The organism is Tardiphaga sp. GW822-FHT04G09 (genome assembly GCF_058800725.1).
This window is the reverse complement of the sequence record NZ_JBXAMO010000024.1, coordinates 1-91,714: the sequence shown is the minus strand read 5'-3', so window position 1 is coordinate 91,714 and position 91,714 is coordinate 1. Positions and strand designations below refer to the sequence as shown.

Below are 91,714 nucleotides of genomic sequence, written 5' to 3'. Positions count from 1 at the left end.
TGCGGCGAGGGTTTGCGAAGCATGACCCAGTGAATCAAAAGTCCCCGCCATTGGCGAGGACTTTGTCAGCGGTCTGAGGCCGGGTACACTACCCGGCCTTTTCCGCAAATATTCCGGCAGAGCGGAAAATCGACGCTTACAGCGCCTTGTTGCTCGCCTTCACAGCCTCCGCCTGGACATAGACCTGCTCGCCCATGTCCTTGAACTTCTGGCTCATGCTGGCCATGCCGTCCTCGATCACGCCACTCATCGACATGCCCATCGATGCTGTGCCACCGAGGTTCAGCGCGGCCTTCTCGTTATCGCCGAGGGTCGCCGCATAGTCGCGCACGTCCTGCGTGATCTTCATCGAGCAGAACTTCGGTCCGCACATCGAGCAGAAATGCGCGACCTTGTGGGCGTCCTTCGGCAGCGTCTCGTCGTGATAGGCGACGGCGGTTTCCGGATCGAGACCGAGATTGAACTGGTCCTGCCAGCGGAAGTCGAAGCGGGCGCGTGACAGCGCGTCGTCGCGGAGCTGCGCAGCGGGATGACCCTTGGCGAGATCCGAGGCATGCGCCGCGATCTTGTAGGTGATCACGCCGACCTTGACGTCGTCGCGATTGGGCAGGCCGAGATGCTCCTTCGGCGTCACGTAGCAAAGCATCGAACAGCCGAACCAGCCGATCATGGCGGCGCCGATGCCCGAGGTGATGTGGTCGTAGCCCGGCGCGATATCGGTGGTCAGAGGCCCGAGGGTGTAGAAGGGCGCTTCGCCGCATTCCTTGAGCTGCTTGTCCATGTTGATCTTGATCTTGTGCAGCGGCACATGGCCGGGGCCTTCGATCATCACCTGGCAGCCCTTAGCCCATGCCACCTTGGTGAGTTCACCGAGCGTCTCCAGTTCGGCGAATTGCGCGCGGTCGTTGGCATCCGCAATCGAGCCGGGACGCAACCCGTCGCCGAGCGAGAACGACACGTCATACTTGCGCATGATGTCGCAGATTTCCTCGAAGTGGGTGTAGAGGAAGCTCTCCTTGTGATGCGCCAGGCACCACTTGGCCATGATCGAGCCACCGCGTGAGACGATGCCGGTGACGCGGTTGGCGGTGAGGTGGATATAGGCCAGCCGCACGCCGGCATGGATGGTGAAGTAGTCGACGCCCTGTTCGCACTGCTCGATCAGCGTGTCCTTGTAGAGCTCCCAGGTCAGCTTGACCGGATCGCCATCGCACTTCTCCAGCGCCTGATAAATGGGAACGGTGCCGATCGGGATCGGCGCGTTGCGCAGGATCCATTCGCGGGTGGTGTGGATGTTGCGGCCCGTCGACAGATCCATCACGGTGTCGGCGCCCCAGCGGATCGCCCACACCATCTTGTCGACCTCTTCCTCCACTGACGAGGTCACGGCGGAGTTGCCGATATTGGCGTTGATCTTGGTGAGGAAGTTGCGGCCGATGATCATCGGCTCGAGTTCGGCGTGGTTGATATTGCAGGGGATGATGGCGCGGCCGCGCGCGATTTCCGAGCGCACGAATTCCGGCGTGACGAACAGCGGCACTTCGGCACCGAAGCTCTCGCCGTCGGCGCGCGCGGCCTCGGCGCGCTCGAGCTGCACCTTGCGGCCAAGATTCTCGCGCTCGGCAACGTAGATCATTTCCTTGGTGATGATGCCGGCGCGGGCGAACTCATATTGCGTGATCATCGCATCGCCGGTGCCGCGCAGCGGCTTGTGATAGGCCTTGAAGGACTTCGCAGCATGCGCCGCGCCGACATTGCCGTTGTCTTCCGGCTTGATCTCGCGGCCCTGATATTCCTCGACGCCACCGCGTTCCTTGACCCATTCGAGGCGCGCGCGGGACAGACCGTTATTGACGTCGATCAGCACGTCCGGATCGGTATAGGGACCCGACGTGTCATAGACCGGCAGGTTCGGCTCGCCAGCGCCTTCGGAGAGGATGATCTCACGCAGCGGCACGCGCAGGTCGGGGGCGCTCTCCGGGATCGCGTAGATCTTGCGCGACGAGGGCAGGTTGCCGGTGGTGACGGCAGGCAGGGTGGTGTCGGGATTGGAGCGGATGTTCATGGACTAATCCTCCGTTGTCGTTCTTGAAATGTCAGGCGGCTTTGGCGGATGCGCCAAGCCATTGATGGACGCGGGCGTCCGGGTCTGCGTGTTGGGTGACGTCGCTGACGACGGCGATGGAATCCGCGCCGGCGGCAAAGATCTCTTCGGCCTGTTCGAACTTGATGCCGCCGATCGCCACCAGCGGCAGGGGGCCGACGCGCTTCTTCCATACCGAGATTTTCGGAATGCCCTGTGGCGCGAAGCGCATGGACTTCAACGTCGTGAAGAAGATCGGCCCGAGCGCGATGTAGTCCGGATTGGCGCGCAATGCGGTTTCGAGTTCGTCCTCGTCATGGGTGGAGAGGCCCAGAGTGATGCCGGCCTTGCGGATCGCGGCAACATCGGCGTCGGCGAGGTCTTCCTGGCCGAGATGCAGATGCTGCGCCTGGAGCTCGATGGCGACGCGCCAGTAGTCGTTCACCACCAGCTTCGTCTTGGTGCCATTGGTGACGGCCAGCGCCTCGCGAAACAGCGTTGTCGCCGCGGCGTCGTCGAGATCCTTGGCGCGGAGTTGGACGGTACCGACGCCGAGCGCGGTCAGGCGCTTGACCCAGGCTACGGTGTCGACGACGGGATAGAAACGGTCAGGATACGGCATGCCAGAACGGTGTCCCGATGACTGGAGTGGAAGGGGAAGCGAAATCGCGCGCGCCCATCAGGCCGGCTTCATAGCCGATGCGGCCTGCATCGACGGCGAGACGGAACGCATTGGCCATGGCCACGGGATCGGCGGCCTTGGCGACGGCGGTGTTGAGCAGCACGGCGTCATAGCCGAGTTCTAGTGCTTCGGCGGCGTGCGACGGTGCGCCCAGGCCGGCATCGACCACCAGCGCGATATCGGGCAGGCGGTCGCGCAGCAGCCTCAAGGCATCGGCATTGATGATGCCCCGCGCGCTGCCGATCGGCGCCGCCCATGGCATCACCACCTTGCAGCCGGCATCGACCAGACGCATCGCGACGCTGAGGTCCTCGGTGCAATAGGGGAAGACTTCGAAGCCGTCCTTGATCAGGATATCGGCGGCTTCGACGAGGCCAACCACATCGGGCTGCAGCGTATCGTTGTCGGCGATGACTTCCAGCTTGATCCAGGGCGTGCCGAACAATTCGCGCGCGAGCTTTGCGGTCGTGACTGCCTCGCGCACACTGCGGCAGCCCGCGGTGTTGGGCAGCACGGTGACGTCGAGTTCGCGGATCAGCGACCAGAATGCATCACCGGTCTTGCCGCCCGCGGATTCGCGCCGCAGCGACACGGTGACGATGCCGGCGCCGGACGCGCGGATCGCGTCCTGCATGATCGCGGGCGACGGATAGAGCGCGCTGCCGATCAGCAGGCGGGATTTGAATTCCTTGCCGTAGAAACTCACCATCAGCAATCAGCCTCCCTGCCGCGGCGTGATGATCTCGATCTCGTCGCCGGCTTTCAGCGGCGTGTGCGCCCACTGGCTGCGCGGCACCACGTCGAAATTCAGAGCAATCGCACAATGCGTGCCTTCGTAGTCCAGCTCCTGGAGCAGTGCGCCGACATGCGACGCCTCGATCTCGCGGCGCTCGCCATTGACGATCACTTGCATTGCATCACCTCATTGTCGATCTCGCCACGCTGCACATAATCGAGCGTCAGCTCCGCCAGCGCAGGTGCCAGCAGGAAGCCATGGCGATAGAGGCCGTTCACCGTGATCGTATTCTTGTCGATCGCGATGCGCGGCAGGTTGTCGGGGAAAGCCGGACGCAGGCCCGAGCCGAATTCGAGAATGCGTGCTTCGGCAAAGGCCGGGTGCACGGCATAGGCAGCGCCGAGCAGTTCGAGCGCGGAGCGCACGCTGACGCCGGTGTCCTCGCTTTCGATGGAGGTGGCGCCGAGCATGAAGCGATTGTCCGCGCGCGGAATCACATAAAGCGGCCAGCGTGGATGCATCAGGCGGACCGGGCGCGACAGCTGCACTTCGTCAGTCTCGACGATGATGATCTCGCCCTTGACGCCGCGCAGTTTCGGCGCGCCGGCATCGTCGCGCGCAGCAAGGCCGCGGCAGTCGATCACGAGTCCATCGAGATCTTTCGGCTGCTGCTCGCTGTGGTATTTGATGATGCCGCCGGCGGCGGTGATCCGCGCATGGAGTTGCGGCAACACGCGGCGCGGCTCGACATGGCCTTCGCCGGGATAGAACAGTGCATCGCGAAACTGCCCCTGCAGCGATGGCTCAAGCTCGGCGAGCTTCGTCGCATCCAGCCTTGTATGGCCAGATGTCATCCGGGCGAAGCGCTCATAATCGGCGCGGTCACGCGCATGCGCGACGACCAGCGAGCCATTGAATGGCGTGTCGGGGAGTTCGTCGCGCCACAGGTCCAGCGCGCGCAGGCCGAGGCGGGAGACCACGGGTTCGGAGACTTCCGCTTCGCACCAGGGCGCCAGCATGCCGCCGGCCCAATGGCTGGTGGCGTCGTGCATGCCGGCGTCGCTGCGCTCGTGCAGCGTCACGGCGTGCCCCGCCTTGGCAAGCATCAACGCCTGCCAAGCACCGGCAATGCCAGCACCAACAACTGATATCGATTGACCCGCTACGGGAGAGTCCCCGCGCGGAGATTGCGTCGTCTGAAACATCCCTGTCCCTTCGCCGGCATGACCCGGATCAGGTTCAAAGGGTCACCGCGGTCTCGCGCTTCTTTTCCGGAACAAGAAAAGTGCGAGCTTGCGGTATCTCAGCTCCTCGTCGGAGCCCCCCTCGGAACGACTCTAATGTAAACCTATGGGTGGGCGTGTCAACGCGCCCAGGGAATCCCTTGGGATTCCACCGAATCACGCACAGTTACGGCTTCGGAACCTGTGCATTGACATTGGCCGTCTCCTGCAGACGCTGGCGCTCGGCATCCTTGGCAAAGATCGGCTGGTGCGGCGGCGCGGAAACCTCGCGGCGCTGGCGCTTCGCAGCATAGTAGTAACCGCCGGCATAGTACGACACCGCGCGATTGTGATTGCCGTTCGCAGCGCGATAGGCGCCGGCGAGATATTTCACCGCATAAGTGAGATTGGTGTCGGGATCGCGGAGGCCTTCGGCGGTGCCGGTGTAGCCAACGCCGCGCGCAGTCGCGAGCTTGATCTGCATCAGCCCGATGGTGCCGCCGCGGCCGATCAGGTTGGGGTGATATTTGCTTTCGCGCACGATGACGCGATGTACCAGCGCCTCAGGCACGCCATTGGCATGGGCATGCATGGCGACCATGGCATCGTAGTCGGAGCGCTGCTGGGCCGAAGCCATCTGGGGCAGGGCGGCAACCGCAAACATTGCCGCCAGGAACAGTGAAATACGTTTCATGAATGATCTCGAAGCTTCGTTCTCCGCCAGTAGCGGAGCGGGCCTTTCAGACGGCCTAAACCATCTGATTCAATTATCCGGGATTAGGGCTCGAATTGAGTCTTTCTCTAGACCAGATTCACGAGTTCCGCCCGGTATTTACCCCAAATTATGCCCGGCCGTGGTTTGCTGCGGTATTCCAGCGCTTTTCTTGCGACTTTCCAGGGGCATGCCGAGCATGACGATGTCCGCCACCCATTCCGCCGAGGCGCGCAGGCCACTGCAAGGGCTGCTGCCGCTGTGGGTCGGGGTTGTGGTCTATGCGCTGTGGTTCGCGGCAGGCAACGCCCTCCTGAGAGATCCCGATCCGTATTGGCAGATCGCCGTGGGGCAGTGGATTCTCGATCATCACGCGGTGCCGACGACCGATATCTATTCCTTTACGATGTACGGCCAGCCATGGATCTCGACCCAGTGGCTGGCTCAGGTGCTTTATGCGATTGCCTATGCCGGCGCTGGCTGGACCGGGGTGGTGGTGCTTGCTGTTGCCGCACTGGCTGCGACGGTGGCTGTGTTGACGCGCTTTCTCGATAGGCGCCTGCCGGCCACCGCGACGATCATCTTCGTTGCGACGGCGCTGGCGCTGATGACGCCGCATCTGATGGCGCGGCCGCATGTGCTGGCAATGCCGGTGATGGTGGCCTGGGTGGCGGGTCTCGTGACCGCGATGGACCGCAAGACGGCGCCGTCATTCTGGCTGCTGCCGCTGATGGCGCTATGGGCCAATCTGCATGGTGGCTTCGTCCTGGGTTTGATGTTGATCGGGCCGATCGGTATCGACGCCATCTGGCACACGCCGGCCTCCGCGCAGCGCAAGCTTTTGCTGCGCTGGGCGCTGTTCGGCATCGCCGCGCTCGCTGCAAGTTGCGTGACGCCCTATGGCTGGGACTCGCTGCTGGCATCGCGTCGTATCCTCAATCTCGGTGAAGCGCTGGCGCTGATCGGCGAATGGCGGCCTGCGAATTTCGATCATGCCGGACCTCTGGAGCTGACCGTGCTGGCGGCGTTCGCGCTGGCTCTCTGGCGCGGCATCGCGCTGCCGCCGATGCGCGTCGTACTCGTGATGGGCTTCGTGTTCATGGCCCTCAGTCATGTCCGCAATGCCGAAGTGTTGGCGCTTCTGGCGCCGCTGGTCCTCGCCGGGCCGCTGGGTGAGCGGATCGGCTTCCCTGATCAACCAGCCGCGCCCGCGCCATCGTCGCTGCGCGGTTGGCTGTTCGCCGGCCTCGCGCTCTGTCTGATCGCGATTACGTTTGTTCTTTGCGCCGTGCAGCGTTACGCACCGGTCGCAACGGGAGCGCCGGCCGCGGCGGTGACCGAACTCAGGAAGCTCAATCTCAGCCGCGTGTTCAACGACTACGATTTCGGCGGCTATCTGATTGCGCGCGGCGTGCCCACTTTCATCGATGGCCGGACCGAATTGTTCGGCACAAAGCTGATGGTCGATCACAACAATGCCAGCGGATTGATGGAGCCGGACAATCTGTTCCGGCTACTGAAGGACTACGACATCGAGGCAACCTTGCTGCGCACCCAAAGCGCAGCGACCAAATTGCTCAATCGCGTCGATGGCTGGGAGAAGGTCTATAGCGACGACGTCGCCACGATCCATCTGCGCAAGCCGGGCGCGCTTCACAGCGTCGCGCCCGCGGTGAAAGCGAACTGAGCCTTATGCTGCGGCTCTCGTATCCCGTGCTGGCAGCGTAATGCGCACGATCAGGCCGTGCGGCTGACGATCCAGCAATGTCAGCTCGCCGCCATGGGCCAGCGTCACGGCGCGGGCAATCGACAGGCCGAGCCCGAAGCCCGCGGCTTCATGGTCCATATTGCGGGCGTCATCGCCGCGCACGAAGGGCTGCAGCATCGCGTTCTTCTGTGCATCGGAAATGCCGGGACCGTCATCGGCGACGTCGATGATGGCGCCACCCTCTGACATGGTCAGGGAGATTGTCGCCTCGGAGCCGAATTTTACGGCGTTCTCGACAAGGTTGGTCACCGCGCGATGCAGATCGTCGGGTCGCGCCATGGCCATGGCATGGGACGGCCCCTGATAGGTGACCGTGTGGCCGATATCGGCAAACTGATCGGCGATCAGCTGCAATGTGGTTGCGATATCGGTGAGTGTCATCGCCTCGAGGCGGCGGTCGTTGCGCAGGAATGACAGCACGGCTTCCAGCATCGAGCGCATCTGATCGAGATCACGCAGCATATGACTGCGATGGCCGTCATCCTCGATGAATTCCGAGCGAAGACGCAAGCGGGTAATCGGCGTGCGCAGGTCGTGGCTGATGGCGGCGAGCATCTTGGTGCGGTCGTCGATCAGCGTGCCGATACGTTCGCGCATCCGATTCAGGGCGCGCGCTACCGAACGGATTTCTTCGGGACCGCGTTCCGGGAGAGGTTCGGCCGAGCCGCTGAGGCTGAATTCTTCGGCTGCTTTCGCAAAGGCCGAGAGCGGAGCCGCCAGCATGCGCGCCGCCCACAGGCCCAGCAGCGTCAGGCTGATCACCACGAACAGAAATGTCAGAACCCACGGACCGCCCAGAAAGAAACCGGGCCGTCGCTCCGGTCGGCTGCTGAACGAGAATATCTCGCCGCCCGGCAATGCAATCCCGAGCCTGTCCGGCTCGCCGGTGATCGCCAGCAGCCGCACGCCCGGGCCGAGCCCTCGGCGCAGGCCGCGACGCGTATAGTCGGGACGATCGTCGGTGGTCACCGCCGCTCCCGGCGCGACCGGTTGGATGTCGAAATGGGGGAAGGCGTTCTTCAGGTTCACCAGCAAGGCGGAGCGGTCAGCCGCTGGCGTCGCACTCAACAGGCGGACAATCGCAATCAACTCGCCGTGGCCGCGATCCCGCTGCGGGTCGTTCTGATCCGGCCGCATCAGCGTGAACAGAATCGAGAGGACGACGTGGATCGCAACGATCGATATCACCACCAGAGCGGTGATCTGGCCGCTGATCCGGCGTAAATTGAGGACGCTGAACATCCCTGTCGACTAGTTGGGGGTTGCTGTCGCAACCGCTTCCACGGTGGGTGTGAACATGTAACCGCCGGATCGCACCGTCTTGATCATCTGTGCGTCCTGCGGATCGATCTCGATCTTGCGACGGATACGGCTGACCAGCACGTCGATACTGCGCTCGAACGAGCCGGCGCTGCGGCCTTGCGTGAGATCGAGCAGGCTGTCGCGCGACAGCACGCGACCGGAGCGCTCGACAAATGCGCGCAGCAGATCGAATTCGGCCGAGGTCATGGCGACGCGCGCGCCTTCGGGATTACGCAATTCGCGCAGGCGCAGGTCGATCTGCCAGCCGGCGAATGACAGCGCCGTGGCGTTCGGCGTGGCGCTTGCATTGAGCGCCGTGGCCTGTCGGCGCAGCACCGCATTGATGCGCGCCAGCAATTCGCGCGGATTGAACGGCTTCGGCAGGTAATCGTCTGCGCCCATCTCCAGGCCGAGGATACGGTCCACGTCCTCACCGCGAGCGGTCAGCATGATGATCGGCAGTTGCGACTCCGCGCGGACCTTGCGGCACAGGCTGAGGCCGTCTTCGCCGGGCAGCATGACGTCGAGGATCAACAGGTCGACGCGGGTGTCGGCCATCACCTTTTCCATCTCGCGCCCGTCGGCAGCGGTGGTGACGTTGCAGGAATTGGTACGCAGATACTTTGCGATCAGCGTACGGGTTTCGCGGTCGTCTTCCACGACCAGGATGTTCGGTACGTTTGCCATGCGAACTCTTTTGGCCGGGATCGGCTCGGGCTGCAGAAGTTTTTTGTTTCAGACTATTGCTGGTGTGCTGGGTGTAACAACCCGCAACATGTCGGCAAGGCGAGAACAAGACCTCGTTAAGAAGGTTAACCGCAAGTTGCGAGCACTCGGCAAGCATCTTGGAGCAGATCATGACCTCTATCTCGGCTGCGTCCAGCAGTTCCTACCAGTCCCCTCTTCAGAAACTGCAGCAGGAGCTGCAGTCTGAACTTACGTCGGGGAAAATCAGCAGCGGCGATCAGGATGCGCTGTCGTCTGCTTTGACCGATATCGACACGTCGTTGCAGGCCGATCGTTCGGGCCAGAGCAGCGGGACCCGGCCATCGCCCGATGATATGAAATCGAAGATCGACGACCTGATCAGTGCCCAGATTTCCAGCGGCAAGCTGACCTCGGACCAGGCCACCGAATTGCAGGGCGTGTTCCAGTCGGCCTTTGCCAATGGCGGACCAGGTGAAGCGGGTGGCCATCACGGCGCCGGCGGCCCACATCCCGGCGGTGGTCATGGCGGCCCTCCGCCGTCGAACACCGCTGATAGCAGCGACAGCACCGATGGTACGACCAGTACGAGCAGCGTCTCCGACATCATGAAGCAGTTCCTGGACTCGCTGAAGCAATCATTGGAGGCCTCGTCCTCGAGTTCCTACAGCGCCAGCGGAACCAACACGACGGCATTGAGCAGCACCACGTCCTTTACCGCGCTGCTGATCGACTACCAGACCTGATACGACGACGGCGACGCTTACGATTAAACAGGCCATCTTTCCCGCAAGGGAAAGGTGGTTTTTTTGCAAACTCCCTTTCAAGCTTTTGCCGGAACAAGGATCGCGCCTGGTCGTTATCATTCCTTAAGCTGATTTATGGAGGCGACAATGACACCCGACGTCATGACGAAGCCGCATAGTCTGATTGCCAGCGACCGGATCGAGGGAACAGCGGTGCGGCGTCCGAACGGCGAACGCATCGGTCATATCGAGCGGCTGATGATCGACAAGATCAGTGGCAAAGTGTCCTACGCGATCCTCAGCTTCGGTGGCTTTCTCGGTCTCGGCTCGAATCTGCTGCCGCTGCCTTGGGCGCGACTGACCTTCAATCGCAAACTTGACGCCTATCAACTTGATATCAGCGAAGAGGAATTGCGCAGCGCGCCGTCATTTACGGAGCAACGCGAATTCGACTGGGGCGATCGGTCGCAGGAAGAAGCGCTGCATCGCCACTACGGCGTTGCACCCTATTGGGGCGAATTCTAGCACCCAATTTCGTGTGGAACCGGAACAGTCATTGTATCTCCGCGTTGGTTTTGAGTTTCCACAACGACAGGAGGAACATATGTTCAAGAAATATATGACGGCTGGTATCGTTGGTTCGGCACTGCTGGCAACAGCGGCCTTTGCGCAAAGCCCGAATACGACGACAACCACACCGCCAGCAGCTGCGCCGGTCAGGGCGTCGGATTCGACGTTCAATGGTAATTGGCGGACTTCGAAGATCGTAGGCCTTAATGTTTATAACGAAGCCAATGAGAGCCTCGGCTCGATCAACGACCTGCTGACCGACAAGGAAGGTAACATCAAGGCCGTGGTGATCGGCGTTGGTGGTTTCCTTGGCGTGGGCGAACATTTGATCGCTGTGCCTTATGACAAGGTCAAATTCGTGAACGAGCCGGTCGCGACCACAGTGTCTTCAACTGGCGGTTCGTCGGGCATGAAGTCGACCTCGACGTCGAGCGGCATGACAACGGGCGCAGCCACCTCGGGTACGGCTCCTGCAGCCGCAACGCCAGCGAAGTCGAATCCCTGGTACCCTGACCATGCGGTGCTGAGCGGCGCCAGCAAGGATCAGCTGAAGGCGATGCCTGAGTTCAAGTATTCGACCTAAGGCGATCCAGCGTAGCCTCAAGTACCAGCGTAGCTTCAAGTGAATGAGAAGCGCGCGTCCGATTTCCGGGCGCGCGCTTTTCGTGACGAATAGCGATTACCGTTGTTTTATGACTTGCCCTTCACCAGCGGGCAGCCGCCTTTGTCGAGCGGACGGAACGCCTCATCGCCGGGAACTTCTGCAAGCAGCTTATAGAGATCCCATTCTCCCTTGGACTCTTCAGGCTTCTTCACTTCGAACAGATACATCTCGTGGATCATGCGGCCGTCCTCGCGGATCTTGCCGTTCTTGGCGAAGAAGTCGTGGATCGGCGTAGCCTTCATCTGTGCCATCACTTTTGGCGCCTCATCGGTACCGATAGCATCGATGGCTTTCAGGTAGTGCATGGTGGCCGAATAGAGACCGGCCTGGATCATCGTCGGCATATGCCCGACCTTCTCATTGAACCGTTTGGAGAAGGCGCGGGTCTCATCATTCATGTCCCAATAGAATGCGTCGGTGGCGATCAGGCCCTGCGCTTCCTTGACCCCGAGAGCATGGGTGTCGGTGATCTCCTGCAGCAGCGCGATCATCTTCTGGCCGCCCTTGATGATGCCGAACTCTGCCGCCTGTTTCAGCGCATTCGTGGTGTCGCCGCCGGCATTGGCCAGCGCAACCACCTTGGCCTTGGAGGCCTGGGCCTGCAGCAGGAATGAGGAGAAGTCCGACGAGTTGAGCGGATGCTTGACCGCGCCGATCACCTTGCCTCCGGTCTCCTTCACGACATTGGCAGCATCGCGCTCCAGCGCCGCACCGAATGCGTAATCGGCCGTGATGAAGAACCAGCTGTCTTCGCCGCGCTTCACCATCGCCTTTCCGGCAACATTCGAGAGCGCATAGGTGTCATAGGTCCAGTGCACGGTGTTCGGCGAACACTGCGCGCCGGTGATATCCGAACTGCCGCCGCCGGAATTGATGTGAATCTTGTTCTTCTCGCGGGTCAGTGCCGAGATCGGAAGCGCGACGGACGATGTCGGCACGTCGAAGATCGCGTCGACCTTGTCATTGTCGTACCAGTTACGCGCAATGTTGACGCCGACATCAGGCTTGTTCTGGTGATCCGCAGAAATCACCTGCACCGGCTTGCCTCCGGCCTTGCCGCCATAGTCGGCGACGGCCATTTCGGTCGCAACAACCGACCCCTTGCCGGTGGCGTCCGCGTACAGGCTCGACATATCCGTCAACACGCCGATCTTGACGACGTCGTCGGAAATCTGAGCATGGGCTGTCGAGGACATGAATGCGACAGCAAGGCCGGCCACAACTGTGGCGGTAAGTGACTTCATGGGGCGTGCTCCCTGGGATTTTCGCTGCTTGTGCAGCTTGGCTAGCGCCGGCATCCTGCGCCCGTTCATTTTGAGGGGCAAGAACGAGACAGAGCAGTTTTCCGTGATCGGTCGAGGCGTTGGGCCTTACAGATTTGGCAGCGCCGTCACATTCACATTGATGGCGCCGTCGGCCTCCGCGATCACCCGGAGCGTTTTGGAATCGAAAGCGATCCCGCCAAGGCGGAGGCTGCTGATCTCGGCGCCGACGCGGATGCCATTTTCGTTCTTCTGGAAGTCGGCGATGGCAGCGGCGATCTTCTTTTGCGCGTTCGAGGCAAAGGGTTTCAGATCGATGGTCGCACGTTCGGCCAGCGTGTTCTGTAGCAATGGCATGGCTGCACGCGCTGCCGCGCCGAGCAGGCCGAAGGCCGCTTCAGATTCAACGGCGAGTTCCAGATCAGTGAAACGCAGCGTCTGCGCCGCCTGATCGAGCGCCGGCTTGCCCCAGACGTGGACGGTCGCTTCGCCGCCAAGGCCGAACCAGCTCTGCTTCTCCTTCGCATTCACCAGCAACGAGATGAGCAGACGGTCGCCGGAGGCCGAGACGGTTGCCTTCTTCACCGTCACTGCGACCGCGCCGGAATTGTCTTCCGGGAACGTCTTGCCGGCGAGTTGCGCCTCGATGATCTTGTTCAGTTCAGTGAACGGCATGTCCACGGGCACACCGATGCTGAGTTTGCCGGGGCCAGGCGGCACGATGACCAGCGTGGCAGGGAACGGACAATTCGGCTGGGTCTGTGTCGACGTCACGCGCGTTTCGGCTTCGACGCCGAGTGTCAGCGTCACATTGCTGGCATCGATGCGCGGCTGGGCAGCAACGGCACGCGTCGGCTTCAGTTCGAGGAACAGGCTTTGCAACGCGCTTGCTCCCTGCAGCGGAATCGACCTGCAGAGCCTGGCCCATTCGCGCCGGGCATTTTGCTCGAAAGCCGGGTCGTTGCGCAGCCGCTGCTGCACGGCGGCGATCTGCTCGTTGACCGCATTGTCGATCATCGGCTTGACCTGTGCCGGCACATTGATGCGCGCACCTGCGACCGATGCACTGGTGTCGCCGAGCGTCACCTGAGCTGCGAGGTTCGGTTCGATGCGCCAGTTCGGGGTCAGCCGCGGCTGCGCCGAGACCACCACATTGCCACGGATTTCCGCATTGGCATTGACGTTCTTGATGTTGATGTTGCCGAGTTGCTTGGCGACATTGCCCCCCAGCAGGTTGCCGAGGGCGCCGCCCAGGGCGTCGCGGACATTTGTCGAGATCGCGCCGGAGACATTGAGCGTGCCGGTCAACGGCGTCGACATGGTCAGCGTGTCCTGCGCGCCGGTGGCTGCGATCGGCCCTCGCGCCGCCGTCCACTTGATATCGGCATCCTGAAGCAGTTGCTGTGCGGGATTATCCGCGGTGCCATTGAAGCTGTGCGGCGCGCCGCGGTCGGCGGCATCGCGGATCGCGGTGAGTGCGATGGCGACGGGGGCGACGATGGTGGAGCTGCGCGTAGGCGAAGCCGGCAGTGGCGGCAAGGCGACCAGCACCGGCGCCGAACCGGCGCCGCGGGGTGCCACATAGTCCATCACCTTGAGGGCGACCAGGAAAAAGATCGCGACCAGCACGGCGCCGATCAGAATTGGTTTTAGACGCATGATGTCCCCGCTCGAAAACGCGGGGACACTACAATGCCGGGACGACCCGCGCCAGTTAGGAGCCGCGCCTCAGATTAGCCGCGTTTGCCACTTGCGCCCTCTGCGCGGCGATCCATCGGCAGCACGACGACCCTGGTGCCGACAGTGACACGGGAATACAGATCAGACACGTCCTGATTGGTGAGGCGGATGCAGCCCGACGAGACCTGTGTGCCGATGGTCTCCGGCATATTGGTGCCGTGGATGCGATAGATCGTGCCACCGAGATACATCGCGCGGGCGCCGAGCGGGTTGCCGGGGCCGCCGGCCATGTGACGTGGCAGATAGGGCTGGCGCGCGATCATTTCAGCGGGCGGGGTCCATGCCGGCCATTCGGCCTTGCGGGTCACGGTCTGCACACCGGACCAGGTGAAGCCATCGCGGCCGACACCGATGCCGTAGCGGATCGCCTGACCATTGCCGAGCACGTAATAGAGATAGGTGTTCGGCGTATCGACGATGACAGTGCCGGGGGCTTCGCGGGTCGGATAGCTGACGATCTGGCGTTTGAAGCGCGCGGGCTGTTCGATGGCCGGGCGTTCGTCATCGATCTGCGGGGACTGCATGTAAGGCGAAGGCTCGCTCTGTACTGGCGGCGCCATGAAGAACGGAAACAGCGGCAGCGGCGTTGCGGCTGCCGGATGGGCAAAGGAGAAGGCGCCGGCAATGAGCGCGCCAATGGCAACGGCGGCACGGCGAATTTTTCGTTCGAAGGACGCGAGGGTGATCATGGGAAACTCCGTTTGGGGGCCTGTGAATGAGCGCCCGTTCGGCGTCTCGTTGGCAGGAGATGTACCCAGCGGCCGTTTCAGGAAATTTGCGTCAATCGTGCAAAACGGTTTCGTCGCGGCGGAGTAATGTGTCGTCGCGGGGGAAGCGGACAACATTGTTGCAGAAGAAATGACCGCCGGCGCGGCGATTTGAATCAAGCGCGCCGGGCTTCGGATATTACTCGTTAACGGTGGTATCCGGGCGCCAGGTCAGCAGCCGGTTCTCGATCATGGTCAGGATCCATTCGGCCAGCAGCGCCACGATCGCAATGACGATCATCGCGGCGAAGACGCCGTTGGAATCGAACGAGCCCTGCGCGGTGGCAATCAGCAGCCCCATGCCTTCGCGGGCGCCGAGAAATTCGCCGACGATGGCGCCGACCAGGGCGAAGCCGAACGACACATGGAGACTGGCGAGGATCCACGACAGCGCCGAGGGCAGCACCACGGCGCGGGTCATCTGCCAGTTGCTGGCACCGAGGATGCGCGCATTGGCGATCAGGTTCTTGTCGGCCTCGCGCACGCCCTGAAAGGCATTGGCGAACACCACGAAGAACACCATGACGACAGCGAGCGCGATCTTCGAGGCCGCGCCGAGGCCGAGGGCGACGATGAAGATCGAGCCGAGCACGACGCGCGGGATCGAATTCGCCACTTTGATGTAAATCGAGAACACGTCCGACAGGAGCTGGTTACGCCCCAGCGCGATGCCGCACAGGATGCCCATGACCGAACCGATCAGGAAGCCGGCGCCGGCCTCGTAGATCGTGACCCAGATCTGCTTCCACAGCGGCCCGATCGAGGTGCCGTTCTCGGTCCAGTCGATCAGCTTGGTGACGATGCCGGATGGCTGGCCGAAGAAGAACGGATCGATGACGCCGAGGCGGACGCCGAATTCCCAGCCGCCAATCAGGAATACAAGAACGGCAAGCCGTAGCGTCAGCACCAGGCGCTGGTGGCGGCGCATGCGCTGAACGGCGGTCTCGATGCGGCCGTCGGTGGCGAGAGGGGCGGTCACTGTTGACTCGGTCATGTCAATGTCCCGCCCGTGCGCGCAAGACTTACTCGCGCAGGTCGTCGGAGATTTTTCGCGCAATGGCGATGAAGCGTTCGTCGTAGCGCAAGGTGGCGACATCGCGCGGGCGCGGCAGGTCGATGGTGTGGACGGACTTCACCCGCGCCGGTCGCGTGGTCAGCACCGCAACGCGGTCGGCCAGCAGGATGGCTTCGTCGAGATCATGCGTCACGAACAGCACCGCTGATTTCGCCTGCGCCCAGAGTTGCAGCAATTCCTCCTGCATCAATTCGCGGGTCTGCACGTCGAGCGCGGAGAATGGCTCGTCCATCAGCAGCACCTGCGGATTGTTGATGAAGGTCTGCGCCAGCGCCACGCGCTTGCGCATGCCACCGGAGAGCTGATGCGGATGATGATGTTCGAAGCCCTTCAGTCCGACGCGAATGATCCAGTCACGCGCGGCGGCCTCCGCCCTGTCTTTCGGTACGCCGCGAAACAGCGGTCCGGCCATGACATTGCCGAGCACGTCGCGCCACGGGAATACCGCATCCTGCTGGAACACGAAGCCAACGCGGCGATCGACACCGGTCACCGGCGCATCGAATAATGTGACCTCGCCACCTTGCGGGCGGGCGAGGCCGGCGATCAGCCCGAGCGTCGTCGACTTGCCGCAGCCGGTGGGGCCGACCACGGCCATGAATTCGCCGGGCGCAATGCTGAGGTCGAAATCCTCGAGCGCGGAGAGAACGTCACCCGAAGGCGTGACGAAGCGGCGCGCGACGTTCTTCAGCGCGACGGCGGAGGGCGATGCGATTGCGGTCATGCTCAGTTCGTCGCGTTGGCTTTGACCACGAAATCCGTGGTGTAGGTCTTGGCGAGGTCGATGGTCTTGCCCTTGAGGTTGGGCGAGAAGCTGTTCAGCACGCTCAGCACCGATTCCGGTGCACCCGCCGGCATCATGCCGTCGACCGAATATTGCGGCTTGCCTTCGCGCAGACCCTGCACGTAGAGGTCGAGTTCGCCGGCATAATAGTCCTTCGGCATCTGGGCCGCGATTTCCTCGGGCGAGTGGCTGTTCATCCACTTCAGCGTCTTCACGAAGGCATTGACGACCTTCTGCGCGGTCTCCTTGTTCGCCTCCATCCAGGCGCGGTCCATATAGAGACACGCGGCCGGATAATCGCCGCCAAGTGCAGCGCGGGTGCTTTCCGGCGTGCGCAGGTCGATGCCGACTTTGGCCGTGCCGTTCTTGACCGCGCGCGCCACCGTCGGCTCCGTGGTCATGCCGGAAACGATTTTCCCCTGCTGCATGGAAGCCAGGAACGTATCGCCGGCGCCGACCGGGACCAGCGTGTAGTCCTGCACCTTCAGCCCTGCCTTGGCGGCGAGCGCGCGGGTCAGGAAGTCGGTGGCGGAGCCGAGCCCGGTAACGCCGAGCGCCTGGCCCTTCCAGTTGGCGGGATCCTTCAGCTTGTCCGCATCCGCGGCTTTCACCAGCACGACTTCGCCAGGCGCGACGGCGAACTGCACCACCGAGGTGATGAACTTGCCTTTGGACTGCAGATCGATGGTGTGATCGTAGAACCCGACCACGCCCTGGACTTCACGGGCGAGCAGCGCGGTCGCGGCCTGCGAACCGGAGGTCGAATTGAACAGTTCGACGTCGAGACCCTGTTCCTTGAAGAAGCCGAGTTGCGCCGCGAGCTTCGCCGGCAGATAGATCTGTTTGTCGATGCCGCCGACCATGATCTTGATCGGAGTTTGCGCAGCGGCGGGGGCGGCGAGCGCGGCGGCGGACAAAAAAACGGCAACAGCGGCGGCAAAAATTCTGCGCATGGACGTTTCCTGACTTCGATATTTCCGGCGCTCATCTACCGTGCAGCGGTATGCGCAAGCGCTCGTAAAGACGGGTATCAGGACCCACCCTGCGTCATACTGTCAATCGGCTATTCGCATGACATGACAGCAAAAAGCGCCCGCTCGGTGGGAGCGGACGCCAAAGTCAGGGAAAAATTACGGGAACGGGGGTCTACAGCAAGCCCAACACGATAGCGCCGACAAAGACGATTGCCGCATAGGCCGTCACAACGCTCAGTTGACCCATCATAGTCACGGGAACCTCCCTTTATGACGTTGTCGCGCGGAGTAACGCGGAGGGCGGTGGGGCGTTCCAGAGATACAAGGAAAAATACGCGTAAATAATCCGCTGCACCGCAACCGTGCCGCTACTGCGTCCTGGCTGCCTATAGGGCGAAACAACGCAAACATCAGGGCCGCCAAAAACTCGGTTAGCGTGATATACAAACGAATATAACGATGCGATCTCAAGATGCGGTTCTCAATCCCGCGACTGAACCGGCCGGGCTATTTCATCCAGCCGACCATCCTGCGCGACATCAAGGAAGGCTCGAAGCTCGTCGATGAAGAACAGTTCGGGCGCACGGCGCTCTGATCGACGTCTCACCATGTGGCATGCGCTCTCTTCCTTTCGGGGACGGGAGCGCATCGCCATGTTTGCGCGGGGAACTTTGCCACGCCCGCAACATGGTGAATCAAACGTGAATTCATTGCGTTGAAGAGTCTTTAAAACATTTCGACCACCTTGCGCGAATGACGCGCAGAGTTCGTTTGTATCTCGTCGGCTCCGTCGTCCTTGTATCGCTTGCAGGTTGCGGCCGCGGTCTGTTTCAGACCCAGGAACGTGAGCCATGGCGTGCCGAGGCAGAAGTCGCATGTCTGAAATCAGGCACGGTGAAAGAGGGCGCTGATCTGGTCCGGATCAACCCGATTTCCGGGCCCGGTGTCTGCGGCGCAGAATTTCCCTTGAAGGTGGCGGCGCTCGGCGAGTCGAGCAGCAGCTACGGTTTTGCCGATGAAACCTTGCGGCCGCCGGGCGGCATCGGCGGTGCGAGCCAGCCGCGCTGGCCGGTGCAGCCACAGCCGCAGCCGCAGGTCATGACGCGTCCGGCGAACAGCTATCCGAGTTCCTATCCGCAAGCGGCGTCGCAGCAGCCGTCCTATGGCGGCGCAGCCAATAACGGACCGATCTCGCTGAACGCGCCTGGCGTGCCGCCGGACAGCGAGGACGAAATCGAATTGCCGCCGGAAGGTTCGCCGCAGACGATGCGCCCGCCGCAGCAGGAGCAGCCGCGCGCGCCATACGGCCGCTATAGTTCAGGCGTGCCGCAGAGCCAGCCGCCGCAGGATTACGCGCCGCAGCGCCTCGGCCCGGGAGCCGGCAATGTCACGGGCTCGGTCGGGCCCGTCGTCGTGAAGCCGACGGCGACGCTCGCCTGTCCGATCGTCTCGGCGCTCGACAAGTGGCTTGCGGAGTCCGTGCAGCCGGCGGCCATGCGCTGGTTCGGCGTCCGCGTCGCCGAGATCAAGCAGATCTCCGCCTATTCGTGCCGCGGCATGAACGGCAATTCGCGCGCGCATATTTCCGAACATGCGTTCGGCAATGCCCTCGATATCTCCGCCTTCGTGCTCGCCGATGGTCGCAGCATCTCGGTGAAGGCAGGCTGGAAGGGCATGCCGGAAGAGCAGGGCTTCCTGCGCGACATCCAGGGCGGCGCGTGCCAGGTCTTCAACACCGTGCTGGCGCCGGGCTCCAACGTCTATCACTACGATCACATTCACGTGGATCTGATGCGCCGGGCCAAGCGCCCGGTGATCTGCCAGCCGGCAGCTGTCTCCGGCGAGGAGATTGCCGCGCGTGCGCAGAGCCGCAATCCCTATGCCAGCCGCAACAACAATGACTACGGCGGCGTGACCGGCTCGATCGGCCGCACCGCCAAGAAGTCCACGCGCAAGTCGCCTGACGACGAGGATTTCTACGAGAACGAATAGGCCGGCTTGTCAGATGCGGTAGGCCGCGAGGAACATCCGCACGGCGCTGTCGACGACCTTGTCGATCTCCGCGCGCGTGGGTGTCGGCTTGGCCTGGAAGATGAAGGGCTGAAACAGCGTCGCCTGGCACGACATCATGAATTGCGCCGCGGCAAGCTCGGTATCCTTGATTTCCAGTTCCTGCGCAGCGACGCGGGCATCCAGATAGGCCGCGACCTGCCGGATCGCGTGTGCCAGCACCGCTTCATAAAAGCGCTTTCCGACATCGGGCATGCGTTCCGCGATGGCCATCACGGTGCGGATCGCCGAGCCGCCGCCGGGGCGGCACAGCAACTGAATATAGGCACGGCCGAATTCGCCGAGCGTGGTCACCGCATCGCGCTCGGGATCGAGATTGAAGACGGCCTTGCCCTGTTCGAGTTTCTCCTGCTCGACGATCGCTTCGAACAGCGCGCTCTTGTCGGTGAAATAGACATAGAGCGTCCCCTTGGAGACGCCGGCGGCACGCGCGATCTCCCCCATGCTGGCGCCGTCGAAGCCCAGATCCAGGAAGACCTTGCGCGCGCCATCGAGAATTTGGCGGCGCTTGGCGCTGTCTTCCTCGCCGACGGGCGAGAGGGAGGCATGGTGAGAGGCAACCATTCGTTCAGCCTGTTCGATGAATCAGCAAAATACCGTTCCGAAGAGAACCAGAATAACGCGAAATCGTGATGAACTGGCCAAACTCTATCTTGACCGAACCGTTCGGTCAATTTACATATTGCCGCAGCAAGCGGGAACCCGGTCTGTCCGGAGGTCTTCGCATTTACATGCTTAGGAGGCCGGAATGGCCGGAATGGCCGGACCACGCGACCAGGCTGCCCGTATCATTCGCCCTGAAGGCGAGGCTGACAGCGCACCGGTGCGCGTCGTGTCGCCGGCAGCGGATGAACCCGCCGCCCGCGGTCCTGCCGACGCGCCCGCATCTGAACAACCCGCCGGAGCAGCACAGGCCGCGACCGCGCAGACCGCTGCGCCAAAATCCGGCAAGAAGAAAAAAGTGCTGCTCGGCGTCGGCGCGCTGCTCGCCGTCGCGGGCGTCTATTACGGCGTGAACTATTATCTGGTCGGCCGCTTCATCGTGTCCACCGACGACGCCTATGTCCGCGCCAGCAACACCACGCTGGGTGCGCGCGTGTCCGGCCACATCGCGCAGATCCTGCCGGGTGATAACGTGGCAGTAAAGGCCGGCGAGGTGATCTTCAGGATCGACGATGGCGACTATCGCATCGCCGTCGATGCTGCCAAGCGCAAGATCGACACCCAGAAGGCCACCATCGAACGGATCGGCCGTCAGGTCGGTGCGCAGGAAAGCGCTGTCGAACAGGCCCGGGCCCAGCTCGTATCGGCCGATGCTGCCGCCAATCGCGCCGTGCTTGAATTCGACCGCCAGGAAACGCTGAGCAAGCAGGGCTTTGCCTCACGCTCGGTCTATGAGACCTCGCAGTCGAACCGTGACCAGACCTCGGCTGCCGTCAAGGCCGCGAAGGCATCCGTCGACTCCGCCAGGAGCAGCGTCGAAGTGACCAAGGCGCAGCAGAACGAGGCGCGCGCGCAGCTCGCTGAATTGCAGAGCGCGCTGGACAAGGCCGAACGCGACCTCGACTTCACGACCGTGAAGTCGCCGGTGGACGGCATCTTCTCCAACCGTCTCATCTCGACCGGTGATTTCGTTTCGATGGGGCAGCGCCTCGGCAATGTCGTGCCGCTCAACGACGTCTATATCGATGCCAATTTCAAGGAAACGCAACTGCGCCGTCTGAAGCCGGGTCAGCCGGTCTCGATCGAGCTCGATGCGGATAGCAGCCGCGCCATCGAGGGCACCGTCGAAAGCCTCGCGCCTGCCGCGGGCTCGGTGTTCACGCTGCTGCCGCCGGACAATGCGACCGGCAACTTCACCAAGATCGTGCAGCGCGTGCCTGTGCGCCTCAGGGTGCCGGCTGACGTCGCCAGGGAGAATCTCCTGCGCGCCGGCATGTCGGTCTATGTCCGCGTCAATACCAAGCCGGGTGCTGAACCCGCGCGCTAGGTCAGGACAAGCAGATGTCCACGACGACAACCGTGTCAGGCGCACCGCCGGCCACTCCGGCTGCGGACCACGTCGCACCGAAACGCCTGATCGCGTTTCTGATCATGGTATTCGGCATGTTCATGTCGATCCTGGACATCCAGATCGTCTCGGCATCGCTGTCTGAGATCCAGGCCGGTCTGTCGGCGTCGTCCAGCGAAGTCTCCTGGGTGCAGACGGCCTATCTGATCGCGGAAGTGATCGCGATCCCGCTGTCGGGCTTCCTGTCGCGCGCGCTCGGCACGCGCATGTTGTTCGCCATCTCCGCTGCCGGCTTCACCTTCGCCAGCCTGATGTGCGGCTTCACCTCGTCGATCGAGCAGATGATCCTGTGGCGCGCGATCCAGGGCTTTCTCGGCGCCGGCATGATCCCGACGGTGTTTGCTTCGGCCTACACGGTGTTTCCGCGCTCCAAATTCCATATCGTCGGCCCGATCATCGGTCTTGTCGCAACGCTGGCGCCGACCATAGGACCCACGGTGGGCGGCTACATCACCGACGCGCTGTCATGGCACTGGCTGTTCTTCATCAACGTCGTCCCCGGCATCGGCATCACCATTGGCGTGCTGGCGCTGGTGGATTTCGACGAGCCGCATTTCGAACTGCTCGATCATTTCGACTGGTGGGGCCTCGGCTTCATGGCGGGTTTCCTCGGCTCGCTGGAATATGTGCTGGAAGAGGGGCCGCGCAACGACTGGTTCGGCGACACCTCGATCGCGATCTTCGCCGTTGTCTGTGTTGTGTGCTGCGTGGCGTTTTTCTGGCGCGTGCTGACGGCAAAGGAACCGATCGTTGACATCCGCGCCTTCACCGATCGCAACTTCGCGCTGGGCTGTCTGTTCTCGTTCTGCGTCGGCATCGGCCTCTATGGTCTGACCTATCTCTATCCGCGCTATCTCGCCGAAATCCGCGGTTACAGCGCGCTGATGATCGGTGAGACCATGTTCGTCTCGGGCGTTGCGATGTTTCTGACGGCGCCACTGGTGGCGCGTCTGATGCAGAAGATCGACATGCGCTATCTCATCATGACGGGATTGGTGCTGTTCGCTGCCGGCACATGGCAGATGACCTGGATTACCCGCGACTTCGACTTCTACGAATTGCTCGTGCCGCAGATCCTGCGCGGCATTGGCATGATGATGGCGATGGTCCCCGTCAACAACATTGCCCTCGGCACCCTGGCGCCGCAGATGCTGAAGAACGCGTCCGGCCTGTTCAATCTGACGCGCAATCTCGGCGGTGCGCTCGGCCTCGCGCTGATCAACACCGTGCTCGATCACCGCACCGATTTCCATATCACGCGGCTGCACGACAAGGTGACATGGGGCAACGCGCAGGCGGTCGAGATGCTCAACATGTTCACCCAGAAATTCCAGGGCATGGGCGACGCCTCGCGGATGGCGATGAAGCAGCTGTCGCAGATCGTTCACCGGCAGGCCGTGGTGATGAGTTTCGGCGACGCGTTCTTCGCGCTGTCGGTGTTCTATGTCGGTCTCAGCCTCATGGTGATGCTGCTGAACAAGCCCAGCAATCCCGCGAGTGCCGGCGGCGGGCACTAGGCGCGGCTGGAGCGGTTCTATTGCCGGTCCGCAATTGCTGTTGGCCATCTTGTTGCCAAAAGCCGGGGGCACATCTATAAAAACATCATCCATTGCTCGAACCGAGGGAGAGTCTCCATGAAGTCGATTGATCTGCTCTCCGGAATTCTCGGTTCGGTGCACGCATGTGGATTTATGCGGGCTCATTGAGCCCCGGTTCCGCCTCTGCCGGTCGGGCCTGATGTCCCGACCATCCTGATCTTTCCCGTTTCTGTACTTTTAGGACGCTCGCGCTCGGTCTGGCCGTTGCGCGTCAAACCATGGAGCCGGTCTGCGCAGGGGCGCTGCCGGATGATGTCATGACTCTGAAATCCAAAGACCGCGCCGCCGCCATCCGCGTGGTGATCCCTTTCGTGATCCGGCATTGGTTCCGGCAGCCCGGACGTGCGGCGACGGTTGCCGTCGGTCTGCTCGGCGCGACGGTGGCCGATCTGTTCATGCCGCTATTCTCCGGCCAGCTGGTCGATGCCGTTACCAAAGGCGGCGCAGATCCGGCGGCGCGGCAGGCAGCATTTACAGCGTTCGGCGCCATCGTGGCGCTTGGTGCGACGTCGATGCTGCTGCGGCTGCTCGGCATCCACGCCATCGTTCCGTTCACGCTGCGCATGATGTCCGACCTGTCGCGCGAGGCTTTCGCACGCGTGCAGCGTTTCTCGACCGACTGGCACGCCAACAGCTTTGCGGGCTCCACGGTGCGCAAGGTCACACGCGGCATGTGGGCGGTCGATCTGCTCAATGACACGCTGCTGATGGCGCTGTTACCGTCGCTGGTGGTGTTGCTTGGCTCGATGCTGTTGCTCGGCTGGCACTGGCCGGCGCTGGGCGGTGTGATCGCTGTCGGCACGGTCGCCTATATCGCCATGACCGTGTGGTTCTCCACGCGTTACATCGCGCCGGCCGCACGCGTATCGAATGCCTGGGACACCAAGGTCGGCGGCACGCTGGCGGATGCGCTGACATGCAATGCAGTGGTGAAATCCTTCGGGGCGGAGCGGCGCGAGGACGACCGGCTGGGGCAGGTCATCGGCCGCTGGCGCGTACGCGTGGCGCGCACATGGTATCGCTACAACACCACGAGCACGGTGCAGCTTGCCGTATTGCTGTGCGTGCGTGCGGCGGTGATCGGCGGCGCGCTATGGCTGTGGCTGAACGGGCAGGCCACGGCAGGCGACGTCACTTATGTGCTGACGAGCTATGTCGTGATCCACGGCTATCTGCGCGATGTCGGCATGCACATCAACAACCTGCAGCGTTCGGTGAACGACATGGAGGAGCTTGTCGCGATTCATGATGTTGCACTGGGCATCGCCGATGCTCCCGATGCCCAGCCGGTTGCCATCACCGGCGGCCGCATTCTGTTCGATGACGTGACGTTCCACTATGGCGGTCACGCGACGCCGCTCTATGACGGTCTGTCGGTGGACATCCGCGCCGGCGAACGCGTCGGTCTGGTCGGGCGTTCGGGCTCGGGCAAGACGACTTTCGTGAAGCTGATCCAGCGGCTCTACGATGTGTCGGACGGCCGCATCCTGATCGACGGCCAGAACATCGCCGATGTCACGCAGGAATCGCTGCGCAGCCGCATCGCCATCGTGCAGCAGGATCCGATCCTGTTTCACCGCTCGCTGGCCGACAACATCGCCTATGGCCGGCCTGGTGCCAGCACAGCGGCGATCGAGCAGGCGGCGCGGCTGGCCAATGCACATGACTTCATCGAGCGGCTGCCGAAAGGTTATGGCACGCTGGTCGGTGAGCGGGGGGTGAAGCTGTCAGGCGGCGAGCGGCAGCGTGTCGCGCTGGCGCGTGCTTTCCTGGCGGATGCGCCGGTGTTGATTCTGGACGAGGCGACGTCGAGTCTCGATTCAGAGTCGGAGGCGTTGATCCAGGAGGCGATGGAGCGGCTGATGAAAGGCCGCACCTCGATCGTGATCGCGCATCGCCTGTCGACGGTGCGCAGCCTCGATCGCATCCTGGTGTTTGACCGCGGGCGCGTCGCCGAGCAGGGCACCCATGCCACGCTCACCGCCCGGCCGAACGGCATCTATCGCGGATTGTTCGAGCGGCAGGTACTGGATCTCGACCGCACCAGTGCGGCCAGTTGATCGAGCAGCTCCGACGACGCCAGAACTGGCGAAGGGCCCGGCGTGTTGCGCCGGGCCCTTCGTTGTTCAGAAAGTTATCAGCCGGCCTGTAAGCCGGGTTCTGTAGGGCACCGCCGATTTGCACCGACGATACGTGACGGCCATTCCTCTGGGACCATAGTTGCCTATGGCCTCAAGCAACCTACCCGGACAGCGAGCCTGACATCGCCCTGCAGTGTTATCGCTCAAGGTGAGCGAACTGACTGCGTTGCCGTCCCTATTCGGTTTTGCTCCCGGTGTGGTTTGCCATGCCGTTTCCGTTGCCGGACACGCGGTGCGCTCTTACCGCACCTTTTCACCCTTACCGCGCCATCTCCTTGCGGAGGGAGGCGAGGCGGTTCGTTCTCTGTGGCACTTTCCCTGGGGTCACCCCCGCCGGACGTTATCCGGCACCGTATGTCGATGGAGCCCGGACTTTCCTCTCCCACAGCCTTTCGACCATAGCGGGAGCGGCCGTCCAGCCGACTGACGGCACAGGCATGGAGGCTCAGGGCCGTGGCGTCAAGCCGGGAACGCGCGCAGTCTTTGCCAAAATAAATTATCCTGAAGATGTCGTTCTGCTGCCGGCTCGTTCGACTGACGGCATGATCCCGAAAAGCGGAAACCGGCTTTCGGACCAGATCATGCCAAAGTCACGGCGAATGGCGCCGATCAAAAGGAGTGAGCAAGATGCAGTATCTGTTGATGATCTACCAGAGCGAAGCCGAGTACGCGAAACGGGACGCCGCGGAGAACCAGAAGATGCTTGAGGAGTATGGTGCGTTCACCCAGTCCATCGTCCAGAGCGGCAACTTCAAGGCAGCCGACCGGCTGCAACCGACGACCACAGCGACCACGGTGCGGGTGCGCGACGGCAAGACGCTCACCACCGACGGTCCGTTCGCCGAGACGCACGAACAGCTCGCCGGTTACTATCTGGTCGAGGCGAAGGATCTCGATGCCGCAATGGCGATTGCGGCGCGCATTCCCAGCGCGCGGATTGGTTCAATCGAGGTGCGGCCGGTCTGGGTCTATAACTGACGTCATGACGCTGGCCGAAATCGACAAGATATTTCGCAACGAGGCGGGTCGCGCGCTGGCGACGCTGATCCGCCTCGTCGGCGATTTCGATTTGGCTGAAGATGCGTTGCAGGATGCCTTCGCGGTTGCGCTTGAAAAATGGCCAACCGCCGCACCGCCGGAAAATCCACGTGCGTGGCTTGTCAATGTCGGCCGCAACAAGGCGATCGACCGTGTCAGGCGTCAGGTCTCGTTTCGCGGCAAGCAGGAACAGGTGACGCACGAGTTGTTGCTGAATGCGTGCGCAAATGACGATCGCTGCGATGCTACCGTTCTCGACGACGACATGCTGCGGCTGATTTTCATCTGCTGCCATCCGGCCTTCGCCGAGGAGGTGCAGGTGGCGCTGACGCTGCGGACCGTCTGTGGATTGAGCACCGCTCAGGTGGCACGGGCGTTTCTGATCGGCGAAGACGCCATGGCGCAACGGCTGGTCCGAGCCAAACAGAAGATCCGCATCGCCGGAATTCCCTATGAAGTGCCTGGGCGGGATGCGCTCGAACAGCGCCTGCGAGGCGTGTTGGCCGTGATCTATCTGGTTTTCACAGAGGGCTACGTTGCCACGTCTGGCGACGATCTGATGCGGCCGGACCTGGCGCGGGAAGCAATCCGGCTGGCTCGTTTGCTGGATGCGCTTTTGCCGCAGCGACGCGAGGTCAAAGGCCTGCTGGCGCTGATGCTGCTGCACGACGCGCGCCGCTCCGGTCGTGCGACGGCGGATGGCGATATCGTCCTGCTGGAAGCGCAGGATCGGTCGCTGTGGGATCATCACCAGATTGCCGAGGGATTGCGGCTGGTCGAGGATGCGTTGCAGGCTCCCGGCCGCCCCGATGACTATGTGGTGCAGGCCGCGATCGCGGCGCTGCATGCGCGGGCGCCAAGCTATCAAGCCACCGACTGGCCGCAGATCGCCGGGCTCTACGAAGTCCTGCTGCGGATCAGGCCATCGCCGGTGATCGAACTCAACCATGCCGCGGCGGTGGCGATGGTCGATGGTCCGCTGCGTGCCTTGGATCTGATCGACGCATTGCAGGCGCGGGGCGGCCTCGACGGCTACGATCTGCTGCCGGCGGTGCGTGCCGATTTGTTGCGCCGTCTCGGTCGGCGCGATGCCGCCCGCGATGCGTATCATCGGGCCAGCGCGGCCACACAGCTGGCGCCTCTGCGCCGGCTTTACGCGCGCCGGCTGGCTGAACTGGACGAGATGACCGATCCGGAGATCTAGGCTGTCGCTTCGCTGGGCAGGCTGGCGAGCAGGGCCTGCAGGGTCGTCAACGTCGAGTGATCCACGAGACCGTCGACGCGCTCGGGACGGAAATGGCGCTGGAAGGCAGTGACCACTTCCATGGTCGGGGCATTGTACTGGCCGTCGGTCTCGATGCCGTAGCCATAGCGCGCCAGTGCATGTTGTAGCGCCAGGACGTCTTCGCCCTCGGTGCCGAGTTTCATGGTTTCGCCGCGCACGATCGGCGCCGGCATTACCCAGTGGCCAACGCCGGAATTGGCCAGCGAGTGCCACGGAAATTTCTCGCCGGGATCTTTCTTGCGCGAGGGCGAGACGTCGGAATGGCCGAGTACGCGATGCGGCTGCAGATCATGGCGCAGCATGATGCCGCGGCACAAAGCGGTCACCGCGGCGATCTGCCGGCTCGGAAAGTCCGGATAGCCCCAGTCATGGCCGCGATTGATGATCTCGATGCCGATGGAGCAGGAATTGATATCCTCTTCGCCGGCCCAGAAGCCGACGCCGGCATGCCAGGCGCGCTTGGCTTCCGGCACCGTCTGCACGATACGGCCGTCCTCGAGCACGATGTAATGTGCAGAGACATCGGTGCCGGCGCTGCACAGGCGCGTAATCGCGCCTTCCGCATCGGGCATGCCGGTGTAGTGCAGCACGATCATATCGGGCACGAGGCCCTTGTTGCGCTCACCGAAATTCGGCGACGGGATCACGTCGGAGACCACAGAGGAATCCGGGGTAAATGTCGGCATGTCCGCGGCGCCCTTGGGAATCGGGAGGGCGCGGTGACGCTTGGACTCGGATCCAGCGGGTGCGGACGAAGGTGATGCCATCAGAAAACTCAAATCAGTCACGAGAACAGCTGCACATATCGGTTGTGCCGCAGGCGTGTACTATCCTCGACGGACACCTTGCTATGCAACGACCGCATGACAGTTTTGCCCCATTTTTATCCACTGTGGGCCCAAGGCATCACCACTACGATGAAACCGGCACTTGTAATTGATCGACTGCTCTCCAACCCATCAACGCTTTCTTAACGCTAAGTGCCGTTACTGAGGGGTGACGAGCCGACCTGAAAAGGGCGGCCAAAGTTCCATTTTGACGTTCAAATCCATGGCAATCCCGACAAATCCATGCGGACGTCCGGCCTGCCTCGCGCGAAACGCGGGTGGCGCGTTGAATGGAACCCGTAATTGCGCGGCGATCGGGCTTTTCAGGAGGAAAAGCCGGGCGGCGCGCCGACAGTTGAGGCGACATGGGCCAGTTGGTGTCCAGTTTGATTTTACGCCTCGATGCGAAGGAACGGAACGCGCTGTCTGTACGCTTCCGGCGGCCGCGCGCATGAGCACGCCCGATACCCGACATATCTCCGTTCTCGGCGTTGAAGCCGTCGATATGCTGAGCCCGCGCGCGGGCGGCATCTATGTCGACGCCACATTCGGCGCCGGTGGCTATTCCCGCGCCATTCTCGCGACCGAGGGAACCCGTGTTATCGCCATCGATCGTGACCGGACCGCCATCGCCGGTGGGTTCGATCTGGTCGACAAGTCCGACGGCCGTCTCACGCTGGTCGAAGATCGCTTCTCCAATCTCGCCGATGTCTGCATTTCGCAGGGCGAACCGCTCGTCGATGGCGTCGTGATGGATGTCGGCGTGTCATCGATGCAAATCGATCAGGCCGAGCGCGGCTTCTCGTTCCGTTTCGACGGCCCGCTCGACATGCGCATGAGCCAGCACGGCCCAACCGCGGCGGATGTTGTCGCGAAGGCCTCCGAGGCCGATCTCGCCAATATCATCTATATCTTCGGCGAGGAGCGGCACTCCCGCTCCGTCGCACGTGCGATCGTCGCCGCGCGCAAGGAAGCGCCGATCGAGACGACGAAACAGCTCGTCGATATCGTGCAGAAGGTCGTGTGGGCCAAGCCCGGCGAAATCCATCCGGCGACGCGGACGTTCCAGGCGCTACGCATCTTCATCAATGAAGAGCTCGATGAACTTCATACTGCGCTGGCTGCGGCCGAGCGCGTGCTGAAGCCGGGCGGCCGGCTGTCGGTGGTCTCGTTCCATTCGCTGGAAGACCGCATCGTCAAGAATTTCATGGTCGAGCGCAGCAAGACCGGCGGCGGATCGCGGCATCTGCCGGAGATCGCCCAGTCCAGGCCGCGCTTCTCGCTCGTCAACAAGCGCCCGATCATCGCGGGCGACGAAGAACTCAGGGCCAATCCGCGCGCGCGCTCGGCGAAGCTGCGCGGTGCCGAGCGCACCGATGCGCCGGCACAGGATGCCGGTCCGTTGCCGGGCTGGCCGACGCTCGCCTCCGTGATGAAGGGAGGCTGACCATGCGGATCATCCACCTTCTCGTCATTGCCGTTCTCGTCTTCGCCGCCGCCTATGTCTATCGCATCAAGATGGAATCCACCGTGCGCACCGAGAAGGTGCTGCGCCTGCACGCCGACATCCGCGAGCAGCGCGATGCCATTGCGTCGCTGCGCGCCGAATGGGCCAAGCTGGATGCGCCGATGCGGTTGCAGGGCCTCGCCGAACGTCATCTCAAACTGCAGCCGATGACGGCACAGCAATTCGACACGTTGAAGAACCTGCCGGACCGGCCGTCGAATTTCGCCAAGCCGGGCGAGCCCGATCCAATCGGCGCGATGCTCAATACCATCGATCCGGATATCGTGACCGGCTCGGTGCCCGCATCAGAGCTACGGCCGGAGGATCCGCAGTGACAGGTCAGCCGCTCGACCCGAACAAACCGATCACCCGGCCGCCGGAGCCCTGGCGCCAGCGTCTGATCCGCAGCCTGCTTTACGGGCGCAACGTCGATCGCGCGGCGAAGGCGCGTGCGCGTGTTGGCCTCGCTATGATTGCATTCGGCGGCGTCTACGGCATCATCGCCGTGCGTCTCATCATGTTCGCCGTCAATGGCGATGCCCATGCCGAACGTCGCGCCACGCGTGACGCCATTGCGACCGCACGCCCGGATATCGTCGACCGCAACGGTGCGATCCTTGCGACCGACGTGAAATCGCCGTCGCTGTTCTCGGAGCCGCGTCGCATCATCGACAAGGACGAAGCGGTCGAATTGCTCACTGGCGCGTTGCCCGATCTCGACAGCGCCGAAGTGCGCGAGCGGATCATGAGCAAGAAGGGCTTTGCCTGGCTCAAGCGCGAGATCACGCCGCAGCAGCAGCGCGACATTCATCGCCTGGGTATTCCCGGCATCGGCTTCCTGCGCGAGAACAAGCGCGTCTATCCGAGCGGAGCGGCGGTCTCGCATCTGATCGGCCTGACCAATATCGACAATCAGGGCATCGCCGGCATCGAGAAATGGCTCGACACCAACGGCCTTGCCGATCTGCATCGTGCAGGCTTTGCTTCGGACCGTCTGCAGAAGCCGGTCGAACTCGCCGTCGATCTACGCGTCGAGCACGCGCTGCGCGACGAACTGCTCAAGGCCAAGGCGAAGTACAGCGCCAAGGCAGCGTCGGGCCTTGTGTCCAATGTGAAGACCGGCGAGATCGTCGCCATGGTCTCGCTGCCCGACTTCGATCCGAACAATCCGAAGGAAGCGCACGATCCCGACCGTATCAACCGACTGACCACCGGCGTCTATGAAATGGGCTCGACCTTCAAGACCCTGACGCTGGCAATGGCGCTGGACAGCGGCAAGGCCAATCTGAATACCATGTATGATGCGCGCTATCCGCTCAGCTATGGCAAGTTCAAGATCCACGACACCCATCCGGTGCCGCGTCCGATCTCGCTGGCCGAAGTCTTCACTTTCTCGTCCAATGTCGGCGCCGCGAAGATCGCGCTCGGGCAGGGCGTCGAAGCGCACAAGGCCTTCCTGAAGAAAGTCGGCCAGCTCGATCGCCTGCGCACCGAACTGCCGGAGAGCGCGATGCCGATCGTGCCGAAGCGTTGGGGCGAGTTGAACACCATCACGATCGCATTCGGTCACGGCATGGCTGTGGCGCCGCTGCAGGCGGTGATGGGCGTCAATGCGATGATCAATGGCGGGCTGCTGATCCCGCCGACCTTCCTGAAGCGCACCGAAGAGGAAGCGCGGGAGATCGGCAAACGCGTCATCAAGAAAGAGACCAGCGACAAGGTGCGTTACATGATGCGCCTGAATGCCGAGACCGGTTCGGCGCGGCAGGCCGAAGCCAGGGCCAAGGGCTACTATCTCGGCGGCAAGACCGGCACGGCCGAAAAGGTCGTCAACGGCCGCTATTCCAAGAAGCAGGTGCTGAATTCCTTTACCGCCGTGCTGCCGATGGACAATCCGCAATTCCAGGTTCTGGTGATGCTGGACGAGCCGAAGGCGCTGCCGGAAACCCATGGTTTCATCACCTCGGGCTGGAATGCTGTGCCGACGGGGGGCAATGTAATCGCCCGCATCGCGCCGCTTTTGGGACTTGAGCCGCGCTTCGATCTGGCGCCGTCCGACCGCCTTATTCTTGCGACATCCAAGGTGACTCAGTAACGCCGCATCTGCGCTTTACAGCCGGTGCAAAATGCGGTTTGCGTGGCGTTGCGGAACCCGATGTGTCCTCGATCTGGCCTGCCCGGAGCAGCATGAAACTACGCGATTTGTTCAGTCCTGATACCGTGATGGAGGAGTCCGCAAGGGACGTTGCCGTCACCGGACTCGCTGTGGACAGCCGCGCGGTCAAACCGGGCGATTTGTTCTTTGCGCTGGCCGGCGCCAAGACCGACGGTGCGCGCTTCATCACGCAGGCACTGGCGTCGGGCGCTGTCGCTATCGCGGGTGACCATCATCCCGGTGGACTGTCTGTGCCCTTTGTGAGCACGCGCAACCCGCGCCTGGCACTGGCTCTCGCCGCAGCCAGATTCTATCCGCGCCAGCCTGCGGTCATCGCCGCCGTCACAGGAACATCGGGCAAGACCTCTGTCGCGTCCTTTGCGCGCGAGATCTGGGGCCGCCTTGGATATGCTTCCGCGAGCATCGGTACCATCGGTCTGGTGTCGCCGAAGCGCACCATCTATGGCTCGCTGACCACGCCGGATCCGATCTCGCTGCACAAACAGATCGACGAGATTACTGGCGAGGGCGTGACGCATCTGGCGCTGGAAGCATCGTCGCACGGCCTCGATCAGTTCAGGCTCGATGGCGTGCGCGTCTCTGCCGCCGGCTTCACCAATCTGTCGCGCGATCACATGGACTACCATCCGGACGTGGCGCACTATCTTGGTGCCAAGCTCCGGCTGTTCCTCAATCTGGTTGTAGACGGCGGCGTGGCCGTGATCGCGGCCGATCACGAGCATTCGCCGCAGGTGATCCATGCGGCGCAGTCGCGCCATTTGCGTCTGATGAAGGTTGGTCGCAAGGGCGACGGCGCAGGCGAGGGCATCCGCCTTGTCGACGCTTCTGTCGAAGGCTTTGCGCAGAAACTCACGCTCGAGCATCGCGGCAAGACGCGCGCGATCACGCTGCCTCTGGTCGGCGAATTTCAGATCGAGAATGCGCTCGTCGCGGCCGGCCTCGTCATCGGCACCGGTGGGGATGTCGATGCAACATTCGCTGCGCTTGAACATCTCCAAGGCGCCAAGGGCCGTCTCGAGCAGGTCGGTGCGCATAACGGCGCGCCGGTCTTCGTCGACTATGCGCACAAGCCCGATGCGCTGGCCAAGGCGCTGCAGGCGCTGCGCCCCTATGCCAGGCGCAAGCTCGTCGTCGTGTTCGGCGCCGGCGGCGATCGCGACGCCGGCAAGCGGCCGCTGATGGGCGAGATTGCCGCCGAGAATGCCGATACGGTGATCATCACCGACGACAATCCGCGCAGCGAAGAACCTGCAACCATCCGCGCGGCGATCCTGGCAACTGCAAAGGGCGCGACCGAAATCGGCGATCGTGCCGAGGCCATTCGTTTTGCGATCGAGAACCTGCAGCCCGGCGATGCCTTGCTGATCGCGGGCAAGGGGCATGAGACCGGACAGATCGTCGGTGATCGCACGCTGCCCTTCAGCGATCACCAGGCCGCCGCAGCGGCGCTTGCCAAGAGGACTGCATGAGCGAGTTTCTTTGGACATTGGCCGCGATGGCCGACGCGATGCAGGCATCCACTCGGGGCGCGCTGCCGGAAGGCATTACCGGCATCTCCATCGACACCCGGACCATCAAGCCCGGCGAGGCCTATTTCGCGATCAAGGGCGATGTGCATGATGGCCATGCTTTTGTCGAAGCCGCGCTGAAAGCGGGCGCCGGTCTCGCTGTCGTCGAAGCCGCGCAGCGCGACAAGTTTCCGGCCGATGCGCGCCTGCTGGTGGTCGATGACGTACTCGCAGCTCTCGTCGAGCTCGGTCAGGCGTCGCGCGCACGCCTGAAAGCGCAGGTCATTGCGATCACCGGCTCGGTCGGCAAGACCTCGACCAAGGAAGCGCTGCGCCGTGTGCTGGATGCGCAAGGCAAGACCCATGCGTCGGTGGCTTCGTTCAACAATCACTGGGGCGTGCCGCTGACACTGGCGCGCTGCCCGGCCGATGTGCGCTTTGCGATCTTCGAGATCGGCATGAATCATGCGGGCGAGATCGAAGCGCTCGTGAAAATGGTGCGGCCGCATTTCGCCGTCATCACCACCGTGGAGCCGGTGCATCTGGAATTCTTCGCCAATGTCGAAGCCATTGCCGATGCCAAGGCTGAAATTTTCTCCGGGCTCGAACCCGATGGCGTGGCGATCCTCAATCGCGACAATGCACAATTCGCGCGTTTGCAAAAAAGCGCAAAGAAGGCCGGTGTCTCGCGCATCGTCTCGTTCGGTGCCGACAAGAAGGCTGAGGCGCGGTTGCTCGACGTCTCATTGCACCCGACCTGCTCGGCGGTGCACGCCAATATCCTTGGCCATGACGTCACCTACAAGCTCGGCATGCCCGGCCGCCACATGGCGATGAATTCGCTGGCCGTACTCGCCGCCGCCGAATTGATGGGCGCCGATCTCGTCCACGCCGCCTTGACGCTGTCGCAGGTTGTGCCTGCCGCGGGCCGCGGCGTTCGCCATGTGCTCGAAGTCGGGGGCGGCGAGGCGACGCTGATCGACGAGAGCTACAATGCCAATCCGGCCTCCATGGCGGCAGCGATCAACGTGCTCGGCGCGGCGGCAGTCGGGCCGAAGGGCCGCCGCATCGCGGTGCTCGGCGACATGCTCGAACTCGGCGCCGATGGCGCGAAACTTCATGCCGGGCTGCTGGAGGCGGTCCAGTCCAACGGTATCGATCTGGTATTTTGCTGTGGTCCCCTGATGCGCAACCTTTGGGATGCTCTTTCCACGGGCAAGCGGGGCGGCTATGCCGGGGATGCGGCGGCGCTCGAATCGCAGGTGCTGGCCGCGATCCGCGCCGGTGATGCCATCATGGTCAAGGGCTCGCTCGGTTCGAAGATGAAACCGATTGTCTCCGCGCTCGAAAAGCGCTTTCCCGGCAACGCCGCGCTCGACGACGCTGCGGTATAGGGCGGACTGAATGTTCTACTGGCTGATCGATTTTGCGGGCACCGTGCCGGTGTTCAACGTGTTCCGCTACATCACCTTCCGCACCGGCGGCGCGGTAGTGACCGGCGCACTGTTCGTGTTCTTGTTCGGCCCCTGGATCATCGACAATCTGCGCCTGCGCCAGGGCAAGGGCCAGCCGATCCGCACCGACGGCCCTCAGTCGCATCTGGTCAAGGTGGGCACGCCGACCATGGGCGGGCTGATGATCCTGTCCGGCCTCGTGGTCTCCACGCTGCTTTGGGCCAATCCGCGCAATCCCTATGTCTGGATCGTGCTGGCGGTGACGCTCGGCTTCGGCTTCGTCGGTTTCTATGACGACTATCTCAAGGTGACCAAGCAGAGCCACAAGGGCTTTGCCGGCCGCACGCGCCTTATGATCGAATTCATCATCGCGGGCGCCGCCTGTTTCGCTTTCGTGAAGCTCGGCCGCGATCCGCTGTCGTCCTCGCTGGTGATCCCGTTCCTCAAGGACGTGATCGTGAATTTCGGCTGGTTCTTCGTGCTGTTCGGTGCCTTCATCGTCGTCGGCGCCGGCAATGCCGTGAACCTCACCGACGGTCTCGACGGCCTCGCCATCGTCCCGGTCATGATCGCGTCGGCAAGCTTCGGCATGATCGCCTATCTCGCCGGCAACGCGGTGTTCTCTGATTACCTGCAGATCAACTATGTCGCGGGCACCGGCGAACTCGCCGTGCTCTGCGGCGCTGTGCTGGGCGCCGGCCTCGGTTTCCTGTGGTTCAATGCGCCGCCGGCCTCGATCTTCATGGGCGACACCGGTTCGCTGGCGCTGGGCGGTATGCTCGGCTCCATCGCGGTGGCCGTGAAGCACGAGATCGTGCTCGCGGTGATCGGCGGCCTGTTCGTGCTGGAAGCCGTCTCGGTGATCGTGCAGGTCACGTCCTTCAAGCTCACCGGCAAGCGCGTGTTCCGCATGGCGCCGATCCATCATCACTTCGAGCAGAAAGGCTGGACCGAGCCACAGATCGTCATCCGCTTCTGGATCATCTCGGTGATGCTGGCGCTGGTCGGCCTCTCCACGCTGAAGCTGCGGTGAGATCGTGATCCCGGTCACATCCTTCGCCGGCAAGACCGTCGCCGTGTTCGGCCTCGGCGGCTCCGGCCTCGCGTCCTGTCACGCGCTGCAGGCGGGCGGCGCCGAAGTCATCGCCTGCGACGACAGCATCGACCGCATGGTTGAAGCCACGCAGGCCGGCTTCATCACCGCCGATCTGCGCACGGTGGCATGGGGCAGCTTCGCGGCATTGATCCTCACACCTGGCGTGCCGCTGACGCATCCGGCGCCGCACTGGACGGTGGTTGCAGCGCAGGCCGCGGGCGTTGAAGTGATCGGCGACATCGAACTGTTCTGCCGCGAACGCAAGCTGCACGCGCCCGATGCGCCCTTCGTTGCCATCACCGGCACCAACGGCAAATCGACGACGACGGCGCTGGTCGCGCATCTGATCCGCGAGGCCGGTTTCGATACGCAGATGGGCGGCAATATCGGCACCGCGATCCTGTCGCTGGAGCCGCCCCGCGCCGGCCGTGTCCATGTCATCGAGATGTCGTCCTATCAGATTGATCTGACGCCCTCGCTCGATCCGTCCGTCGGCATCCTGCTCAACATCACGCCGGATCATATCGATCGTCACGGCACGCTGGCGCATTACGCCGCGGTGAAGGAACGTCTCGTTGCCGGCGTGCAGTCCGGCGGCACGGCGATCATCGGCGTCGATGACGACTGGTGCAGCAAGGCGGCCGACCGCGTCGAGCAATCCGGCAAGCGCGTGGTGCGCGTCTCCGTCGAACATCCGCTCGCCGATGGACTCACGATCAAGGGCAGCACCATCGTGCGCAATGCCGGCGGCGCGCAGAGCGATGTCGTCGATATCGCCGGTATCGGCTCGCTGCGTGGTCTGCACAATGCGCAGAACGCAGCCTGCGCCTCGGCGGCGGCGCTTGCGCTCGGCGTCAGCCCGGATGTGCTGCAGAAGGGGCTGCGCTCGTTCCCCGGCCTTGCCCATCGCATGGAGCAGGTCGGGCGCCAGGGCGCGACCTTGTTCGTCAACGACTCCAAGGGCACCAATGCAGACGCCGCCGCGAAGGCGCTGTCGTCCTTCAACGACATCTTCTGGATCGCCGGCGGCAAGCAGAAGGAAGGCGGCATCACGTCGCTCGCCGAATTCTTCCCGCGCATCCGTAACGCATATCTGATCGGCGAAGCGGCCAATGATTTTGCGCAGACCCTGGATGGCAAGGTGGCCTACGAGATCAGCGTGACGCTGGATGTCGCGGTGGCCAATGCCGCGCGCGATGCCGCCGAAGCCGGGCTCGCCGAGCCCGTCGTGCTGCTGTCGCCGGCCTGCGCCTCGTTCGACCAGTTCCGAAATTTCGAGATTCGCGGGGATCGGTTCCGGGAACTGGTGCTGGCGCTGGATGGGGTGAAGGCGGTTTAGTTTCTTTACCTCTCCCCGCATTGCGGGGGAGAGGTAAGCCAGCCCCATTCCCTCCAAATTTTCACAATCCATTAACCGTCTGGCAACCACGATGGCCCATCGATAGGAGTTCATCGACCCGCAGGACGCGCTTATGATCTCTCGCGAACAACGCACCCCGCTCAGCGAATGGTGGTGGACCGTGGACCGCCTGCTGCTGGCAGCGATCATCGCGCTGATGCTGGCCGGGGTGATCCTGTCGCTGGCGGCCTCGCCGCCGGTGGCGACCCGCATCGGGCTCGATCCGTTCCACTTCTTCAACCGCCACATCCTGTTCCTGGTGCCGTCCGTCATCGTGCTGATCGGCGTGTCCTTCATGACGCCGCGGCAGATCCGCCGGTCGGCCCTTGTGGTGTTCGCGATCTCCATCGTGCTGATCCTGGCCACCTTGCTGATCGGGCCGGAAGTGAAGGGCGCCAAGCGCTGGATCACCATTCTCGGCATCAACATCCAGGCCTCGGAATCCGCCAAGCCGGCCTTCGTGGTCATCGCCGCATGGCTGTTCTCGGAATCCGCCCGCAAGCCGGAGATGCCGGCGACCTCGATGGCGATCGTGCTGCTGATGATGCTGGTGTCGCTGCTGGTGATGCAGCCTGACTTCGGTCAGACCATGCTGATCCTGATGGCCTGGGGCTCGCTGTTCTTCATCGCCGGCATGCGCATGGTCTGGGTGTTCGGCCTCGGCGCCACCGCCGCAGGCGGGCTATTGATGGCTTACTTCCTCGTGCCGCACGTCGCCGGCCGTATCAAACGCTTCATGGATCCCGCTTCGGGCGACACGTTCCAGGTCGATACCGCCATGGAAGCCTTCTCGAATGGCGGCTGGTTCGGCCTCGGGCCGGGCGAGGGCATTGCCAAGCGCAGCCTGCCGGACAGCCACACCGACTTCGTCTTCGCCGTCGGCGCCGAGGAATTCGGCATTCTCCTGTGCCTTGCGGTGCTCAGCCTGTTCGCCTTCATCGTGATCCGCGCCATGTCGCGCGCCTACGCCACCGAAGATCTGTTCTCGCGTTTCGCCGCGTCGGGTCTCGCCATCCTGTTCGGCGTGCAGGCGGCGATCAACATGGCGGTGAACCTGCATCTGATCCCCGCGAAAGGCATGACACTGCCATTCATCTCCTATGGCGGCTCGTCGATGATCTCGCTGGCTTATAGCGTCGGCATGCTGCTCGCTTTGACCCGGATGCGCCCGCGCACCGAAGTGGAGGCGATCGACGCCCACGTCGCGCGCACTTACGCGTGATGAGCACCGCGCCCCTCATATTGCTCGCGGCGGGCGGCACCGGCGGACATCTGTTTCCGGCGGAGGCACTCGGCGTCGCGCTGATGAAGCGCGGGCTGCGCGTGCGCCTCGTTACCGACGCGCGGGCACTGAAATATAGCGGGCTGTTTTCGCGTGAGATGATCGATGTCGTGCCCAGCGAGACGCTGCGATCACGCAATCCCATCTCGCTGGCGCGCACCGCCATCATGCTGGCCACGGGCACGGCGATAGCACTCAATCTCATGCGCACGCTGAAGCCGGCCGCCGTGATCGGCTTCGGCGGTTACCCGACAGTGCCGCCGCTGTTTGCCGCGCGCCTGTTCGGCATTCCCAGCCTGATCCACGATTCAAACGCCGTGATGGGCCGCGCCAATCGCATGCTGTCCGGCAAGGTCAGCGCGATTGCCACGTCGCTGCCCGGTGTGCTCGATCGCGATCCCGAATTGTCGAAGAAGACGACGACGACAGGCACGCCGATGCGCCCGGCGATCCTTGCGGCGGCTGCCGTGCCTTACGTGGCGCCCGATCTCACCGGGCCGCTGCGCCTGCTCGTGGTCGGCGGCAGCCAGGGTGCGCGCATCATGGCCGATATCGTGCCACCGGCCATCGAACGTCTCGAACCGGCGCTGTGGAATCGCCTCGTGCTCACGCAGCAGGTCCGCGATGAGGACATGAGCCGCGTGCGTGCCGTCTATGACAGGCTCAAGATCAAGGCCGAACTCGCGCCGTTCTTCAGTGATCTTCCCGCGCGCCTCGCATCGAGCCAACTCGTGATCTCGCGCTCCGGCGCTGGCACCGTCGCCGAACTCGGAGCCATCGGTCGGCCGTCAATCCTGGTGCCATTGCCCGGCGCGCTCGATCAGGATCAGTTCGCCAATGCCGGTGTGCTTGCAGACGCCGGTGGCGCGCTCCGCATCGCACAGGCCGATTTCACGCCGGATCGCCTGGCGGCGGAAATATCCGAGCTGGCCGGCGAGCCATCGCGATTGACGGCCATGGCCGCGGGGGCGCGCAAGGTCGGCAAGCTCGATGCGGCAGAGCGGCTGGCGGATCTGGTGATGAAGGTGGCGAAGATCTAGTCTTCGTTTCCCGTTCTCGTCGTTCCGGGGCGTCGGAGTGCGACGAAGTCGCATGCAGGCGAACCCGGAATAACGAGTGTGGGGCGAGCGTGAACTACAGCCTCACCGTCTCCACCAGATAATCCAGAAACGCGCGCACCCGTGCCGGCAATTGTCCGCCATGGCCGACGAACACCGCGTGGATCGGCTCGATGTCGCCGGGATTGAACGCTTCGAGCACCGGCACCAGCCGGCCGGCCTTGATATCGGCCTCGACGTGAAATCGGGCCAGCCGTGCGAGGCCCATGCCGGCCACGGTGAGGCGCTGCATTGCTTCGCCGTCGCTGACGAGCGCATTGCCTGACGGCATCACGGCGATCGTCTCGCCGTCGATCTTGAACGGCCAGCCGTTCTCCCACTTGGCGAAGCCGAAACGCAGCAGGTTATGTCCAGCAAGATCATCCGGTGTCTTCGGCGTCCCGCGTTCTGCGAGATAGCCGGGCGAGGCCACCACGACCATCCGGCTCTCGCCGAGCTTGCGCGCGAGCAGGCGCGACCCGCGCATCAAGCCGACGCGAATGGCGACATCGGCGCGCTCTTCAAGGAGATCCACGACGAGGTCGGTCAGAACGACCTCGACCTTGATATCGGGATAGCGCTTCGCGAAGTCAGGCAGCAGCGGCAGCAGGAGACGCAGGCCGAAGGGCACGCTGGTGTTGACGCGCAGCAACCCGCTCGGTGTTGCGCCAATCGCGGCTTCGCGTTCGGCCGCGCTGATCTCGTCGAGAATGCGCAGCGCGCGCTCATAGAAGGCGCTGCCTTCGGGCGTCAGTTGCAGCTTGCGGGTCGAGCGGTTGATGAGGCGCACGCCGAGCCGCGCTTCCAGCCGCGCCACCAGCTTGCTCACGGCAGAGGGGGTCATCCGGAAGGCGCGGGCGGCGGTCGAGAAACCGCCGAGTTCGACCACCCGGGTGAACACTTCCATTTCGCCGGAGCGATTGACGTCGAGCCGCGACATAAGGCTTCACTTGGTGAAGTGAATTCAATTCACAAATATTGTGCCTATGGCATGTCTATCTCATCAATCTCCCGAGGTCCACATCTCCCGCTGTCGGGCATCTGGCCCGCTTCATCCACGGGACACGATCATGCCTCTCGCACTTTACGCGCTTACCGCCGGCGCCTTCGGAATTGGCGTCACGGAATTCGTCATCATGGGTCTGCTGATCGAGGTCGGCGGCGATCTCGGCGTCTCCATCTCGGCCGCCGGGCTGCTGATCTCCGGCTATGCGCTGGGCGTCGTGGTCGGTGCGCCGATCATGACCGTCGCCACCGGGCGCTGGCCGCGCAAGACCGTGCTGCTGGTGCTGATGGGCATCTTCACGGTGGGCAATCTCGCTTGTGCCGTGGCACCGGATTACTGGAGCCTGATGGCGGCCCGCGTGCTGACAGCCTTTGCCCATGGCACCTTCTTCGGTGTCGGTTCGGTGGTGGCGACAACGCTGGTGCCTGCCAACAAGAAGGCCTCGGCGATCGCGGTGATGTTCACCGGCCTCACGGTGGCGAACATTCTCGGCGTGCCGTTTGGCACCTGGCTGGGGCAGGGCTTCGGCTGGCGCTCGACCTTCTTCGCGGTAACGCTGGTCGGCATGCTCGCTTTTGCGATCATCGCATTCTTCGTGCCGAAGGATCATGACAAGCCTGCGCCCTCTAATCTGAAGCAGGACCTCGCGGTGCTCGCACGACCGCAGGTGCTGATGGGCCTGCTGACGACGGTGCTGAGCTGGGTCGGCGTTTTCGCGGTGTTCACTTACATCGCGCCTATCCTGACGCGGCTCGCTGGCTTTTCCGATGCCGCAGTGTCGCCGATCCTGCTCGTGTTCGGCGGTGGTCTTGTCGTCGGCAATCTGGTCGGCGGTCGCTTTGCCGATCGCTGGCTGATCCCGACGGTGCTCGGCAGTCTGGCGGCGCTCGCGGTGGTGCTGGCGCTGATGACCTTCGCCACGCATAGCCAGATCGCAGTGGTGATCTTCGTTGCATTGCTCGGCGCCGTTGCCTTCGCGACAGTGCCGCCGCTGCAGATGTGGGTGCTTGAGAAGGCCCAGGGCGCGGGCCAGAGTCTGGCGTCGAGCTTCAACATCGCAGCGTTCAATCTCGGTAATGCGATCGGCGCCTGGCTTGGCGGCGCCGTCATCGATCATGGCAGCCTGGCTTCGGTGCCGTGGGTCGCGGCATTGGCTCTGCTGGCAGCGCTTGGCGTGGCGCTTTACGCAATCAGCCGTGACCGGGCACGGCTCCCGGTTCCCGCGGCGGCGGAGTAGGCGCACCATCAGCAAAAATGGCGGATTCGCCTGATCCGCAAGCCAAATATCTGTCTTTTCCGTCATGGCCGGGCTTGTCCCGGCCATCTGCGTCTGTTTGAAGGAGTCATCTGCTAGAACACGACTTGGATGCCCGGCACGAGGCTGGGCTGACGAAAGATAGAGACGCATCATGAGACTGCCGCGCGAGATCGGACCCATTCACTTTGTCGGTATCGGCGGCATCGGCATGAGTGGCATTGCCGAAGTGCTGTGCAATCTCGGTTACACCGTGCAGGGCTCCGACGCGTCCGAGAGTGCCAACGTCAATCGTCTGCGCGAAAAGGGCATCACCATCCATGTCGGCCACAAGGCCGATAACGTGTCGGGCGCCGATGTGCTCGTGGTCTCCACTGCGATCAAACGCGACAATCCGGAACTGATGGCCGCGCGCGCGCAGCGCATTCCCGTTGTCCGTCGCGCCGAGATGCTCGCCGAGCTGATGCGACTGAAGTCGTGCGTCGCCATCGCCGGCACCCATGGCAAGACCACCACGACATCGATGGTCGCGGCTCTGCTCGATGCCGGCGAGCTCGATCCCACGGTGATCAATGGCGGCATCATCAATGCCTACGGCACCAATGCGCGCCTCGGCGCCGGCGAATGGATGGTGGTGGAAGCCGACGAGAGCGATGGCACGTTCCTGAAGCTGCCCGCCGATGTCGCCATCGTCACCAATGTCGATCCCGAACATCTCGATCACTTCAAGACCTTCGACGCCGTGCAGGACGCGTTCCGCAATTTCGTCGAGAACGTCCCGTTCTACGGCTTCGCCGTGATGTGCATCGATCATCCCGTGGTACAGACCATCGTCGGCAAGATCGAGGATCGCCGCATCATCACCTACGGGCAGAATCCGCAGGCCGATGCGCGCCTCGTCGATCTGAAGCCTGCCAATGGCGGCTCGTCCTTCAAGGTCGCGTTCCGCGATCGCAAGGCCGGCACCGCCCATGAGATCGACAATCTGCTGCTGCCGATGCCCGGTCGCCATAACGCGCTCAATGCGACAGCGGCGATTGCAGTCGCACATGAGCTCGGCATGTCGGACGAGGCGATCCGCAAGGCCATCGCCGGCTTCGGCGGCGTCAAGCGTCGTTTCACCAAGACCGGCGAGTGGAACGGGGTCACCATCATCGACGACTACGGCCACCATCCGGTGGAGATTTCCGCAGTGCTGCGCGCCGCGCGTGAAAGCACCGCAGGCAAGGTCATCGCCGTGGTGCAGCCGCATCGCTACACGCGCCTGCAGTCGCTGTTCGAGGAGTTCTGCACCTGCTTCAACGACGCCGACACGGTGATTGTTGCCGACGTCTATCCCGCCGGCGAAGCACCGATCGAAGGCATCGACCGCGATAATTTCGTGCTCGGCCTGCGCGCGCATGGCCATCGCGAGGTGATTCCGCTGCAGGAATCCGCGGCGCTTGCGCGTCTCGTCGCGGGTGTTGCGAAATCAGGCGATACGGTCGTCTGCCTCGGAGCCGGCAACATCACGCAATGGGCTTATGCTTTGCCGGGCGAATTGAAGGCGCTGGGCTGAGCGTGAGCAGCTTCCCCGACATCACCCCCGATCTCAAATCGGCGATGCCCGATCTGCGCGGGCGCTTGCTGGCGAACGAATCCCTCGCGCCGCTGACATGGTTTCGTGTCGGCGGTCCGGCGCAGGTGCTGTTCACCCCGGCGGATGAGGACGATCTCGCTTATTTCCTGTCGAAGCTGCCGGGCGATATCCCGGTCACCGTGGTCGGCGTCGGCTCCAATCTCATCGTGCGCGATGGTGGCATTGCAGGCGTCGTCATTCGCCTGAGTCCGCGCGGCTTCGGTGCTGCGTCCGCCGAAGGTGATGTCGTCAGCGCGGGCACAGCTGCGCTCGACAAGCGTGTGGCGGAAGCTGCGGCGGCGGCGAATATCGGTGGGCTTGAATTCTACTTCGGCATTCCCGGTTCAATCGGCGGCGCGCTGCGGATGAATGCCGGCGCCAATGGCGGTGAGACCAAGGACGTGCTGATCGAAGCCACCGGCATCGGACGTGATGGCACGAAACACGTGTTCGACAATGCCGGCATGGCGTTCGTCTATCGCAATTCCGGCGTCGATCCGTCGATCATCTTCACCTCGGCGAAATTCCGCGGTGGCATCACGGAGCCCGCAGCCATCCGTGCGCGGATGGGGGACGTACAGGCGCATCGCGAGACCGCGCAGCCGATCCGCGAAAAGACCGGCGGCTCGACCTTCAAGAACCCGCCGGGGCACAGCGCGTGGAAGCTGGTCGATGCTGCCGGCTGCCGCGGTCTGCGCGTCGGCGGCGCACAGGTGTCGGAGATGCACTGCAATTTCCTGATCAACACCGGCGATGCCACGGCGAGCGACATCGAAACGCTCGGCGACACCGTGCGCGCGCGCGTGTTGGCGCAATCGGGCATCGACCTGCATTGGGAAATCAAGCGGATCGGCGTCGCGCCGTAACGCGCGATCTTATTTCGGCGGTGCCGGCAATGCCGAGTTCGGCCCGACCTCGCTCAGCGTGAGAATGCGTTCCAGCGGCTCCGGCGAGACCCGGAATGTGCCTTCGAACGGATGCTCCTGCAGTGCGATCAGGCCGAGCGCGACGATCGCGCCGCTGCCGAACACCGACAACGCCAGCAGCATCGCGCGCGGTTTCCCGAAATGCACGAGGCACAGCGCGAGCTGTGTGATCAGTCCGAGCAGCAGCACCGAGGTCCATTTGAGATCGTTGGTGTGATCGTTGGACAGGCTCAGCCGGTCGTTGCGCGCGGTGCCGGCGCGCACGGCGGCGGAGAGCAGGGCGACATGCACCGGCGCACTGGCTTCGCGCGTGATCTTGGGATCGCTGATCTCGCGCAGCAGGTCGTCAAAGGCGGCCCGGGTGTGCGGCGATCGCTCGCCGTTCAGCATCGCCGGCCATTCCTCCTGCACCTCGGAGGTCACGAAGGCCTTCAACGCGACGCGGATCGACGTCATGTCCGATGCCGACGCGATACTGAGCGCATGGATGTTGCGCAGCTCGCCGGCTTCCGTCTGCACGGCGCGCACCGCCTGGCGGTTGCGGTCGCCGACATCGTTGGCGAGAAAGCCGGTCAACAGGCCGAACAGGATCGCCACCGACGAGAAGAACGGCGCGACGACGCCGTCGAACGGTTTCAGTCGCCTCGCCAGCCATGGTGTCGAGGTCAGGCCCACGAGCACCACCGCCGCGCCATAATACAGCAGCGCCAGCGTCGCGAAGGTGCCGAAAGTGTTCAGTTCGAGCCACACTCTGATCATCGGACATCAATTCCATTGGACTGCGGAGCGGGCTCGCGCAACGGCTCCTGACAGGGCATTATATGACTCGTATGACGTGATGCTATTGCCTTGTCGGCAGGGCGCGATTCGCGGATTGGTTCGGAGACGACACGATGACAGAGCAGGCGAAACCTCAGCGGATCACCATCATGTTCGGTGGCCTGAACAAGGAACGTCTGGTGTCGGTGGCCTCCGCGCAGGCGCTGCACTCTGCACTGCCCGATGCGGATCTCTGGTTCTGGGATGCCGACGACCGCGTCTATGAAACCAGCGGGCAGACGCTGCTCGCGCATGCGCGGCCGTTCGAGGATCCGTTCAGGCCCGGTGGCAGCAGCATTGGCGTGCTGACGCAGGCGCTCGACAAGGCGAGGGCGGAGAGCCGCCTGCTGGTGCTCGGCATGCATGGCGGAGCTGCGGAGAATGGCGAGCTGCAGGTGATGTGCGAGATGCGCGGCATTCCGTTCACCGGGTCCGGCTCGGCGTCATCCAATCTGTCCTTCGACAAGGTGGCGGCGAAGCGTTTTGCGGCACTCGCCGGCGTGCCGATTGCGGCGGGTGTCGCGTTGAACGAGATGGAAAGCGCGCTCGCCGAATACGGCAAGCTGATCGCCAAGCCCGCGCGGGATGGATCGAGCTACGGGCTGATATTCGTCAATGCCAAGCAGGATCTCGTTGCCGTGCGCAATGCGGCGAAGACCGAGGACTATGTCATCGAGCCGTTCGTTGCCGGTGTGGAGGCGACCTGCGCCGTGCTGGAGCAGGCCGATGGCTCGCTGATCGCATTGCCGCCGATCGAGATCATTCCGGCCGATGGTGGTTTCGATTACGAGGCGAAGTATCTCGCCAAATCGACGCAGGAGATCTGCCCGGGGCGTTTCACGCCGGAGATCAGCGCGCAGATCGGGGATTTTGCAGTCAAGGCGCATCGCGCGATGTCATGTCGTGGCTATTCGCGGTCAGACTTCATCGTGTCGGCCAAAGGCCCAGTCTATCTGGAGACCAACACGCTTCCGGGCCTGACGAAGGCCTCGCTCTATCCGAAGGCGCTCAACGCCCAGGGGATCACCTTCGTCGATTTTCTGAACGGCCAGATCGAGCTGGCGATCAGGCGGGTGGACGGGTGACGTAGGCCGCATGATGGGTCGAGCGAAGCGAAACCCATCATCCCGTCACAAGCATTGATGGGATTCGCTTCGGCGCGGCGCGCCTGCGCTCCAGCCATCCTACGGGCGCGTTAATTCCGGCAACCCGGCGATGCCCGCCACGAAGCCGCCGCAGTTCCCTCGGGCGCGTCGGCCACACCTCGGCTAAAGTCTTCCACAGCCGCATCAAATCGCGCTCTGCGCCCATCCCCTTTACACTTTGTTTACCAGGAAGCCCGAAGGTTAACGCTGGCGGCGCGTGTTGCGCTTGGCTGCCGAGGCGTGAGCTTTGCGGGGATTCCGTGACGACGCGTATCGATGGAAAACTGGCCTGTTTCAAGGGCTTGAATCCATTCCGGCATGACCGAGACGTCACTCGCGCCAGAGTTCCGCGCCAATGCGGGCATAACCTGTGACGAGCTCTTGGTATGGATGGTGGAGGACGCCTCTCTCGGTCGGTGCGATCGCTGGGGCCCCAAGCTGATCTTAAGATGGCTGCCCTTGGGGCAGGCATTCTGCTGCGCGAGCAGCTGAGCCCGCTCGCCCGCTTCTGGGCCCGTTTTCGTGCCGCCAAGCCTGCCGTCCGCGAACAGAGCTCCAACCGCTACATCGCGATGCTCGAGCGCCATGTGCCGCGCCGCGTCGGCATTACGGCCACCGTGCTGATGCTGATGGGCAGCGTCGCGCTCGGCGTGGTCAAGGGCAATCACGTCGACGAAATGGTCGAAGCTTTCAACGATGCGCGCAACGCCGCGGCCAATGCCGCCGGCTTCCGCATCGCCTCCGTCATTCTCAACGGCCGCAAGCAGCTGACCCAGGATGAGATCCTGGCCATCGGCGGCATCAATGGTCGATCGTCGCTGTTCTTCCTTGATGCCGCGGCTGTCCGCGACAAGCTCAAGGCCAATCCTTGGATTGCCGACGCCAATGTGTTGAAGCTGTATCCGGACCGTCTGCAGATCGATGTCACCGAGCGTGCGGCTTTCGCGCTGTGGCAGGAGGACGGTCGTCTCTCGGTGATCTCCGATGACGGCGCCGTTCTGGAAAATTACGTGTCGCGCCGCTTCGTGTCGCTGCCGCTGGTGGTGGGCAAGGGCGCGGACGGCGGCGCCAGGGATTTCCTGGCACTGCTCGATCGCTATCCGCAGGTCCGCTCGGTTACCAAGGCCGCGATCTTCGTCGGCGAGCGCCGCTGGAATCTGCGCCTGAAGGATGGTCTCGACATCCGCCTGCCGGAAAACGACGTCGGCAATGCGCTGGCCATGCTCAGCAAGCTCGACAAGGAAGATCGCCTGTTCTCGCGCGACATCGTCGCCATCGACATGCGCCTGCCGGATCGCCTGACCGTGCGGTTGTCGGAAGACGCCGCGAAAGCGCGCGAAGACCTGTTCAAGGCACAAGACAAGTCCAAGAAGAAAGCTGGCGCAGCATGAGCGGTCTCGATCGCAACCAGGCGCCGAAGACGCGTCAGATGGCGGCCAACCGCACCGCGCTGGTGGCGTCCCTGGACGTCGGCACCAGCAAGATCGCCTGCATGATCGCGCGTCTGCGGCCATGTGCGCCGAACGAGGCCCTGCGCGGCCGCAGCCATGCGGTCGAGCTGATCGGCTACAGCCAGCTCCAGTCGCGCGGCGTGAAGTCGGGCGCGATCGTCGATATGGGCGAGGCCGAGCAGGCCGTTCGTCAGGCGGTGGCGCTGGCCGAACGTATGGCCAAGGTTCGCGTCGAATCCGTGCTGCTGTCGGTCTCGGCCGGTCGCCTGCAGGGCCAACTGATTGAAGCGTCAGCCGATATCAAGGGCGGCGCCGTCACGGCGTCCGATATCGCACGTGTCACCTCGACCGGCATGCGCCACGCGACGCCGTCGGGCCGCACGGTGCTCCATGCATTGCCGGTCGGCTATTCGCTCGATGGCGTGAAGGGCATTCGCGATCCCAAGGGCATGGTCGCCTCGCAGTTCGGCGTCGACATGAATGTCGTCACCGCCGATGCGACGGTCGCGCGCAACCTGATGCTCGTTGTCGAGCGCTGTCACCTCAATGTCGAGGCGATGGCAGCTGCGCCCTATGTTGCGGGACTCTCGGTGCTGACCGATGACGAGACCGATCTGGGTGCTGCCGTCGTCGAGATGGGCGCAGGTACGACAACGATCGCGACCTATTCCGGCGGACGCTTCGTGCATGCGTCGGGCTTTGCGGTCGGCGGGCAACACATCACCATGGATCTTGCGCGCGGACTCGGTGCTTGCATCGCGGATGCCGAGCGAATCAAGACGTTATATGGCACGGTGCTGACGGGTGGCTCCGATGCGCGCGAACTGATGAACGTGCCGACGGCTGGTGATAACGATCGCGATTTTCCGCAGGTCGTATCCCGCGCCACGATAGCGAACATCGTGCGTCAGCGTGCCGAGGAGATTTTTGAAATGGTCAGGGACCGGTTGGCGGATTCGCCCTTTGCTGCAGAACCGCGCGCACGCGTGGTGCTGTCAGGCGGCGCGTCGCAGCTCACGGGCCTTGCCGAACTCGGTAGCCAGATTCTCGGACGGTCCGTTCGCATTGCACGACCACTCGGCTTCGGCCGGCTGCCCAATGAAGCCAAGAGCGCTTCGTTTGCGGTGCCGTCGGGCCTCTTGGTCTATCCGCAATTCGCACATCTTGAACATGTCGAACCGCGGCATACGCGGCAGCTCAAGACAGGGACCAGTGACGGTTATTTCGGAAAGGTCGGACGATGGCTGCGAGAGGGCTTCTGATGAAATTTTTCCGGCCAATGCATTTTCTATCTTCGACGCCCAAGGCCTCCGGCCTCCGGCATGACCAGACAACGCGCGCGTAATCGAGAGGCAACCTCATGACCATCAATCTCAACGTTCCTGATATCAGCGAGCTGAAGCCCCGGATCACCGTGTTCGGTGTCGGTGGCGCGGGCGGCAACGCCGTCAACAACATGATCACCGCCGGTCTGCAGGGTGTCGATTTCGTCGTCGCCAACACCGATGCGCAGGCGCTGACCATGTCGAAGGCCCAGCGCATCGTGCAGATGGGCACGCAGGTCACCCAGGGCCTCGGCGCCGGTTCGCAGCCGGACGTCGGCGCTGCCGCCGCGCAGGAAGTCATCGACGAAATCCGTGATCATCTGACCGGCGCCAACATGGTGTTCGTCACCGCCGGCATGGGCGGCGGCACCGGCACCGGTGCTGCTCCGGTCATCGCCAAGACCGCGCGCGACATGGGCATCCTCACCGTCGGCGTGATCACCAAGCCGTTCCACTTCGAAGGCCAGCGCCGCATGCGCACCGCCGAGGCCGGCATTGCCGAGCTGCACAAGGTGGTCGATACGCTGCTGATCATCCCGAACCAGAACCTGTTCCGGGTCGCCAACGAGAAGACCACCTTCGCCGACGCCTTTGCGATGGCCGACCAGGTTCTCTACTCGGGCGTTGCCTGCATCACCGACCTGATGGTCAAGGAAGGCCTCATCAACCTCGACTTCGCCGACGTGCGCGCAGTCATGAAGGAGATGGGCAAGGCGATGATGGGCACCGGCGAAGCCACCGGTGAGAAGCGTGCGCTAACCGCAGCGGAAGCTGCGATCGCCAACCCGCTGATCGACGACAGCTCGATGAAGGGTGCCCGCGGCCTGCTGATCTCGATCACCGGCGGCAAGGACCTGACCCTGTTCGAAGTCGACGAAGCCGCCACCCGTATTCGCGAAGAAGTCGATGCCGACGCCAACATCATTGTCGGCGCCACCTTCGACGAGAGCCTCGACGGCGTGATTCGCGTGTCGGTCGTCGCGACCGGCATCGAGCAGGCCATGCTGGCCCGCAATTCCTCGGCTCCGGTCACCACCGTGACCTCCGCCGTTGCCGCTCCGGCTGGCAATACTGCCCCGGATGCGCGTCTGGCCGATCTGACCGCGCGTCTGCGTGCTGACAACCAGCGCATCGCTGCTGCCGCCGCCGCCAAGGCTGCCGGCGCTCCGGTTCCGGCCGCTGCACCCCGCGCGCCGGCGACCAGCCACGAGCGTGCCGCGCTCGCCGCCATCGCCGCTGCTGTGGCTCCGGAAGCCGCTGCGCCGCAGCAGTATGGCGATGTGACTGTGCGCCCGATCGCGCAGAAGCCTTCGCTGTTCCCGGAAGCGCCGCGCCAGGAAGCCCCGATGGAAGCGCCGATTCCCGAACAGTTCATTCCGCCGTCGGCTGAACGCGCCCCGCTGCGCGCTCCGCGGATGCCGAAATTCGAAGAGCTGCCGATGCCAGCCCAGAACGAGATCCGTCAGGCACGCGGCGAATCGGACGAGGAACCGCAGAAGGCTCGCCTGTCGCTGCTGCAGCGTCTGGCCAATGTCGGTCTCGGCCGCCGCGACGAGGACTCGGAAGCGCCGGTCTCCGGCCGTCCGTCAGCTCCGCCGATGGCTCCGATGCCGCCGCTGCCTGAACGTAAGCCACAGCGCAGCGTCGCCCAGCAGATGGGCAACGAGCCGCCGGTGTCCGAATATGCCCGCCGTCCGGCGCCGCAGGGCCTCGATTCGCACGGTCGTCCGGCACCTGTTGCGCCGGCGCCACAGGGCGACGATCATCTGGATATCCCGGCCTTCCTGCGCCGCCAGACCAGCTGACATTTGTTACAATCGTGTCGAAGACCAAAGCCCCGGCTGGATCAGCCGGGGCTTTCGTTTGTGACAGCCGCCAAAACCGCTGCGATTTGTTAACCTATTGATAGTAGGTCATTAATCTTTACAGAGGCGCTCTGCCAAGGCTCGAAGGAGCCAGGAAACCGTCAGAAATATTGGTTAACCCCTGGCTTGATTGCGGCAAAGGTGGGGTAACAATCGGTAAAAAAGCGTGAGTTGGCGCACTTTGTGGCAGGGGTTAATGTAACTGCGACTCGGGGACTCAGGAGGCCGCAAGGTTCGACTGAGAGAGTCCCTCTCATGACGAGAGGCTACTTGGGTGGGTACCATATGACTTTCAGCCGACAGACCACGCTTGGATCGCAAGCCACCGTTACGGGTGTCGGCGTCCACTCCGGAAAGCCTGTCAGCCTCACCCTCGGACCTGCTCCCGTCGATGCAGGTTATATCTTTGTCCGCACCGGTCTTGAAGGTGCCGATCGCGAAATCCAGGCCAACGCCAAGTCAGTCATCGCCACCGAGTTTGCCACCGTGCTCGGCGATCGTGAAGGCCCGATCGTTTCCACCGCCGAGCATGTTCTCGCTGCGCTGCGCGGCATGGGCATCGACAACGCCGTCATCGAAGTCGATGGACCGGAAGTGCCGATCATGGACGGCTCCGCAGCCGCCTTCGTCGCCGCCATCGATCAGGCCGGCATCGTTGAGCAGGGCGCCCGCCGCCGCTTCATTCAGGTTCTCAAACCGGTGCAGGTTGCCATCGGTGACAGCTTCGGCGAAATCCGCCCCCACGCAGCGGGCTTCCGCGCCGAGGTGGAAATCAGCTTCGCCAATCCGATGATTGGCCGCCAGAGCTACGTGCTCGATCTCAATCCCCAAAGCTTCCGCCGCGATATCGCCCGTGCCCGCACCTTCGGTTGCATGAACGACGTGGCCCGCCTCTGGAGCGCCGGTTTCGCGCTCGGCGCGTCCTTCGAGAATTCCGTCGTGTTCGACGATGACAAGCTGCTCAACACCGAAGGCCTGCGCTACGCCGATGAATGCGCCCGCCACAAGGTGCTGGACGCTGTCGGCGATCTCGCGCTGGCCGGTCTGCCGATCCTGGGTGCCTACCGTTCGGTGCGTGGCGGCCACAAGCTCAACAATGCCGTGCTTTGCGCCCTGATGGCCGATCGTTCGGCCTGGAAGGTCGTCGAAGCCGACGCAGCTCACGTTCAAAATGTTCCGGCCCGCCGTGGCCGCGCCAGCGCCGATGTCACCTCGGGCATGCTTGGCGGCATGATCGCGCCCGCTTTCGGCCCGGACGTTTGCTGAGATCGGGCCTTTCTGGCCTCTTTCACCCGCTATCGGTGTTTTGCGTTGCGCTTTTGCGCGGACGCGAACCTTTGCGTGCACCGGGACATGCCCGGTAACCATAACTCCCTGTATCTCCACATCCTTCGCCTTAATCCGGGCGAAATGGCTCCGTATCCGGTTGGTTAACGGACTTCATTCGGGTAGATAGAGCACGCGGTCGCCAGGCGAAGCTGCGGGCGCGTATCCGGTTGGTCCGTGATTGTGCGCGATATCACGCGCAGACACCGCATGAAGGCGTCAGGTCTCAGATATATGTCGGCACAGCGCATTACGCTCGAATCCCGTGACTCCCTGCTCACCCGCTTCGGCCGCCATATGCGGTTGGCGTCGGGCCTCATCGTGCTGGCGGTGCCGCTGAGCGGCTGCGGTACCGGCGCGATCTGGGACAAGTTCAGCAGCAAGGACGACACCTTCGTCGAGGAGCCGGCCGACAAGCTCTACAATGAGGGCTTGTACCTCATGAACCAGACCAAGGATCCGAAGGCCGCCGCGAAGAAATTCGAGGAAGTCGATCGTCAGCATCCGTATTCGGAGTGGGCGCGCAAGTCGCTGCTGATGTCGGCCTATGCGGCCTACGAATCCGGCGACTACGACACCTGCATCGGCTCGGCGACGCGCTATGTCACCCTGCATCCCGGCAGCCCGGATGCGGCCTATGCGCAGTATCTGATCGCCGCCTCGCATTACGACCAGATCCCGGACATCTCGCGCGACCAGGGCCGCACCGAAAAGGCGATGGCTGCGCTTGAGGAAGTGGTCCGCAAATATCCGACCTCGGAATATGCGACCGCGGCCAAGAAGAAGCTGGAAGGCGCACGCGACCAGATTGCCGGCAAGGAAATGGAAATCGGCCGCTACAATCTCGACAAGCGCAACTACACCGGCGCCATCAATCGCTTCAAGACCGTGGTGACGCAGTATCAGACCACGCGTCACGTGGAGGAGGCGCTGATGCGCCTGACCGAGGCCTATATGGCGATCGGCGTGGTCGGCGAGGCGCAGACGGCTGCCGCCGTGCTTGGCCACAACTTTCCTGACAGCAGGTGGTACAAAGACGCCTACAATCTTGTAAAGTCCGGCGGTCTCGAGCCGAGCGAGAACAAGGGGTCTTACCTGAGCAAGGCCTTCAAGAGATTTGGCCTCGGTTAGGAACTGACCTCTCATGCTGGCCCGTCTGTCGATCCGTGACATTGTCCTGATCGAACGGCTCGATATCGAGTTTTCCCGCGGTCTTGCAGTGCTGACCGGTGAAACCGGCGCCGGCAAATCGATTCTTCTCGATGCTTTTGCGCTGGCCCTCGGTGGCCGCGGCGATGCCGGCCTGGTGCGCCACGGCGCCGAACAGGGCCAGGTGACAGCCGTGTTCGATCTGGCCAGGGGCCATCCGGCACTGGCGATTCTCAAGGACAACGGTTTCGACGACGATTCCGGCGAGATGATTCTGCGCCGTGTGCAGCTCGCCGACGGCCGCACCCGTGCCTTCATCAACGATCAGGCGATCTCCGTGCAGACCATGAAGGCGGTCGGCGCCGCGCTGGTCGAGATCCATGGCCAGCACGATGAGCGCGCCTTGGTGGATGCCGCCACGCATCGCCGGCTGCTCGACGCTTTCGCTGGGCTGGACAAGGACGTCACCGCGCTGGAGACCCTCTGGGAGGCCCGCAAGACCGCCTATGCGGCGCTGGAGGCCCATCGCGCCAATATGGAGCGCGCCGCCCGCGATGCCGATTATCTGCGCCACGCCGCCGATGAGCTGAAGAAGCTCAATCCGAAGGAGGGTGAGGAGACGCAGCTCGCCGAACGCCGCACCGGCATGATGCAGGGCGAAAAGATCGCGGCGGATCTGCGCGAGGCGCAGGAGGCTGTGTCCGGCCATCATTCGCCGATCTCGTCGCTGGCCGCCGCCGTGCGCCGGCTGGAGCGCCGCGCCGGATCAATGCCGACATTGGTGGAGCCCGCAGTGAAGGCGATCGACGTCGCCATCAACGCGCTGGAAGAGGCCGACCAGCATCTCAGCACTGCGCTCATCGCCGCCGATTTCGATCCCGCCGAACTCGAGCGCATCGAGGAGCGGCTGTTCGCGCTGCGCGGTGCCGCGCGGAAATATTCGACACCGGTGGAAGGACTCGCCGCGCTGGCCGCCAAATACTTTGCCGATGTCGCCACCATCGATGCCGGCGCCGGCCAGCTCAAGGGACTGGAAACCGCAGCCTCCGAGGCCGACAAGAAGTATAGCGCTGCGGCGACGAAGCTGTCCGCGGCGCGGGTGAAATTTGCCGACAAACTCGACAAGGCAGTCATCGCCGAACTCGGGCCGCTCAAGCTCGAACGTGCGAAATTCATCACCCAGGTCGACAGCGATGCGAACACGCCGGGACCGCAGGGCATCGACCGCGTGGAGTTCTGGGTGCAGACCAATCCCGGCACCCGCCCGGGCCCGATGATGAAGGTCGCCTCCGGCGGCGAACTCTCGCGCTTCCTGCTGGCGCTGAAGGTGGTGCTGTCCGACAAGGGCTCCGCGCCGACTTTGGTGTTCGACGAAATCGACACCGGTGTCGGCGGTGCCGTGGCCGACGCCATCGGTGCGCGGCTCGGTCGCCTCGCCGGCAAGGTGCAGGTGATGGCCGTCACCCACGCGCCGCAGGTCGCAGCGCGCGCCGACCAGCATCTCCTGATTTCGAAGGACGCCCTCGACAAGGGCAAGCGCGTCGCGACCCGCGTCAACACGTTGGCGAAAGATCACCGCCGCGAGGAAATCGCGCGAATGCTGGCGGGTGCGGAGATTACCGCCGAAGCGCGGGCAGCCGCGGACCGGTTGCTCAAGGGCGCAGCGTAGAGATCAAGTTGTCATTCCGGGGCGCTCGCTCTTGCGAGCGAACCGGGAATGACAGTATGGGGCAGCCCGTTGTTGGCGTCCGCGCAACACGTTATTCTGAGCCATGGCGAAGACATCAAAAATCACTCCCCCCGACATCTCCACGCTCACAAAGCCCAAGGCCAAAATCGAGCTGATGCGGTTGTCGCTGGAGATGGAGGCGCATAACAGGCGCTACTATCAGGACGACGCACCAACGGTGTCGGACGCGGAGTACGACGCGCTGCGTCGCCGCGTCGAGGCGATCGAGGCGAAGTTTCCCGATCTCGTCACTGGCGCGTCGCCGACGCAGACGGTCGGCGCAGCGCCGGCGCGCGGCTTTGCCAAGGTGCAGCATGTGGTGCCGATGCTGTCGCTGGGCAATGCGTTCAGCGACGAGGAGGTCACGGAGTTCGTCACCCGCATCCAGCGCTTCCTCAAGCTCGACGAAATCCCCGCCATCGTCGCCGAGCCGAAGATCGACGGCCTGTCGCTGTCGCTGCGCTACGAGAATGGCGAACTCATCCGCGCCGCCACGCGGGGCGACGGTTTCACCGGCGAGGACGTCACGGCGAATGTCCGTACCATCAAGGACATTCCAACCACGCTGAAGGGCAAGCACATCCCCGCCGCCTGCGAATTGCGCGGCGAGGTCTATATGCTGAAGAGCGATTTCCTTGCCCTGAATAAAAAGCAGGAAGAGGCCGGCGACACCGTGTTCGCAAATCCGCGCAACTCGGCAGCGGGCTCATTGCGCCAGAAGGACGTCGCGATCACGGCGTCACGGCCGCTGAAATTCTTCGCCTATGCCTGGGGCGAGATGTCTGACTATCCGATGCCGGAGCCGACCCAGCACGCGATGATCGACTGGCTTCACAAAGCCGGTTTCACAGTCAATCCCGAGATCACACTCTGCAAGAGCGTGGACGACGCGCTGGCTTTCTATCGGCGCATCGGCGAGATCCGCGCCAAGCTCGGCTATGACATCGACGGCGTGGTCTACAAGGTCGATCGCATCGACTGGCAGGCGCGGCTGGGTTTTGCCGGCCGCGCGCCGCGCTGGGCCATCGCTCATAAATTCGCTGCCGAGCAGGCGACGACGGTGCTGGAGAAGATCGACATCCAGGTCGGCCGCACCGGCGCGTTGACGCCGGTGGCGCGGCTGACGCCGATCACGGTGGGCGGCGTCGTGGTGTCGAATGCCACGCTGCACAATGCCGATTACATCAAGGGCATCGGCAATGATGGCCAGCCGCTGCGCGACGGCGTCGATATCCGCGAGGGCGACACCGTCATCGTGCAGCGCGCCGGTGACGTCATTCCGCAGGTCGTCAATGTCGTCCTCGACAAGCGGCCGAAAAGCGCCAAGCCGTATGAATTCCCCACCAAATGCCCGGTCTGCGGCAGCCACGCGATCCGCGAGAACGACGAGGTCGTCACGCGCTGCACCGGCGCGCTGGTGTGTCCGGCGCAGGCGGTCGAGAAGCTCAAGCATTTCGTCTCGCGGCTGGCCTTCGACATTGACGGCCTCGGCGACAAGCAGATCCAGGAATTCTACGACGAGGGCATCATCATGCATCCCGTCGATATCTTCACGCTGCAGAAGCGCGACGAGCGCGCCAGCAAGAAGCTGCGCGACCGCGAGGGCTATGGCGAGACCTCGGTGCGCAATCTCTTTGCGGCCATCGACGATCGCCGCAAGATCGAGCTCAATCGCCTGATCTTCGCCCTCGGCATCCGCCACATCGGCGAAGGCAATGCCAAGCTGCTCGCGCGCCACTATGGATCATTCGCAGCGTTCCGCGATGCGATGCTGGCGGCGGTTGCGGGGCAGGGCGGCGAGGAGAATACGTCCGAAGCCTATGCCGATCTCAATGCCATCGACGGCGTCGGTGAAATCGTCGCGGATGCGGTCGTCGAGTTCTTCGCCGAGAAACGTAATGTGAAGGCGCTCGACGAGTTGCTGAGCGAGATCGAGGTGCTCGATGTCGCGCATTTCAAGACCGATACGCCGGTGGCCGGCAAGACGGTGGTGTTCACGGGCTCGCTGACCAAGTTCACGCGCGACGAAGCAAAGGCCGGCGCCGAGCGCCTCGGCGCCAAGGTCGCAGGCTCGGTGTCGAAGAAGACCGACTATGTGGTAGCCGGCGAGGATGCCGGCTCGAAGCTCACCAAGGCGCGGGATCTCGGCGTTGCGGTGCTCACGGAAGACGAGTGGCTGGCGCTGATCGGCGGGTAGGGCGGTGTGGCTTCGCGCAGCCGCCCTCAGGCACACCAATTGGTGTGCCGGGGAATGACAGTTTGGGGCTGGAAGGCGTCAAACATTTTTTCCTATATCTATTGACAACATCCCCATCTTGATTATTTTCCGCTTCGTCCTGCCCCGCCGAGAGGGGCGATCGCGATCGTCACGATTGCGGGGCGGGATGCGGCGTCACGGGAGATGTGGGTACCGGCTGTCTGCGGGCAGGCCGTATCGTCTGTGGTCAGGATACCACTGGGACAGGCGGCACGGCTTGGTTGCGGATGGAACGGGCCCGCAGATCAAGTGACGGACGACCAGATTCGAAACGCGTCCGGCCCAGTAGCTTGTGCTCCCCCGGCCCTGTCGCGCAGGGCCCAACAAGGATGACCTTGATCGGTCATCTGGGCAAGCATTCAGCAAGCCGACAAAACACCGCAGGCGGAACGTCGGGCAATCGCCCGTGCTTTCCGAAAGTCCTGATGCATACCCTTGCGGACGACCGCATCGGCATCAGGCCCAGGGGTGCATCGGGCACCCGGCGTTCCGCACGCCCTCTCGCAAGGGGGCGGGAATGCGAGCGACGACGGCGCCCCCGCGCCGCAAACAACAGGGGCGACGACGCATGTCTGGAGAGCACGTGGCTGTTTGACAGTTGAACCCGATGAGGCCGTAGGATGGGGTGAGCGCAGGCGCATCTTGCGCCGAAGCGAAACCCATCATTCACGCGCACGAAAGCGATGGGTTTCGCTGCGCTCACCCCATCCTACGATCACTGCGCAGTGGGGAGAAGAGCGCCTATTTCGAAGGCGCCCACCCCATCCTACGCGATCACAACAACCCGCTTTCTTCGCCTTCGGCCTGCTCGATCAGTTCTTCCGTCACTACGGTCTTGCGGCGGGGGACCAGAAAGATCATCGCTGCGGCGCAGCCGCAGGACAGCACGACGAGTGCAATGTTCAGCGGCACAGGCGTGGCGAAATGGCCGCCGAGCCAGGCGCCGAACTGCGAGCACAGCGAGCCCAATCCCATCTGCAGGAAGCCCATCATGCCGGATGCCGTGCCCGCGGCCTGCGGACGAATGCTGAGCGCACCCGCGGCGCCGTTCGACATCACGAAGGCATTGCCGAACATCACGATCATATGGGTGAGGAACAGCCAGGCCGGATTTTGGTTCAGGCCGGTGAGGCCCCAGACCACATTGAGCAGCGCGCCGCCGAATTGCAGCGCGAGGCCGAACCAGATCAGTTGTTCGATGGTCCGGCGCGGCGCGAAGCGCACGCAACAGAGATTGCCGACGAGATAGGCCAGGCCCGAGGTCGCGAACCATGCGCCATATTCGGCCGATGTCCGGCCCATCTGCGTGACCACCACATAGGGACCGCCGCCGGCAAAGGTGAAGATGATCCACGATGCCACGACATAGCAGAGGAGATAGCCGATGAAGGTCCGGCTGCGCAGTAGGACCCGGGAGTCGGCGATGAAGCCGCCGCCGCTCACGTCACTGGCAGCACGCCGTCTCGTTTCGGGCAGGAAAAATGCGATCGCCAGCGTGACGACAACAGACGATGCGGTGACCACATAGAAGATCGCGCGCCATCCGAAGCCGGTTTCTAAGAGACCGCCGGCGAGCGGACTCAGCATCTGCGCGATCATCATCACGGCGATCACGAGGCTGATCATCGCGCCGACGCGCTCGCGCGGATAGAGATCCCTGATGATGGCGCGGCTCATCACCATGCCCGTTGCGCCGCCGAGCGCCTGGAAGAAACGTGCGGCGATCAGTTGCGGCAGCGTCAGCGCGAAGCTCGAGCCGATGCCGGCGATCACCATCAGGCCGAGACCCGCAAGCAGCACCGGACGCCGTCCGAATCTGTCCGAGAGCGGCCCCATGATCAGCTGCGAGAAAGCGAGACCGACCATGTAGAGCGAGACCGTCATCTGCGCGATGGAAATGTCGGCCTCAAAGGTGCGGGCGAGTTCGGGCAGCGCCGGCACCAGCATATAGAGGGAGATCGGCGCGATGCCGGTCATCACCACCAGCAACAGCAGCATCACCCGCGATGTGGAGAGGTCGACGGCGTCGACTTTGGGAACGGGCGGGCTGTAATTCACGTGAGTTGAGTTCTCTTGTTGTTATTGTGGCTGCGTGAGCGGTTCGGTCGCCGCTTCGAGCCAGACCCGCGTCGCTTCATCGTCGAGCAGCGGCATCACCTCGCGGCGAACGCGGGCGTGATAGTCGTTGATCCATTTCAGCTCGCGCTTGCTGATGCGATGGGTGTTGATCAGCCGGCGGTCGATCGGCGCAAGCGTCAGCGTCTCGAATGCATTCATCGGCTGTTCGGCGCCCTCGATATGGGCTTCGACAACCAGTTCGAGATTCTCGATGCGAATACCGAAGGCGTCGGTCTTGTAGTAGCCGGGCTCGTTGGAGAGGATCATGCCACGCTTGAGCGGCGTGGTGCCGAGCTTGGAAATGCGCGCCGGGCCTTCATGCACTGACAGATAGCTGCCAACGCCGTGTCCGGTGCCGTGGGCGAAATCGAGGCCGGCATGCCAGAGAAACTGCCGCGCCAGCGTATCGAGCTGCGCGCCGGTGGTGCCATCGGGAAACGCGGCGCGCGCGATGGCGATATGGCCGCGCAGCACGCGGGTGAAGCGGTCGCGCATCTCGTCGGTCGGCTCGCCAATCGCAATGGTGCGGGTAACGTCGGTGGTGCCGTCTTCATATTGCGCGCCGGAATCGATCAGCAGCAGATCGCCGAGCGCGATGCGGCGGTTGGTCTTGCGGGTGACGCGGTAATGCACGATGGCGCCGTTCGGTCCGGTGCCGGCAATGGTCGGAAACGACACATCCTTCAGCGCGCCGGTCTGGCGGCGAAACGTCTCCAGCGCCTCGACAGTGTCGATCTCGGTGAGGTGACCTTTCGGCGCCTCGCGATCGATCCAGGCGAGAAAGCGCGCGAGTGCCACCGCATCGCGGCGATGCGCGGTCTGCGTACCCTTGATCTCGACCGGGTTCTTCACGGCCTTGAGCAAAGCGAGGGGATCATTGCCGCGCACAGGCTTGCCGCCGGAGGAGATGATCAACCGGCTCAGCGCATCGGCAGCGGTCGCATTATCGAGTGCGATGGATGCGCCGGAGGCGGCGAGATCGGCAAGCGCGGATGTCAGCGCATCCGGCTCCTTCACATCGGCCGAGACTTCCAGATGGTTGCGCGTGCTGTTGGAGAGCTTGCGATGATCGATGAAGATCTGCGGCCGGCCGGTCTTCGGTACCAGTGCATAGGACAGCGGCAGCGGCGTATGCGAGACGTCGGCGCCGCGGATGTTCAAGGTCCAGGCCACCGCGTGGGAATCCGACAGCACAATGGCATCGACGCCGAGGCGGTCGATCTCGGTGCGGATCTGGGCGAGCTTGTCGGCTTCGGAGACGCCCGCATAGGCGAGGGGATGGATCGACACCGCGCCGAGGGGCGGCGCCGGGCGCTCGGTCCAGACCTGGTCGAGCGGATTGCTGTCGACGGCGACCAGCTCGGCGCCGGCCTTTGTGCAGGCCGCCGCCAGCCGCTCGACTGCCGCAGAAGTGTGCAGCCACGGATCAAATCCGAGGCGGTCTTCGGGCTTGAGGTGATCCGTGAGCCAGGTCTCCGGCGGCGGCTCCACCAGCGACTGGATGCTCCACGCATTCACATCGACCTGTTTGGCCGCCTGAAGCGTATAGCGGCCGTCGACGAACACGGCGGCTTCCTGCAGCAGCACCATGGCCATGCCGGCCGATCCGGTGAAGCCGGTGAGCCAGGCCAGCCGCTCGTCGGACGGCGGCACATATTCATTCTGCTGCTGATCTGCGCGGGGAATCACGAAGCCGGTCAGTTTCCGGCGCAGCAATTCCTCGCGAAATGCGGCCAGCCGCGCAGTCAGCGCCACGCCGCTTTCGGGCTCTTCAAACGTCTGGAAATGGGCTTCGAACATCGCGGGATTATCCTATGGGTGCACCGTCAGGCCTGCAATCGAGGGGCAGGGTTGCGCAAATCTGGCACAAGTTATGCTTGAAATTTGATGGTTGTGTTCAACCGGATGGAACAACGTCCCCCGGCCTGTGTTGTCGGCGCGATGCCTGGCCATTCAGAGTGTCTCAACTCAACGAAGAGGGGATACACAATGCCTGCTTTTACGTTCGAGAAGATTTCGCCACCGGCCACGCTTGGCCATTCCCCACCCACCCAGATTCAGTCAACTCAAGTCCCGCCCAATCAGCCAAATCAACGCAGCGGCATCGTCCAGATTCTGGGCCGTTTCGTCGAAGCCCGCGTAACGCGCGCCGAGCGACTGGAAAATGCGACACTCCGTCGTCGCGACGTGCCGCCCCTGAAGTAGCGAACCGGCAGGTCACGACCTGCAGGCTCTCAATAGATATTCGTCGTTATTCCGTGCTCGGAAAATGGCGTGTGCAGGCTGGCGTATCAGCCGGCGCGCTGCATCAACAGGCTGCTCCAGCCTTCGATGATCTGATGCTTGCGCAGCACCAGCCCGCGGGCGCGATAGGCGGCGATCACGCTCATCGCCTGATGCGGCAACAGGCCTGACAGGATTACCATGCCGTTGCGCGTGAGGTGTCGTGCCATGTCGGTCGACATCGCGCGAAGTGGATTGGCGAGGATGTTCGCCAGGATCAGATCGAACGGCGCGCGATCGCCGAAAGCCGGCGAGGAAAAGCCGGTGGCGCAGACGGTATCCACGAGATTGCCGACGCCGTTGAGCCGCATGTTCTCGCGCGCCACCTTCACAGACATCGGGTCGATATCGGTCGCCAGGACGCGGCGCTTGGTCGCCTTGGCGGCAGCAATCGCCAGCACACCGGTGCCGGTACCCAAATCGAGCATCCGTTTCGGCGCCTTCGCGCGCAGCACATAATCAAGATAGATCAGGCACCCGCGCGTGGTGCCGTGATGGCCGGTACCGAAAGCAAGCGCCGCTTCGATCTCGATGCCCAACTGATTGGGCCGCACCTTGTCGCGGTCGTGCTGGCCATGAACGATGAAGCGCCCGGCGCGGACCGGCACCAGGCCTTCGAGGCTTTCCTTGACCCAGTCCTTGGCCTCGATGCTGTCGAACACGATGCTGTCAGCCACGGTGTCATCCGAGGCAAGGCTGACGAGCTCGCGGATCGAGGCTTCGTTGGGCGGGTCGGCGAAATGCACGGTGACGTCCCAGCGGCCTTCCGGGCTCTCGAAGGCAGCGATCGCGGCCTGGCCTTCCTCGAAACTCTCGGTAAGGAGATCGACGATGCGCTTGGCGCTGAATTCGTCGCCGACGGCGAAGGTGGCGCGGCTGGTTCCTTGGGGCGTGGTCATCGCGGGTCCGGGTGGCGTCGTGAACAGGGTCTGCACAAGCTTATGCGCGCTTCGTACAGGGTTTATCCATGCGGCGATACAGGGTCGAGGCACCGGCCGCACACAGGGTTATGGGACGAATATACCGCTGTCATCCCGCGCTTCCGCACAGGCTTATTCAGGACCCATCCACCGCCTGTTCACAGGCTTATCCACAGGATGTCCTCAGCCGAACAGCGCCCGGTGGTCCCTGAGGATCGCCCTGGCCGCATTGTGGCCGGGGGCGCCCGTGACGCCGCCGCCGGGATGGGCGCCGGAGCCGCAGTGATAGAGCCCCTTCAGCGGCCCGCGATAATCCGCATGGCCGAGCATCGGGCGCGCCGAGAACAACTGGTTCAGGCTGAGCGCGCCGTGAAAGATGTCGCCGCCGAGCAGGCCGAAGTCGCGTTCAAGATCGAGTGGCGATAGCACCTGCCGGCCGATCACACTGGCGGCAAAGCCCGGCGCGTAGTCGTCCACCGTCTTGATCATCAGGTCGGCGACCTCGTTACGATGATCATCCCACGATGCGCCGTTCGGGAGTGTCGGCGCAACATGCTGGCAAAAGAGACTGGCCACGTGCTGGCCCGGCGGGCTCAGGCTGTCGTCCAGCGTCGAGGGGATCAGCACCTCGACGATGGGCTTTCGGCTCCAGCCGTGCTGTTTCGCATCGAGCCAGGCACGATCCATATAGTCCAGACTCGGCGCGATGATGATGCCGGCCGAGAGATGGTCGCCATTGCCGGGCAGTGCGGTGAATGAGGGCAGCGCGTTCAGCGCGACATTCATGCGGAATGTGCCGGAGCCATTGCGCCAGTTGCGGATGCGATCGAGGAACGGCTTGGGCAGCGCATCCGCCGGCATCAGCCGCGTATAGAGCAGTTTCGGATTGACGTTGGATGCGACGTACTTGGCACGCACGCTTTCGCCATTGTCGAGGATGACGCCAACGACCTTGTCACGCTCGACCAGCACTTCGCGTACGCCGTTGTCGAGTTCGATCTGCACGCCGTGCGAGCGTGCCGCGGCGGCCATGGCCTGCGTGATCGCGCCCATGCCGCCGATGGCGTGACCCCAGACGCCTTTCTTGCCGTTCACTTCGCCGAACGCATGATGCAGCATCACATACGCCGAGCCAGCAGCGTAGGGGCTCGCATAGTTGCCGACAACGGCATCGAAGCCAAACAGCGCCTTGACCAGATCATGCTCGAACACGTCGTCGAGCATCTCGCCGGCGGAGCAGGTGAACAGATCGAGCAATACGCGTTGTTGCTCGATGCTCAGGGCGTTCAGAATCCTGGCAGTGCCAAGCGCGTTGATGGCCTCGCTGATGGTGGCCAAGCCAAAACCCTGCACCACATTCGGCGGCGCGCGCAGCACGAAGGCGCGCAACACATCTGCGATGACTTCGAGTTCATGAGAGAATGCACCGATCTGCTCGGCATCGCGCGCGTTGAGCTTGGCAACGGATTGCTGGGTGCGACCTTCGCCGGTCAGCAGATAGCTGCCGTCGGGGGCGGGAATGAAATTCTGCGCCTTGCGCTCGACAATCCGCAGGCCATGCTCGGCCAGCTTCAGATCGGCGGCGATCTGCGGGTTGAGCAGGCTGACGGTGTAGGCCGCGACGGAATTGCGGAAGCCGGGATGAAACTCCTGTGTCACCGCGGCGCCGCCGACCACGGAGCGGCGTTCCACCACCTTCACGCGCAGCCCGCTCATGGCGAGATAGGCCGCGCAAGTGAGGCCGTTATGACCGGCGCCGATGATCAAAACGTCCGTGTCTGACATGTCCGCTTCAACAAAGCTTGCAAACGAAAATAGGGCCCTCTTTATCGAAGAGCCGCGCGCGCGGCACAAGGCCGCCCATCACGATTGTGGTTCCATAGTTAGCGCGCATTGCCCGGAACGGTGCCATATGCTCCATTCCCGGCCGCCGGTTACCGGCCGGATTTTCGCTTTTCTGCCGTGCAATATGCTGGAGCCTTCATGAGTTCGTCGCAGCCCGTCGCCGCCCCAAACTCGGCCTCCCGCAACCGGCTCCTTCTGGTGGTTTATACCGCGGCGATCTTCACCAGCGCGCTCCTGTTGTTCTCGGTGCAGCCCCTGTTCACCAAGATGGTGCTGCCGCGGCTCGGCGGGTCGCCGGCGGTGTGGTCGGTGGCGATGGTGTTTTTCCAATCGCTGCTGCTCGGCGGCTACGCCTATGCCCATTACCTGATGCAACTGCGCAGCCGCTTCATTCCGGTCGTCGTTCACATCCTGTTGCTGATCTTGGCGCTGCTGACATTGCCGCTGTCCATCGCGTCGGGCTGGAGCACGCCGCCGGAGAGTGGCTATGCGTTCTGGCTGCTCGGCCTGTTCGCTGTGTCGATCGGCCTGCCGTTCTTTGCGCTCGCTGCGAATAATCCGCTGCTGCAGGCCTGGTTCGTGCGCACCGGCCATCCCAACGGTCACGATCCGTATTTCCTCTATGCGTCGTCGAATATAGGCAGCTTCCTCGCGCTACTGTCATACCCGGTGCTGCTCGAACCGATGTTCTCGCTGCGGACGCAGAATCTGATCTGGACGTCAGGCTACGGTCTGCTGATTCTGCTGATCGCCGGCTGCGGCGTGTTGCTGATGAAATCGCCGCCGGTTGCCGTTTCCACACCGGGCGCCGACCCCGTCGATGCACCGGCGCCAAGCTCGGCGTTGCGTGCGCGCTGGATTTTCCTCGCCGCTGTGCCATCCGGCCTGCTGATCGCAGTCACCGCGCATATCTCGACCGACGTCGCTGCCGCACCGCTGCTCTGGGTGTTGCCGCTGTCGCTCTATCTGCTGACCTGGGTGCTGGTGTTCCAGTCACGACCGCTGTTGCCGCATGCGTGGATGTTGATGTTGCAGCCCCTGGCGATCGCCGGCGTCATCGTGCTGCTCGCGATCGGCGGCGAACAGAATCTGTTGCTTACCCTTGGCGGTCACCTGCTGTGCTTCTTCATCATCGCCATGGCGTGCCACGGTGAACTGGCCCGGCAGCGTCCCGCCGCATGGTATCTCACGGGCTACTATGTTGCATTGTCGTTCGGCGGCATGGTCGGTGGTCTGTTTGCCGGCCTCATCGCGCCGTTCACATTCTCATGGATCGCGGAATATCCAATCCTGATTGCATTTGCCGTGCTGTGCCGGCCCGCATTGCCGGAGCGCTATTCCGGCTGGGCGCGCTGGTACTGGATCGCATTGGCCGTTGCCGCAATCGCATTGATCTTGCCGAGTTATACGACCGGCAAGCTGTTTACCTGGATCGATACCCAGCGCGTCTATGTCGTCAGCACCGTTGCTGTCGTCGGCATGATCGTTGCAATCCTGCTACGCGCCGATCGGCTCAAGCTCGCAGCGATCACGGTCCTTGCGCTGGCATTGATCCGATTCTACCCGGCGGATGATGGCCGGGTGGAGACCGTGCGCAGCTTCTTCGGCGTGCACAAGATCGTGGTGACACCGAACGGCCAGTATCACGTGCTGATGCATGGCACGACTATTCACGGCGCCGAGAAATATTTGAACGACGACGGCACGCCGGTGACCGGACGACCGGAGCCGATCTCCTATTATTACAAAGACGGTGGCATCGGGCAGGCGATCACGGCGGTACGTGCCCGCAAGGGAGGGCCGTTGCGCGTGGCAGTGATCGGGCTCGGTTCGGGATCTCTGACCTGTGCGTCAGCGCCCGGCGAGGACTGGAAGTTCTTCGAGATCGACCAGTCGATGGTCGATACGGCCAGGGATCCAAAATATTTCAGCTACATCCAGAAGTGCGAGCCGGACGTTAAACCTGTGATCGGCGATGCGCGCCTGACCTTCGCGAAGGAACCGGACGGCGCCTACGACCTCATCATCGTCGATGCCTATTCGTCGGATGCGATCCCGATCCATCTGGCAACCGAGGAGGCGATGGAGATCTACAAGGAGAAGCTCGCTCCGCAGGGCGCCGTCGTCATGCATGTGTCGAACCGCCATCTCGAACTCGCCAGTGTCGTGGTCGGCATTGCTGATGCCAATGACATGAAGAGCTGGGTCTATTCGGAGGATTCCGGCCGCGACAACGAATACATCTTCTCGACCAACGTCGTCATCTCGGCACATGATGCGGCAGACGTCGGGTCCATCGCGACGTCATCGCAATGGGCCCTGACAGAGGCGAAAGACGATCAGCGGGTCTGGACCGACGACTATTCCAACGTGCTCGGCGCCGTGTGGCGCCGGCTACGGGACGGGGACAACTGAAGCGTTTTCAAGCGAAGCGGACCGCCGGTTCGCGTCGAGGAAAGGCGTCACAAATGTTCCCTCAGTAATCGCCGAAGCCGCGCGGCTGATACGGCCGCGGGGCATAGGCCTGCGGCGGATACTGCCGGCTGTAATAGCCGCGATTGGCGTAATACTGTTGGGTCTCGGCTTCGGTCATGCGGCGATAGCCGGGAGGGGCCGGATAGCGCTGACCGTCATTGCCACCGGCCGGATAGATGTAACGATCGTCATCTGCGGGCTGGACCTGGCGCACGACGCGGCGGCCCGGCGCCACGGCCTGCGGGGTGAGATCCATCGGATTGCCGGCGGCGTCATAGGACGGTGTGGCGGGTGCGATGTCGCGGCGGGCAACGGCTGATGGCTTCGCCGGACGCGGGTTGCGGGCGAGGGCGACCTGCGAGGAGCCGGTCAGCGTAACGGTGGTGTTGAGCACGCCGTCAGCCTTCACCATGGCAAACAGGGTCGCGGCATTCTCACGCGACAGCCGGACGCAACCGTGGGAGGCGGGCGAGCCCAGGCGGCTCACGGAATCGGTGCCGTGGATGGCGTGGCCCTTCTTGGTGAAGAAGATGGCATGGGGCATCGGTGCGTCGTCGAACTCCTTGGAGAAGTGATCCTCCTCCATGCGGAATGTCTGGAAGCTGCCGTTCGGGGTCTCATAGGACGGAAGGCCCGACGAGACCGGCCAGCGATATTTTTCGACGCCGTCCTGAACGACGGTCAGCTGCTGGGCATCCTTGTCGATGGTTATGGCAATCTTGGCCTGCGCAGTGCTGGCGGCGGTAAAAACGGCGAGACCCGCAAGGGTCATGTAAAACGAACGCATCTTACCTTGGCCTCCGGGCCGTAACCTGTTGTAACGCCTGCCGTCCCTGACCCAATATGCATACCGGGCGTTCGAGTTTCCAGTGACAGTTTCGTGCATCCTTAATGTTGGGCTAGGCGGCACCAAGGCGGCGAATGGGCCGAAACACGGCTCGGGACGTCTAAGCCTGTGCGCGATAGGAAGCTTCGATTGGACCCAGATGGAACCGGTTCCTTGGTCGCGCGTTACCCTCCCACAATCGCAAGCGGCGAATTCTTGCCGCTCAGAGGGAAGCTCACATGACCGTTAAGACCGCTGTGTTGCCGATCAGTTCGTCGATGAAGACCCGCCTGGCATTCGCCGCCAGCGTGCTGGCTTTGGTCGCCATGCCGCATTTTGCGCAGGCGCAGGGCGTTTTCCGGGGGGGTGAGCAGGGTGCCAACCAAGGGTACCGTGACGGCAATCGCGCCGCCGGGCCGGTCGGTGGTGTGGTCGGTGGCGCAGTTGGTCTCGGCGTCGGTGCGGCCGTGGGCGGCGTGAAGGGTGTGCTCGGCATTCCTGAAGGCGGCGGGCGCCGTTGCCGCGGTTACTATGATCGTCACCACCACTTCCGCTGCTATCGCTGAGTCGATCGCGGTTGAAATGAAAACGGCCCGGTTCTCACCGGGCCGTTTTGGATTGTCTTGAGTCAGTTCTTCAGCTTGTAGCCGGTCTTGAAGATCCACCAGACGGCGAACATGCAGAGCACCAGGAACATGAAGGTCACCGCAAGGCTCCACACGACGCTGACATCGGAAATCTCGTAGAAGCTCCAGCGGAAGCCGCTGATCAGATACACGACGGGATTGAGCAGCGTGACGGTCCGCCAACCCGACGGCAGCATGCTGACGGAGTAGAAGCTGCCGCCCAGGAATGTCAGAGGCGTCACAACCAGCAGCGGGATTGCCTGCAGCTTTTCGAAGCCGTCGGCCCAGATGCCGATGATGAAGCCGAACAGACTGAACGTCACTGCCGTCAGCACGAGGAAGGTCAGCATCCACCACGGGTGCAGGATGTGCAGCGGCACGAACAGTCCGGCAGTGGCCAGAATGATCAGGCCCAGCAGGATCGACTTGGTCGCGGCGGGGCCGACATAGCCAAGCACAACTTCCACATAGGACACCGGCGCCGACAGCAATTCATAAATCGTACCGGTGAATTTCGGGAAGTAGATGCCGAACGAGGCGTTGGAAATGCTCTGCGTGAGTACCGACAGCATCACCAGACCGGGCACGATGAAGGTGCCGTAGCTGACGCCTTCGATGGAGGTGATGCGCGAGCCGATCGCAGCGCCGAACACCACGAAATACAGTGAGGTGGAAATCACCGGCGAAACAATGCTCTGCAGTACGGTGCGCCAGGTGCGCGCCATTTCGAACAGATAGATGGCGCGGACAGCTCTGAAGTTCATGTTACTTCCTCACCAGGCTGACGAAGATGTCTTCGAGCGAGCTCTGCGTGGTGTCGAGATCGGAAAAGCGGATGCCGGATTCGCGGAGATCGCCAAGCAAGCTGGTGATCCCGGTACGTTCGCTCTTCGTGTCATAGCTGTAGATCAGCTGGTTGCCGTCGGCAGCGAGCTCGAGTTTGTAGGGCGCGAGGCTTGCCGGGATTTCCGTGACCCTGGTTTGCAGATGCAGCTTGAGCTGCTTCTTGCCGAGCTGCTCCATCAGCTTGGTCTTTTCCTCGATCAGGATGATCTCGCCCTTGTTGATGACGCCGATGCGGTCGGCCATCTCCTCGGCTTCTTCGATGTAATGCGTGGTGAGGATGACGGTGACGCCGGCAGCGCGCAGCGTTCGCACGACTTCCCACATGCCCTTGCGCAATTCGACGTCGACGCCGGCGGTAGGCTCATCGAGAAACAGGATCTGCGGTTCGTGCGACAGCGCCTTGGCGATCATCACACGGCGCTTCATGCCACCGGACAGCGTGATGATCTTGTTATCCTTCTTGTCCCACAGCGAGAGGTCTTTCAGGATTTTCTCGATCAGCGCCGGATTCTTCGGCTTACCGAACAGACCGCGGCTGAAACTGACCGTGGCCCAAACCGATTCGAAGGCGTCAGTGTGCAGTTCCTGCGGCACCAGCCCGATCAGCGACCGCGCGGCGCGATAGTCCTGGGCGATGTCGTGACCATCGACCGTGACCTTGCCCGAGGTGGCATTGGCGATGCCGCAGATGATGCTGATCATCGTTGTCTTGCCGGCGCCGTTTGGCCCCAGCAGCGCGAAGATCTCGCCGCGGTTGATGTCGAGATTGATGCCTTTCAGGGCCGTGAAGCCCGAGGCATAGCTCTTGGTCAGATTGGAAACGGAAATGATGGGGGACATCGGCGATATGATCGTTCGAAAAGGGGAAGGCAGAGGACCGGGCGGTCATACCGGGACGCACCAACGACGCCGCCGAAAGGGCTTCGTCGGGCGCGGGGTGCGTACATAGGAACGGAAATCCGCCAGCGCAATCGCAGAGCAGGCGATTTTGGGGCTATTCCGCGGCTTCGTAATCGATCTCGACGATGGTGCCGCCGTCGGCGGCATCAGCGAATTTGGGATCGCTGGTCAATTGCTCGATGCTACGCGGCGTCGGCAGGCCGTTCGAGCCGTCCGGATTGCGCCAGTCCTCGGCCGCGTATTCGAGCGTCTCCTCGGCTTCCGCGATGGCTTCATCGAGGGTGTCACCGGCGGTGACGATGCCGGGAAGATCGGGAAACGAGACGTTGAAGGTGCCGCTGGCATCCTTCTGAATGAGCGCGATATAGACCGGCATTCTCAGACGCGTTCCACGAAACTGTCGACGACCTTCTTCTCACCGGCCTTCTCGAACACAATGGTGAGCTTGTTGCCGTCGATCTTGGTCACATTGCCGTAGCCGAATTTCTGATGGAAGACCCGGTCCTGCAGCGTGAAGTCGGACTCCGTACCGGTGGACTTCGCGATCAACTCGCCCTCGATAGTCATCGGCCGCCTATTCCGTGATGAAGAGGAGCCGCCGAACGGCGACTGGCCTTCACTAAAGCCGCTGCCACCCTGTCCGCCGCCGCGTGAACGATTGGCCTGCGCGCGCTGCCAGCCCGGCGTCGAATAGCTGGATCCGAACGATTCAACATTGTCGAAGCGCGAGGCTCCGTAGCCCCCGGCGCCGCCCCAGCCCGAACCGCCCTTGGATTCCGTGATCTCCACATTGGCCGCCGGCAATTCGTCGAGGAAGCGCGACGGCATCGTCGTGTTCCAGGTGCCGTGAATGCGGCGGTTAGTGGCAAAATAGAGTTTCGCGCGGAGGCGCGCGCGGGTGATGCCGACATGAGCGAGGCGGCGTTCTTCCTCGAGCCCGGCGCGTCCCTGATCATCGAGCGCGCGCTGATGCGGAAACAGGCCTTCTTCCCAGCCGGGCAAGAACACGTTGTCGAATTCGAGCCCCTTGGCGGAATGCAGCGTCATCACCGAGACCGCATCCTCATCGGCACCGCCTTCGCGGTCCATTACCAGTGAGATGTGTTCAAGGAAGCCTTGCAGGTTCTCGAACTCTTCCATCGAGCGTACCAGTTCCTTGAGGTTTTCAAGGCGACCGGCGGCGTCGGCGGAGCGGTCCTTTTGCCACATATCAGTATAGCCGCTTTCGTCGAGGACGACTTCGGCGAGTTCGGTATGCGGCATCACTTCGCTTTGCTTGCGCCAGCGTTCGAAGCTCATCATCAGGTCGCGCAGGCTGCCGCGCGCCTTCGGCTTCATCTCGTCGGTCTCGACGACCTGACGGGCAGCCTCAGAGAGTGGGATGCGACGCCTGCGGGCGTGATCATGCAGCATCTGCACGGTGGCATCGCCGAGGCCGCGCTTGGGCACATTGACGATACGCTCGAAGGCGAGGTCGTCGGCGGGGGAATTGATCACGCGCAGATAGGCCAGCGCGTCACGGATTTCCGCGCGCTCATAGAAGCGCGGGCCACCGATGACCCGATAGGGCAGGCCGAGGGTGACGAAGCGGTCTTCGAATTCGCGCATCTGGAACGAGGCACGCACCAGAATGGCAATGTCGTTGAGCTTGTTGCCGGCGCGCTGCAGGTCCTCGATCTCTTCGCCGATCGCGCGGGCTTCTTCCTCTGAGTCCCACGAGCCGGTGACGGTGACTTTCTCGCCATCGACGTCCTCGGTGCGCAGAGTCTTGCCGAGCCGGCCTTCATTATGTGCGATCAGATGCGAGGCGGCGGCGAGGATGTGCCCGGTCGAGCGGTAGTTGCGCTCCAACCGGACGACCTTGGCGCCGGGAAAATCATGTTCGAAGCGCAGGATGTTGTCGACCTCGGCACCGCGCCAGCCATAGATCGACTGGTCGTCGTCGCCGACGCAGCAGATGTTCTTGAGCGGAGCGGCTGGCTTGGAATCCGCCGAAGGTGCGTCCGCTTCCGGCAACAAGCGCTGACCGGGCGCCTGCGACAACAATCGCAGCCACAGATACTGCGCGACGTTGGTGTCCTGATATTCGTCGACCAGAATATATTTGAAGCGTTGCTGATACTGCTTCAGCACATCCGGATGTTCGCGGAACAGCCGGATACATTCCAGCAGCAAATCGCCGAAGTCTGCCGCGTTGAGCGTTTTCAGCCGGTCCTGATAGGCCGCATAGAGCTTGCCGCCCTTGCCATTGCCGAATACGGCCGCTTCGCCCGATGGCACCTGCGACGGCGTCAACCCGCGATTCTTCCAGCCGTCGATCAGGTTGGCCAGCATTCGCGCCGGCCAGCGCTTGTCGTCGATATTGTCAGCCTGCAGGAGCTGCTTGAGCAGCCGGATCTGGTCGTCGGTGTCGAGCACGGTGAAATTTGATTTCAGCTGCACCAGTTCGGCGTGGGTGCGCAGGATGCGCCCCCCGATCGAGTGGAAGGTACCGAGCCACGGCATACCCTCGACCGCCTGGCCGAGCATGATGCCGAGCCGGTGCTTCATCTCGCGCGCGGCCTTGTTGGTGAAGGTCACCGACAGGATTTCGCCGGGCCGCGCACGGCCCATGCTGAGGATGTGGGCGATCCGCGAGGTCAGAACCTTGGTCTTGCCGGTGCCGGCGCCAGCGAGCACGAGGACAGGACCATCAAGGGTCTCGACGGCGTCGCGCTGTTCGGGATTGAGTCCGTTCAGGTACTGGGCTGTCGGCGCCGCGGCAGCGCGCGCACGCGCACCAATGCCGCCTGCCGCCGGCTGGTAGGCAGGGAGATCGTTGGCGGCCATTTTGCGTGCGTCACTCATGCGAATCGTATTCCGCCCACGTTGGCACCGTGGGGCCTTAAAGGGGAGCCTTCTTAGCAGGATAGGAGGGCATATAGGAGCGAGGAGCCTCTGGCGACAGACTTATCCCCGCATGGGGCTCATCTGACGCCTTCGGTATGCAGGGGCGCTCTCGTTTCAGTGATGTCGGCCGGTACGTGGGTCGGGAACTTTCGTTCGTGCTCCGGCTTGTTTCAGCATCAAATGCGACGGCGAACGCCGCGTCGAAAATCAAAAACTGAGGTTTGTGCCATGTTCAGCTGGGTCGTTACCTTCCTCGTCATTGCTCTCATTGCCGGCGTTCTCGGCTTCGGTGGTGTCGCCGGCGCTTCCATCGAAATCGCCAAGGCGATCTTTTTCATTGCCCTCGTCCTGTTCCTGATCTCGGCTATTGTGGGCCTCGTCCGCGGGCGCAGGCGTATCTAGGGCTATTTCCTTGAGGGCATCCCGATCGATCGGCCGATGCCCTCTGGCCGCTCGGCGGAGTGATGTGCTTTGGCCAGCGCTTGCAGGCGGGCGCGGATATCCGGCGGAAACGGCGCCACCTTGCGGGCGGTCATATCCATGTGAAGGGTCATGTTCTCTGACGTCGCCGACAGCCATCCCTCGGTGGCGTGGCGCAATTCCTTGAAGGTGTGAATGCGCTTGTCGTCCGCAGCGACAACCAGGATCGACACCTGCGCGGGGTCGCCAAGGTGGATTTCCCTGACATAGCGAACATGGCACTCGGCTGTGAAGGTCGAGTTGTTGCGTGCCTTCATATATTCGGGACCGATCCCGATTTTGAGCCACAGGTCGTCGATCGCCCGGTCGAACAGCACGTTGTAATAGGCCATATTGAGATGACCGTTATAGTCGATCCATTGCGGTTCGATCTGCATGATCGGGGCCCTGAAAGGGACGGGTTGCTGCAGAAGATCGTCGGTTGGCTCAGTCATCGGTAATTCCTGTCCTGCTCTCACGTCTCTTGACCCGTTATACAACCTTTGCCACGGTCCCGCGGCGTCGGAGGGACTGCTGTGGCTACCATTGCGAACAATTTGAAACGACCGGAGCCGAAGGCCTTGGCCACAGCGCTTGAAGCGCTGACGGCGCGGTTTGGCAATCGGCTTGTGACGTCGCAAGCGGTTCGCGAGCAGCACGGCCACACCACGACCTGGCTCGCCAACCAGCCACCGGACGGTGTCGTGTTCGCGCAGGAAACCGCGGATATCCAGGACGTGGTCCGGATTTGTGCGGCGAACAAGGTGCCGGTGATCGCATTCGGCACGGGCACGTCGCTGGAAGGTCAGGTCAATGCGCCGGCGGGCGGCATCTGTATCGACATGCGCGACATGAACCAGATTCTCGAAGTGCACAGCGAAGACCTCGACTGCGTGATCCAGCCCGGCGTTACCCGCAAGGCGCTCAACGAAAACCTGCGCGATCAGGGCTTGTTCTTCCCCATCGATCCCGGCGCTGATGCGTCGCTCGGTGGCATGGCCTCGACCCGCGCTTCCGGCACCAACGCGGTGCGCTACGGCACCATGCGCGACAACGTGCTCGCGCTCAAAGTCGTGCGTGCCGACGGTGAGATCATCAAGACCGGCACCCGGGCGAAGAAATCTTCGGCGGGGTATGATCTGACACATCTGTTTGTCGGTGCCGAGGGCACGCTGGGTATCATCAGCGAATTGACCATCAAGCTGCGTGGTATTCCTGAAACCATGGCAGCCGCATCATGTTCGTTCGCCACGGTGGCAGGTGCCTGTCAGGCGACGATCCTTGCGATCCAGACCGGCATTCCCGTGGCACGGATAGAGCTGCTGAATGAGGCTCAGGTTCGTGCCTGTAATTCCTATTCCAAGCTGACGCTGCCGGAAACGCCGCTGCTGCTGCTGGAATTTCATGGCAGCGAGGCCGACGTGGCCGAGCAGTCGCGAAATTTTCACGAGATCGCGCTGGAATGCGGCGGCGGCGATTTTTCGTGGACGACGAAGCCGGAGGATCGCACCAAGCTTTGGCAGGCCCGTCACGACGCCTACTGGTCGGTCAAGAGTATGCGGCCGGGCTCCGATGTCGCGGCCACCGATGTCTGCGTGCCGATCTCCAAACTCGCGGAATGTGTCACTGCGACGGAGGAAGATTTGGCGCGGCTCGGCCTGTTGGCGCCGATCGTCGGCCACGTCGGTGATGGCAACTTCCACTGCTCGATGGTATGTGATCGCAACGACGCCAACGAGGTGGCTCGCGCAGAGGACTTCATGCATCGCCTCGCTCAACGGGCGCAGGCGATGGGGGGCACGTGCACGGGTGAACATGGCATCGGGCAAGGCAAGCAAAAGTACATGCAGGCCGAACTGGGCAGTGAGGCGCTCGACGCGATGCGGGCGCTCAAGAAGGCACTCGATCCCGACAATATCTTCAATCCGGGGAAAATCCTGCCGCAGGCGTGATGCCAGGTTGCCGCATCCGGTCACGCCGAATGCGGGCGGGAAAATTCGATAGAAGCGGCAATACTTAACGGTTCTTAAGCATTTTAAAGTTGTATTTTTGTTTGTATTCTATCGTGGATTGTGTTTTTCGGTTACGGAAGACGCGATCAAAAAAGATTTGACGCAGAATGCGTCCAATAAAAAAGGCATCGTCCGATGCGGCTACCGTTTTTCTATGGTTGGGTCATCGTTGCCGTCACGTTCGTTTCCATGGCCATCGGGGTCAATGCGCGGACATCGTTCTCACTGTTCTTCCCGCCGATTCTCCAGGAGTTCGGCTGGGACCGTGGCGTCACCGCCGGCGCCTTTTCATTCGGCTTCCTGATTTCCGCGATCATGAGCCCACTGATGGGCAAGCTGATGGACCGCGGCGGCCCGCGAGCCGTCATGGAACTTGGTACCGTGTTGATGGCGGCTGGCCTGTTGCTGGCGCCGCTGACGACGCAGCCGTGGCACTTGTACATGACCATCGGTGTTCTGGTCGGCGCCGGCAGCGTTTGTCTCGGCTATTCCGGACAATCGCTGTTTCTGCCGAACTGGTTCAGCCGCAAGCGCGGCCTCGCGATCGGTCTCGCATTCGCCGGCGTCGGTATCGGGTCGGTGACGGTGCTGCCTTGGGTGCAACTGATGATCGAGCAGACCGGTTGGCGCACGGCCTGCACAGCGGTGGGGCTCGTGGTGCTGGTCGTGCTCGTGCCGATCAATTTGCTGCTGCGCAAACGCCCGCAGGACATGGGGCTCCTGCCGGATGGCGATCAGGCGCCGACCTCGTCGGCGAAGCATATATCCAACGTGGTTGATCCGGTCTGGGCCAGTATCGACTGGACGCTGGCGCGCGCCATACGAACCGCGCGGTTCTGGTGGCTCGCGCTTGGCCTGTTCGGCGGGCTGTATGCTTGGTACGCCGTCCAGGTCCATCAAACCAAGTATCTGCTCGACATCGGCTTCACGCCGGGTGTCGCCGCTTGGGCGCTCGGTATGGTCAGCCTGTTCGGCGTGCCCGGCCAGATATTTCTGGGCCATTTGTCCGATCGCATCGGCCGCGAATGGATCTGGACCGTCAGCGGTGTCGGTTTCGCGATCTGCTTTGCGTCCCTGATTGCGCTGGAATTCGTGCCGAGCCTGGCGCTCGTCTATGTCATGGTGATCTCGCAGGGCCTGCTGGGCTATGGCGTGACGTCCATCATGGGCGCCGTGGTTTCCGAGATTTTCCAGGGCGAGCATTTCGGCAGTATCTTCGGCACGCTGATGCTCGCTGCGCTCGCCGGCGGCGCCGCCGGTCCGTTGGTGACGGGTGTTCTGCACGACCATTTCGGCACTTATACGCCGGCCTTTGCCCTGGGAATCGCAGTCAGCGTCCTCGCGACCTTCGCGGTCTGGATGGCGTCGCCGGGCAAGGTGAGAGCGGTTGCGGGACGTTTGCACCGCGCCCATGGCGCTGCAAAACCGCTGGAGCAGGGCGCTTCGACTTGATCGAAGCCGGGCGATTTGCCGCAACCGGACGGCATGGAATGGCTAATCTGGCCACGCATTGCGTGCTGTGACTTCGCCACTATTCGCTCTATAAATAGACGCGTTCCCGCGCATTTCAGCGCGGCCGTGCAACGCCTGTGAGGCGTAGTGCCCGGTGGCGTGTTGCAATGCAGTTTGCCTGACAGGCAGGCGGACATTCTGCTGGAGCGCTTGAGGGGAGATTCGGTGCAGACGACACTGCTCGGCCTGGCGATTGCATTTATCCTGGCGCTGATTGCTGCTCTGGTCGGGCCTTATTTTATCGACTGGAATCAGTTCCGCCCGCAATTCGAGGCTGAAGCCACGCGTGTGATTGGCGCTCCAGTCCGCGTCGGTGGCGGGCTGGAGGCACGGCTGCTGCCGGCGCCGGCGCTGCGACTGCAGTCGATCACGGTGGGCAGCCCCAACGATCTCGGCAGGATTCGTGCAGACAATCTCAGTGTGGAATTCAGCCTGAGTTCGTTGATGCGTGGCGAATGGCGCGCGACAGAACTCACCATCGGCGGCGCTGCGGTCGATCTCGGCCTCAATGCGCAGGGGCGTATCGAACTTCCGGCTTCGACCGGGCCGTTCAATCTGGGGGGGCTGGCTATTGATCGGCTGAACGTCACCGGTCGCATGGCACTCCACGATGCTGCAAGCAGGAATACACTCGAACTCTTTGATGTTGTCTTCAGCGGCGATGTCCGCTCGCTGGCAGCCGGCGCCATGCGCGGCGATGGCAATTTCCTGTTGTCCGGTGTGCGCTATCCGTTCCGTTTGTCCTCCGGGCAGACCGGTGACGGCAACGGCACGCGCGTTCGTTTTACTGTCGACCCCGGCGAGAAGCCCTTGTCCGTCGATCTCGATGGCGTGCTCAACTTCGACAATCGCACGCCACGCTTCGACGGCGCACTGACTCTCGCAAGCCCGGCCGGTCCGAAGGCCAGCGGCGCCAACGATCAACTGCCGACGCCGTGGCGCGTCTTCGCCAAGGTCAAGGCCGATCCGGCGGCTGCGCATATGGAAACGCTTGAAGCCAGCTATGGCGCGGAAGAGACCGCTTTCAGGTTCGCTGGTCTCGCTGACATGCGCTTTGGCACATCGCCGCTGCTGCATGCGGTACTGTCGGCCAAGCAACTGGATGCCGATCGCCTGCTCTCCAGGGATCAAGCGACCAACGTTGTCGTCACGCCATTGCCGGCGCTGCGCAGACTGTTGTCGAGCATGCCGATGGTGCCTCTGGCGACGCAGATCGAGATTGGCGTGGAGCAGATCATGCTCGGCGGAAAGCCCGTGCAGAGTATCGGCGCTGACCTGCGTAGTGATGCAGCAACGTGGACAGTCGATCGTCTCGAGTTCCGTGCGCCAGGCGCGACCCATGTCACGTTGAGCGGCGGCGCAGCACAGCCAGGTGTATCGGATGGCTTCAAGGGGGGCATCGCGGTCGAGTCGTCCGATCCGGATACGCTTGCTGCGTGGCTCAAAGGCCGAACAGACATTGGCTTGCGCAATCAGAAGCCGCTACGCATTCGCGGCAATGTCACTTCGGCGTCCAATCGCTTGGTCATCGAGGCACTCAAGGCGGAGATCGATGGCGGTACGGTCCAAGGCCATGCTGCATATTCGTATCCATCAGCCGCTGGCGGCTCCCGCTTCGATGCCGATCTGAAGGCCGATCGGCTTGATCTTGACGCGGCGGTGGCCTTGATCCGGTCGCTTGGTGAGCCGCAGGCCGAGTGGCCAGATGCGGGGCAGGTATCACTCGATGTCGCACGTGCTGTGTCGGCCGGGCAGGAGATGCGCCCGTTCGTGGCGCAACTGGCCTACAGCCCAAGGACGATTTCGGTCGATCGGTTCAAAGTTGGTGACGCCGCCGGCCTGATGCTCGACGGCCGCGCTTCGTTCGATCGCGTGGAAGCCACAGGCGGACTGACACTCAACGCCACATCCGCATCGATGAGTCAGATCAGCAACATGCTCGCGCCGCTGGCGCCGTCTGTTGCGTCGAGGCTCAACTCCATGACGGCGACGCCCGGCGCGGTTCGCGTCAAACTGTCGCTCGATCTGGCAAAGGATCAACAACGCGCCGATCGCACAAATGCGCGCGCCGTGTTCGATATCGATGCGCCGCTAGTGAAGGGGACGACGATTCTGACCGCATCTCCTCCCATCGCAGCGATGCGTGGCGTTGACCTCACTGAACTGTCGCGCAGCGATGTGGCGCTCGATTCCAAATTGGCCGGGCAGGGCGGGCAACTTCTCGCATTGCTGGGTCTGAGTAATGCGATCACCGCAAGCGATGCCATCGTGAATTTTGAAGGATCGGCGAAAGGGCAATGGCATGCGCCGCTGCGCGTCACGGCGAAGTTGTCCGGCGCGGATATCGATGCCGATGTGCAGGGCAGTGTGGAACCTTGGGCGGGCTCATCGAAAGCATCGCTCGCGCTTGCGATACGGCGCGCCAACCTTGCTCCGCTGGTCGCTCTCAAACCTTCGGATGCAGCCGCGCAGAATGTCAGCCTGTCATCGCGGCTCACGTTGAACGGCGACAAGGTCACGCTTGACGATATCGACAGCAGCTTGGCCGGTTCGCGCGTGCGTGGCCGTATTGCACTGACGCTGGGTGCTGAGAAAGTCATCGATGGGCAGATCGGCATAGATGCGATCGAACTCGGGCCCGCCCTTGGTCTCGCTGTGGGCACGCGAGGGCGCGATGTCACGGACCCTATCGGGCAGGGAGTACTGCAAGGATGGCGCGGTCAGTTGGCGTTTCAGGCTCTGAGCGGGACGTTGCCCGGCGGCATTGAATTGCGTCCTGTCAGCGGCATCGTGAAGAGCGACGGCCAGGCCCTGACGATCGATACGATCAAGGGTATCGTCGGCGGCGGCGAAATCACGGCTGATGTCGATCTCAAGCCATCGATCACCGGATATGCGCTTGGCGCTCGCGTGCAATTCTCCGGCGTAGACGGAGCGGCCTTGCGCTATCGCTCACTGGCAATGCCCGCGGGCAAGACATCACTGCGGATGGCGCTGGCCAGTCAGGGGCGTAGTGTCTCGGCTCTGGAAGGTGCGATGTCCGGTAGTGGATTGCTGACGATCGACGCGGCGCGCATCAATGGGCTCGACCCGCGTGCGTTCGACACTGCCATTCGTGCCAGCGATTCCGGACAGGCCACGAATGACGCCAAGCTGCGGCAGATCGTCGATACGGCGATCACCGCCGGTACATTGTCCGTAACTGCGGTGCAGGTTCCGTTCAGTATCAAGGATAGCCGCCTGCGCGTTGGTGCGACGACGCTCGATGGCGAAGGAGGACGTGCGATCGTGTCCGGAGGTTACGACATCGTTGCCGACCAGGTGGATATGCGCGCGACATTGACCGGCACGACCGTCGGGACGTCGAGCGTTCGACCGGAAGTTCAGATCTTCGTGGTGGGAACGCCTGACAAGTTCGATCGCACGCTTGATGTAGCGGCGTTGTCATCCTGGCTTGCAGTGCGTGCGATCGATCGCGAGACGCGCCGGCTTGATTCGCTTGAGCGCGGTGAGTTGCCACCAACGGCTGCGCCCATCGCCGTTCCTCCGCCCTCCGCATCACTGCCCATCGACATACAGGCGCCAGCGGGCGATCCGCCGACAGCCTCGGCACCTTCCGATGTGCTACTTCCCGCTCGTGACCCACGCCGTCCTGCTGCTAAGGCCGCTGCACCTCGTTCTGCCGTGCCGCCAGTCGCTAGTCAGCAGGTGGCGCCGCTTCCCGCGCCCATAGAAGTGCGTCCCGCGCCTGGTGCTGCGCGCGCGCCAAGGCCAAGGCCCGCGCCTCCGCTCGTGCTGATACCGCCGGCCGCGAGTTCAGCGCGGCCGACGTTCTGACGATGACTCAGCGAACAAACACGACCTTCGGCGAAGCGATTTGCTGAAGGTCGGCTGTGTTTACGCCGAGAGATTGTGCTCCGGCATCCGCTGTTGCGGAACGGCACGTGTACGGAAGTAATCGAGCACGAACAGCCGAATCGCGGACGATAAATTGCCCTGCTGACGGTTTGTGTCGATCTCACCAACCAGCTCTGAAAGCGTCATGTCGCGAAGATTCGAAATCTCCTTCATGCCGTTCCAGAACGCCTCTTCGAGACTCACGCTGGTCTTGTGACCTGCAACAACGATCGATCTCTTAACTACGGGCGATTTCATGATGCGTCCTCGCCATCGATGTGATGCTGATCCAGCATGGTATTCGCACGGACTGTGCGTTGCTCCTGCAATGTTCGTTCAGATTTAGTACGTCCGAAGCGAGCACGATTTACATCGGCCTGTTTTGCCGATTCCTCCCGTGCAGTGCGCTTCCTGAAGCGATTGAGATTGATCAGGTCACCCATGATCGCTCCTGTCTTTGTCTTTCAAAAAAATGATGGGGCGGGAAACGTCGTCTTCACCATCCAGTAGTTGTACGAGACAAGGGTGAATTCAGTTTCGATATCCATCCTAAAAATATTCTCCGTAGTTCCAAACAAGCTCAGCAGAAAAATGAAATCAATTACGACGCGTAACCAGATCACCTTCTGCTGTATCACAAGGAAAAACGTGTCTGATATGCGAGCATTCTAACCATTTAGAAGATATGAATTATAACTATTTCCTTCTGAGTTATTCTCAACAAGCTGTGAGCAAAAAAATTCTTACTCACCCAGGGTGTATCATTTTGACCGGCTGAACAAGAACATCGAACTCTGCAGCACTAACAAAACCGAGCCGCAGCGCTTCCTCTTTCAGTGTAGTTCCGTTCGCATGGGCAATCTTCGCGACCTTCGCGGCGTTATCATAACCGATTTTGGGTGCGAGTGCAGTGACGAGCATCAGTGATCGTTCCATTAACTCGTGAATTCGTTTTTCATCGGCGCGAATTCCATTGATGCAGTGCGCTGTGAAGGATCGCGCAACGTCTGCAATCAATTGGATGGACTGCATCATGCAATGGGCCATCACCGGCTTGTAGACATTGAGTTCGAAATGACCCTGGCTGCCAGCTACCGTAATTGTCGTGTGGTTACCGAATACCTGACAGCATGCCATTGTCATTGCTTCACATTGTGTCGGATTTACCTTTCCGGGCATGATCGATGAGCCGGGCTCATTCTCCGGAAGGATCAATTCGCCAAGTCCGGAACGTGGGCCGGATCCGAGCAGCCGGATATCGTTTGCAATCTTAAATAGACTTGTTGCAACCGAGTTGATCGCTCCGTGTGCAAACACATAGGCGTCATTCGATGCGAGCGCTTCGAATTTGTTCGGTGCCGTGATGAAAGGGAGCTTGGTAATTGTTGCTGCGTGCTTCGCGAATAACTTCGCAAAACGTGGCTTGGAGTTGAGGCCGGTTCCGACTGCAGTTCCGCCCTGGGCGAGCGGGTAGAGATCCTTCACGACGCTTCGCAGGCGTTTGATGCCGCTTTCGACCTGTGCGGCATAGCCTGAAAACTCCTGCCCGAGCGTGAGCGGCGTCGCGTCTTGTGTATGTGTGCGTCCGATCTTCACGATCTTTGCGAAGGCTTTTTCCTTCTTGCGCAACGCAGCATGCAGTTCGCTTAGTGCGGGGATGAGATATTCCACGATACCCTGAGTTGCCGCGATGTGCATCGCAGTCGGAAACGAATCGTTGGACGATTGACTCATGTTGACATGGTCGTTGGGATGCACCGGCTTCTTGGAGCCGCGTTCCGCCCCTAAAAGCTCGTTCGCACGATTGGCAATGACCTCGTTGAGATTCATGTTGGTCTGCGTGCCGGAGCCGGTTTGCCAGACGACGAGTGGGAAGTGATCATCCAGCTTCCCGTCGATGACTTCGCGTGCTGCGCTCACAATGGCCTTTGCAAGCTTGGGCTCGAGAAGTTTGAGTTCGCGATTGGTCTCGGCCGCTGCCAGTTTGACAATGCCGAGCGCGCGAATGATCGGCATCGGCATGCGATCGTGACCGATCTTGAAATTTTGTCGCGACCGTTCCGTTTGCGCTCCCCAATAACGATCCGCTGCGACCTCGATCGGACCGAAGCTGTCGGTTTCGGTGCGGGTGGCGGAGGGGGCGGAGGTCTTCGAGGATTTGGCCATGGCTACGGTCCTTGCGATGCCGCGCTTCCTGCAGAGACTTCTCCCGGGTGCGGCGCATAAGAATGGGGCCGCGCGAACGCGGCCCCGGCACCTTACAACGTCTTGCGATTATTTTTTGCGGAAGCGGTCTAAACGGACGACTTCTGCACCTTCGCCCGGTTTCGGCGGCTCTTCTTCCGAAGTGGCTACTGGGGGGGCCGGAGGAGCGGCGAGGGCGGACGCCGCAGTGGCTGCGGATGTCGCGCCAGCAGCCGGGGTCTCGGCGGCGACCTCGGTTTCGAACTGCAGGCCAAACTGCACGGAGGGGTCGTAGAAGCTCTTGATGGCGTTGAACTGCACGACGAGGCGCTCGGGGATGCCGTTAAAGGACAGGCCCACTTCGAAGCGATCTTCGGTGACCACCAGATCCCAGAACTGATGCTGAAGGATCACAGTCATTTCCTCTGGATACTGGGCCAGCAGGCGCGGCGATAGTTTGACGCCATCGGCGGTCGAGACGAAGGTGATGAAGAAGTGGTGCTCGCCGGGCAGGCCGTGCTCGGCTGCGTCGATCAGTACGCGGCGCAGCACGCCACGGAGGGCGTCGCGCGCCAGCACGTCGTATCGAATATGATCGGTTGCCATCGGTCGGTCCCGTTGCTTGTCTTGGTCGTGGCCATATCTGGAGTGAAGGCGAGGCCGGAGAGCCGACTCGCGTCACCATCCATCCTATCCCGGCGGAGACCCAAGGTCAGCAGCCGAAAAGCTGGCGCTCTCTATATATGACGCAGATTGGACGCGATACAGCCGGGCTGCCATTTCAACCGCCGATTGGCGTGGAAACAGGCGAAAACCGGTTGGCCCAATTGCCGGATGGCCCTAGATCTGGACCATGCATCCAAGTTCACCACAGGCTGATGCTCCCATCGTGGAACTGGCGTCGGCTTCGCCGCCGGGACTGCTGACGCTATTTCTTGCCTTTGCGAAGATGTCCCTGGCCGGTTTCGGTGGCGTTCTGGTCTGGGCGCGCCGGGCGATCGTCGAGCAGCATGGCTGGATGACAGCCGAGGAATTCAACGAGACTTTTGCGCTTTGCCATTTTTTGCCAGGACCGAATATCGTCAATCTGTCCGTGGTGTTCGGCGCGCGGTTTCGTGGTGTGCCTGGCGCCATTGCAGCCTTTGCGGGATTGCTGGGGCCACCGGTGCTCATCGTGACCATTCTGGCGATCCTGTATGCACGCTTCGGGGATATCGAAGCGCTGCGGCGCACACTTGCCGGCGTATCTTGCGTTGCGGTCGGACTGCTGTTCGCTGTGATTCTCCGAATGATGCTGCCGCTTCTGAGGAAGCGTGAGCCGGTCAGTTTGGCGCTGCTGGTCGCCGTTTTCGTCGCAGTTGGCGTGATGCGATGGCCATTGCCGATAGTCCTTCTGGCGTCGATTCCTGTCAGCATCGGCCTGACCATCGTGACGCGACGGCGGGCGGCTGCATGAATGATACGAACTCCGGATCGCTGCTCACGCTGGCCTGGTCGTTCGGGCTGATGTCACTCTTTGCCGTCGGTGGCGCCAATTCGGCGATTCCGGAGATTCATCGGCTCACGGTCGATGTAAACCATTGGATGTCCGACAAGCAGTTTGCCGATGTGTTTGCGATCTCGCAGCTGTCGCCAGGGCCGAACGTTCTCATTGTGACACTGATCGGCTGTCAGGTTGCCGGCGTCATGGGCGCATTGGTCGCAACGCTGGCCATGTGCGGGCCGACAGCTGTGTTTGCTTATTATGTCAGCCAATTGCTTTCGCGATCGGGCCACGCACAGTGGCCGGGAATCGTGCAGGCAGCGTTGGTGCCCTTATCAATCGGTCTCATGAGCGCGAGCGGGCTGGTTCTGCTGTTCGCTTCCGACACCACCTGGACGGCGTTTCTGGTGACGGGGAGTGCCGCCGTTTTGGCGTTTGCCACGCGGCTCAACCCGCTATGGTTGTTGGTTGCCGGAGGCCTTATTGGTTTCGCTGGCGTTCTCTGACGAAAATCGCTAGCAAGCTTGACCACGGAGCCGTTGGGCGGTCTCCGAACGATGTTGTTTGAGCTACATGCTCGTAACAGGGGAACGTACCAATGAGTGATGCGCCGAGCCAAGCGCCGGAAAAATCTATCTTACCGAGCTGGGTCAAAGGCCCTCAGGACTTTGTCGGCGGCCTTGCTTTGGTGGCTATTGCTGCATTTGCTCTGTGGGCATCCAGCGATCTGCAGGGCATGCATGGCTTCTCGTTCGGTGCCGGTACCGCGCCGCGGATGTTTGGCATTCTGCTGCTGGGTCTGGGTGCGGCCGTGACCGTCGTTGGTGTTTTCACGGAAGGCCCCACGCTGGCCAAGTTCCATTGGCGCGGTCCGCTCTTCGTCGCGCTTGCGATCCTGTGCTTTGCGCTTTGCATTCGCCCGATGGGGATGATCTTCTCCGCGATGGCGAGCTTCCTGATCGCGGCGCTCGGCTCGACCGAGACGCGCTGGAAGGAAGCCTTCATCGTCGGCGCCTGCCTCACGGCAGGCTGCGCTTTGCTATTTCCGTACGCGCTTGGTCTGCCTCTGCAGATGTGGCCGACGTTTCTGATCCGCTGAAGGCGAGGGCGCTATGGGTGATCTGTTTTCCAATCTCGGTCTCGGCTTCGCGACCGTCTTCCAGTTTGTGCAGTGGGCGCCGCCTTTCCTTGGGGGCCTGTCGATTCCGATTCCGATCAACATTCTGCTCTGTCTGATCGGTGCGCTGGTCGGCACGCTGGTCGGCGTGTTGCCCGGTATCGGCACCATCGCCACGGTGGCCATGCTGCTGCCGATTACGTTCGGTCTGCCGCCGGTCGGCGCGCTGATCATGCTTGCCGGCATCTATTACGGCGCGCAGTATGGTGGCTCGACCACGTCGATCCTCGTCAATATTCCCGGCGAAGCCGGTTCCGTCGTCACCGCGCTCGACGGCTTCCAGATGGCCAAGCAGGGCCGCGCCGGTCCGGCACTCGCGATCGCGGCAATCGGCTCGTTCTTCGCAGGTTGTGTCTCGACGGTGCTGATCGCTGTGCTCGGCGCTCCTCTGACGAAGCTCGCGTTGGCCTTCGGACCCGCCGAATACTTCTCGCTGATGGTCCTCGGTCTGATCTTCGCGGTGGTACTCGCCAAGGGCTCAGTGCTGAAGGCGATCGCGATGATCGTGTTCGGTCTGCTGCTGTCGATGGTCGGTTCCGATATCGAGACCGGCGCCTCGCGCATGTCGTTCAACATTCCCGAACTTGCCGATGGTCTTGGCTTTGCCACGGTCGCCATGGGCCTGTTCGGCTTTGCCGAGATCATCCGCAATCTGGATGCTGGCGGCGAGGAAGATCGGCAACTGGTTCAGCAGAAGGTCACGGGCCTGATGCCGACCAAGAAGGACATGAAGGACTCCGCGCCAGCCATTCTGCGCGGCACCGTCCTCGGTTCCATCCTCGGCATTCTGCCGGGTGGTGGCGCGGTCATTGCGTCTTTCGCGGCCTATACGCTTGAGAAGAAGCTGTCGAAGCATCCGGAGCGGTTCGGCCGTGGTGCCATCGAAGGCGTTGCCGCGCCGGAAAGCGCGAACAATGCTGCAGCGCAGACATCGTTCATTCCGCTGTTGACGCTTGGCATTCCGCCCAATGCCGTGATGGCGCTGATGGTTGGTGCGATGACCATTCATGGCATCGTGCCCGGTCCGCAGGTGATGCAGAAGCAGCCCGAACTCGTCTGGGGCATGATCGCTTCGATGTGGATCGGCAATCTGATGCTGCTCGTCATCAACCTGCCGATGGTCGGCATCTGGGTTCGGCTGCTTCGTGTGCCGTATCGCCTGATGTTCCCGTCGATCGTGGTGTTCTGCAGCATCGGCATCTATTCAGTGAACAACGCACCGATGGATGTGGTGCTCGCAGGCGTATTCGGTTTGCTCGGCTACTGGCTGATTAAGCATGATTTCGAGCCGGCACCCCTGCTGCTCGGCATGGTGCTCGGTCCGTTGATGGAAGAGAATCTGCGTCGTGCGCTGTTGATCTCGCGCGGCGATGCGACGGTGTTCTTCACACGTCCGCTGTCGGCTACTCTGATGGCCATCTCGGCGTTCCTGCTGATCCTCGCTGTGCTTCCCGCACTGCGAAAGAAACGCGACGAAGTCTTCGTCGAATCCGAGAGCTGACGAAGCTCTCCACGCATCTGCGTCGTTACGCCACGGCCCGAAGTCGAATAGACTTCGGGCCTTTGCTTGTATTCAGTCCCGCGACTGTCGGCATTTTCGCGGCAAAAATATTCTCGGAGGAAATCAAATGAAGCTGTTCAATCGCAGGGGGGCGATCAGTGGCCTGGCGGCAATTGTCGGCCTTGGTGCATTCGCAACTGCTGTTCAGGCGCAGGAATACCCGACCCGCAATATCACGATGATCGTGCCTTTCGCGGCCGGCGGCCCGACCGATGTGATCGCGCGCATTGTCGCTGCGGATATGTCGAAGACGCTCGGCCAGCAGATCATCATCGAGAATGTTGTCGGCGCGGGCGGCACGACCGGCGCGACGCGTGCGGCGCGTGCGGCCAATGACGGCTATACGATCATCACCGGCCACATGGGCACCCATGCTGCCGCCGTGCCGCTGTATCCGAAGCTCGCTTATCACCCCGAAAAGGATTTCGAGCCTGTTGCGCTGCTCGCCGGCACGCCGATCCTGATCCTGGCAAAAAAGGACTTCGCGCCGAAGGACCTCAAGGAATTCGTCACCTATGTGAAGGCGAACAGCGACAAGCTGAACATGGCTCATGCCGGCGTCGGCTCGGTGTCGTATTCGTCCTGCGAATTGCTGAGCTCGGTTCTGGATATCAAGCCGACCGGCGTTCCGTTCAATGGCACCGGTCCGGCGATGAATGCGCTGGTCGGTGGTCAGGTCGACTATATGTGCGACCAGATCGTCAACGCGGTTCCGCAGATCAAGGGTGGCACCATCAAGGCCTATGCCATCGCGACGCCTGATCGTAACCCGTCGCTGCCGGACGTCCCGACGACCACCGAAGGCGGTCTGCCGAAGTATCAGGCCTCCGCCTGGAACGCGATCTTCGCGCCCAAGGGCACGCCTGCGGCGATCACCGCCAAGCTGAATGCCGCCGCCGCCAAGGCGCTGGACGACGAGAACGTGAAGAAGCGTCTCCTCGATCTCGGCTCGGACATTCCGAAGCCGGAGGCCCGGACCCAGGCCGCACTCGGTGAGCTGGTGAAGAGCGAAGTTACGAAGTGGTCGGCGGTATTGAAGCCGGCGATGTGATCGGGAACCGGCTAACCGGTTGATTTCAAGGGCTGGATCCCAAGGGATCCGAAGGGCTGGATCCCCAGGGGATCCGGCCCTTGTCGTTTGCCGGGCAGGGACACACTTTTCCGGGTATAATCCGGGAATCGGCGTGTCCGGCCACCGGCCAAGGCGATAAGTTCGCCCGTTCACGAGCCCGCAAGATCGACCATGAACCAGTATCACGACCTGCTAGAGCGAATCCTGAGCGACGGCGCCGAGAAGCACGACCGCACCGGCACCGGCACGCTGTCGGTGTTCGGCCATCAGATGCGCTTCAAGCTCAGCGATGGCTTCCCCGTCCTCACCACCAAGAAACTGTCGCTGAAGGCGATCATCCACGAGCTGCTCTGGTTCCTCGCGGGCGATACCAACATCAAATATCTCAAGGACCACGGCGTCTCGATCTGGGATGAATGGGCGGACGCCAACGGCGATCTCGGCCCGGTCTATGGCTCGCAGTGGCGCTCATGGCCCACGGCAGATGGCCGCAGCATCGATCAGATTGCCAACGTCGTCGACATGATCAAGCGCAACCCGGACTCGCGCCGGCTGATCGTAACGGCGTGGAATCCGGCCGAGATCGACAAGATGGCGCTGCCGCCTTGCCATTGCCTGTTCCAGTTCTATGTCGCCAACGGCAAGCTTTCCTGCCAGCTCTATCAACGCTCGGCCGACGTCTTCCTGGGCGTACCGAGGTTTTCCGGCATAGCGCCTCGCTCAATGAATGTATATCATTGATGTTTCATAGCAATTCGGAAAGTCGGCCGCCATAGCGGTATGATGCGTGAATGATCGCTGGATCGCCCTCTCTAATTCTAGAAGACTTCACCGCGACGTTCTTCAACCGATGGCTTCGGTGGACTGGGCGAATCGCTTTTTGCGTGTATTCAGAAAAGCTGATTTCCGGCTCCACAGGTCAAGCTCGCGCTTCGAGCGGGGATATCTCCCCGCGAGAGTTTTTTGTCCAACTGTCGCGGTGTAAGAAGGCGGAAGCCTTGATCGAGAGCGGCGTTTGCCTCCGAGAAGCGCAAAGCGGGACGCCTAAAATTGCGACGTTGTGACCGGAATGGGGACGGCGTCAGACGACATCAAGGGCGGCGATAGATATCCCAGATCCACGAGGCGCAGCGCATGCCATTGCGACATCCCGAATATCAATACCTCGATCTCCTCGCGGAAGTGCTCAAACGAGGCGACCAGCGCATCGATCGGACCGGTGTCGGTACCAAGGCACTGTTCGGTGCGATGTTTCGGTTTGACCTGTCGGATGGGACCGTGCCGATTCTCACGACGAAGCGGGTCTACTGGAAGCTCGCGGTCAAAGAGATGCTTTGGTTCTTGACGGGGCAAACAAACATTCAAGTCTTGTTGAAGGAGGGCGTCAGAATCTGGTCTGACTGGCCGCTGGCGCACTATCGGAAAGAAACCGGTGAAGCGATAAGCCAGGCTGATTTCGAAAAGCGCATTGTTGAGGACGATGCTTTCGCAACGCGGTGGGGGGATCTTGGCCCGGTCTATGGCAAACAATGGCGCCGCTGGCTTGGGGCAGATGGCCAGGAACACGATCAGATCGCGCAACTCGTAGAGACCCTCAGAACAAATCCGGCCAGCCGACGGATGCTGTTTCACGCGTGGAATCCGCCCGAGCTTGGGACGATGGCGTTGCCGCCATGCCACATGGTCTATCAGTACCACGTGACGAGCGATGGAAGGTTGAACTGTCTCCTCTATCAGCGATCCTGCGACTTGCTGCTAGGCGCGGCCTTCAACTTTACCGGAGCTTCGGCTCTGCAATTGATGCTCGCGCAACAAGCCGACTTAACCCCCGGAGAGCTTATCTGGGTGGGAGGCGACGTTCATCTTTACCTCAATCACCTCGAGCAGGCGCGCGAGCAAATCTCACGCATTCCGCGCCCACTCCCAACTATGAAGCTCACGCGTCGCCCCGATAGCATCGATGGCTATAGGATCACGGACTTCGAAGTAGATGGCTACAATCCACATGCTGCAATCAACGCAGAGGTGGCAGTTTAGCGCTTTTCTTTTTACTCAAAGCTCATCCGAGTAGATGAGGGAGCGCGCGTGAAACGTGCGGGCGATGACTTTCCGAGCAATCGCCCAAAGGCCGGTGGCCACAATGCAATAACTGGATCCGCCCTGCGATGTAGGCCTCCGGCGCGACATAAACGGGCATGCCCATAGAACCGGTCGTGGATTGCGGCCGCGCACATCGGCTGCCGTCGCACAATCTTCCTCCGCCGCCTCTTTGAGCTTGTGCTCTGGGCTCTATTCGATTGGTCTCAACGACTTAATCAAGACAATGCGCACGTCGTGATGGATCGTGTCCCAAGTGGTGGTGTAGGTTTTTGGTCTGATGCCGCTCGCGAAGCGCGCTTTTCCATAGCGCTGTAGC

At 62.5% G+C, this 91,714-nt stretch carries 76 protein-coding genes, 1 other RNA gene, 1 pseudogene and 1 riboswitch; of the genes and pseudogenes, 45 read left to right on the top strand and 33 right to left on the bottom strand.

What is annotated here, in order from left to right; genetic code table 11:
* Positions 1 to 136: 136 nt before the first annotated feature.
* The 6 genes from thiC to AC1RLZ_RS27390 form a co-directional block, all read right to left on the bottom strand.
* Complete coding sequence (gene thiC, locus AC1RLZ_RS27415; protein ID WP_493191200.1) at positions 137 to 2,065, bottom strand: phosphomethylpyrimidine synthase ThiC; 1,929 nt, start codon at positions 2,063 to 2,065, stop codon at positions 137 to 139.
* A 31-nt stretch (positions 2,066 to 2,096) separates the two neighbouring features.
* Entirely contained in the window at positions 2,097 to 2,705 is a 609-nt protein-coding gene (locus tag AC1RLZ_RS27410) for a thiamine phosphate synthase (protein ID WP_493191199.1), read from the bottom strand.
* Positions 2,692 to 3,474: a thiazole synthase gene (locus tag AC1RLZ_RS27405; protein WP_493191203.1), complete on the bottom strand. Its 783-nt coding sequence runs from the start codon at positions 3,472 to 3,474 to the stop codon at positions 2,692 to 2,694. The genes AC1RLZ_RS27410 and AC1RLZ_RS27405 overlap by 14 nt, the downstream gene beginning before the upstream one ends.
* Before the next feature lie 6 nt (positions 3,475 to 3,480).
* On the bottom strand, positions 3,481 to 3,678 hold the full coding sequence (gene thiS / locus AC1RLZ_RS27400; RefSeq protein WP_493191198.1) for a sulfur carrier protein ThiS: 198 nt from the start codon (positions 3,676 to 3,678) through the stop codon (positions 3,481 to 3,483).
* On the bottom strand, positions 3,669 to 4,706 hold the full coding sequence (locus tag AC1RLZ_RS27395; RefSeq protein WP_493191197.1) for an FAD-dependent oxidoreductase: 1,038 nt from the start codon (positions 4,704 to 4,706) through the stop codon (positions 3,669 to 3,671). The genes thiS and AC1RLZ_RS27395 overlap by 10 nt, the downstream gene beginning before the upstream one ends.
* A riboswitch (TPP riboswitch) is annotated at positions 4,695 to 4,838 on the bottom strand. (Overlaps the previous gene by 12 nt.)
* A 73-nt stretch (positions 4,839 to 4,911) precedes the next feature.
* Entirely contained in the window at positions 4,912 to 5,418 is a 507-nt protein-coding gene (locus tag AC1RLZ_RS27390) for a transglycosylase SLT domain-containing protein (protein WP_493191196.1), read from the bottom strand.
* 217 nt (positions 5,419 to 5,635) lie between these two features.
* Between AC1RLZ_RS27390 and AC1RLZ_RS27385 the strand changes: the two genes are divergently transcribed.
* Positions 5,636 to 7,123, top strand: a complete 1,488-nt coding sequence (locus AC1RLZ_RS27385) for a hypothetical protein (protein WP_493191195.1) — start codon at positions 5,636 to 5,638, stop codon at positions 7,121 to 7,123.
* A gap of 3 nt (positions 7,124 to 7,126) precedes the next feature.
* On the opposite strand, the gene AC1RLZ_RS27380 is transcribed toward AC1RLZ_RS27385, so the two are convergent.
* Positions 7,127 to 8,446, bottom strand: a complete 1,320-nt coding sequence (locus AC1RLZ_RS27380; protein WP_493191194.1) for an ATP-binding protein — start codon at positions 8,444 to 8,446, stop codon at positions 7,127 to 7,129.
* Positions 8,447 to 8,455: 9 nt separating this feature from the next.
* Positions 8,456 to 9,193 carry a response regulator gene (locus AC1RLZ_RS27375; RefSeq protein ID WP_371423724.1) on the bottom strand — a complete coding sequence of 246 codons (738 nt, stop codon included), beginning with the start codon at positions 9,191 to 9,193 and terminating at the stop codon, positions 8,456 to 8,458.
* 170 nt (positions 9,194 to 9,363) lie between these two features.
* Between AC1RLZ_RS27375 and AC1RLZ_RS27370 the strand changes: the two genes are divergently transcribed.
* The 3 genes from AC1RLZ_RS27370 (at position 9,364) to AC1RLZ_RS27360 (ending at position 11,110) form a co-directional block, all read left to right on the top strand.
* On the top strand, positions 9,364 to 9,957 hold the full coding sequence (locus AC1RLZ_RS27370) for a hypothetical protein (protein ID WP_493191193.1): 594 nt from the start codon (positions 9,364 to 9,366) through the stop codon (positions 9,955 to 9,957).
* 147 nt (positions 9,958 to 10,104) lie between these two features.
* Positions 10,105 to 10,482 carry a PRC-barrel domain-containing protein gene (locus AC1RLZ_RS27365; protein ID WP_493191192.1) on the top strand — a complete coding sequence of 126 codons (378 nt, stop codon included), beginning with the start codon at positions 10,105 to 10,107 and terminating at the stop codon, positions 10,480 to 10,482.
* Between the two features lie 79 nt (positions 10,483 to 10,561).
* A complete protein-coding gene (locus AC1RLZ_RS27360; protein ID WP_493191191.1) occupies positions 10,562 to 11,110 on the top strand; it encodes a PRC-barrel domain-containing protein in 549 nt (182 codons plus the stop codon).
* A gap of 107 nt (positions 11,111 to 11,217) precedes the next feature.
* Here the strand turns inward: AC1RLZ_RS27360 and AC1RLZ_RS27355 are convergent, their stop codons facing one another.
* The 6 genes from AC1RLZ_RS27355 to AC1RLZ_RS27330 form a co-directional block, all read right to left on the bottom strand.
* On the bottom strand, positions 11,218 to 12,435 hold the full coding sequence (locus tag AC1RLZ_RS27355; protein WP_371423728.1) for an ABC transporter substrate-binding protein: 1,218 nt from the start codon (positions 12,433 to 12,435) through the stop codon (positions 11,218 to 11,220).
* 126 nt (positions 12,436 to 12,561) lie between these two features.
* Entirely contained in the window at positions 12,562 to 14,112 is a 1,551-nt protein-coding gene (locus AC1RLZ_RS27350; protein WP_493191190.1) for a DUF4403 family protein, read from the bottom strand.
* Positions 14,113 to 14,186: 74 nt separating this feature from the next.
* On the bottom strand, positions 14,187 to 14,882 hold the full coding sequence (locus tag AC1RLZ_RS27345; protein ID WP_493191189.1) for a L,D-transpeptidase: 696 nt from the start codon (positions 14,880 to 14,882) through the stop codon (positions 14,187 to 14,189).
* Positions 14,883 to 15,099: 217 nt separating this feature from the next.
* Positions 15,100 to 15,954, bottom strand: a complete 855-nt coding sequence (locus AC1RLZ_RS27340) for an ABC transporter permease (protein ID WP_371423731.1) — start codon at positions 15,952 to 15,954, stop codon at positions 15,100 to 15,102.
* A gap of 28 nt (positions 15,955 to 15,982) precedes the next feature.
* Entirely contained in the window at positions 15,983 to 16,759 is a 777-nt protein-coding gene (locus AC1RLZ_RS27335; protein WP_493191188.1) for an ABC transporter ATP-binding protein, read from the bottom strand.
* Positions 16,760 to 16,761: 2 nt separating this feature from the next.
* On the bottom strand, positions 16,762 to 17,772 hold the full coding sequence (locus tag AC1RLZ_RS27330; protein ID WP_493191187.1) for an ABC transporter substrate-binding protein: 1,011 nt from the start codon (positions 17,770 to 17,772) through the stop codon (positions 16,762 to 16,764).
* A gap of 493 nt (positions 17,773 to 18,265) precedes the next feature.
* On the opposite strand from AC1RLZ_RS27330, the gene AC1RLZ_RS27325 reads away from it, so the two are divergent.
* Both AC1RLZ_RS27325 and AC1RLZ_RS27320 read left to right on the top strand, forming a co-directional pair.
* Positions 18,266 to 18,388, top strand: coding sequence for a hypothetical protein (locus AC1RLZ_RS27325; RefSeq protein WP_493191186.1), 123 nt, complete (start codon positions 18,266 to 18,268; stop codon positions 18,386 to 18,388).
* A gap of 158 nt (positions 18,389 to 18,546) precedes the next feature.
* Entirely contained in the window at positions 18,547 to 19,785 is a 1,239-nt protein-coding gene (locus tag AC1RLZ_RS27320; protein WP_493191185.1) for an extensin-like domain-containing protein, read from the top strand.
* A gap of 9 nt (positions 19,786 to 19,794) precedes the next feature.
* On the opposite strand, the gene AC1RLZ_RS27315 is transcribed toward AC1RLZ_RS27320, so the two are convergent.
* Positions 19,795 to 20,427 (bottom strand): TetR/AcrR family transcriptional regulator, encoded by a 633-nt coding sequence (locus AC1RLZ_RS27315; RefSeq protein WP_493191184.1) that lies wholly within the window; start codon positions 20,425 to 20,427, stop codon positions 19,795 to 19,797.
* 193 nt (positions 20,428 to 20,620) lie between these two features.
* Here AC1RLZ_RS27315 and AC1RLZ_RS27310 point away from each other — a divergent pair, with 193 nt between their 5' ends.
* The 3 genes from AC1RLZ_RS27310 to AC1RLZ_RS27300 all read left to right on the top strand — a co-directional run bounded on the left by AC1RLZ_RS27310 (position 20,621) and on the right by AC1RLZ_RS27300 (position 25,592).
* Entirely contained in the window at positions 20,621 to 21,853 is a 1,233-nt protein-coding gene (locus AC1RLZ_RS27310; protein WP_493191202.1) for an HlyD family secretion protein, read from the top strand.
* A gap of 14 nt (positions 21,854 to 21,867) precedes the next feature.
* Entirely contained in the window at positions 21,868 to 23,451 is a 1,584-nt protein-coding gene (locus AC1RLZ_RS27305; RefSeq protein ID WP_493191183.1) for a DHA2 family efflux MFS transporter permease subunit, read from the top strand.
* 338 nt (positions 23,452 to 23,789) lie between these two features.
* Positions 23,790 to 25,592, top strand: coding sequence for an ABC transporter ATP-binding protein (locus AC1RLZ_RS27300; protein WP_493191182.1), 1,803 nt, complete (start codon positions 23,790 to 23,792; stop codon positions 25,590 to 25,592).
* A gap of 73 nt (positions 25,593 to 25,665) precedes the next feature.
* Here AC1RLZ_RS27300 and rnpB read toward each other — a convergent pair.
* Positions 25,666 to 26,100, bottom strand: an RNA gene (gene rnpB / locus AC1RLZ_RS27295) — RNase P RNA component class A.
* A 200-nt stretch (positions 26,101 to 26,300) separates the two neighbouring features.
* Between rnpB and AC1RLZ_RS27290 the strand changes: the two genes are divergently transcribed.
* The gene (locus AC1RLZ_RS27290) at positions 26,301 to 26,651 is read left to right on the top strand and encodes a YciI family protein (RefSeq protein WP_493191181.1); all 351 of its coding nucleotides are present in this window, start codon (positions 26,301 to 26,303) and stop codon (positions 26,649 to 26,651) included.
* A 4-nt stretch (positions 26,652 to 26,655) separates the two neighbouring features.
* Positions 26,656 to 27,915, top strand: coding sequence for an RNA polymerase sigma factor (locus AC1RLZ_RS27285; protein WP_493191180.1), 1,260 nt, complete (start codon positions 26,656 to 26,658; stop codon positions 27,913 to 27,915).
* Here AC1RLZ_RS27285 and AC1RLZ_RS27280 read toward each other — a convergent pair.
* A complete protein-coding gene (locus tag AC1RLZ_RS27280; RefSeq protein ID WP_493191179.1) occupies positions 27,912 to 28,763 on the bottom strand; it encodes an N-acetylmuramoyl-L-alanine amidase in 852 nt (283 codons plus the stop codon). The two genes, AC1RLZ_RS27285 and AC1RLZ_RS27280, sit on opposite strands and share 4 nt — an antisense overlap.
* 511 nt (positions 28,764 to 29,274) lie before the next feature.
* Between AC1RLZ_RS27280 and rsmH the strand changes: the two genes are divergently transcribed.
* The 9 genes from rsmH (at position 29,275) to murG (ending at position 40,285) form a co-directional block, all read left to right on the top strand.
* Complete coding sequence (gene rsmH, locus AC1RLZ_RS27275; RefSeq protein WP_493191178.1) at positions 29,275 to 30,270, top strand: 16S rRNA (cytosine(1402)-N(4))-methyltransferase RsmH; 996 nt, start codon at positions 29,275 to 29,277, stop codon at positions 30,268 to 30,270.
* 2 nt (positions 30,271 to 30,272) lie between these two features.
* Positions 30,273 to 30,665 carry a cell division protein FtsL gene (gene ftsL / locus AC1RLZ_RS27270; RefSeq protein ID WP_493191177.1) on the top strand — a complete coding sequence of 131 codons (393 nt, stop codon included), beginning with the start codon at positions 30,273 to 30,275 and terminating at the stop codon, positions 30,663 to 30,665.
* Positions 30,662 to 32,425: a peptidoglycan D,D-transpeptidase FtsI family protein gene (locus AC1RLZ_RS27265; protein WP_493191176.1), complete on the top strand. Its 1,764-nt coding sequence runs from the start codon at positions 30,662 to 30,664 to the stop codon at positions 32,423 to 32,425. Before ftsL ends, AC1RLZ_RS27265 begins: the two co-directional genes overlap by 4 nt.
* A 92-nt stretch (positions 32,426 to 32,517) precedes the next feature.
* Positions 32,518 to 33,975 (top strand): UDP-N-acetylmuramoyl-L-alanyl-D-glutamate--2,6-diaminopimelate ligase, encoded by a 1,458-nt coding sequence (locus AC1RLZ_RS27260; protein WP_493191175.1) that lies wholly within the window; start codon positions 32,518 to 32,520, stop codon positions 33,973 to 33,975.
* A complete protein-coding gene (locus AC1RLZ_RS27255) occupies positions 33,972 to 35,408 on the top strand; it encodes a UDP-N-acetylmuramoylalanyl-D-glutamyl-2,6-diaminopimelate--D-alanyl-D-alanine ligase (RefSeq protein ID WP_493191174.1) in 1,437 nt (478 codons plus the stop codon). The genes AC1RLZ_RS27260 and AC1RLZ_RS27255 overlap by 4 nt, the downstream gene beginning before the upstream one ends.
* Before the next feature lie 10 nt (positions 35,409 to 35,418).
* Positions 35,419 to 36,501: a phospho-N-acetylmuramoyl-pentapeptide-transferase gene (gene mraY / locus AC1RLZ_RS27250; protein WP_093760528.1), complete on the top strand. Its 1,083-nt coding sequence runs from the start codon at positions 35,419 to 35,421 to the stop codon at positions 36,499 to 36,501.
* Positions 36,502 to 36,505: 4 nt separating this feature from the next.
* Positions 36,506 to 37,903: a UDP-N-acetylmuramoyl-L-alanine--D-glutamate ligase gene (gene murD / locus AC1RLZ_RS27245; protein ID WP_493191173.1), complete on the top strand. Its 1,398-nt coding sequence runs from the start codon at positions 36,506 to 36,508 to the stop codon at positions 37,901 to 37,903.
* Between the two features lie 133 nt (positions 37,904 to 38,036).
* Positions 38,037 to 39,185 carry a putative lipid II flippase FtsW gene (gene ftsW / locus AC1RLZ_RS27240; RefSeq protein WP_116660795.1) on the top strand — a complete coding sequence of 383 codons (1,149 nt, stop codon included), beginning with the start codon at positions 38,037 to 38,039 and terminating at the stop codon, positions 39,183 to 39,185.
* On the top strand, positions 39,182 to 40,285 hold the full coding sequence (gene murG / locus AC1RLZ_RS27235) for an undecaprenyldiphospho-muramoylpentapeptide beta-N-acetylglucosaminyltransferase (RefSeq protein ID WP_493191172.1): 1,104 nt from the start codon (positions 39,182 to 39,184) through the stop codon (positions 40,283 to 40,285). Before ftsW ends, murG begins: the two co-directional genes overlap by 4 nt.
* 94 nt (positions 40,286 to 40,379) lie before the next feature.
* Here murG and AC1RLZ_RS27230 read toward each other — a convergent pair whose 3' ends face one another.
* Positions 40,380 to 41,282, bottom strand: a complete 903-nt coding sequence (locus tag AC1RLZ_RS27230; RefSeq protein WP_493191171.1) for a LysR family transcriptional regulator — start codon at positions 41,280 to 41,282, stop codon at positions 40,380 to 40,382.
* A 130-nt stretch (positions 41,283 to 41,412) separates the two neighbouring features.
* Here AC1RLZ_RS27230 and AC1RLZ_RS27225 point away from each other — a divergent pair, with 130 nt between their 5' ends.
* From AC1RLZ_RS27225 to murB, 3 genes are all read left to right on the top strand, one after another.
* The gene (locus AC1RLZ_RS27225; protein ID WP_493191170.1) at positions 41,413 to 42,585 is read left to right on the top strand and encodes an MFS transporter; all 1,173 of its coding nucleotides are present in this window, start codon (positions 41,413 to 41,415) and stop codon (positions 42,583 to 42,585) included.
* A 172-nt stretch (positions 42,586 to 42,757) separates the two neighbouring features.
* Positions 42,758 to 44,161 (top strand): UDP-N-acetylmuramate--L-alanine ligase, encoded by a 1,404-nt coding sequence (murC, locus tag AC1RLZ_RS27220; protein ID WP_493191169.1) that lies wholly within the window; start codon positions 42,758 to 42,760, stop codon positions 44,159 to 44,161.
* Positions 44,119 to 45,087, top strand: coding sequence for a UDP-N-acetylmuramate dehydrogenase (gene murB, locus AC1RLZ_RS27215; protein ID WP_493191168.1), 969 nt, complete (start codon positions 44,119 to 44,121; stop codon positions 45,085 to 45,087). Before murC ends, murB begins: the two co-directional genes overlap by 43 nt.
* A gap of 9 nt (positions 45,088 to 45,096) precedes the next feature.
* On the opposite strand, the gene AC1RLZ_RS27210 is transcribed toward murB, so the two are convergent.
* The gene (locus AC1RLZ_RS27210) at positions 45,097 to 45,906 is read right to left on the bottom strand and encodes a bestrophin-like domain (protein WP_493191167.1); all 810 of its coding nucleotides are present in this window, start codon (positions 45,904 to 45,906) and stop codon (positions 45,097 to 45,099) included.
* 134 nt (positions 45,907 to 46,040) lie between these two features.
* Here AC1RLZ_RS27210 and AC1RLZ_RS27205 point away from each other — a divergent pair, with 134 nt between their 5' ends.
* The 8 genes from AC1RLZ_RS27205 to ligA all read left to right on the top strand — a co-directional run bounded on the left by AC1RLZ_RS27205 (position 46,041) and on the right by ligA (position 58,153).
* On the top strand, positions 46,041 to 47,051 hold the full coding sequence (locus AC1RLZ_RS27205) for a D-alanine--D-alanine ligase family protein (RefSeq protein ID WP_493191166.1): 1,011 nt from the start codon (positions 46,041 to 46,043) through the stop codon (positions 47,049 to 47,051).
* Positions 47,052 to 47,497: 446 nt separating this feature from the next.
* Positions 47,498 to 48,502: a cell division protein FtsQ/DivIB gene (locus tag AC1RLZ_RS27200; RefSeq protein WP_493191165.1), complete on the top strand. Its 1,005-nt coding sequence runs from the start codon at positions 47,498 to 47,500 to the stop codon at positions 48,500 to 48,502.
* On the top strand, positions 48,499 to 49,824 hold the full coding sequence (ftsA, locus tag AC1RLZ_RS27195; RefSeq protein WP_493191164.1) for a cell division protein FtsA: 1,326 nt from the start codon (positions 48,499 to 48,501) through the stop codon (positions 49,822 to 49,824). The genes AC1RLZ_RS27200 and ftsA overlap by 4 nt, the downstream gene beginning before the upstream one ends.
* A gap of 98 nt (positions 49,825 to 49,922) precedes the next feature.
* A complete protein-coding gene (gene ftsZ / locus AC1RLZ_RS27190; RefSeq protein ID WP_493191163.1) occupies positions 49,923 to 51,692 on the top strand; it encodes a cell division protein FtsZ in 1,770 nt (589 codons plus the stop codon).
* Positions 51,693 to 52,037: 345 nt separating this feature from the next.
* Positions 52,038 to 53,018, top strand: coding sequence for a UDP-3-O-acyl-N-acetylglucosamine deacetylase (lpxC, locus tag AC1RLZ_RS27185; protein ID WP_493191162.1), 981 nt, complete (start codon positions 52,038 to 52,040; stop codon positions 53,016 to 53,018).
* A gap of 294 nt (positions 53,019 to 53,312) precedes the next feature.
* Positions 53,313 to 54,209 carry an outer membrane protein assembly factor BamD gene (locus AC1RLZ_RS27180; protein ID WP_493191201.1) on the top strand — a complete coding sequence of 299 codons (897 nt, stop codon included), beginning with the start codon at positions 53,313 to 53,315 and terminating at the stop codon, positions 54,207 to 54,209.
* A 13-nt stretch (positions 54,210 to 54,222) separates the two neighbouring features.
* The gene (gene recN / locus AC1RLZ_RS27175) at positions 54,223 to 55,896 is read left to right on the top strand and encodes a DNA repair protein RecN (protein ID WP_493191161.1); all 1,674 of its coding nucleotides are present in this window, start codon (positions 54,223 to 54,225) and stop codon (positions 55,894 to 55,896) included.
* Between the two features lie 103 nt (positions 55,897 to 55,999).
* Positions 56,000 to 58,153 carry an NAD-dependent DNA ligase LigA gene (gene ligA / locus AC1RLZ_RS27170; RefSeq protein ID WP_493191160.1) on the top strand — a complete coding sequence of 718 codons (2,154 nt, stop codon included), beginning with the start codon at positions 56,000 to 56,002 and terminating at the stop codon, positions 58,151 to 58,153.
* A gap of 834 nt (positions 58,154 to 58,987) precedes the next feature.
* Here ligA and AC1RLZ_RS27165 read toward each other — a convergent pair.
* Positions 58,988 to 60,211, bottom strand: coding sequence for a multidrug effflux MFS transporter (locus AC1RLZ_RS27165; protein ID WP_371424622.1), 1,224 nt, complete (start codon positions 60,209 to 60,211; stop codon positions 58,988 to 58,990).
* 81 nt (positions 60,212 to 60,292) lie between these two features.
* Positions 60,293 to 62,131: an aminopeptidase P family protein gene (locus AC1RLZ_RS27160; protein ID WP_493191159.1), complete on the bottom strand. Its 1,839-nt coding sequence runs from the start codon at positions 62,129 to 62,131 to the stop codon at positions 60,293 to 60,295.
* Between the two features lie 189 nt (positions 62,132 to 62,320).
* On the opposite strand from AC1RLZ_RS27160, the gene AC1RLZ_RS27155 reads away from it, so the two are divergent.
* Positions 62,321 to 62,536 carry a hypothetical protein gene (locus tag AC1RLZ_RS27155; protein ID WP_493191158.1) on the top strand — a complete coding sequence of 72 codons (216 nt, stop codon included), beginning with the start codon at positions 62,321 to 62,323 and terminating at the stop codon, positions 62,534 to 62,536.
* Between the two features lie 86 nt (positions 62,537 to 62,622).
* On the opposite strand, the gene AC1RLZ_RS27150 is transcribed toward AC1RLZ_RS27155, so the two are convergent.
* Positions 62,623 to 63,513, bottom strand: coding sequence for a 50S ribosomal protein L11 methyltransferase (locus AC1RLZ_RS27150; protein ID WP_493191157.1), 891 nt, complete (start codon positions 63,511 to 63,513; stop codon positions 62,623 to 62,625).
* Positions 63,514 to 63,717: 204 nt separating this feature from the next.
* Entirely contained in the window at positions 63,718 to 65,319 is a 1,602-nt protein-coding gene (locus tag AC1RLZ_RS27145) for a phytoene desaturase family protein (protein WP_493191156.1), read from the bottom strand.
* Between the two features lie 198 nt (positions 65,320 to 65,517).
* On the opposite strand from AC1RLZ_RS27145, the gene AC1RLZ_RS27140 reads away from it, so the two are divergent.
* The gene (locus AC1RLZ_RS27140) at positions 65,518 to 67,794 is read left to right on the top strand and encodes a spermidine synthase (protein WP_493191155.1); all 2,277 of its coding nucleotides are present in this window, start codon (positions 65,518 to 65,520) and stop codon (positions 67,792 to 67,794) included.
* Positions 67,795 to 67,855: 61 nt separating this feature from the next.
* Here the strand turns inward: AC1RLZ_RS27140 and AC1RLZ_RS27135 are convergent, their stop codons facing one another.
* Positions 67,856 to 68,641, bottom strand: a complete 786-nt coding sequence (locus tag AC1RLZ_RS27135) for a L,D-transpeptidase (protein WP_493191154.1) — start codon at positions 68,639 to 68,641, stop codon at positions 67,856 to 67,858.
* 278 nt (positions 68,642 to 68,919) lie between these two features.
* On the opposite strand from AC1RLZ_RS27135, the gene AC1RLZ_RS27130 reads away from it, so the two are divergent.
* The gene (locus AC1RLZ_RS27130; protein ID WP_493191153.1) at positions 68,920 to 69,246 is read left to right on the top strand and encodes a hypothetical protein; all 327 of its coding nucleotides are present in this window, start codon (positions 68,920 to 68,922) and stop codon (positions 69,244 to 69,246) included.
* Between the two features lie 62 nt (positions 69,247 to 69,308).
* Here the strand turns inward: AC1RLZ_RS27130 and AC1RLZ_RS27125 are convergent, their stop codons facing one another.
* From AC1RLZ_RS27125 to AC1RLZ_RS27110, 4 genes are all read right to left on the bottom strand, one after another.
* Positions 69,309 to 70,070, bottom strand: a complete 762-nt coding sequence (locus tag AC1RLZ_RS27125; RefSeq protein WP_493191152.1) for an ABC transporter permease — start codon at positions 70,068 to 70,070, stop codon at positions 69,309 to 69,311.
* A 1-nt stretch (position 70,071) separates the two neighbouring features.
* Positions 70,072 to 70,992, bottom strand: coding sequence for an ABC transporter ATP-binding protein (locus AC1RLZ_RS27120; RefSeq protein ID WP_493191151.1), 921 nt, complete (start codon positions 70,990 to 70,992; stop codon positions 70,072 to 70,074).
* Between the two features lie 154 nt (positions 70,993 to 71,146).
* On the bottom strand, positions 71,147 to 71,428 hold the full coding sequence (locus AC1RLZ_RS27115; RefSeq protein ID WP_493191150.1) for a type II toxin-antitoxin system HicB family antitoxin: 282 nt from the start codon (positions 71,426 to 71,428) through the stop codon (positions 71,147 to 71,149).
* A 2-nt stretch (positions 71,429 to 71,430) separates the two neighbouring features.
* Positions 71,431 to 73,899 carry an ATP-dependent helicase gene (locus AC1RLZ_RS27110; RefSeq protein WP_493191149.1) on the bottom strand — a complete coding sequence of 823 codons (2,469 nt, stop codon included), beginning with the start codon at positions 73,897 to 73,899 and terminating at the stop codon, positions 71,431 to 71,433.
* Between the two features lie 270 nt (positions 73,900 to 74,169).
* On the opposite strand from AC1RLZ_RS27110, the gene AC1RLZ_RS27105 reads away from it, so the two are divergent.
* Positions 74,170 to 74,343 (top strand): DUF1328 domain-containing protein, encoded by a 174-nt coding sequence (locus AC1RLZ_RS27105; RefSeq protein WP_493191148.1) that lies wholly within the window; start codon positions 74,170 to 74,172, stop codon positions 74,341 to 74,343.
* Between the two features lie 2 nt (positions 74,344 to 74,345).
* Here AC1RLZ_RS27105 and AC1RLZ_RS27100 read toward each other — a convergent pair whose 3' ends face one another.
* Complete coding sequence (locus AC1RLZ_RS27100) at positions 74,346 to 74,855, bottom strand: thioesterase family protein (protein ID WP_493191147.1); 510 nt, start codon at positions 74,853 to 74,855, stop codon at positions 74,346 to 74,348.
* A 102-nt stretch (positions 74,856 to 74,957) separates the two neighbouring features.
* Between AC1RLZ_RS27100 and AC1RLZ_RS27095 the strand changes: the two genes are divergently transcribed.
* The 3 genes from AC1RLZ_RS27095 (at position 74,958) to AC1RLZ_RS27085 (ending at position 81,761) form a co-directional block, all read left to right on the top strand.
* The gene (locus AC1RLZ_RS27095) at positions 74,958 to 76,352 is read left to right on the top strand and encodes an FAD-binding oxidoreductase (RefSeq protein WP_371424623.1); all 1,395 of its coding nucleotides are present in this window, start codon (positions 74,958 to 74,960) and stop codon (positions 76,350 to 76,352) included.
* A 195-nt stretch (positions 76,353 to 76,547) separates the two neighbouring features.
* Positions 76,548 to 77,864, top strand: coding sequence for an MFS transporter (locus AC1RLZ_RS27090; RefSeq protein ID WP_493191146.1), 1,317 nt, complete (start codon positions 76,548 to 76,550; stop codon positions 77,862 to 77,864).
* Positions 77,865 to 78,089: 225 nt separating this feature from the next.
* The gene (locus AC1RLZ_RS27085; RefSeq protein ID WP_493191145.1) at positions 78,090 to 81,761 is read left to right on the top strand and encodes an AsmA family protein; all 3,672 of its coding nucleotides are present in this window, start codon (positions 78,090 to 78,092) and stop codon (positions 81,759 to 81,761) included.
* 60 nt (positions 81,762 to 81,821) lie between these two features.
* On the opposite strand, the gene AC1RLZ_RS27080 is transcribed toward AC1RLZ_RS27085, so the two are convergent.
* From AC1RLZ_RS27080 to AC1RLZ_RS27065, 4 genes are all read right to left on the bottom strand, one after another.
* Positions 81,822 to 82,079, bottom strand: a complete 258-nt coding sequence (locus AC1RLZ_RS27080) for a ribbon-helix-helix domain-containing protein (RefSeq protein WP_068734045.1) — start codon at positions 82,077 to 82,079, stop codon at positions 81,822 to 81,824.
* Positions 82,076 to 82,264, bottom strand: a complete 189-nt coding sequence (locus AC1RLZ_RS27075) for a DUF4169 family protein (protein ID WP_371424608.1) — start codon at positions 82,262 to 82,264, stop codon at positions 82,076 to 82,078. Before AC1RLZ_RS27075 ends, AC1RLZ_RS27080 begins: the two co-directional genes overlap by 4 nt.
* Positions 82,265 to 82,568: 304 nt before the next feature.
* Complete coding sequence (fumC, locus tag AC1RLZ_RS27070) at positions 82,569 to 83,987, bottom strand: class II fumarate hydratase (protein WP_493191144.1); 1,419 nt, start codon at positions 83,985 to 83,987, stop codon at positions 82,569 to 82,571.
* Positions 83,988 to 84,095: 108 nt separating this feature from the next.
* Positions 84,096 to 84,611, bottom strand: a complete 516-nt coding sequence (locus tag AC1RLZ_RS27065) for an SspB family protein (RefSeq protein ID WP_493191143.1) — start codon at positions 84,609 to 84,611, stop codon at positions 84,096 to 84,098.
* A gap of 247 nt (positions 84,612 to 84,858) precedes the next feature.
* On the opposite strand from AC1RLZ_RS27065, the gene AC1RLZ_RS27060 reads away from it, so the two are divergent.
* The 7 genes and pseudogenes from AC1RLZ_RS27060 to thyA all read left to right on the top strand — a co-directional run bounded on the left by AC1RLZ_RS27060 (position 84,859) and on the right by thyA (position 91,335).
* Positions 84,859 to 85,461 (top strand): chromate transporter, encoded by a 603-nt coding sequence (locus AC1RLZ_RS27060; RefSeq protein WP_493191142.1) that lies wholly within the window; start codon positions 84,859 to 84,861, stop codon positions 85,459 to 85,461.
* Positions 85,458 to 85,994: a chromate transporter gene (locus AC1RLZ_RS27055; RefSeq protein ID WP_493191141.1), complete on the top strand. Its 537-nt coding sequence runs from the start codon at positions 85,458 to 85,460 to the stop codon at positions 85,992 to 85,994. Before AC1RLZ_RS27060 ends, AC1RLZ_RS27055 begins: the two co-directional genes overlap by 4 nt.
* Positions 85,995 to 86,086: 92 nt before the next feature.
* Positions 86,087 to 86,587 (top strand): tripartite tricarboxylate transporter TctB family protein, encoded by a 501-nt coding sequence (locus tag AC1RLZ_RS27050; protein WP_493191140.1) that lies wholly within the window; start codon positions 86,087 to 86,089, stop codon positions 86,585 to 86,587.
* A gap of 13 nt (positions 86,588 to 86,600) precedes the next feature.
* Positions 86,601 to 88,166 carry a tripartite tricarboxylate transporter permease gene (locus AC1RLZ_RS27045; RefSeq protein WP_493191139.1) on the top strand — a complete coding sequence of 522 codons (1,566 nt, stop codon included), beginning with the start codon at positions 86,601 to 86,603 and terminating at the stop codon, positions 88,164 to 88,166.
* Positions 88,167 to 88,293: 127 nt separating this feature from the next.
* Positions 88,294 to 89,277 carry a tripartite tricarboxylate transporter substrate-binding protein gene (locus AC1RLZ_RS27040; protein ID WP_493191138.1) on the top strand — a complete coding sequence of 328 codons (984 nt, stop codon included), beginning with the start codon at positions 88,294 to 88,296 and terminating at the stop codon, positions 89,275 to 89,277.
* A gap of 192 nt (positions 89,278 to 89,469) precedes the next feature.
* A pseudogene (locus AC1RLZ_RS27035) lies at positions 89,470 to 89,994 on the top strand (thymidylate synthase); the annotation flags it as partial.
* Between the two features lie 438 nt (positions 89,995 to 90,432).
* The gene (thyA, locus tag AC1RLZ_RS27030) at positions 90,433 to 91,335 is read left to right on the top strand and encodes a thymidylate synthase (RefSeq protein WP_493191137.1); all 903 of its coding nucleotides are present in this window, start codon (positions 90,433 to 90,435) and stop codon (positions 91,333 to 91,335) included.
* Positions 91,336 to 91,714 lie beyond the last annotated feature (379 nt).

Bases quoted from the DNA above. Each gene is read 5' to 3' on its own strand.
- AC1RLZ_RS27395 (WP_493191197.1), bottom strand. From the start codon at position 4,706: ATGTTTCAGACGACGCAATCTCCGCGCGGGGACTCTCCCGTAGCGGGT.
- thiC (WP_493191200.1), bottom strand. From the start codon at position 2,065: ATGAACATCCGCTCCAATCCCGACACCACCCTGCCTGCCGTCACCACC.
- AC1RLZ_RS27060 (WP_493191142.1), top strand. From the start codon at position 84,859: ATGCATCCAAGTTCACCACAGGCTGATGCTCCCATCGTGGAACTGGCG.
- AC1RLZ_RS27050 (WP_493191140.1), top strand. From the start codon at position 86,087: ATGAGTGATGCGCCGAGCCAAGCGCCGGAAAAATCTATCTTACCGAGC.
- AC1RLZ_RS27310 (WP_493191202.1), top strand. From the start codon at position 20,621: ATGGCCGGACCACGCGACCAGGCTGCCCGTATCATTCGCCCTGAAGGC.
- AC1RLZ_RS27180 (WP_493191201.1), top strand. From the start codon at position 53,313: ATGTCGGCACAGCGCATTACGCTCGAATCCCGTGACTCCCTGCTCACC.
- AC1RLZ_RS27280 (WP_493191179.1), bottom strand. From the start codon at position 28,763: ATGGCATCACCTTCGTCCGCACCCGCTGGATCCGAGTCCAAGCGTCAC.
- AC1RLZ_RS27145 (WP_493191156.1), bottom strand. From the start codon at position 65,319: ATGTCAGACACGGACGTTTTGATCATCGGCGCCGGTCATAACGGCCTC.
- AC1RLZ_RS27370 (WP_493191193.1), top strand. From the start codon at position 9,364: ATGACCTCTATCTCGGCTGCGTCCAGCAGTTCCTACCAGTCCCCTCTT.
- AC1RLZ_RS27335 (WP_493191188.1), bottom strand. From the start codon at position 16,759: ATGACCGCAATCGCATCGCCCTCCGCCGTCGCGCTGAAGAACGTCGCG.
- AC1RLZ_RS27330 (WP_493191187.1), bottom strand. From the start codon at position 17,772: ATGCGCAGAATTTTTGCCGCCGCTGTTGCCGTTTTTTTGTCCGCCGCC.
- AC1RLZ_RS27390 (WP_493191196.1), bottom strand. From the start codon at position 5,418: ATGAAACGTATTTCACTGTTCCTGGCGGCAATGTTTGCGGTTGCCGCC.
- ftsL (WP_493191177.1), top strand. From the start codon at position 30,273: ATGCGGATCATCCACCTTCTCGTCATTGCCGTTCTCGTCTTCGCCGCC.
- AC1RLZ_RS27075 (WP_371424608.1), bottom strand. From the start codon at position 82,264: ATGGGTGACCTGATCAATCTCAATCGCTTCAGGAAGCGCACTGCACGG.
- thiS (WP_493191198.1), bottom strand. From the start codon at position 3,678: ATGCAAGTGATCGTCAATGGCGAGCGCCGCGAGATCGAGGCGTCGCAT.
- AC1RLZ_RS27045 (WP_493191139.1), top strand. From the start codon at position 86,601: ATGGGTGATCTGTTTTCCAATCTCGGTCTCGGCTTCGCGACCGTCTTC.
- AC1RLZ_RS27320 (WP_493191185.1), top strand. From the start codon at position 18,547: ATGACGCGCAGAGTTCGTTTGTATCTCGTCGGCTCCGTCGTCCTTGTA.
- AC1RLZ_RS27290 (WP_493191181.1), top strand. From the start codon at position 26,301: ATGCAGTATCTGTTGATGATCTACCAGAGCGAAGCCGAGTACGCGAAA.
- recN (WP_493191161.1), top strand. From the start codon at position 54,223: ATGCTGGCCCGTCTGTCGATCCGTGACATTGTCCTGATCGAACGGCTC.
- AC1RLZ_RS27340 (WP_371423731.1), bottom strand. From the start codon at position 15,954: ATGACCGAGTCAACAGTGACCGCCCCTCTCGCCACCGACGGCCGCATC.
- AC1RLZ_RS27255 (WP_493191174.1), top strand. From the start codon at position 33,972: ATGAGCGAGTTTCTTTGGACATTGGCCGCGATGGCCGACGCGATGCAG.
- AC1RLZ_RS27380 (WP_493191194.1), bottom strand. From the start codon at position 8,446: ATGTTCAGCGTCCTCAATTTACGCCGGATCAGCGGCCAGATCACCGCT.
- fumC (WP_493191144.1), bottom strand. From the start codon at position 83,987: ATGGCCAAATCCTCGAAGACCTCCGCCCCCTCCGCCACCCGCACCGAA.
- AC1RLZ_RS27040 (WP_493191138.1), top strand. From the start codon at position 88,294: ATGAAGCTGTTCAATCGCAGGGGGGCGATCAGTGGCCTGGCGGCAATT.
- AC1RLZ_RS27055 (WP_493191141.1), top strand. From the start codon at position 85,458: ATGAATGATACGAACTCCGGATCGCTGCTCACGCTGGCCTGGTCGTTC.
- murB (WP_493191168.1), top strand. From the start codon at position 44,119: ATGGGCTTATGCTTTGCCGGGCGAATTGAAGGCGCTGGGCTGAGCGTG.
- AC1RLZ_RS27285 (WP_493191180.1), top strand. From the start codon at position 26,656: ATGACGCTGGCCGAAATCGACAAGATATTTCGCAACGAGGCGGGTCGC.
- AC1RLZ_RS27100 (WP_493191147.1), bottom strand. From the start codon at position 74,855: ATGACTGAGCCAACCGACGATCTTCTGCAGCAACCCGTCCCTTTCAGG.
- ftsZ (WP_493191163.1), top strand. From the start codon at position 49,923: ATGACCATCAATCTCAACGTTCCTGATATCAGCGAGCTGAAGCCCCGG.
- AC1RLZ_RS27355 (WP_371423728.1), bottom strand. From the start codon at position 12,435: ATGAAGTCACTTACCGCCACAGTTGTGGCCGGCCTTGCTGTCGCATTC.
- AC1RLZ_RS27115 (WP_493191150.1), bottom strand. From the start codon at position 71,428: ATGCCGGTCTATATCGCGCTCATTCAGAAGGATGCCAGCGGCACCTTC.
- AC1RLZ_RS27365 (WP_493191192.1), top strand. From the start codon at position 10,105: ATGACACCCGACGTCATGACGAAGCCGCATAGTCTGATTGCCAGCGAC.
- AC1RLZ_RS27210 (WP_493191167.1), bottom strand. From the start codon at position 45,906: ATGATCAGAGTGTGGCTCGAACTGAACACTTTCGGCACCTTCGCGACG.
- AC1RLZ_RS27200 (WP_493191165.1), top strand. From the start codon at position 47,498: ATGGATGGTGGAGGACGCCTCTCTCGGTCGGTGCGATCGCTGGGGCCC.
- AC1RLZ_RS27315 (WP_493191184.1), bottom strand. From the start codon at position 20,427: ATGGTTGCCTCTCACCATGCCTCCCTCTCGCCCGTCGGCGAGGAAGAC.
- AC1RLZ_RS27120 (WP_493191151.1), bottom strand. From the start codon at position 70,992: ATGTCCCCCATCATTTCCGTTTCCAATCTGACCAAGAGCTATGCCTCG.
- AC1RLZ_RS27130 (WP_493191153.1), top strand. From the start codon at position 68,920: ATGACCGTTAAGACCGCTGTGTTGCCGATCAGTTCGTCGATGAAGACC.
- AC1RLZ_RS27125 (WP_493191152.1), bottom strand. From the start codon at position 70,070: ATGAACTTCAGAGCTGTCCGCGCCATCTATCTGTTCGAAATGGCGCGC.
- ligA (WP_493191160.1), top strand. From the start codon at position 56,000: ATGGCGAAGACATCAAAAATCACTCCCCCCGACATCTCCACGCTCACA.
- AC1RLZ_RS27325 (WP_493191186.1), top strand. From the start codon at position 18,266: ATGCGGTTCTCAATCCCGCGACTGAACCGGCCGGGCTATTTCATCCAG.
- AC1RLZ_RS27205 (WP_493191166.1), top strand. From the start codon at position 46,041: ATGACAGAGCAGGCGAAACCTCAGCGGATCACCATCATGTTCGGTGGC.
- AC1RLZ_RS27350 (WP_493191190.1), bottom strand. From the start codon at position 14,112: ATGCGTCTAAAACCAATTCTGATCGGCGCCGTGCTGGTCGCGATCTTT.
- AC1RLZ_RS27375 (WP_371423724.1), bottom strand. From the start codon at position 9,193: ATGGCAAACGTACCGAACATCCTGGTCGTGGAAGACGACCGCGAAACC.
- thyA (WP_493191137.1), top strand. From the start codon at position 90,433: ATGCCATTGCGACATCCCGAATATCAATACCTCGATCTCCTCGCGGAA.
- AC1RLZ_RS27300 (WP_493191182.1), top strand. From the start codon at position 23,790: ATGACTCTGAAATCCAAAGACCGCGCCGCCGCCATCCGCGTGGTGATC.
- AC1RLZ_RS27150 (WP_493191157.1), bottom strand. From the start codon at position 63,513: ATGACCACGCCCCAAGGAACCAGCCGCGCCACCTTCGCCGTCGGCGAC.
- AC1RLZ_RS27360 (WP_493191191.1), top strand. From the start codon at position 10,562: ATGTTCAAGAAATATATGACGGCTGGTATCGTTGGTTCGGCACTGCTG.
- AC1RLZ_RS27260 (WP_493191175.1), top strand. From the start codon at position 32,518: ATGAAACTACGCGATTTGTTCAGTCCTGATACCGTGATGGAGGAGTCC.
- AC1RLZ_RS27105 (WP_493191148.1), top strand. From the start codon at position 74,170: ATGTTCAGCTGGGTCGTTACCTTCCTCGTCATTGCTCTCATTGCCGGC.
- AC1RLZ_RS27155 (WP_493191158.1), top strand. From the start codon at position 62,321: ATGCCTGCTTTTACGTTCGAGAAGATTTCGCCACCGGCCACGCTTGGC.
- AC1RLZ_RS27410 (WP_493191199.1), bottom strand. From the start codon at position 2,705: ATGCCGTATCCTGACCGTTTCTATCCCGTCGTCGACACCGTAGCCTGG.
- murC (WP_493191169.1), top strand. From the start codon at position 42,758: ATGAGACTGCCGCGCGAGATCGGACCCATTCACTTTGTCGGTATCGGC.
- ftsA (WP_493191164.1), top strand. From the start codon at position 48,499: ATGAGCGGTCTCGATCGCAACCAGGCGCCGAAGACGCGTCAGATGGCG.
- AC1RLZ_RS27305 (WP_493191183.1), top strand. From the start codon at position 21,868: ATGTCCACGACGACAACCGTGTCAGGCGCACCGCCGGCCACTCCGGCT.
- AC1RLZ_RS27090 (WP_493191146.1), top strand. From the start codon at position 76,548: ATGCGGCTACCGTTTTTCTATGGTTGGGTCATCGTTGCCGTCACGTTC.
- AC1RLZ_RS27385 (WP_493191195.1), top strand. From the start codon at position 5,636: ATGACGATGTCCGCCACCCATTCCGCCGAGGCGCGCAGGCCACTGCAA.
- ftsW (WP_116660795.1), top strand. From the start codon at position 38,037: ATGATCTCTCGCGAACAACGCACCCCGCTCAGCGAATGGTGGTGGACC.
- AC1RLZ_RS27160 (WP_493191159.1), bottom strand. From the start codon at position 62,131: ATGTTCGAAGCCCATTTCCAGACGTTTGAAGAGCCCGAAAGCGGCGTG.
- AC1RLZ_RS27140 (WP_493191155.1), top strand. From the start codon at position 65,518: ATGAGTTCGTCGCAGCCCGTCGCCGCCCCAAACTCGGCCTCCCGCAAC.
- AC1RLZ_RS27345 (WP_493191189.1), bottom strand. From the start codon at position 14,882: ATGATCACCCTCGCGTCCTTCGAACGAAAAATTCGCCGTGCCGCCGTT.
- AC1RLZ_RS27165 (WP_371424622.1), bottom strand. From the start codon at position 60,211: ATGCTGCTGTTGCTGGTGGTGATGACCGGCATCGCGCCGATCTCCCTC.
- AC1RLZ_RS27110 (WP_493191149.1), bottom strand. From the start codon at position 73,899: ATGAGTGACGCACGCAAAATGGCCGCCAACGATCTCCCTGCCTACCAG.
- AC1RLZ_RS27135 (WP_493191154.1), bottom strand. From the start codon at position 68,641: ATGCGTTCGTTTTACATGACCCTTGCGGGTCTCGCCGTTTTTACCGCC.
- AC1RLZ_RS27225 (WP_493191170.1), top strand. From the start codon at position 41,413: ATGCCTCTCGCACTTTACGCGCTTACCGCCGGCGCCTTCGGAATTGGC.
- rsmH (WP_493191178.1), top strand. From the start codon at position 29,275: ATGAGCACGCCCGATACCCGACATATCTCCGTTCTCGGCGTTGAAGCC.
- AC1RLZ_RS27080 (WP_068734045.1), bottom strand. From the start codon at position 82,079: ATGAAATCGCCCGTAGTTAAGAGATCGATCGTTGTTGCAGGTCACAAG.
- AC1RLZ_RS27405 (WP_493191203.1), bottom strand. From the start codon at position 3,474: ATGGTGAGTTTCTACGGCAAGGAATTCAAATCCCGCCTGCTGATCGGC.
- mraY (WP_093760528.1), top strand. From the start codon at position 35,419: ATGTTCTACTGGCTGATCGATTTTGCGGGCACCGTGCCGGTGTTCAAC.
- AC1RLZ_RS27230 (WP_493191171.1), bottom strand. From the start codon at position 41,282: ATGTCGCGGCTCGACGTCAATCGCTCCGGCGAAATGGAAGTGTTCACC.
- lpxC (WP_493191162.1), top strand. From the start codon at position 52,038: ATGACTTTCAGCCGACAGACCACGCTTGGATCGCAAGCCACCGTTACG.
- AC1RLZ_RS27065 (WP_493191143.1), bottom strand. From the start codon at position 84,611: ATGGCAACCGATCATATTCGATACGACGTGCTGGCGCGCGACGCCCTC.